Here is a 108,726-nt window from a genome sequence, read left to right as displayed (position 1 = left end):
ACCAGACACGTCGTCGAGTTCGGGGGAAGGTCCACGAGTAAGCCTCGCAGACCATAACCATCCCCATTTCACCGCGAGATCCCGCGGCTAGATCAAGAACCCATCCACACGTTCTTGCCTATAACCCCAGGGGGATGCCTGCATCGTTCCCGGCACGTAGCGTCTGATGCGTGAGCGACGGCTTCAAACCCGGGGGACGAGGTCCTCACCACCCCGTCGCGGTCGTCTGCGAGAGGACGCGTGCTCGTCCGCTCAGTGAGGCGCCGTGGGAACGAACCGCAAGGCGTTAGTCTCCCGCGGGACGAATCCGACAGACGTGTACAGCTGCAGAGCTGACTTCCGAGTCGGCTTCGAGGTGAGATCCAGCGTGCGGAGTCCTCGTTCTGTCGCCAACTCGGTCGCCCGCTGGAGCAGGGCGCGGGCGATCCCGCTGCCACGGGCGGCGGAATCGACGACGACGTCTTCGACATGTCCGCGCACACCGGACAGGAGCGGCACCGAGACCAGCGTCGCCGTGCCGACGATCCGTCCTCCCATCCGGACGACGAGGAGATCCGTCGCCTGGTGGGCGACGATCGCGGCGAGGCGATCACGGTCGAACGACGCCGTCGCCGAGAGCTGGCCCAGTAGGCCGGCGAGATCTTCGGCGGCGGCGTCGTCGACCTCCCGGAGGATCTCGACGGTGATCGGATCGGCGTCGTTCATGGGATCACGATAGCCGAGAGCATCGCCGTCCTCGGAGAAGCCTTCGTCCGACGTCGATGACGACGGACAGCCGTCCGAACCGCTCACTCCTCGGCGCCGTCCTCCGACTCCTCGCCCGCCTCGGTCACGGGCGCGGCGGCGAGCTCGTCCAGCGCCGCCGCGAGCTGCTCAGCCAGATAGCGATGCCCCTCGGTCGAGGGATGCCTGCGCCCGATCTCGACATCGATGACGTCCAGGTAGTTCGCCTCGGTGATCCAGTCTCGCGCGAGGGGGGAGATGTACCACCAGCCCCGTGCGGCGGCCAGCTCGGACAGGTCGCGATCGATCCGTGCCGTCCCCGCGCTGACGGGTAGCGCATGCGGCGCCGGTCCGAGCACCACGATCGTCGCCTCCGGGTATGTCGCGGCCAGGGCGTCCCATGCCGCATCCACCGCATCGCGGTAACCCTCCTCGCCCTGCTCCCTGTCATTGATCGAGCCCTGGATGATCACGAGATCGGGGTCGAGGGAGGGATCCAGGGCCGCGATCCGCTCGCCGAACGCGGGGCCGTCGATACCGGGTTTGAGATAACCGCTCCCCCGCACGCCGTTCACGATCGTCGTGCCGTCCAGGAGGTCGGCCAGCACGTACGCGTAGCCCTGCGTACGCACCGTCGCTGCGGAGCCGTAGGTCCACGAGTCGCCGAAGACCAGGACGGTCGGATGCTCGGGAAGCGCCAGCGGCGCCGGCGCGATCGCGGCGGCCTGATCGGCTCCGACCGGAGCGCCGATCGGAGCCGCGGCCGGCAGGGGCGCCCACGGACGCCAGACCCCCAGGACGCCGGCCGCGAGGGCGAGCAGCAGCGCGGCGGCCACCCACGCCGAGCTCAGCGGGCGACGGGTGGAAGCGGCCTTCATGGCATGAGAGTAGATCACGAACCGTTCATCGCAAATTCACACGCGACCCGGGCCGTAAACTGGGACGCCTATGAACCCTGAAACGCTCGCCTCAGCACTCCTTGCCGTCCTCGCACCGATTGCCGCCGAGCGACGTCCTGGCGAGCCGCTCGCGCTCACCGCATCCGACATCGTGTTCGAGCGCCCCCGCAGCCGCGACCACGGCGACTGGGCGTCCAACATCGCGATGCGCCTGGCGAAGCCGCTCGGCGCGAACCCGCGCGAACTCGCCCAGCAGATCGCCGACGGTCTCGCCGGCGTCGACGGCGTCGCCAGCGTGGAGGTCGCGGGCCCCGGCTTCATCAACATCCGCCTCGACGCCGCGGCGGCAGGCGCCCTCGCCAGGACGATCGTCGAAGCAGGCGAGGCATACGGCACGAACGACTCCCAGCAGGGCGTGAGCGTGAACATCGAGTTCGTCTCGGCGAACCCGACCGGCCCGCTGCACATCGGTCACACGCGCTGGGCCGCGCTCGGCGACTCGATCGTGCGCCTGCTGCTCGCCAGCGGCGCGAACGCCGTCCGCGAGTACTACATCAACGACGCGGGCGCGCAGATGGACCGCTTCGCCCTGTCGATCGTCGCCGCCGCGAAGGGCGAGCCGACCCCCGAGGGCGGCTACCCCGGCGAATACATCACGACGCTCGCCGGTCGCGTGCTCGAGGCGCGTCCCGACCTGCTCGGCCTCCCGGACGACGAACGGCTCGTCGTCGCGCGCGACCTCGCCTACGAATACCAGCTCGCCGAGATCAAGGCATCGCTGGAGAGGTTCAACGTGCCCTTCGACGTGTGGTTCTCCGAGCGCACGCTGCATGCGAAGGGCGAGGACGGGACGAGTCTCATCGACCAGGCGGTCGATCGCCTGCGCGAGCAGGGGCACGTCTTCGACGAGGAGGGCGCGGTCTGGGTGCGCACGACCGACTTCGGCGACGACAAGGACCGCGTCATCCGCCGTTCGAACGGCGAGTACACCTACTTCGCCGCAGACGCGGCGTACTACCTCAACAAGGGAGACCGCGGCTTCGCGGACAAGATCTACCTGCTCGGCGCCGACCACCACGGCTACGTGCATCGCCTCAAGGCCGTGGCCGGCGCGGCCGGAGACGATCCGGAGAAGAACATCCAGGTGCTCATCGGCCAGCTCGTCTCCATCCGGGGTGCGCGCCTCAGCAAGCGCGCAGGCAACATCATCGAGATGGACGACCTGCAGGCCTGGATCGGCACCGATGCGCTGCGGTATGCGCTGGAGCGCTCGCCCGCCGACTCTCCGCTCGACCTCGACCCCGAACTGCTGCAGAAGCGCACCAACGACAACCCGGTGTTCTACGTGCAGTACGCCCACGCGCGCACCCACAACGTCGCCCGCAACGCGGCGGACTCCGGAGTCGATCGCCGCGACTTCGCCCCGGAGACGCTCACCCACGAGACCGAGGCGGCCCTGCTGGGCGCGCTCCAGGAGTTCCCTCGCATCGTCGCCTACGCGGCCGAGGTCCGCGAGCCTCACCGCGTCGCGCGGTACCTCGAGGAGCTCGCCGGCCTCTACCATCGCTGGTACGACAACTGCCGCGTGATCCCGCAGGGCGACGATCCGATCGAGACCGTGCACCGCACGCGCCTGTGGCTCAACGACGCCGCGGGCCAGGTGCTGCGCAACGGGCTCGACCTCCTCGGCGTGTCCGCTCCGGAGCGCATGTAGTCGCGCGTCCCGGGGAGAGGATGGTGCCATGAGCCACGACGACCCCACGCTGCCGTATCCGGACGCCTCGATCGAGCATCCGACCCCCGTCGTACCCGGCGAGCAGGATGCCGTGCGGGCGCCGAGACGTCATCGGTGGCCGTGGGCGCTGCTCGTCGTCGTGATCCTGCTCGCCCTGCTCGCCGTCGCGGCGGAGTTCATCGTGCGCAGCATCCTGCCGGGGGTCGTCCGCGGGATCGTCGTCGAGCAGCTCGATCTGCCCGCCGACCAGCAGCTGGACGTCGAGGCCGACGGCATCCTGATCCCGCAGCTGCTGGCGGGCTCTCTGGATGCTCTGCACCTGTCCACCGACTCCGTGACGATCGGCGGCATCACTGGGGCGGCGGACGTGACGGCGAACGGCATCCCGTTGCGAGGCGGCGACCTGACAGCGGCGAGCGGGACGATCCGGATCGATCAGAGCCAGTTCGAGGAACTGCTCGCCGACACCGACATCCCGGTCGAGACCATCTCCTTCGACGCGCCAGACGTCACCGTCGCCGGCAGCGTGAGCGTCCTCGGGTTCGGTCTTCCCATCGAGTTCACCGCGACGCCCGGGGCTGCGGAGGGCGACCTGACGCTCACCCCGGTGCGGCTGCTCCTCGGCGGGGTGGAGCTGGACGCCGCCCAGGTCGCCGACCGCCTCGGCGCTCTCGGCGAACGGCTCGCCGACACGCAGCGCATCTGCATCGCGGATCAGCTGCCCGCGGGACTCCACCTCGCCGGCCTCGCGATCTCGGGGTCGGAGGCGGTGATCGACCTGGACGTCGACGGCGGGATCATCGACGACCCCGCTCTCCAGGAGAACGGGACGTGCCCGTAGCCGGCTCGTCCTGACGGCGTTCGGCGGCCTCGGCCTCCTGCGCGGCCTTCAGCGCGGCTGCGGCGATCCCGACCTCGCGCTCCGCCCTCCGGACGGCGTGCTGGGCGACGGTGCGCGCGCCGAAGCGCGCGTGCACCCTGTCCTCGGACTCCTCTATGCCCACGACGATGTGCGCGCACGCGAACAGGACGACCTGCGAGGAGAGGTCCAGCCAGATCAGCAGGGCCAGGAGCGAGGCGAAGGAGGCGAGCAGCGGATTCGACGTCGCGCCGCCGAGGAAGAGGCTCGACAGCTCCTGCAGGACGATCAGTCCGACGGCGCCCAGCAGCGCTCCCGACCACAGCGCGCGCGGGGGCGCCTTCCGCCCGGACAGCAGGACGAAGATCCCGGCGATCAGCGCCGCGTCGAGAGCGAACACGACCACGAGCGAGACCAGGCGCACCGCCCAGGAGACGAGCGGCGCGTCCCCGTCGACGCCGAGGAGACCCGTGACGAGCTCCAGACCGATCCGACCGAGGAAGGTCAGCGCGGCGGCGGCCGCGAAGCCGACGGCGACGCCCGCGGCGAGGAGAAGATTGCGCAGCAGCACCCAGACGAACATCAGGTCGTCCAGGGCGGTGCCCGCGATCGTCCGCACCGCCGTTCGCAGCGATCCCACCGCGCCGAGCGCTGCGCCGATGAGACCGACGGTCGAGACGATCCCGGCGATCGACAGGCCCGGGAGCTCGGGGATCTGATCGAGATCCTTGATCACCCCGTCCTCTCCGAGCAGTCCGGGCACCGCGGCGTCGATCGCGTTCACCAGGGCTCGCCACGCATCGGGATTGCCCGCCAGCCACAGCGTCGCGAACGAGAATCCGAGCAGCACGGCGGCGAACACGCTGAACAGGGCGCGGTAGGTGATGCTGTCCGCGAGCATCGGTCCGCGGCTCTCGCCGTACAGCAGCGCCGAGCGCACCGCTCTGCGCTCCAGCGCCCAGGCGACGGCCTTCTTCACGAACTCCATGCCGCCACGTTAGGCGACGGCGGAGGGAACCGGGCAGGGGGTTGCGTGCGTCCGCCCCGATCCCGTAGCGGCGGCGAGGGGGCCGACACCGTGACGGACCGGGTCCACCGGTTGCCATAGAATCGGGGCAGCCTCGCCGTGCGTCTCTTCGCCCGAGGACCCGCTTCCACGATTGGTCCGCCTGTGCTCCACCATGCCGATGCCCCCGCTCCGGAATGGCTCGCCGTGCCCGAGGACGCGAACGATCTGGCGGAGGGGGTGTGGCCGGCATCCGCTCTTCGCGACGAGGACGGCGAGCTCCGGATCGCCGGCCTCGGTGCGACCGAGCTCGCCCGCGTGCACGGCACGCCGCTCCTCGTGCTGGACGAGGACGAGGTCCGCGCCCGCGCCCGTGCGTTCCGGACCTCCTTCGACACGGCCGCCCTGGCCCACGGCACCACGGCCCGCGTGTACTACGCGGGCAAGGCGTTCCTGTCCACCGCGGTCGCCCGGTGGGTCGGCGAAGAGGGGCTGAACCTCGACGTCTGCACCAGGGGAGAGCTGGAGATCGCGCTCGCGGCGGGAACGGATCCGGCCCGGATCGGCTTCCACGGCAACAACAAGTCCATCGCCGAGCTCGAGCGCGCGGTCGCGGTCGGCGTCGGCACGATCATCGTGGACAGCGCCGTCGAGATCGAGCGTCTGGCCGTCATCACGGCCGCGGCCGGCGTCGTCCAGGACGTGCTCATCCGCGTGAACAGCGGTGTGCACGCCGAGACGCACGACTTCCTCGCCACCGCGCACGAGGATCAGAAGTTCGGGTTCGCGTTCCCCGACGCCGAGATCGCGGCGGCCCGCATCCGCGAGATCGCCGGACTCCGGCTGATCGGGCTGCACTGCCACATCGGCTCGCAGATCTTCGGCGTCGCCGGATTCCGGGAGTCCGCCTCCCGCGTGCTGGAGTTGCACGAGCGGCTCCGCGAGGGCGGAGAGCTGCCGCTGCTGAACCTCGGCGGCGGCTTCGGCATCGCCTACACGAGAGTCGACGATCCCACCCCCATCGCCGTGCTGGCCGCCGAGATCGTGGCGGCCGTCGCGCAGGGCTGCGCGGACCGCGGCATCCCGCTTCCGAGACTCGCGTTCGAGCCGGGCAGGGCGATTGTCGGCACGGCAGGGGTCACCCTCTACGAGATCGGCACGACGAAGGACGTCGCGCTGGGAGGCGGGGCCCGCCGCAGGTACGTCAGCGTCGACGGCGGGATGAGCGACAACGCCCGTCCCGCGCTGTACGGCGCGCAGTTCTCCGCCCGCCTCGCCTCCCGCGCCGGCGCCGGAGAGCCCGTCCTGGTGCGGGTCGTCGGCAAGCACTGCGAGTCCGGCGACATCGTCGTCGACCACGAGTACCTCCCGGGAGACCTGACGCCGGGAGACCTGCTCGCCGTCCCCGCGACCGGCGCGTACTGCGCCTCGCTGTCCAGCAACTACAACCATGTCCCGCGCCCCGCGATCGTCGCCGTATCCGGCGGCGCATCCCGGGTGATCGTGCGCGCGGAGACGATCGACGACCTCCTGGCACGGGATGCCGGGATCGACCAGGGGCGCCCCGCGGGGCAGCCCGCGGCAGAAGGAGAACGATGACCCAGCTCCCGAAGAGCGAAGCAGGACAGTATCGACGGCTTCGGGTGGCGCTGCTCGGCGCCGGCGCGGTCGGTTCGCAGGTGGCGTCGCTGCTGCTGCGCCACGGCGACGAGCTGGCGGACCGCGCCGGAGCCCGTCTCGAGCTGTCCGGCATCGCGGTGCGCGACCCCGATGCCCCACGGGACGTCGAGCTTCCCCGCGAGCTGCTCACCACGGATGCCGAGGCGCTGATCACCGGGTCGGACATCGTCATCGAGCTGATGGGTGGCATCGAGCCCGCCCGCACGCAGGTGCTGCAGGCGCTGAACTCCGGCGCGGACGTCGTCACCGCCAACAAGGCGCTCCTGGCCACCCACGGCCCTGAGCTGTTCGAGGCGGCGGACCAGGTCGGCGCATCCGTGTACTACGAGGCCGCCGCCGCTGGCGCGATCCCGATCATCCGCCCGCTGCGCGACTCGCTCGCCGGCGACCGCGTCGTGCGCATCATGGGCATCGTCAACGGGACCACGAACTACATCCTCGACCGGATGGACACCGAGGGCGCCGACTTCGGCGAGGTCCTCGCCGACGCCCAGCGCCTCGGCTACGCGGAGGCCGACCCCACCGCCGACGTCGAGGGCTACGACGCCGCGCAGAAGGCCGCGATCCTCGCCAGCCTCGCCTTCCACACGACGGTCCCGCTGGAGGCCGTCCACCGCGAGGGCATCACCTCCGTCACGGCATCCATGATCCGCCGGGCGCGCGAGGCCGGCTACGTCATCAAGCTGCTCGCCGTCTGCGAGCGGCTCGTCATCGACGGAGCAGAGTCGATATCGGTGCGCGTGTACCCGGCCCTCGTCTCCCGCAGCCACCCGCTCGCCTCGGTCCACGGAGCGAACAACGCCGTGTTCGTCGAGGCCGAGGCCGCGGGCTCCCTGATGTTCTACGGAGCGGGGGCGGGCGGGGTGCAGACCGCGTCGGCGGTGCTCGGCGACGTCGTCTCCGCGGCGCGCCGTCACATCGCAGGCGGCGTCGGCGTGGGCGAGTCCACCCGTGCGAACCTGCCGATCGTCCCCATCGACCACGTGTCGACCCGCTATCAGATCACTCTCGAGGTCGCCGATCAGACCGGCGTCCTCGCCGCCGTCGCCGGCGTCCTGAGCGAGGACGGCGTCTCGGTCGCGACCGTGGTGCAGACGGTGGAGGATGCCGCGGACGGAACCGCCCGACTCATCATCGGCACGCACACGGCCGCCGAGCGCGCCCTGGCCGAGACGGTCTCCCGCCTGTCCGCGGCCGATGCGGTCCGCTCGGTCGTCTCGGTGCTGCGGGTGGAAGGGGAGTGAGCGTGCGCTCCCTCTCCGTCCGCGTTCCGGCGACCAGCGCGAACCTCGGTCCGGGATTCGACACCCTCGGCCTCGCTCTGAGCGTCTACGACGACCTCGTCGTCACCGAGCTCGACGGCGATCGCCTCGAGATCGAGGTCACCGGCACGGGGGCGGACGAGATCGCGAGGGACGAGTCGAACCTCGTCTACCGGTCGATCGCGCACGTCTTCGAGGATGCAGGGCGCGAGGTGCCCGGTCTCCGCATCGCCGCCCGCAACGGCGTGCCCCACGGCCGAGGCCTCGGCTCGTCCGGCGCCGCGGTCGTGGCGGGCATCCTGGCGGCGAAGGGGCTGCTCGACGGCGCCGTCGATCTGGACGACGCCGCACTGCTGCGCCTCGCCACGGAGCTCGAGGGGCATCCGGACAACGTCGCCCCCGCGCTCTTCGGCGGGCTCACGATCGCGTGGACGGGTGAGGACGGCCCGCGGCACAAGAAGCTCCTGGTCCATCGAGGCGTGGCGCCCCTGGTCCTCGTGCCGGAGCACACGGTGTCGACGGCGCTGGCGCGCACCCTGCAGCCGGCGCAGGTGCCGCGCGAGGACGCCGTGTTCAACGTGTCGCGCTCGGCTCTGCTGATCGCCGCGCTCACGCAGAGCCCCGAGCTCCTGCTCGACGCCACCGCTGATCGCCTGCACCAGGACTACCGCGCCCAGGCGATGCCTGAGACGTACACGCTCGTCCAGGCGCTGCGGCACGCGGGCTTCGCCGCCGTCGTCTCCGGTGCGGGGCCGAGCGTCCTCGTGCTCTGCGACGGGCCCGGCGGCCGGGCGGACGCGGCCGCCCTCGCGGCATCCGTGACCGACACCCCGTGGGAGGCTCGCATGCTCGCCGTCGACGTGCGGGGTGCTACAGTAAGGGATCGAGCGGAGGGGTCCGCGAAATCCTCGTGAATCTGGCCCCGATCGCAATCTGCGATCTCCGTACGTCACATCCAGAGCATCCCACGCCCTGGCACGCGAGCGCCAAGCGTTCGCACGTACGACCGTGCTCGGCACCCGTCGCGCACGTCTGACGCTCACATCCCACGACACATCAAGGGAGCACTCGTGGAGAATCTCTCCGAGACCCAGAACGACCAGTCCATCACCGCTGCGGCCGCCGCCGAGGCGCCGGTCGCCGCACCGCGCAAGCGCGCCCCGCGCCGCGCGACCACAGCGACCGCCGCGGCGAAGGCCGCAGATGCCGCCACGGCGGATGCGCCGTCGGAGGCTGCGCCTGCAGCCGACGCGCCTGCGGAGGCCGCCCCCAAGGCGCCGCGCCGCAGCCGTGCCAAGAAGGCCGACGCGCCCGCTGAGGCTCCGGCGGCCGAGGCTCCCGCCGCGGAGCCGGCTGCCGCGCCCGTCGCTGAGCCGGCTGCTGACGCGCCGGCCGACGCCGCGCCCAAGGGGCGCAAGCGCGCACCGCGCAAGACGGCCGCCGACAAGGGCGATGCCGCAGCGGAGCAGAACGACGCCAAGGCCGCAGACGCCGCCGCGCAGAGCGATGGCGGCAACAACACCGCCGCCGCGGACGACAGCGGCAGGAAGGGCGAGGCTGCAGCGGGCAACGACGCGCCCAAGAACGACGCGCCGAAGAACGACGCCGTCTCCAGGAACGACGGCGCCGAGAGCGCCGAGTCCTCGAACGCCGAAGGCGAGGAGGGATCCGGTCGCAGTCGGAATCGCAGCCGCAGCCGCAGCCGTGGCCGGGGTCAGAACGGCAACGCCCAGGAGCCGCAGGCTCAGCAGCCCGCCGACGACGAGCAGTCCGCGAACGGCCGGAACCGTCAGCGCAACAAGCGCCGCGGCGGCGGCAACACGACGGCCGACGAGTTCGAGACCGAGGTCTTCGAGGATGACGTCCTCATCCCGATCGCCGGCATCCTCGACGTGCTCGACAACTACGCGTTCGTCCGCACCACGGGCTACCTCGCCGGCGCCAGCGACGTCTACGTGTCGCTCGGGCAGGTCAAGAAGTACAACCTCCGCAAGGGCGACGCGGTCGTCGGCTCCATCAAGCAGCCCCGCGAGGGCGAGCAGCAGGGCCGTCAGAAGTACAACGCCCTGGTGAAGGTCGACTCGATCAACGGCCTGTCCGTCGAGGACGCGGCCACCCGCGTCGAGTTCGGCAAGCTCACCCCGCTGTACCCGCAGGAGCGCCTGCGCCTGGAGACGGCGCCGGAGAAGCTCACCCAGCGCATCATCGATCTCGTCGCCCCGATCGGCAAGGGCCAGCGCGGCCTCATCGTCGCGCCTCCGAAGGCGGGCAAGACCATCGTCCTGCAGCAGATCGCGAACGCGATCGCGCAGAACAACCCCGAGGTGCACCTCATGGTCGTCCTGGTCGACGAGCGCCCCGAAGAGGTCACGGACATGGAGCGCACGGTCAAGGGCGAGGTCATCGCCTCGACCTTCGACCGTCCGGCCGAGGACCACACCACGGTCGCGGAGCTTGCGATCGAGCGCGCCAAGCGCCTCGTCGAGCTCGGTCGCGACGTCGTCGTGCTCCTCGACTCGATCACGCGTCTGGGGCGCGCCTACAACATCGCGACGCCCGCCTCCGGCCGCGTGCTGACCGGTGGCGTGGACGCCGCGGCCCTGTACCCGCCGAAGCGCTTCTTCGGGGCCGCGCGCAACATCGAGAACGGCGGGTCGCTCACGATCCTCGCCACCGCGCTCGTCGAGACCGGATCCAAGATGGACGAGGTCATCTTCGAGGAGTTCAAGGGCACGGGCAACAGCGAGCTGCGCCTGTCGCGTCAGCTGGCGGACAAGCGGATCTTCCCGGCGGTCGACGTCAACGCGTCGAGCACGCGCCGCGAGGAGATGCTGCTCTCGCCCGACGAGGTCAAGATCACCTGGAAGCTGCGCCGCGCCCTGGCGGGCCTGGACACCCAGCAGGCCCTCGAGGTCGTGCTCGGCAAGCTCAAGGAGACCCACTCGAACGTGGAGTTCCTCGTGCAGATGCAGAAGTCGATCCCGGCGCCGGCGACCGGCTCCAGCCACGGGCACGAGAACAACATCCGCTGAGCCGTGTTCGAGTCCGTTCAGGCGCTCATCGACGAACACCGCCGGGTGCAGGAGGAGCTCTCCGACCCGGCGGTGCACGCCGACGCCGCGCGCGCGAAGCGCGTGAACAGGCGGTACGCCGAGCTGTCGAAGATCGTCTCCGCTCACGAGTCGTGGCTCGCGGCGGCGGAGGACCTGGACGCCGCGCGCGAGCTCGCCCGCGAGGACGAGGCCTTCGCGGCGGAGGTCCCAGAGCTCGAGGCCGGGCTGGCGCAGGCGCAGGAGAAGCTGCGTCGCCTGCTCATCCCGCGCGACCCCGATGACGCCCGCGACGTGATCATGGAGATCAAGGCGGGGGAGGGAGGTGCGGAGAGCGCCCTCTTCGCAGCCGACCTGCTGCGCATGTATGTGCAGTACGCCGCTTCCAAGGGCTGGAAGACCGAGCTCCTCGAGCGCAACGAATCGGACCTCGGCGGCTACAAGGACGTTCAGGTCGCGATCAAGGGCTCATCGAGCGATCCCGCACAGGGCGTGTGGGCGCACCTGAAGTACGAGGGCGGCGTCCACCGGGTGCAGCGGGTCCCTGCGACCGAGTCGCAGGGCCGCATCCACACCTCCACCACCGGCGTGCTGGTGTTCCCCGAGGTGGACGAGCCGGAGGAGATCCAGATCGACCCCAACGATCTGAAGATCGACGTCTTCCGTTCCTCCGGACCCGGCGGGCAGTCCGTGAACACGACGGATTCCGCGGTGCGCATCACGCACGTCCCCACGGGGATCGTGGTGTCCATGCAGAACGAGAAGTCCCAGCTGCAGAACAGGGAGGCGGGCATGCGCGTGCTGCGCGCCCGTCTGCTGGCGAAGCAGCAGGAGGAGCTGGACGCCGCGGCGTCCGATGCCCGCAGATCGCAGATCCGCGGCATGGACCGCTCCGAGCGCATCCGGACGTACAACTTCCCGGAGAACCGCATCGCCGACCACCGCACCGGCTTCAAGGCCTACAACCTCGATCAGGTGATGGACGGCTCGCTCGGTCCGATCGTCGAGAGCGCCATCGCCGCCGATGAAGAGGCGCGGCTGGCCGCGATCGGCACGGAATCCTGACCCGAACCGGCTCCGTAGACGGGACTCGCCGGTCGGCGCTATGCTCGGCGCGTGATCGCCTTCCTGCTCCGCTCCCTCCTGTACGTCGTCTCGGCGGGCCTCGGGCTGGTCGTGGCCGACCTGCTCCTCGAGGGCTTCCTCATCCAGTGGGACAAGTGGTGGGGATTCGTGATCTGCATCCTGGTCTTCGCGATCCTGCAGAGCATCCTGAGCCCGTGGGCCGCCCGGCTCGCCGACCGCTACGCTCCCGTGCTCATGGGCGGCATCGGCATCTTCTCCACGCTGATCGCGCTCGTCGTGGTCGTGCTGCTGCCGATCGGAGGCCTCCGCATCGTCGATGTGACGGGCTGGCTCCTCGGCGCGGTGATCGTCTGGCTCATCACGGCGCTCGGCAGCATCCTGCTCCCGTCGATCTTCCTCAAGAAGAAGACGGCGCCGGAGAAGAGCAGCCGCTGATCGGCGCCGGAGTCCTCAGATCGAGTACTCCGGCGCGGTCAGCAGGGCCCGCGTGTCGTCGTGCGTCGTGCGCACCCGCGGCTTCGCCGGCACGCCGACGAGGATGCTGTCCGCCGGCGCGTCCCGCGTGACGACGGCGTTGGCCCCGACGACGGAACCGGCGCCGATCGTGATCGGGCCGAGGATCTTCGCCCCGGCGCCCACGGCGACGCCGTCCCCGAGCGTGGGGTGGCGCTTGCCGGAATCGCGGGTGCGGCCGCCGAGGGTCACACCGTGGTACAGCATCACATCGTCGCCGATCTCGGCCGTCTCGCCGACGACGACCCCCATGCCGTGGTCGATGAAGAACCGGCGGCCGATCCGCGCTCCGGGGTGGATCTCGATCCCGGTGAGCCAGCGGGTCAGCTGCGAGCCCGCCCTCGCGAGGAAGCGCAGGTTCCGCCGCCACAGCCCGTGCCACACGCGGTGCGCCCAGATGGCGTGCAGGCCGGGGTAGAGCAGCGCGACCTCGACCCCGCTGCGCGCAGCGGGGTCGCGCAGACGTGCGGCGACGAGGTCCTCGCGCATTCGACCGATCAGGCTCATCGACGGCTCAGCTCTCGCGCAGGTCCTCGAAGAGAGCGGTGGAGATGTAGCGCTCGCCCGTGTCCGGGATGATGACGACGATCGTCTTGCCGGCGTTCTCCGGGCGGGCGGCGACCTTCAGCGCCGCCGACACCGCGGCGCCCGATGACATGCCGACGAGGAGACCCTCTTTGGCCGCGAGGTCGCGGGCGACGGCGAGGGAGTCCTCGAACTCCGCCGTCAGGACCTCGTCGAGCACCTCGCGGTCGAGGACGGCCGGGACGAAGTTCGGCCCGATGCCCTGGATCTTGTGCGGGCCGGGATGGCCCTCCGTGAGAACGGGGGAGTCCTTCGGCTCGACGGCGATGACCTGGACGGACGGCTTCGCGGCCTTGAGCGCCTGGCCCGTGCCGGTGACCGTGCCGCCGGTGCCGACGCCGGCGACGAGGATGTCCACGGCGCCGTCCGTGTCGCGGAGGATCTCCTGAGCGGTGGTCTCGCGGTGGATCTGCGGGTTCGCAGCGTTCTCGAACTGACGGATCCAGATCGCGCCGGGCGTCTCCGCGACGATGCGCTTGGTCTCCTCGATCGCTCCGCTCATACCCTTGGTGGGGTCGGTGAGCACGATCTCGGCGCCGAACGCCTTCAGCAGGACACGACGCTCCTTCGACATGGACGCCGGCATCGTGAGGATCACCTTGTAGCCGCGGGCCGCTCCCACCATCGCGAGGGCGATGCCGGTGTTCCCGCTGGTGGACTCGACGATCGTCCCGCCGGGCTTCAGCTCGCCGGACGCCTCCGCGGCGTTGATCATCGCGATGCCGATGCGGTCCTTGACGCTGGACGCCGGGTTGTAGAACTCGAGCTTCGCCAGCACCGTGGCGCCGAGACCCTCGGTCACGCGGTTCAGCCGCACGAGCGGCGTGTTCCCGAAAGCGGTGGTGATATCGGAGTGGATGCCGGGCATGCGCAGGCCTTTCGTGGGCTGACTCGGTGCCGGTCCAGCCTACTGGGACCGTCAGGGTCCCGGGCGAATATGACCCGTGCACGCGTCGCTCTACGCTGGAGGGATGTCCTCCTCCGTCGCAGCAGCGCTGCGCTCCGCCGCCGCCCTGCTCGCCGATGCGGGCGTCCCCGACCCGCTCGTCGACGCAGAGCTCCTCATCGGGCATGTGCGGGGCGAGAGCAGGGGCGAGGTGCAGGCCGCCGCGGTCCGCGGCGACGAGCTGTCCGATGCGGATGCCGAGACCCTGAGCGCTCTTCTCGAGCGCAGGTCCGCGCGCGAGCCGCTGCAGCACCTGACCGGCACCGCGCCCTTCCGCCACCTCGAGCTCGCGGTCGGTCCCGGCGTCTTCGTCCCGCGGCCGGAGACCGAGCAGGTCGTGCAGTTCGCGATCGATGCGCTCCTGAACGCCGCCGACCCCTCCCCGATCGGCATCGACCTCGGCACGGGATCCGGGGCGATAGCGCTGGCGATGGCCACAGAGGCGCCGCACGCGCGCATCTTCGCGGCCGAGCTGTCTCCCGATGCATACGCCTGGGCGGCGCGCAACACCGCGCAGGTCGCCAACCTGACGCTCGTGAACGCCGATCTCGCCGAGGCGTTCGCCGAGCTCGACGGAACGGCCGCCGTGGTCATCTCGAACCCGCCTTACGTCCCCGACGACGCGATCCCGCGAGACCCGGAGGTGCGGCTCTTCGACCCGGCGCTCGCTCTCTACGGCGGCCCGGACGGCCTCGATGTCGTCCGGGCGCTCAGCACGCGGGCGCTGGCCCTGCTGCGGCCGGGAGGACTGCTCGTGATCGAGCACGGCGAGCTGCAGGGAGCGGACATCCGCGCCCTGCTCACCGCGGACGGATGGCGTGCGGCGGCGACGCATCCCGATCTCGTCGGCAGGGACCGGGCGACCACGGCACTTCGTCCCTGAGCGGCGAACGCGCCTCGTCCGCGTAGAATCGATCCGTCATGTCCCCCGTCTTCGACTGCCGCGACCGAGAGCAGCTGCTCGCCGGCATGCGCCGCGCCCGTCAGGCGATCGGCCGCGGCGAGCTCATCGTCCTCCCGACCGACACCGTGTACGGCGTCGCCGCCGACGCCTTCTCCCCGTCGGGCGTGCAGCGTCTTCTGGACGCCAAGGGGCGCGGACGCGATCAGCCGCCGCCCGTTCTGGTGTCGGGTCCTGCCACTCTGAGCGCGCTCGCCGAGGAGGTGCCGGAGGCGGTGAGCCGCCTCGTCGACGCCTTCTGGCCGGGAGGGCTCACGATCGTGCTCCCCGCGCAGCGCTCGCTGACCTGGGACCTCGGCGAGACCCAGGGCACCGTCGCCGTCCGCATGCCGGACGACCGCGTCGCGCTCGAGCTGCTCGAGGAGACCGGTCCGCTGGCGGTCTCCAGCGCGAACCTCACCGGCAAGGACGCCGCCCTCACCGCATCCGACGCACGGGACATGCTCGGCGACAGCGTCGCGGTGTACCTCGAGAACGGCATCAGCCGCGACGGGATCGCCTCCACGATCGTCGACGCGACCTCCCTCGTCTCGCGGAGCGCCCAGTCCCCGGTCGTGCGGATCCTCCGCGACGGCGCGGTCACCCGCGAGCAGCTCGAGGACGTGCTGGGCGATCTGCTCGAGCCCGCGGAGCAGCCGGGCGACGTGGTCCCGGACGAGCCGGCTCCCGGCGGAACAGCGGACCCGAGCGCGTGAAGCAGTATCTGTTCATCGTCATCCTGACGGCGACGATCACCTTCGCGCTGTCGTGGGCGGTGTGGCAGATCAGCCTGCGGTTCAAGCTCTACCCCGGCATCAGGGAGCGCGACGTGCACACCACGCCGACGCCCCGCCTCGGCGGCGTGGCGATGTTCTTCGGCATCGCCGCGGCCATCGGCGTCTCCGCGGCGAACCCGTTCTTCGGCGCGCTCTGGGTCCCACCGCAGCAGATGTGGGCGATCCTGGCCGCGATGCTCCTCATCGCCGTCATCGGCGTGATCGACGACCTCATCGACCTGGACTGGATGATCAAGCTCGGCGCGCAGTTCCTCGCCGCCGGCATCATCACCGTGTGGGGCGGCCTGCAGATCCTCGCACTGCCGTTCGGCGAGATGGTGCTGTTCTCCAGCTGGGTGAGCATCGCGGCGACGATGTTCGCCATCGTGATCGTGATGAACGCGGTCAACTTCATCGATGGCCTCGACGGGCTCGTCGCCGGGGTGTGCCTCATCGCGAACGGCGTGTTCTTCGCGTACTCGTACATGCTCACCAGAGACACCGGGGCGAGTTCGTACTTCAACGTCTCCACCTTCCTCGCCGCGGTGCTCATCGGCGCCTGCCTCGGCTTCCTGCCGCTGAACTGGAGCCCCGCGAAGCTGTTCATGGGCGACTCGGGCGCCCTGGTGATGGGCCTGCTCATGGCGACCGCCACTGTCGCGCTCACCACTCAGACACCGGCATCCGCCTATGATCCGGAGCAGTTCGGCCGCTCCCAGCTGCTGGGAGCGTTCATCCCGGTGCTGCTCCCGCTGGTCGTGGTGGTGCTGCCGCTGCTCGACTTCGGCATGGCCGTGATCCGGCGGATGGGTGCGGGCAGGTCTCCGTTCTCGCCCGACCGGAAGCATCTGCACCATCGGATGCTGGAGCTGGGCCACCGCGACCGCGACGCCGTGCTGATCTTCTACTCCTGGACGGCCGTGATCTCCCTCGCCGTGCTCCTGATGTACATCGGCACGCGAGAGGACTGGTACGGCGAGTACTGGGGCGGCGTGCTGTTCGGCATCCTCGGAAGCGCCGCCTGCCTCGTCCTCACGCTGATGCCCAGCCGCCGCGCCCGCCGGGCGAGCGGCGCGCCCGAACCCGAGACCGTGGAGTCCCGATGAGCCCGAATCCCGTGTCCAGCAACCCGATCTTCGCGAAGACCCTGGTCTGGTCGGGGGTGAGCGCGGTGGCGCTCGCGATCCTCGCCGGGGGGATCGGCTTCGCCGTCGCGCAGGGGGAGGGCCTGGCCAGCGGCCTGCTCGGCGTGGCGATCGCCGTCGCCTTCCTCGCGATCACCGGGCTCAGCATCCTGGTCGCCAACCGCTGGTACGGCGATGCGCTGTACGTGCCGTTCTTCTTCGCCATCGTGCTGGGGGGATGGCTTCTCAAGTTCGTCGTCTTCTTCGTGCTCCTGCTCCTGCTGAAGGATCAGCCGTGGCTGGTGGAGATGGTGTTCTTCCTGTCGCTGGTCGCGGGGGTCGTGACCTCGCTCGTGATCGATGCCGTCGTCCTGCTGCGGATGCGGCTGCCGATCGTCAGCGACGCGCAGCTGCCGACGGCCAACCCCGAGGACGAGACCGGCCCGGACTTGCAGAATCCCTGATTCTGATAGTGTTGACATGTGCCCCGCTCGTTCTCGAGCGCTTGTGCCGTCACGCATCACCGACCATCGTCGCCCCGGTCCTGAACCGGTGCCCCGAAGCTGGAGCCCGCGCTGTCTAATCTTGCTGCGACCCTGATTCCCCGCCTGGCCGCCGACGGCGAGTTCCACGGCCCTTCGATCGCCGAGTTCTTCCCGGACGCGGTGATCCAGATCGGCGACCTGGTCATCCACCGGATCCACCTGATCCAGTTCCTCGCGACCGCCGTGGTCGTGCTGCTGCTCTGGCTCGGCACCCGCAACATGCGCGTCGTCCCCGGGCGCTTCCAGAGCATCGTCGAGATGGGCCTCGACTTCGTCCGCGTGAACATCGCCGAAGACCTCCTCGGCCGCAAGGACGGCCGTCGGTTCATGCCGATCCTGGCGACCATGTTCTTCATGATCCTGTTCATGAACCTGACGGGCATCATCCCGTTCCTGAACATCGCGGGCACGAGCATCATCGCCGTCCCGCTGCTGCTCGCGATCGTCAGCTACGTGACCTTCATCTACGCCGGCATCAGGAAGAGCCCGAAGAACTTCTTCAAGAACTCGCTCTTCCCCGCAGGCGTCCCGCCCTTCCTCTACATCATCGTGACGCCGCTGGAGTTCCTCTCCACCTTCATCATCCGGCCGGTCACCCTCACCCTGCGTCTCCTGATGAACATGATCGTCGGGCACCTCATGCTCGTCCTGTTCTTCTCGGCGACCCAGTTCTTCGCGGTGACGCTGAGCGGCTGGTGGACCGCGCTCGGCGCCGGAACCCTCGCGTTCGGCTTCGCCTTCACCCTGTTCGAGGTCCTGGTGGCATTCCTCCAGGCCTACGTCTTCACCATCCTCACCGCGGTCTACATCCAGCTCGCGGTCGCGGAAGAGCACTGAGCGGGCGGGCGCCAGCCCTCCCACCCAACCGAAAGGAAAAACCCGTGGACGCAACTACGGTTCTCGCTGCACTCGACGGCAACATCGCCACCGTTGGCTACGGCCTCGCAGCCATCGGCCCGGCCATCGGCGTGGGCATCGTCGTCGGCAAGACGATCGAGGGCGTCGCCCGTCAGCCCGAGCTGGCAGGTCGCCTGCAGGTCCTGATGTGGATCGGTATCGCCTTCACCGAGGCGCTCGCCTTCATCGGCATCGCGACCTACTTCATCTTCCAGTAATCCGACCGCTTCGATAAGGAGACAGGATGCTGAACGCTCTTGTCACGTACGCCGCGGAGGAAGCGGATCACAATCCGCTGATCCCCGCGTGGTACGACATCATCTGGTCCGCGGTCTGCTTCGTCGTCATCCTGTTCGTGGTGTGGAAGGTCGCGCTTCCGAAGCTCTACACGCTGCTGGACGCGCGCTCCGCCGCCATCGAGGGCAACATCGCCAAGGCTGACGAGGCCCAGAAGCAGGCCGAGGCCGCGCTGGAGGAGTACACCCGGCAGCTCGCCGAGGCGCGCACCGAGGCCGGAGAGATCCGTGAGGCCGCCCGCGAGGACGGCAAGAAGATCGTCGCCGAGGCCAAGGAGACCGCTTCCGCGGAAGCCGCTCGCCTGACCGCGACTGCGCACACGCAGATCGAGGCGGAGCGCCAGTCCGCTCTCGTGTCGCTGCGCTCCGAGGTCGGCACGCTCGCTCTCGACCTCGCCGGCGGCGTGGTCGGGGAGACCCTCTCCGAGGATGCCCGCGCGACCGCTGTGGTCGACCGCTTCCTGGCAGACCTCGAAGCGTCCGAGGCGGCCAAGTAATGGGCAGCGCGACCACTCAGGCACTGTCGGCGACGACGACGGCTCTCTCCGCGGCCGAGGGCGTGACCCTCGGCACCGCGGAAGAGCTGTTCGCCGCCGCGCGGCTCGTGGGCGGCTCGTCCCAGCTGAGCGGCGCGCTCGCAGACTCCGCAGCCCCTGCGGATGCGCGCGAGAAGGTCGTCCGGAGCGTGTTCGGCTCGCTGTCGGCCGGAGCGCAGGACGTGCTCTCCGTCGTCAGCGCGCAGCGCTGGTCCGACGCATCCGATCTCGTCGACGGCATCGAGGAGCTCGCCATCCGTGCGGTGGCCATCGCGAAGCCGAAGGACGACGTCGCGGGCGAGCTGTTCGGCTTCCTCCGGGTCGTCGCGGACAACCCGGAACTGGAGCTCGCGCTCGGCAGCCGTCTCGGCGACGCCTCCGCGAAGGGCGACCTCGTCGAGCGCCTGCTCGGCGGCGCGGCCGGGGCCCCTGCCACGCTGATCGCCTCGTCGCTGATCCGTCAGCCGCGCGAGCGCCGCGTCCGCCAGCTGCTGAACCGCGCGATCCGCATCGTCGCACAGCAGCGCGGGCTGATCGTCGCCACGGTCCAGACGGCCTCGGCCCTCACCGACGCCCAGCGCACCCGCCTGACCGACGCCCTGTCCCGTCGCTACGACGGCCAGGTCGCGCTCAGCGAGGTCATCGACCCCAGCGTCGTGGGAGGCCTGCGCGTGCAGGTCGCCGACGACGTCATCGACGGCAGCATCTCCGCGCGGCTCGCCGATCTTCGACAGAAGCTCGCGGGCTAATACGACTTCGCGCGGGGAACCGCGCACCCAGATACAAAGGGAAGACAATGGCAGAACTATCGATCAGCCCCGACGTCATCCGTGATGCGCTGAAGGACTTCGCCTCGGCCTACGAGCCGTCCGCAGCCGCTGCGACCGAGGTCGGCACGGTCATCGACGCCGCCGACGGCATCGCGCACGTCGAGGGGCTGCCCGGCGTCATGGCGAACGAGCTCGTCACGTTCGCGGACGGCACCAAGGGCCTCGCGCTGAACCTGGACGAGCACGAGATCGGCGTCGTCGTCCTCGGCGACTTCACTGGCATCGAGGCAGGGCAGGAGGTCACTCGCACGGGCGAGGTCCTCTCGGTCCCGGTCGGCGACGGCTACCTCGGCCGCGTGGTCGACCCGCTCGGCAACCCGATCGACGGCCTCGGCGCGATCGCGACCGAAGGCGTCCGCGAGCTCGAGCTGCAGGCGCCTGGCGTCATGCAGCGCAAGTCGGTCCACGAGCCGATGCAGACCGGCATCAAGGCCATCGACGCGATGATCCCCGTCGGCCGAGGCCAGCGCCAGCTGATCATCGGCGACCGCCAGACCGGCAAGACGGCCATCGCGATCGACACGATCATCAACCAGAAGGCGAACTGGGAGTCCGGCGACGTCGACAAGCAGGTCCGGTGCATCTACGTCGCCATCGGACAGAAGGGCTCGACCATCGCTTCGGTGAAGGGCGCGCTCGAGGAGGCCGGCGCCCTGGAGTACACCACGATCGTGGCGGCTCCGGCATCCGACCCCGCCGGCTTCAAGTACCTGGCGCCCTACACGGGCTCGGCCATCGGCCAGCACTGGATGTACGGCGGCAAGCACGTCCTCATCATCTTCGACGACCTGTCGAAGCAGGCCGAGGCCTACCGCGCCGTCTCCCTCCTGCTGCGCCGCCCGCCGGGCCGCGAGGCATACCCCGGCGACGTCTTCTACCTGCACTCCCGCCTGCTGGAGCGCTGCGCGAAGCTGTCCGACGAGCTCGGCGCCGGTTCGATGACCGGTCTTCCGATCATCGAGACCAAGGCGAACGACGTCTCGGCGTACATCCCGACCAACGTGATCTCGATCACGGACGGCCAGATCTTCCTGCAGTCCGACCTCTTCAACGCCAACCAGCGTCCGGCGGTCGACGTGGGCATCTCGGTCTCCCGAGTCGGCGGTGACGCGCAGGTCAAGTCGATCAAGAAGGTCTCAGGAACGTTGAAGCTGGAGCTGGCGCAGTACCGCTCGCTCGAGGCCTTCGCGATGTTCGCATCCGACCTCGATGCGGCATCCCGCCGTCAGCTCTCCCGAGGCGCGCGTCTGACCGAGCTGCTCAAGCAGCCGCAGTACTCGCCGTACCCCGTCGAGGAGCAGGTCGTCTCGATCTGGGCCGGAACCAACGGCAAGCTCGACACGATCGAGGTCGAGGACGTCCTGCGCTTCGAGCGCGAGCTCCTGGACTACCTGCGTCGCAACACCAAGGTGCTCGACACCCTGCGCGAGACCAACGTCCTCGACGACGACACGGTCGCGGAGCTCGAGAGGCAGACGGACGCCTTCATCCTGGAGTTCCAGGGCGGCAAGGGCCACGCCATCGGCGCCCCTGGTCACGAGGAGCACGCCGCGGCCGAGGCCGAGGACGTCAACCAGGAGAAGATCGTCAAGGGTCGTCGCGCGTAATCGCGTGAGGTACTGAATTCATGGGCGCACAACTCAGGGTCTACAAGCAGAAGATCTCCTCTGCTCAGACGACCAAGAAGATCACGAAGGCGATGGAGCTCATCGCGGCTTCGCGCATCCAGAAGGCGATGGCGCGCGTCAGGGCGTCCAGCCCCTTCGCGCGGGCCGTGACGAGGGCCGTCTCCGCCGTCGCGACGTACTCCAACGTCGATCACCCGCTCACCCGCGAGCCCGAGACGATCCGCCGCTCCGCCGTTGTGATCTTCTCGAGCGACCGGGGCCTGGCCGGTGCCTTCAACTCGCAGATCCTGCGCGAGGCGATGGAGCTGGCCGAGCTGATCCGCTCCAGCGGAAGCGAGCCGGTGTTCTACCTGGTGGGCCGCAAGGCGGTCGGCTACTTCCAGTTCCGCGGCATCGAAGCCGCCGCGGAGTGGACCGGCGACACCGACACCCCGCAGTTCGCGACCGCCGAGGCGATCTCGACGACGCTGCTCGAGGCCTTCTCGCGCGGCGGTGACAACGGGGGAGTGGACGAGCTCCATCTCGTCTACAACCGCTTCGTGAGCATGATGACGCAGTCGCCGGAGACGGTGCGCCTGCTTCCGCTCGAGATCGCGGAATCGGATGCCTCGGACACGTCGGGCGCCGTCTATCCGCTCTACGAGTTCGAGCCGGATGCGGAGACCGTGCTGGACGCGATCCTGCCCGTCTACATCCAGAGCCGTGTCTTCAACGCGCTGCTGCAGTCGTCCGCCGCGAAGCAGGCCGCGACGCAGAAGGCGATGAAGTCGGCCAGCGACAATGCGGACAAGCTCATCACCGACTACACCCGTCTGCGCAACAACGCGCGTCAGGCGGAGATCACGCAGCAGATCGCTGAGATCGTCGGCGGCGCCGACGCCCTCGCGTCGAGCAAATAGACCCTCAGGAAAGAGACGAAGAAATGACCCCCACCGCTACGGCTGAAACGCCGGCGACCGCGGTCGTCGGGCGCGTCGCACGCGTCAACGGTCCGGTTGTCGACATCGAGTTCCCGCACGACTCGATCCCCGACATCTACAACGCGCTGAAGACCACGATCGTCATCGGCGAGGAGTCCACCGAGATCACCCTCGAGGTCGCCCAGCACCTCGGCGACGACCTCGTCCGCGCCATCGCCCTGAAGCCCACGGACGGCATCGTCCGCGGGCAGGAGGTCCGCGACACCGGCGAGGCCATCTCGGTGCCCGTCGGCGACGTGACCAAGGGCAAGGTCTTCAACGTGATCGGCGAGGTGCTCAACCTCGAGCCCGGCGAGACCATCGAGGTCACCGAGCGCTGGCCGATCCACCGCAAGGCGCCGAACTTCGACCAGCTCGAGTCGAAGACCACCATGTTCGAGACCGGCATCAAGTCGATCGACCTGCTGACCCCCTACGTGCTGGGTGGGAAGATCGGTCTGTTCGGCGGTGCCGGCGTCGGCAAGACGGTGCTCATCCAGGAGATGATCCAGCGCGTCGCGCAGGACCACGGCGGTGTGTCGGTGTTCGCCGGCGTCGGCGAGCGCACCCGTGAGGGCAACGACCTGATCCACGAGATGGAGGAGGCGGGCGTCTTCGACAAGACCGCCCTCGTCTTCGGCCAGATGGACGAGCCGCCGGGGACGCGTCTGCGCGTCGCCCTGTCGGCGCTGACGATGGCGGAGTACTTCCGCGACGTGCAGAAGCAGGACGTGCTGCTCTTCATCGACAACATCTTCCGCTTCACGCAGGCCGGTTCCGAGGTCTCCACGCTGCTGGGCCGCATGCCCTCGGCCGTGGGCTACCAGCCGAACCTCGCCGACGAGATGGGCCTCCTCCAGGAGCGCATCACCTCGACGCGCGGTCACTCGATCACCTCGCTGCAGGCGATCTACGTGCCGGCCGACGACTACACCGACCCGGCTCCGGCGACCACCTTCGCCCACCTCGACGCCACTACGGAGCTGAGCCGTGAGATCGCGTCGAAGGGTCTGTACCCGGCCATCGACCCGCTGACCTCCACGTCGCGCATCATGGACCCCCGCTACCTGGGCGAGGACCACTACCGCGTCGCGACCACGGTCAAGCAGATCCTCCAGAAGAACAAGGAGCTGCAGGAGATCATCGCCATCCTCGGTGTCGACGAGCTCTCCGAAGAGGACAAGATCGTCGTGGCCCGCGCCCGTCGCATCCAGCAGTTCCTCTCGCAGAACACCTATATGGCCAAGAAGTTCACGGGCGTCGAGGGTTCGACCGTCCCGCTCAAGGAGACCATCGAGTCCTTCGATGCGATCACCCGCGGCGACTTCGACCACGTCGCGGAGCAGGCCTTCTTCAACGTCGGCGGAATCTCCGACGTCGAAGAGCGCTGGGCGCAGATCCAGAAGGAGAACGCCTGATCATGGCGCTCAACGTCAGCCTCGTCTCCGCCGACGCGGAGGTCTGGTCGGGTGACGCCACCCTCGTCGTCGCCAAGACCGTCGAGGGTGAGATCGGCATCATGTCCGGCCACGAGCCTGTCCTTGCGATCCTCGCCCAGGGCGAGGTCCGCATCACTCGCGAGGACGGCTCGAAGGTGCTCGCCAACGCGCAGGACGGGTTCCTCTCCATGGAGGGCGACACCCTGACGATCGTGGCGGGCAACGCCGCGCTCATCGCCTGATCCATCACGACATCCGTCCGCCTCGGGCGCCCCGTGCTCGTCACGGGACGCCCGAGGCGGACGTCTTTCTCCCCCGAGGTCCCATGAAGCTGCTGCTGCCGCCCTCCGAGACCAAGCGCGCCGGCGGCGACGGGCCGCCGCTCGCCGCGGGATCCCTCGCGCTTCCTCGTCTCGCCGCGCCCCGGCGGGCGGTCATCGCCGCGCTCGTCGCGCTCGCCAGGGACGAGGAGGCTGCACGGCGGGTCCTGAAGCTCACGGAGAGGCAGGACGGCGAGATCCTGCACAACCGCCGGCTGCGCAGGGCTCCGACGATGCCCGCGTCGGACCGCTACACCGGCGTTCTCTTCGACGCGCTGGATGCGGAGAGCCTGAGTGCAGATGCGCGGGCCCATCTGCACGAGCGCGTCTGGATCCACTCCGCGCCGTTCGGTCCCGTCGCGGGGCTCGATCCGATCCCGCCGTACCGGCTCTCCGCGGGGACGGCGCTGCCCGGCGTGCCGCCGCTGCGCAGGCACTGGGCGGATGCCGTCACGGCCGCGATCGCCGAGGAGGATCCCGGCTTCGTTCTGGATCTGCGCAGCGAGGCCTATGTCGCGCTCGGGCCGATCCCGGCATCCGTGCCCTCCGCGTACGTCCGCGTCGTGACCGCGGAGGGACGCGCGCTCAATCACTTCAACAAGAAGACGAAGGGCCTGTTCGCCAGAGCATTCGCGGAGGACAGGGTCGACGCGCGCACCGGCGAGGACCTGCGGGCATGGGGGGCGTCGCGGGGGTTCTCCCTGCACGAGACCTCGGAGACGGGGATCTGGGAGCTGCTCGCGGCGTCCTGAACATTGCACGACATTCCGAGAGACCCGTGCGCCCGGGGCAGTGCTCGCGCTAGGGTTATGGGCGCGGTGCCAAAGCCGCCCCGTTTCCAGATCCGGAGGGGATCATGAGCAGTTATTACTACGACACGAGCGGACTGGCCGCGCTGGCGATCGTCGGCGTCCTGTCCTTCATCTTCGCGATCGCAGGATACGTCATCACCGCGATCTTCCTGTCGAAGCTGTTCGACAAGGCGGGGGTGCAGGGCAAGTGGCGCGCCTGGGTCCCGGTCTACAACATCCTCGTGCTCGCCAAGCTGGGCGACGTCTCGCCGTGGGTGCCGCTCATCTCGATCGGCCTGCTGGTCATCCCCTTCCTGAACTACATCACCTGGATCGCCTGGCTCGCGGTGCTCGTCATGATCCTGTGGCGCGTCGGCCTGAAGCTCCAGAAGGACGCGGTCTGGCTGCTCCTGCTGCTGATCCCCGGTGTGGGCTTCCTCGTCTGGGTCGGCATCAACGCGTTCGACAAGTCGCGCTGGAACACGCAGATCGCTCCGGCGCCGTGGGCGTCGAACAGCTTCTTCGCGGACACCACCGTCTGGGAGGGCATCCCCGCTCAGACCACGACCGTGCCCCCGGCCGGCGGGTACGGTGCGGCCCCCGGTTACGGCCAGGCCCCCCAGGGATATGCGCCGCCGCAGCCCGGCTATGGTCAGCCCGCGCAGCCCGGTTACGGCCAGCCCGGCTCCGCTCCGGCGAACCCCCCGGCAGCTCCTGCCGTTCCGCCGGTGACGCCTCCGCCCGCTGCCCCGCCCGTGACGCCTCCGCCCGCCGCTCCGCCTGCACCTCCGGCGGCACCGCCCGCGGCTCCCGGCGATCCGACGCAGCCGCCGGCCTGATCGGCCGTCGTCGCAAAGGCCTCTGACCTCGGTCGGGGGCCTTTGCCGTGGACGTCGCATCCGGTCCGCGATGCGGGCGGGTGCGGCGGGCATGACGCGATAGCGTTGAGGCATGCCCTCTCCCTCTCCCCGCCGATCCGGCCGTGCGGGTGCTCCGGGTCGCACGGCTTCCACTACGATGTTCGAGAGCCAGGCGGCCGCCCGATCCGCCGCTCGCAGCACGGAGGAAGCACGTGGCTGACACCACATCGCAGACGCTCGACGTCGACGAGCGATTCTCCTTGAGCTGGGCGGGGGCGACCGATCGAGGGCGCAGAAGGGACTCCAACCAGGATGCCTTCCTGGCGGAGTATCCGCTGTTCGTCGTCGCCGACGGCATGGGTGGTCACGCCGGTGGCGAGGTTGCGAGTCAGAGCACCGTGACGCGCCTGCGTGCGATGGTCGGAGCAGGCGAGGTCTCGGCGGAGTCGATCGAGAAGGCGCTGGAGCTCGCGGTCGAGGACATCGTGTCGCATCCCGAGACCACCGATGAAGGCACCGGGACGACGCTGACCGGCGTCTACCTGGATCTCGCAGCGGACCCGCCGCGCTGGGTGTCGCTGAACATCGGGGACTCCCGCGTCTATCTGCTGCGCGGCGACCGCCTGGTCCAGGTCACCACGGATCACTCGGTCGTGCAGGAGCTGATCTCCTCAGGGCGGCTCAGCCCCGAAGAGGCGGAGGGGCATCCCTACAGCAACGTGATCACGCGCGCCGTCGGCGTCAGCGAGCTGTTCCCCCCCGATTACCTGGGCATCGAGATCCAGGACGGCGATCGCTTCGTGATCTGCTCCGACGGCCTCACGAAGGAGCTCACCGACTACGGGATCCAGCATTTCCTCCGTGAGCATTCGGATCCCGCCGGAGCGGTCGACGCGATGGTCGCGGCCGCGCTGGAGAACGGCGGCCGCGACAACGTCACGCTCATCGTCGTCCAGATCGTCGACAGGCGGCCGGAGCATGTCGATCGGCAACCGTCGGATCAGCAGCCGGCGGAGCAGACGGAGAACGGCGACTCGCCCTCCACAGCCACGTGATGCTTCCGCGGCCTGTGGAAAGCCGATCTCGGCTCGGCTGATCGTGTCGAATGGCTCGTATGACCGCCGAGCCCATCGTCCTCCCGCCCGCGCCAGCAGAGCCGCGGCGTCCTCCCGTCCCGTTCGTCGCGGCGATCGTCCCGGTGGCCGCCGGCGTGATCCTCTGGCAGGTCACCGGATCCGCGATGGCGCTGTGCTTCGCGCTGCTCGGCCCGCTGATGATCGCAGGATCGGTGCTCGACGGCATACGTCTGCGGCGACGCGAGCGCAGGTGGCTGTCGGTCGAGACCGATGACGCCTGGCGACGTGCGGAGGAGGAGATCGCCGAGCGTCGCACACAGGAACGGGAGTCGCTCTGGCAGCGGCATCCCGATGCGCTGCGCCGTCTCGTCGCCGAGCCGCTGCGGGACGATGAGGATCCTGGACCGTCGACCCTGATCGTCGTCGGTCGAGGGGACCGGCCGAGCGCATTGCGGCTGAGCGGCGGCGAGGGCGAACGGGCGCGCCTGGCCAGGCAGCGGGCGGGCGTGCTGACGGATGCGCCGGTGACGGCGCGGTTGGGACGGGGGCTCTGCATTCGCGGAGCAGAGGTTCTCGGCGAGGCGGTGCTCCGGGCTCTCGTCGCGCAGCTGTGCCTGCGGTTCTCCGCGGCGCGGCTGGCTCTCGTCGACGTGCCGGAGGGGTGGGACTTCGCGCATGCGATCACGAGCTCCCGTGCGGCGTTCCGACTGGGGATCGGGCGAGACCCGGCGTCGCCGCCGGCCGCGGACGCCGTGCTGTGGCTGCTGCCGTCCGGCAGCGCGGTACCGGATGGCGCGACGGCCGTGATCGACGTTCTCGATCCCTTCGCCGCCACGTTGCGCACCGCCGAGGGGACGCAGCCGATCGCGGTGGAGTGCCTGTCGGCCGCACAGCTGGAGGCGATCGCCCTGCAGAGCGCGCGGCACGTCGCGCAGGAGGCGCGGCTGCCGGCGGAGGTGCGTTTCGCCGATCTGTCCGGGCCGCCGGCGACGGGGCTCTCCGCCGTCATCGGGCGAGGTGCGCTCGATGACCTCGTCGTCGACCTCGTCGGCGACGGCCCGCATGCGATGGTCACCGGGATGACCGGCGCAGGCAAGAGCGAGCTGCTGGTGACCTGGGTATGCGCGATCGCGGCGCAGCGCGGGCCGGAGGAGGTGGCTTTCGTCCTCGCCGACTTCAAGGGCGGCACCGCCTTCGATCCGCTGCGGACGCTGCCGCATGTCACCGCCGTGCTGACCGATCTCGACGAGGGCGAGGCATCGAGGGGCGTCCGCAGCCTCACCGCGGAGCTGAGGCGCCGGGAACGCGTGCTCGCGGAGGCCGGCGCCCGCGACATCGACGATCCGGGCGTGCGGATGCCTCGCCTCGTGATCGTCGTCGACGAGTTCGCCGCGCTGCTGCAGGAGCATCCTGATCTCGCCGCGGTGTTCACGGACATCGCCGCGCGCGGAAGGGCGCTCGGCATGCACCTCATCCTCGGCACGCAGCGAGCTGCGGGGATCATCAGAGACGCATTGGCGGCGAACTGCCCGCTGCGGATCAGTCTCAGGGTCGCCGATGCCGCCGACAGCAGACTGGTGATCGGCTCGGATGACGCTGCGGCGCTGGAGGGCGGAGCAGAAGCGCGGGGGATCGCGTTCGTGCGCAGGCCGAAGGACGTCTCGGCCTCGGCGATCCGTGTCGCGCTCACCGGAGAGGACGGTCTGCGTGCCGTCGCCGCGCGGTGGCCCGGGGCCGTGCGACCGCCGAGCCCGTGGCTGCCGGCGCTGCCGGCGATGCTGCGGCTGGATCGCATGCCGCGCCCGGCGGGTGCCGGCCTGCTGCTCGGCGCCGCCGATGAGCCGGAGCGTCAGAGCCAGCCCGTCATCGTGCTGGAGCCCGGCCAGGATCGTGGGATGGGCGTGATCGGCGGACCGGGATCGGGCAAGTCCGCCGTGCTGCGGTCGCTGCGGCGACAGCATCCGGATGCCTTCGTCGTCCCGGCCGACGCGGAGAGCGCGTGGGACGCTCTGCTCGAGCTCGGATCACGAAGACCGGAACTCGTGCTCTGCGACGACGTCGACCGGATGCTGGCCACGCTCCCCGGCGAGTACGCGCTCGCCTTCGCCGATCGCCTCGAGCTGTTCCTGCGGTCGGCGCAGGACTCGACGACCGTGCTCGCGTTCGGTCGCGCCTCCGGAGCGGTCACCCGCCTGATGGACGCGCTTCCCCGGCGACTGCTGCTGCGGACGGCCACCCGCGGAGAGCATCTCGCCGCCGGCGGCGACTCGGCGAGTTTCGATCCGGCCAGGCCGCCGGGGCGGGGACACCTGTCGGGCAGAGAAGTGCAGGTGGCGTGGACGGAGCCGGCGGACGAGGCGAGCGTACCGGCGAGGCGATCGCCGTGGCGTCCGCGGCGGCCGCTGGTGGGGGTGGTCGGCGGCGGAGCGCTGCTGCAGGGTGCTCTGCGCGCCGAGCTGTCGACGTGGGACGTCCACGGCGTATCCGGTGCCCGGATCGATCCCGATGCCGCGGGGACGGCGCTCATCGGGGATGCCGAGGACTGGCAGCGGGAGTGGGCGCTGATGCAACGCGTGCGCAAGGAGGGCGAGGTCCTCGTGCTCGCGGAGAACCCGGCTGCGCTGAGGGTTCTTCTCGGATCTCGTGAGCTGCCGCCCTATGCGCGGACGCACGCCGGGAGGGCCTGGAGCGTGGTCGACGGGGGAGCGCCGACGCGAGTCGTCCTCCCCGGACTCGAGCAGGGGATCGGACTCCGCAGGGTCGACAGGCGTGTCCCCGACAGGCGCGCCGATGGTCCATCCGCCGGGGAGGGGGAACGGAGGCGCGCATGAGCATCGAGTCCGCACGTCCGGCGGTCTTCCTCGACGCGGAGCGGCCCCGCCGTCCTCGGACAGCTCAGAGCTCGACCGGAGCCGATGGGCGGGAGACGTGCTCGGCGTCAGATCCCCGCACCCGGACGGATGCGGCCGACCTCGCGCCCGCCGCCGAGCACGTCGAGGGGGAGCGCGGCCGCGAGATCCTGCACCTGCTGTTCCGTCAGCGCGCCGGCACGGGACAGCAGCGCCGCCGCGACGATGGTGGAGGCGCGCGCCGACCCGTCGAGCATCTTCAGGGCGATGGTGGTGCCGTTCGGCGCGGTCATCACCATGACGCCCTCCGCGCCGCCCTTGGCGAAGACGCCGAGCGTCTGGATGGCGATCGTGTCCGGTCGGCCAGGACCCTCGATCGTCCAGGGGTGCTCCCGGACCGTGCGGACGAGCGTTCCCGCGACCCGGTGCAGGGCGAACGGCGAGCGATCGGACGCCGAGCCGATGCGGTGGATCGCGCGGGCGAGGCCGAGGAGCGTGATCGCGTGGACCGGCGCACCGCACCCGTCCACGGACGTGTGCGCGATCTTCTCCCCGGTGAGGCGTTCGATCACCTCGCGGATGTGCACCTGCAGCGGATGCTCCGGTTCGAGATAGCCGGCCGTCGGCCAGCCGGTCGCGATGCAGGCGCGCAGCATGGCCGCGTGCTTGCCGGAGCAGTTCATTCGGATGCGTGCCGGCGCTCCGTGCTCGCGTACGAGCTCGTCCCGCGCACCAGCATCGCCCGGCCACGCGGCGGGGCAGGCCAGGTCGTCCTCGGTGAGACCGCCTTCGACGAGCATGTCGCGCACCACTGCGGCGTGCCGGTCCGTTCCGACATGGCTCGCCGTCGACAGCGCGAGCTGCTCGCCCTCCAGCGCGGCGCCGGCTGTGACGCAGGCGACCGCCTGCAGCGGCTTCAGGCTCGATCGGGGGAGGATGAGGGCGTCCGCGTTCCCGTGCCGTGCGATCACCTCGCCGTCGGGGGAGAGCACCACGGCCGCACCCGCATGCCGGGACTCGACGAAACCGCTCCGCTCCACGACGGCGAGTTCGACGGCATCCGCGAGGGTGAGTGTCTCCAGCATCCGTTCAGCCTATCCCGCAGCGGAAGACTCGCTCCCGCCCGCGGTGGCAGACTGGGGCCATGAGCCTGGGCGATCACCACTACGCGCTGACCACCACCTGGACGGGCAACCGCGGGACGGGAACGAGCGGCTACCGCGACTATGCGCGCGATGTCGTCGTGCAGGTCGAGGGCAAACCGGAGCTGCTCGCCTCGTCCGACCGGCCGTTCCGCGGCGACCCTGCTCGATGGAACCCCGAGGACCTGCTGCTCGCAGCCCTCTCCGAGTGCCACCTGCTGTCCTATCTGCACGCATGCGTGACGGCCGGCGTCGTCGTCGTGTCCTACCGCGACGCCGCGACCGGCCTCATGCGCGAGGACGGCAGGGGAGGAGGCGCCTTCGTCGAGGTCTTGCTGAGACCGGAGGTCACCGTCGCCGCAGCGTCGATGATCGACGCTGCGGAGCGGGCGCATGCGCAGGCGAACACGTGGTGCTTCATCGCGAACTCCGTGAACTTCCCCGTGCGTCACGAGGCCACTGTGACGGTCGCCTGAAACGGATGCCGACGAGAGCCGGCTCAGCGCCGTTCGTGCGGCAGCGCCTGCTTGATCTTCTCGATCGTTCCCTGCGCGGGCGCCTCGTTGTAGGCATCGGCGAGCTCCTGGCCTGACAGGGCATGGATCGCGGACATGATCTCGTCCGTCGCGAGACGGCGCGCCCTGCCGCTGGCGGCAGGACCGTGCGGCGAGACGTCGATGGGCGTGCCGAACCTCACGGTGACGCGCTCGCGCAGCGAGGGCACCTTCGCACCCTTCGGCATGACCCGGTCCGTGCCGATCAGGCCGACGGGGACGACGGGGGCGCCGGTCTGCAGCGCGAGGAAGGCGACTCCCGTGCGGCCCTTGTAGAGACGGCCGTCCGTGGACCGGGTGCCCTCCGGGTAGAGGGCGACGGCGAGACCGTCGTCCAGGAGCCTTCGCTGCTGGTCGAGCGCGTCGAGCGCGGCCTGTCCCGCACCGCGGCGGACCGGGATCGCCCCGATCGACTCGAAGAACGTGCGGCTCAGGGCGCCGGTGATGCCGGCGCCCTCGAAGTAGCTGGACTTCGCGAGGAAGTGGACCGGACGCGGTGCCGCCACGGGGATCGCGATCGAATCGATGAACGACAGATGGTTGCTCGCGAAGATGACCGGTCCTGAACGGGGGACGTTGTCCTTGCCCTCGACGCGAGGGCGGTAGATCATCCGGGCCAGCGGGCTGATCACGGCGCGGCCGAGGGTGTAGGTGAAGCCGGCACGACGGGGCTGATCAGCCTCTGCGAGCGGGGTTTCAGGAGCGTCGGACGGCTCAGCGGTCATCAGGTCAGGTTAGCGCGCCGAGCATTCCGTTACCGGAATGAAATGCGAACGCGCCGTGGGGCGCCGTGTCTCCCAGCAGGGGCAAAGGCGGATGCGCCAGGATGGGGAGGTTCCGGCCCACTATCGCGAGGTATCACTGTGCGCACTCGTCCGATCGTCCTGCTCTCCACCGTCGCCGCTGCGACCCTGCTGCTGGCGGGCTGCAGCGGAAGCGGGTCTCCCGAGAGCACGAGCACCCCGGAGGCGACCACGGCATCCGACTGCCTGTTCGACGCCCCCTCCGGTGCGGGCTCCGACGCCGTCGCGGTGGAGGGAGAGGGCGCCACGGCGAGTGTCACGGTCCCCGCCGACACGGAGGTCACCGAGGTGGAGCGCACGGTGATCAAGGAGGGCGACGGAGAGGACCTGCACGGGGGAGATCTCGTGTCGCTGCGCTATCAGCTCATCGATGCGGCCACCTCCGAGGTCCTCGAGACGTCCGAGCGCGGACCGGAAGGCATCCTCCCCGCGCTGCTGAGCACGGGGGCGACGCAGCAGCAGAACGTCGATCTCACCCAGGAGTTCGCCTTCACGGCGGCGGTGGAGTGCCTGCCGCTCGGTTCCCATGTCGTCCTCGTCGTCCCGTCCTCCAGTGAGGATCAGAATCCCAGCATCCTCTACGTCGAGACGATCGATCTCCTGCCCACCGTGGCGACGGGAGAGGCGGTCGCCCCCGTCGAGGGGATGCCGACGGTCGAGCTCGACGACGACGGCGCGCCGACCATCACGATCCCGGATGCGGACGCCCCGGCCGAGACCGAGGTCGCCGTCCTGGAACAGGGCGATGGCGCGACGGTCGGCGCGGGCGACCTCGTCACCGTGCAGTACCGCGGCGTGAAGTGGAGCGACGGCGAGGAGTTCGACTCCAGCTGGGGCCGTGGCGCGCCCGCGCAGTTCCAGACGACCGGCGTCGTCACCGGCTTCCAGAAGGCGCTCGAGGGGCAGAAGGTCGGATCCCAAGTCCTCGTGACGATGACCCCGGCCGACGGCTACGGGGCCGAGCCGTCCGACTCCAACGAGCTCGCGGGGGAGTCGCTCGTCTTCGTCGTGGACATCCTGGGAACCACCCCCGTGCTGTGACCGCGGGACGCGGCCGGCACACGGCCTAGGCTGTGAGCATGCGTCGCGTCATCATCCTCGGTTCCACCGGTTCGATCGGCACTCAGGCTCTCGACGTCATCCGAGCCAATCCGCGCAGATTCGAGCTGGTCGGCATCGCGGCAGGAACGAACGCGGAGCTGCTGACGGAGCAGGCCGACGCCTTCCGGGTCGAGCACACCGCACTCGGTGCGGCGGCGGCCGAGCAGCTGGTGCGCGATGTCGACGCGGACGTGGTCCTGAACGCCATCACGGGGTCGATCGGGCTCGGATCGACGCTTGCCGCGCTCGAGAGCGGACGAACGCTCGCGCTCGCGAACAAGGAGTCGCTGATCGTCGGTGGCGAGCTGGTGAAGGCGGCAGCGGCGCCGGGTCAGATCGTCCCGGTGGACTCCGAGCACTCCGCCCTCGCACAGGCGTTGCGCTCCGGAGGCAGGGACGAGGTCCGCAGGCTCGTGGTGACGGCGTCGGGAGGACCGTTCCGCGGACGCACCCGCGATGAGCTCGCGGGCGTCACGCCCGCCCAGGCGCTCGCGCATCCCACCTGGGACATGGGCCGCGTCGTCACGACCAACTCTGCGACGCTCGTCAACAAGGGGCTCGAGGTCATCGAGGCCCATCTGCTCTTCGACGTCGACTACGACGATATCGAGGTGGTCGTTCATCCGCAGTCGATCGTGCACTCGATGGTCGAGTTCATCGACGGATCCACGATCGCGCAGGCGTCGCCGCCGGACATGCGGCTGCCGATCTCGCTCGGCCTGGACTGGCCGGATCGTGTCGGCGGAGTCGGTCGCCCGCTGGACTGGACGCAGGCGACCAGCTGGACGTTCGAGCCGCTCGACGACACGGCCTTCCCGGCGGTCGCTCTGGCCAAGAGCGTCGGTCGCGCCGGATCCACCTATCCGGCGGTGTACAACGCGGCCAACGAGCAGGCCGTGGATGCCTTCCACGAGGGCCGCCTGCCGTTCCTCGGGATCGTGGATGCGATCGCGGCCGTCGTCGATGCGCACGAGCCGCCGGAGAAGCTGAGCATCGAGTCGCTCGGCGAGGCGGAACGCTGGGCGCGCGAGCGCGCCGACGGCATCATCGCGGAGGCGTAGCTCCGTTCAGCGTGCGGGCTGGGCGCGGGGTTCCTTCTCCTTCCTCTTCTTGTTCGTTGAGCGAGCCCGTTCTCTCTTCCGTTCGTTGAGCGAGCCCTTCCCCTTTCCGTTCGTTGAGCGAGCCGGAGGCGAGTCGAAACGGGTCTTGCGGACGGTGCGTTTCGACTCGGTCGCTCCGCGTCCTCGCTCAACGTGCGGGAGGCGGGTCGCCCGGGACGGTTCCCTTTCGTTCGTTGAGCGAGCCCTTCCCCTTTCCGTTCGTTGAGCGAGCCGGAGGCGAGTCGAAACGGGTCTTGCGGTCGGGGCGTTTCGACTCGGTCGCTGCGCGTCCTCGCTCAACGTGCGGGGTGTGGGTGTTGAGCGAGCCGGAGGCGAGTCGGAACGCGTCCCTCGCTCAGCGAGCGTGCGGGTGGGGTGCCGGGGCGACCGGCCACCCGGCATCCGCCAGCGCGCTGCGGGCCAGCTCACGCGCGGAGAAGGGGGTGCGGACGCCGTCGATCTCGCGGTAGTCCTGGTGCCCTGGCCCCGCCCACAGGATCGCGTCGCCGTCGCCGAGCATGCCCACGGCGGCACGGATCGCATCCTCCGGCGCCGGGTGCTCGTAGATCTCCGCGTCGGAACCCGCGCTGCGAGCACCCGCCAGGAGCGCTGCGCGGATCGGCGCAGGCTCCTCGTAGCGCGGATGATGGTCGGTGACGATGACGATGTCCGCGCCCTCTGCGGCGATGCGCCCCATCGCCGGTCGCTTGAGCGTGTCGCGATTCCCGGAGGCGCCGAACATCATCAGCACCTTTCCCGGCGTGATCTTCCGCACCGCGGCCAGGGTCTTCTCGAACGAGTCCGGCGTGTGCGAGAAGTCGATGTACACGGCGGGCCCGCGCTCCCCGGACACGAGTTCGGTGCGGCCCGGCAGATTCGCGTCGAGGCGTCCATCGCGCTCCAGGGCGACGGCGATGTCCTCGAAGGCGTATCCGCCCTCCACCAGCATCGCGATCGCGAGACCGGCATTGGCTGCCATGTGCGGACCGATCACACCGATCGAGGTCGTGGCCTCCGCCCCCTCGGGGGAGCGGACGGCGAATCGGGTTCCCCGCTGATCCTCGGAGAGGATGCGCACCGTCCAATCGGCGCCCGCCGCGGCATCCGGATCGGCCGCCAGCTGCGGTGCGCCGACAGTGACGACGGGTATCTCCGAGCGGCGCACGACGTTCCAGCCGGAAGCGGTGTCCACGCACACGACGCCGCGCCGTGCGCGGTCGGGACGGAACAGCGCCAGCTTCGCCTCGAAGTAGGTCTCGAGGTCCCCGTAGTCGTCGAGGTGGTCATGGGTGAGGTTCGTGAAGCCCGCGACGTCGAAGACGAGGCCGTCCACGCGGTGGCGTGACAGTGCCTGGGCGCTCACCTCGACCGCGACGGCCTCGACGTGCCGCTCGCGCATGAGGGCGAGCAGCGCGTGCAGCTCCGACGACTCCGGCGTGGTCAGCCGCGACACGATCGTCCGGCCCGCGATGTGCCGCTCCGCCGTCGAGCTGAGACCGGTGATGACGCCCAGCTGGCGGAGGAGGCCCTCGAGGATGTGCGAGACGCTCGTCTTGCCGTTCGTGCCCGTGGTGCCGAACAGCACCGGGAGATCGGCATCCGTGCCGTACAGCCAGGCGCTGATCCCGCCGAGAACGGCGCGCGGGTCCTCGGTCACGAGCAGGGGAAGGCCCGTGGCGCGCGCGATCTCGGACCCGGCGACGTCCGTGAGGATGGCCACGGCGCCCTTCTCCGCGGCGTCCTGCGCGAACTCCGCGCCGTGCCGCCGCGCTCCGCGGATGCCGGTGAAGATCTCCCCGGCTCGCAGATCGGCGGTGGCGAGGGTGATCCCGCGGACGACCACCCCGTCCGGCTCGCCCTGCACGTCCAGTCCGAAGCGCTCGGCGAGTTCTGCGAGGAGACGTCGGGGCGGCTCGTCCGGTCTGAGGACGGGAGGAAGAGGTGCGGTGCTCATGGCGAGACCAGTTTCTCACGTGCCCGCCTCGACATACGTCGAGGCGGGCGGTGCCGAACTCCTGCAGGTCGGAAGAGCGGATGCGCCTATGGCTGTTACGGGGACGGCATCCGCAGATTCTTCAGGAGTTCGGCACGCTGCCGACAGCAGCCGGCTGCGCGGAGGGAGGCGAGCACGCCTCCCTCCGCGCAGCTCAGGCGCGGCGGCGGTATGCCAGGATCGCGACCGCCAGCGCCGCGATGCCGGCGACCAGGCCGCCCGCGCCGAGCGCGACGGGCAGGACCGGCTCGCTCGTCGAAGCGTCGGCCGAGGCATCGTTCGCAGCGCCGTCGGATGCCTCCTGCTCATCGTGCCCGGCATCCGTCGATGTCGAGGCAGCGGCCAGGCTCACGACCGGGGCCGGCGAATCCAGCTCGTGCGGGTCCTGACCGTCCTCGGCGATCTCGGTCCACTCGTTCACACCCGTCTCGCACTGCTGCTCGACGGGGAAGGCGAACGAGTCCGGCGCGTCCTCGATCGGGCTGACCTGCATGCTGACGGCGCCGCGCAGTCCGCTCTCGACAGGAGAGACGGCCGTGTAGGTGACGGCGGTCACCAGGCCGTCCTCCGCGCTCCGCTCGACGGCGATGTCCCAATCCCCGTCGGCGGTGGGGGAGACCGAGGCGAGACCCTCCGGCATGGTGATGCGCAGGGCTGTGGTCGGGGACTCCTCGCAGCCGTGAGTGAAGGAGAAGGTCAGGACGGTCGCGGCGTCCGGTTCGAGGGCATCGGGACTGACGCCGACGTGCGCCGAGGCGAGCGCGGGAACGGCGAGGGCGAGTCCGGTGCCGAGGACTGCGGCGATGGCCGTTCGGCGAAGGTTCTGGGTGGTGCGGGACATGATTGTTCTCCTGAATCCTGATGTGCAGGCGCCGCGGATGTGCGGTCGTCCGATGATCTGCGTTCGCGCGGACGCGCGACGGCAGGGCGCACGAGCACCGGCTGCCCGATGGGGTGCGTCCGGATTCAGACGGAGGGAGGTCCTCGCCGGGAGACTGCGGGGCCGAGCGGAGCGAGTGTGACGGTCAGGACGGGCGATGCCGGGATGCCGGGCACGTCGTGACGCGCGGGGACCGCCGGCAGCAGCCGCAGCAGGCGGGCCTGCACCCACGCGCCGACGCCGCGCAGCATCCGCTCGCCGTGCCAGAGCAGGACGGCGGTGAGGGCGGCGGCGCAGAGATGCGAGAGGAGCATCGGCGCATCGGGCAGGGCGGTCGCGACGACGGGGCCGAGCACGAGCTCGTGACTGTGCGGAGGGGCGGCGGTCGTCGTCATCGTGGCGCCGAGCACGTGGAAGAGCACGTGGAAGACGAGCTGCGCGAGCACCACGGTCACCGCCGTGCGGGCGGGCGAAGGGCGGCGGCCGATCAGTGCGGCCGCGAGGGGGACCAGCAGGACGGACACCGCGACGACGAGCAGCGGATGCGGAGGCATCCCCCCGCCGACCGTGTGCGAGACGGCGGCCAGGATCGTCGCGGAGGAGGACGCGGCGGCAGCGCGGAGGAGTCTGAGCTGCCTGGTGGTCACGGCACAAGTCTATTCAGCGGATTCCTCGCTCCGAGCCAGTACGGTGATCTGGTGGAAATCCTGCTCTACGTGGCCGGCATCCTGTTCATGCTCGTCGGCCTCGGCGTCTCGATCGGGCTGCATGAGATCGGTCACCTCCTCCCGGCGAAGCTGTTCGGCGTGCGCGTCGGGCAGTACATGATCGGCTTCGGGCCGCGCCTCTGGTCGAAGCGCATCGGCGAGACCGAGTACGGCTTCAAGGCGCTCCCCGTCGGCGGCTTCATCTCGATGTCCGGGATGTATCCCGCATCGTCGTCGGGGAGGCCGGCGCGAGGGGTGTTCCGCGCTCTCGTCCAGGACGCCCGCTCCGCGAACGACGAGACGATCGCGGAGGGCGATGAAGATCGCGTCTTCTACCGGCTGCCGGTCTACAAGCGCGTCATCGTGATGCTCGGCGGGCCCGTGATGAACCTCGTCCTCGGCATCCTGATCTTCACCGTGCTCGCGTCGGGGATCGGCCTGCAGCAGGGGACCACGACGATCGCCTCCGTCAATCAGTGCGTGCTGCCCGCCGGAACGACGCAGACCGAGTGCGAGGCGGGCGACCCGCCGACCCCTGCCGCGGAGGCGGGGGTCCTCCCCGGAGACGTGCTGGTCTCCATCGACGGCACCGCGGTGTCGACCTTCGCCGAGGCGACCGAGATCGTGCAGGCCTCCGCCGGCGAGACGCTGGCCCTGGTCGTGCGGCGCGACGGCGAGGACGTCACCCTCGCGATCACGCCGATCTCCGCGGAGAGGACGCTGACGGACGCCTCCGGCCGGCCGCTCGTCGACGAGGAGGGCGAGGAGCGGGTCGCCGAGGTCGGCTATGTCGGCATGGCGTCCCAGATGGGCTTCGTGCCGCAGCCGATCGGGACCGGCTTCGAGCAGACGATGTACACGGCCGGTCGCGTGACGAGCATGATCGCGACCCTGCCGGTGCGTCTGTGGGACGTCGCCGTTTCGACCTTCACGGGCGGTGAGCGCGACCCGGACGGACCGCTCAGCGTCGTCGGCGTCGGCCGGATCGCCGGCGAGGTCGCGGCGACGGATGCGCCGGTGCTGAACCGTTTCGTGGTGCTGTTGAATCTGCTGGGCTCGCTCAACGTCGCGCTGTTCGTCTTCAACCTGATCCCGTTGCTCCCGCTGGACGGCGGTCACATCGTCGTCGCGCTGTGGGACGGTCTTCGTCGCGCCTGGGCGAAGATCTTCCGCCGTCCGCCCCCCGCGCCGGTCGATGCGACCCGTCTCGTGCCGCTCACAGTCGTCGTGGCGACGCTGCTCATCGCGATGGGCGCGCTGCTCCTCATCGCGGACCTGTTCAACCCGGTCGACGTCTTCGGCGGCTGAGCGGCCGGAGGGCTCAGCGGTGGGGCGTTTCGACTCGCCTTCGGCTCGCTCAACGAGCGGGGAAGTGGGGCCGCCAGCGGGGCGGGTGTTCTTCCGTTCGTTGGGCGAGGACGCTCAGCGGTGGGGCGTTTCGACTCGCCTTCGGCTCGCTCAACGAGCGGGGAAGTGGGGCGGGTGTTCTTCCGTTCGTTGGGCGAGGACGCTTAGCGGTGGGGGTTTCGACGCGCCTTCGGCTCGTTCACCGGGCGGGATAGGCGGGCTTTGCCGGCGGGGCGGGTATTCTTCCGTTCGTCGAGCGAGGACGCGCAGCGCCCGAGTCGATACGCAGCTTCCGGGGGTGCTTCGACGAACCGGCGGGTGACGTTGTCAGGCCAGGGCGTGGGCGACGAGGCGCTCCAGCGTCCGGATGCCGTCGCGGGAGAGGATCGACTCGAGGTGTCCCTGCACGCTCGCCACACGCGGACCGCGCAGCGCGTACACGTCGCCGGTGGAGGCATCCGCCGAGATCTCGATGTCGCCGATCAGGGTCGTCCCGGCGGGCACCCGGGCGGTGAAGGTGTTGTAGAAGCCGATCGAGGCGTCCTCCCCGAACACCGGGACGGTCTTCTGCAGCCCCTGATGCGGGCTGTCCAGCGCCGTGAGCGCGATGCCGATCCGGTCGGCGAGGATCTGATGGCTCAGGCACACCGCGACGAGCGGGCGCCCCTGTTCGAGGCGACGGGCGACGAGTCCGCGCATGCGCGCGATGCGCGGGCTCGTCTCGTCGCGCGGATCGCCCGGACCAGGGCCCGCGATGACCACGTCGGCGGCGTCGGCGTCTGCATCCTGCGCCTCGTTCCAGGGAAGGATGCGGACATCGAGGCCCAGGTGGCGCAGTTGATGCGCGAGCATCGTCGTGAACCGGTCCTCGGCGTCGACGACGAGGGCCGAGCGCCCGGAGAAGGGGCCGAGCGAGCCGTCGGACTGCGGGTCCAGCCAGAACTCGGCCAGTCGTGCATTGCGTGAGGCCAGGAGGTCGGCGACGTCAGGGTCGGCGGCGAGGTCCGCCGCGGGCGCCGGGGCGTCGGCATCCGTCACCGGCGTCGTCTCCCGGTCGATCGCACCGATCGCCCCGAGGACGCCCGCCGCCTTGCCGTGCGTCTCGCTGACCTCGCCGTGCGGGTCGGAGTGCCGCACGAGGGTCGCGCCGACAGGGACGCGCAGAGCACCGTCGCCGACGTAGACGGTGCGGATGAGGATCGGGGCGTCGAGGTCATGACCGCCGTGATCGTTCGGCGTGAAGAGGGCGGCGACGCCGGAGTAGTAGCCGCGCGGCCTCCGCTCATGACGGCGGATCACGGAGCAGGCGTTCTGCATCGGCGATCCGGTCACCGTCGGCGCGAACATCGTCTCGCGCAGGATGTCGCGCGGATCGAGCCGGCTGGATCCGCGGAGCATGTACTCGGTGTGGGTCAGCCGGGACATCTGCTTGAGGTGCGGACCCGTGATGCGGCCGCCGTCCGAGCAGACGGCGCTCATCATCTTGAGCTCCTCGTCGACCACCATGAAGAGCTCCTCGGTCTCCTTCGTGGAGGAGAGGAAGTCCACCAGCGTCTCCTTGGTGGCGCCGCCGGACGGATGCCGGAACGTGCCCGAGATCGGGTTCATGGTGACGATGCCGTCCTGCGCGACGACGTGCGCCTCCGGACTCGCGCCGACGGCGATGTGCCCGGGGGTGACGACGGCGAACGTCCAGTACGCGCCGCGCTCGTGCTCCAGGAGCGCCCGGAACCAGGTCAGCGCCGCCGTGCGGTCGTCGCCGTCGAAACGGGCCGTGTAGTCGCGGCGGATGACGAAGTTGGCTCCTTCGCCCCGGCCGATCTCGTCGGCGATCACCCTCTCGACGGTCGCCGCGTAGTCGTCGTCGGAGATGTCGAAGCCGGCATCGTGCAGAGGCACGGTCTCGCTCGGGAGCGCGGCGATGAGATCCGCGGCGGCGATGCGCTCATGAGCGTCGACGAGAAGGCAGCGCAGCGGCGTGCCGTCGTCCTGAGCCTCGAACCCGCGCTCGCGCACCTGGCGGTACGGGACGAGTGCGAAGACCTCTTGGGGGCGTCCGCCCGCGGCCAGAGGGATGTCGGCGAGCAGATCGACGTCCACGATCCCACCGGTGAGCAGTTCGACGCTCTCGGCGCCGTCCCGCGCGATGAGCACGAAGGACGCGCTCGGGTCGGCGGTGAGCTCGGCGAGCTTTGTGATCATCGAAATCTCCTGAGGATCGGGCATCCGGCTCGGCTCAAGGAAAAGACCGCCCCGGAGGCGGTCTGGATTCGTGCGAACGCGAAGACACCGCCTAGGAGGCGGGCCACCAGCTGATGCACATGCGCCGAAACTATCACACTGCGCACATCCAGCCTCACCGCGTGTCGGCGGCGTAATCTTGAAGCGTGCCTGCAGTCAATCTTGGGATGCCGCGTGTCCCCGAAGTCCTGAGCCCCCGCCGCAAGTCCCGGCAGATCCGGGTCGGCAAGGTCCTCGTCGGCGGCGACGCTCCCGTCAGCGTCCAGTCCATGACGACGACGAAGACGACCGACATCAACGGGACCCTTCAGCAGATCGCCGAGCTCACGGCATCCGGCTGCGAGATCGTCCGCGTCGCGGTGCCATCCCAGGACGATGCGGACGTGCTGCACATCATCGCGAAGAAGAGCCAGATCCCGGTCATCGCCGACATCCACTTCCAGCCGAAGTACGTGTTCCAGGCCATCGACGCAGGGTGCGCCGCCGTGCGCGTCAACCCGGGGAACATCCGCAAGTTCGACGATCAGGTCGGCGCGATCGCGAAGGCCGCACAGGATGCCGGCGTGTCCCTGCGCATCGGCGTGAACGCCGGGTCGCTCGATCGGCGCCTGCTCGAGAAGTACGGCAAGGCCACCCCGGAGGCGCTCGTGGAGAGCGCCGTGTGGGAGGCGTCGCTGTTCGAGGAGCACGACTTCCACGACTTCAAGATCTCGGTCAAGCACAACGACCCCATCGTGATGGTGAAGGCGTATCGTCAGCTCGCCGAGCGGGGTGACTGGCCGCTGCATCTGGGAGTGACGGAGGCAGGCCCCGCGTTCCAGGGCACGATCAAGTCGGCCACCGCCTTCGGCATCCTGCTGTCGGAGGGGATCGGGGACACGATCCGCGTCTCGCTGTCCGCTCCGCCCGCTGAGGAGGTCAAGGTCGGCCACCAGATCCTGCAGTCGCTGAACCTGCGCGAGCGCACGCTGGAGATCGTGTCGTGCCCGTCCTGCGGCCGCGCCCAGGTCGACGTCTACACCCTCGCCGAGAACGTCACCGAGGGGCTCAAGGACATGACGGTGCCGCTGCGCGTCGCCGTCATGGGCTGCGTCGTCAACGGCCCCGGTGAGGCGCGCGAGGCCGACCTCGGCGTCGCCAGCGGCAACGGCAAGGGACAGATCTTCGTGAAGGGCGAGGTCATCAAGACCGTCCCCGAGGAGGACATCGTCGCCACGCTGATCGAGGAGGCGAACCGCATCGCCGACGAGATGGGGCCGGACGCTCCGCTCGGCACCGCGCAGGTCGTCACGGCGTGATCCGACGATGACGATCATCGCCGTCGACGGGCTGGGGGAGCGGCACCTGCGGGCAGAGCGGGCAACCCTGACGGCCCGCGTGGCGATCGCCCACCGCGACCGCGCCTCCTCGATGGCCCAGGGCACGGCGCTGCATGCGCGGATCGCTCAGCGCGCCGCGCAGCTGCGTCAGGAGGGCGCGGCGACGTGGCACTCGGTCGACCCGCTGGTCACGAGCATCCGGACGTGGACGGACAAGGACGGCAAGAAGCATCAGGATCACGTCACGAGCGGGACCATCCGGATCAAGCTCGGCCGGCTCGAGCTGGTCGCCGACCTCGTCGCGGAGCTGGGCGGTCTCGGGGCCACCATGTCGACTGATTGGGCGTTGACGGAGGCGACCAAGCTCCGGGTCACGAAGGAGCTGCGTGCTGCGGCCGTGCGGGACGCGCGGGCGAAGGCCGACGATTTCGCCGCGGCGCTCGGCGCGACGGTGACGGCAGTCGTGCGGATCGCCGAATCCGGCGGTCATGCTCCCGCGGGACTTCGCGGAGCTGCCGGTGGGCAGCAGGAGGAGCTCACGATCCCCGAGATCACCGTGCGCGTCGGCGTCGTCGGCGAGTACGAGACGGACTGAGAAGGAGACACCATGCCCGACATCCCCCTGCCCGCGCCGGTCCAGGCGCTCGTCGATGCGATCAACCGTGCCGACACCGAGGCATTCGTCGCCGCGTTCGCTCCTGAGGGGTTCGTCAGCGATTGGGGCACCGTCAAGGTCGGTCCGGAAGGCGTCCGCGATTGGGCGGCCACCGACGCGATCGGCGCCGGAGCCCGGATGACGGTGCTGTCCGCCGAGACCTCGGGTGACACGACCCGTATCCGGTTCGGCTGGACCAGCAGCGTGTTCAACGGCGAGTCCGACGGCATCTTCATCGTCGCGGGCGACAAGCTGGCGAGCTTCACGATCCCCCCGAATCACTGATGGGGGCGACGAAGGTCACGTTCGCGTCGGGCGAGATCTCCGGACACGGGACCATCACGCGCATCGGAAGGACACCGGACGGCACGGTGGTCGTCGTCGACGAGACACCCTTCCACCCGGTGGATCACACCTGGCCGGATCAGCCCGGGGACAGCGGAGTCATCCGCGTCGGCGGAACCGAGGTTCCGGTCGTCGAGGCTGTGATGGCCGCGGTCTCCGACGAGGGCGTCCTGGCGGTGGGATCGGAGATCCCGGTCAAGAGAGGCGCGGAGGGCTGGACGTGGCTGGTCGGCCATCTGATCGGGGACGTCGTGCCCGCGAGCCTGGTCGAAGGGGCCGAGGCCGAGCTCGCCGTCGATGAGGAGCGTCGTGCCGGGCTCAGCCGCGGGCACACCGCCTGCCATCTGGCGTCCCTGGCGCTCGACCTCGCCGTCGCCGAGCTGTGGCGCAAGGATCCAGGATCGGATGCTCTGGGCAATCCGGACTTCGAGGGGCGTGCGAATCAGTCGAGTCGTATCTCCGCCGACAGGAGCGTCGACGACTATCGGCTCGGCAAGAGCCTTCGGCGAGCGGGCTTCGACTCGGAGACGTTCGCGACGACGCTCGGCGAGCGGGAAGCCGCGATCAACGCCCGACTCGCGGAGTGGGTCGCCTTCGGCGCTCCCAGCCGCATCGTCACGGAGGGTCCGACGATCGTGGACCGCAGGATGTGGCAGTGCGAGCTGCCCGAGGGGAATGCGGAGATCCTCTGCGGCGGTACTCATGCGTCCTCGCTCTCGGAGTTCTCGGCGATCACGGTGACGCTGGATCTCGCCGATCCGCAGCTACTGGTCATGACGACGGTCGCGACGCCGTCGCCTCCTGGGGTATGACGGGGAAACCCGGTCGCGGAGGCATCGCCCCTGTCGAGCAGCAGGCGCCGGCTCACTTCGGTACCTCTATGAGCCCACCGAAGTACCGAACTGAGCCGGCATGGACGAGCCTTGACGTCGCAGGGGCGCCGGAGTGCCCCGTCTCGGCTCAGTACTCCGGCGCGACATCGTCGGGAGATGCGCCTGCGACGTCCTGAACGGCATCCCCCGGGGTATTGCGGTGCCCGCGGCTCGAGAACGGGGGCATGATGCAGGCGGTAGTGTCGACCGGCATGGAGCATGCCGAGCTGGTACGTCTCTACGGTCCCTGGCGGCCGAGATCCCCTCGGGACGTCGCCGCCTTCTTCCGCGGCTACCCCGGTCCATGGTGGATCGCCGGCGGCTGGGCGATCGAGGCGTTCACGGGGATCCACCGCCCTCACGGTGACATCGATCCGAGCATCCCGCGTGCGGACGTCGCCCTGCTGCAGGCCCAGACCATGGGTCTGTTCGACGTCTGGGCGGCGGACAAGGGCACGTTGACACCTCTGATCGGTTCCCGCGCACAGCAGCCGTCCACCTGCAGCAATCTCTGGCTCCGCCGGGACGGAGCCGCTCCATGGGAGTACGACGTCATCCTGATGGACATCGTCGATGACGTCTGGACCTATAAGCGGGATTCTCGCATCGCTCTTCCCGTGGACGAGATCCTCTGGGATCACGAAGGGCTGCGGTGGCTCCGGCCCGAGGTCCAGCTCCTCCACAAGGCGCCGGGGCTCCGCCCGCAGGACCGGCAGGACTTCGACTCCGCGGCGCCGTTGCTCGACACCGTTGCGCGAGAGTGGCTGCGCGAGGCCATGGAGCTCGCGCACCCCGGGCATCCCTGGATCGCTGCCCTCGCGCTCTGACGCGGCCTCAGAACGCCGCCAACGCCTCCGCCAGCATCCGGTGCCCCTGCGCCTCGAACTCCTCGTCGCCCACCTGGAAGGCCCAGCAGGCCGTGCCGATCGCCTCCTTGAGCGCCTCCAGGCGCCACTGGGCGGGATCCCGCGGATCCGGGCCATACCCTTCGAAGAAGGCCGCCTCGAGCTCGGGTCGGCTGCGCCACTGCTGCGCCGCCAGCCTGGTCAGGTCCGTCGCTGCGGGCCGGAAGGCGAAGCGTCCGAAGTCGATCACGCGCACGATGCCCTCGTCGATGAGCCAGTTGCGGGGCTGCCAATCGCCGTGGGTCGGCACGGCGCGCGCCGTGCGCGACGGCGTCGTCTCCAGGATGCGCCGCGCCTCCCGCGCCATCGCGGGGTCCACGCGATTCGGCGTCTCGAACCAGGACAGCGCTCGCGCGGTCGTGCGCGCCTCGTAGTCGTCGTCCTCCCGTGCGGACTCAGCATGCAGCCGCCGCAGCAGCTCCCCGGCCTGACGGTGCGTGTCCTCGCGCAGCTCGGCATCCGTCCCCTCTACGAGGATTCCGGGAAGATGATCGAGGATCATCACGCGCAGCGCGGGCTCGGCATCGATGAGCCGGGCGGCATGCCCCGTCGCGATCAGCCCCGCCGTGTACATCGGATGCGCCGAGATCTCCCTGCCGACGTGGTGGTTGCTCGCATCGCCCGCCTTCACGACCGCATCGCCCTGCGAGGTGCGCACGTGCAGCACGATCGATTCCACGAGGCCCCAGGACATGTCCTCGACCAGTGAGGCATCCGGAAGGCGGGCGGCGGCCCATTCCCGCTGCGCAGGACTCAGCCGCGCATCCCACCCGCTCACACCGCGAACTCCAGCTCGCCCTTCGCGATCTCCGCCCGAACCAGCAGCAGGGAGACGACATCGCCGGGTCTCGCCCCTGCGGGCAGGGGTGCGGAGGCCGTCACCGCGGGATCCGCGATCTGCACCGTCGCGCGGCCGTTGTCGCGCACAGCGATGACCGAGGCGTCCAGCCTCGTGCCCACCCTCGGCGACAGCAGCGCCGCCTCCACGGCGTCGATCGTCGCCGCGTTCAGCTGCGAGGCCCGCTGTCCGGACGACTGCATGAGCCCTGGCAGCTCGCCGAGAGAGTCCCGCGCCCAGCCGGGCGCCTCCTCACCGTTCGACACCGCGAGGCAGATCGCGAGCGCCCATCGGTCGACGAGGCGGCGCAGGGGAGCGGTGGCGTGCGCATACGGCCCGGCGATCGCGGCCTGCTCGGTCTCCTCGGGCACCGTGCCGTCGAAGACGACATAGCCTGCGCCACGGAAGAGCGTCGCCGCCGCCTCCAGCACGGGCAGCGTCAGAGGATCGGTGCGGTCCAGCCCTCTCAGATAGTCGCCGTAACGGCCGGATGCCCACGGCCTTCCGAGCGCCTCGGTCTGTCGGCGGAACGCGGCGAACGCCTTCTCGTCCGGCTGCGGCATCGTGCGCAGCACGCCCACCTTCGCCTCGAGCATGAGCGATGCCGCCGCCATGCCGGTCATGAGGGACAACTGGGCGTTCCACTCCTCCACCGGCAGAGGGCTCCGGCGCTCGATCGCATAATCTCCTCCGGGGGAGCGGACGACCTCCTCGTCCGGCAGATTCAGGCTCGCCCCGCCTCGGATCCGCTCCTGCTCCAGGCGCAGCTCGCCGATCTCGCGCAGCAGGGCGGCGGGCGATTCCTCTCCGGCATCCAACGCACGCTGCACGGCGGCGTACTCCAGCTGCGCGCGGGAGCGGATCAGCGCCCGCTCCAGCCGGAAGCCTTCCACCGCCCCGTCCCCGGAGAGAGCGAAGGTCCACACGAGCGCCGGACGCTCCACACCCGGCAGCAGCGATGCGCGATCCTCGCTGAGCCCCCTCGGGTGCAGCGGGATCGAGCCGTCCGCGGCGTACAGGGTCTGCCCGCGTTCGCGAGCGGCGGCGTCCAGAGCACCGCCCGGGGCGACGAACGACGGGACGTCGGCGATCGCGTACCGCACCTGGAATCCGTCCCCGAGACGGGAGAGCTCGAAGGCCTGGTCGAGATCCTTCGAGCCGGGCGGGTCCAGGGTCGCGAACGGCACATCGCGCAGATCGAGCTCCGGTGCATCCGGCTGCACCGAGGACGCCTCGGCCAGCGCCTCGGGGGAGAACTCCGTCGGGGCGTCCAGCGACGCGCGCAGGGCGGCCAGCGCCTCGGCGAGCTCGCTCTGCGCGGCGGACGGGGCGACATGGGACCGGCGCTGAGGCATGATCCGAGACTAGTTGCACTCGTCGAGCGGGAGCGCTCGCCGCGGCGGTCGGCGGCCGACCGGATCGCGACGCCGCCGACCGCCGGCTCTCAGTGCGTGAGGAACAGCTCCTGATATCGGGCCACGGCGGCGGCGGTCGCCTCCCGCTCGGCCGGCGTCGGTGCCGCGGGGTCGGCCGCGACCGGGAGCGCGCCGAGCTTCATGAGGCTCGCCATGAGGAGCAGGCGTGCCTTGATCGCGGTGAGGTTCGAGCCGGCGATGGCGAACGGCGAAGGATCGGCGAAGCCCTCCGGGGTTCCGCGTCCGACCCGCACGACGGGGATGCCGCTGAACACCGCGCGCTGCAGCAGAGCCTCCGAGGCGCGCGAGGGGAACCGCCCGTAGGGCACGAGCCCCTCCGTCACGATCCCGGACAGGCGTCCGAGAGCGAGCTTGTGGTCGATGGCGGCCTGGAGGACAGGGAGGTCGTCAGGGCCGAGACCGTGCTCTTCGTCGAAGTACCCGCCCTCCTTGACGATCGACACGGAGGGGATCGCGTCGACCGTCAGCCGGCCTTCCTCGTCCTTGATCCGCACGGGGATCCTGGTCAGCGCTCCGCCGACCAGGGACACGGCGTCGACGGTCTCCGGCAGACGCGTCAGATTCACCTCCGAGCGGAAGGTGTGCTTGTACGCCGGCAGATACATGAGCGAGATGGCCCCGGTGTGGCTGGTCTGCCCCAGGATACCGCCGTGGCCGCCGGTGGCGCGGTAGTTGCCCGGCCTGGCGTCCGACTTGTAGACCTCCCGCGCCGCGAAGTACTGCTGCTCCTCGACCACGACCGCGCCCAGTCTGTTGCGGCCTTCGTCGTCCTTCCACCGGCCGGACTCGATGAGCGCGACGGAGTCCACGATGTTCTTCGGGCCGTCGTTGCTGATCATGCCCTGCGGTCGCTGTGCGGCGTTGCCGCAGATCGGCAGCGTCGTGTCGATGAGCAGGCTCAGCCAGTACGCGGTCTCCTCGACCTGCGGACTGCCCTGCGTCCAGATGAGGCCGTCGTACCGGCCGCTCGACGCGATGGCCTGCGTGTCGTTGGTGATCTTCGCCAGGGCGGGCCTGGCAGGGGCGCTGGCGAGGGTCACCGGCTTGTAGCCGTTGAAGTCGACGCCGCGCGTCTCCGGTGCGATGTCGCCGTCGCCGACATCGGTGCGCAGCTCGGCGGCGAGCCCCTGACGATACCCCGCGGGCGGCGCGACACGGTAGAAGTCGACGACGGCGCGCGAGGAGAGCGCGCTCGCCGTGCCGTCGTGCTCCACGCCCAGCCGGTCGATCTCCTCGAAGCTGCGAGATCCGTCCGGGAAGAAGCCCTGACGCGCCTGCGCCTCCGTGCCGTTCGGCGCGGCCATCTCGTCCTCCCAGGGGCCGCCGTCGGACTGCACGGCCATGTAGGGGAGCGGGTAGAGGCCGTCGTCCGGGCGGAGCTCCACCTCGTAGACGGGCGTGTCGGACTCGTCGACGGCCTCTGCGCGGAAGACGCCGTCGGCGCCGATGTAGCCGTCCGGCGGGCCGTACAGGTGCGCGGCCTCATGCTCGAGCGGATGCGCCGAGAACTGCTCCACGTAGACGGTCGCAGGAGCGGCGAGCCGCTGCGCGCGGAGGGCGTCGAACCGGAGCGGCGTGCCGCCGGCGTCCGTGCGCTCCGCGAGTCCGTGCTTGCGCCGCGCCTTGTTGGAGGTGACGAGCGGAGGGGTGTTCTGGATCGTCGCGGTCGGACCGCTCAGATGGGCGATGCGGACCTTGGGTCGAGGGGCGTCGGTCATGGCGTGGATGCTTTCTCGTGAGGGCGGGGGGACGCGGGGCGCTCGTCTTCGTCCGTGGGGCGCCGCCCTCGCCGGGGGAAGGCGAGCAGGAGCCCGCTGGTGAGGCCGACGGCTGCTGCGACACCGCCGACGGCGAGGAACGCCGTGCCGAGGGATGCGATGGCGGCGACGGCCCCGAAGGTCGCAGGGCTGGCGAGCAGCGCGGCCTGGTTGCCCATCGAGCGCAGTCCGGACGCGATGCCGAGACGCTCGACGGGGACCTCGTCGGAGAGCATCGACAGGGTCAGGGGCTGGGCGAAGCCGACCGCGAACCCGCTGCATGCGCTGACGACCAGCAGGAAGGCCATGTTCCCCGGAGCGATCACGACCAGGGTGACGCTGGCCGCCGCCGTGACGAGCACGAGACCGACCATGAGCGCTTGTCCCAGCCGGCGCAGCAGCACGGCGAAGAACGGCCGCGCCGCGAAGCCGGCGAGCGCTCCCGTGCTGAGCACGATGCCGATCTGCCACTGCTCGAGCCCGGCTCCCGAGAGCAGCACCGGCTGCCACGCGGTGCGGATGTCGTGGATCACGAGGGCGGTGAAGCTGGCGAGCACGGCGACGAGCACGGTGCGATTGCGCAGCATCCGGACGGCCTCGCGATAGGCGCCGAGCAGAGGCGCGGCGGTCCCCGTCCTCGTGACGGACGCCGGGGGCGCGACGGTCAGCGCCACGATCGTGAGCGCGGTGGCGAGGCCGACGTACGCGGCGAAGGCGAGCGTATGGCCGCCGAGGCTCTGCAGGCCGCCTCCCAGCGCGGGGCCGACGCTCTGGCCGAAGGCGACGAACAGGGAGAACGTGGCGATCCGCTTGGTCCTCGACTCCCGCGACTCGCCGTCGTCGCGCGGCATCGTGGCGAAGGTCTGGAGGCTCACCCAGCAGGCGAGCGTTCCGAAGCCCAGCACCACCTGGCTGGCGATCACCGCCGCGAGCGTCGGGATGAAGAGGAGGGCGCTGCCGGCGATCATGAGGGCGCCGCCGACCCGCAGGAGCCGGCGGCTTCCCCAGCGGTCCGTGATCGCGCCGATCAGGACGGCGAGGATGGTGGGGAAGATCGAGTAGGAGGCCAGCGCGATGCTCACCTCGGTCTCGGTCCCGCCGAGGTCGATCACGTGCGTCCCGATGAGGGGGCGGAGCATGGAGTGCGCGGTCCAGTACAGGATCCCGAGGACGGCGAAGGTCGCCGTCCCCGGGACTCGTCTGGTCCGCACGGCGCGGGCCGTCACGCCGCGATCGCCTGAGCCTGCGCGTCCCAGATCGCTGCGAGCCGGTCGCCGGTGACGACGGCGCCGAAGGTGCTCTGCACGTTCCGGACGGTCCCCGCGTGCAGCTCGGGAGCGTAGGCGGCGCAGCAGTCCTCCACGAGGGAGACGTGGTAGTCGAGGAACAGCCCGTCGCGCAGCGTCGACTCCACGCAGACGTTGGTGGCCACCCCGGTGAACAGGAGGGACTCGATCCCCGCTGTGCGCAGCACGACGTCGAGATCGGTGCCGGCGAACGCGGAGTACCTGTGCTTGACGACGACGTTCTCGCCCGGCAGGGGATCGACGACGTAGAAGTCGGCGCCCCAGGTTCCGGTCGCGCAGTTCGGCTGGTACGGGCGGACGTCGACATCTCCTGCGCGGGTGTTCCACACCGGGGAGTCGACGGTGAGGTCGTGCGTGGTCTGGATGAACACGACCTTCATGCCCTCCTCCCGCGCACGGGCGATGAGGGTCTGCAGGCGGGGCGCCATCTCGACCGCGGCCGAGACGTCGTTCCCCTTCTGCGCCGAGACCCCCTCCGGGTGGCAGAAGTCGTTCTGGACGTCGACCACGATCAGCGCGGCCTTCTCGGGCAGGAAGCGGGCATCGGAATAGGACGGCATGATTCTCTCCTTCGTGATGAGATGCGCTGCGCGGTCAGCAGCTGACGAACTGATCCGTCGCGACGGTGTCGAAGGACTGCGGCGTGGCGGAGTCGTCGAGGATCTGGCCGTTGCGAGCGACCTCGAGGTTCGTGTCGATCGCGTCCTCGGCGAGGCAGGTGCCCTCCCAGAGCGAGTCCGCATAGGCGCGATCGAGGGTCTGGGCGAGTGCCTCCGGCTCCATGGTCGGGAACTCGGCGGCGGCGAGCTCCGCCGCGTACTCGGGATCGGTCTCGATCAGCTCCTGACCCTTGGCGAGCGCATCGACGAAGCGCTGCACGAGCTCGGGATCGCCGTCGGCCGTCTCGCGTGGGATCACGATGGACGAGTAGGCGTACGGCCCGAGCAGCTCGAGCGGGTTCAGGAACGGCTCTCCCCAGAGCCCCTGCTGGATGCCGAGTCCGAGCTGCGGCTCCGCGACGACCGCGATGTCCGCGGCGTCCTGCTGGATCGTGGAAGGGATCGCGGATGAGTCCTCGACCTCGACCAGGTCGACGTCCTCGTCCGGGTCCAGCCCCTCCTGGATGAGGATGTGCCGGAGGATCGCATTGGGGGTGCCGCCGTAGCGTCCTCCGACGATCGTCTTGCCGCGGAAGTACTCGGCGAGGTCCTCATCGGGAGCAGGCTCCTCGCCCAGGGGAGCGACGAAGTAGACGTTGCCGCGGTTGACGACGTTCGCGACCGCGATGAGGTCGGCGCCCTTGACGTTGGCCACGGCGCCGGACTCGGCCCCGCCGATGAATCCGAACACCTCGCCGGCGAGCGTCGCGTTGACGTGGCCGCCGCCGGTGAGCGTGGTGACCTCGACGTTCAGGTCCGCGTTCTCGAAGAAGCCGGAGTCCTGCGCCGCGTACAGCGGCAGGTAGCCGACGCCGTGCACGGGCTCGGCGATCGTGAGGGTCGTGACGCCGTCGGCGTCCTCGGTGGCGCCCGACTCCGAAGGGGCGCAGCCGGCGAGGGCGAGCGCTGTGGCGCCGGCGGCGAGGAGGGCGAGGGCTCTGGCGGTGCGGGGGTGGTTCACGTGCGGTCCTTTCGGGGATGATGCAGGACTTTCGGGGATGGTGCGGGAGGTGCGACGGCGATCAGGAGACGTGCGACAGGCCCTTCAGCAGACGCTTCTCGAGCCAGGCGACGACGAGGTAGAGCACGGCGGAGAGCAGCGCGAGGGTGAAGACGCCGACCCAGATCAGGGCGATGTCGTAGGTGGACCCCGCGTACTGGATCATCCGGCCGAGTCCCTCGCGGGAGCCGATGTACTCTCCGACGACCGCGCCGGACAGCGCGAGCCCGATCGCGACGCGCAGGCTCGAGGCGACCCAGGGCAGCACGGAGGGGACGACGACTTTGACGAACACCTGCCAGCGGGACGCGCCGAGAGAGTACATGAGGGTCGTGAGGTCCTTGTCGACCGCGCGGACGGCGGCATAGGTGTTGAGGACCTGGATGACGATGACGAGGGCCGTGGCCATCGCGATCTTCGAGGAGATGCCGATGCCGAGCACGAGCACGACGATCGGCGCGAGGGCGAGCTTCGGCATCGCCTCGAAGGCGATCACCAGAGGCTCGGCGACGAGGGCGTACCGTCGGGACCACCAGAAGGACAGCCCGATGGCCACGCCGCCGACGACGCCGATGACGAAGCCCGCGAGGGTCGAGGTGAACGTGAAGCGGGCGTTGGCGAAGATCTCGCCGTTCTCGAAGGTGATGAGGGCGGTGTCCCAGATGCGGCTCGGGCTGCTCCAGAAGAACGCGTCGATGATGCCGGTGCGGGTGCCGAGCTCCCAGATCGCGAAGATCGCGACGACGACGCCGATGCGCAGGAGGTTCACGCTCCAGCTCGAAGGCTCCTTCGTCGTGCGGCGACGGCGGGGGATCGGCGACATGCGGATGCGCAGTTCGCCGAGGCGGGCGAGCGCGCCCACGGGCGTCTCGATCTTCGTGCTCGTCGGCGGGGTGTCGATGGCGACCATCAGTGATCCTCCTCTGCGACGCCGTCGCGGTGCGCGGCGTTGAGATACTCACGGGCTTCGGCCTTGAATCGGATGAACTCGTCGCTGGTGACGATCGAGGGCTTGCGGGGACGATCGAGGGTGACGTCGATCTCGGCGACGATGCGGCCGGGACGTGCCGACATGACGAAGGCGCGGTCCGACAGGTAGATGGCCTCGTCGATGTCGTGCGTGACGAACAGCACGGTCTTGCGGAAGTCGTCCCAGAGGTCGAGGAGCCACTCCTGCATCCGCTCCCGCGTCTGGGCGTCGAGGGCGCCGAAGGGCTCGTCCAGCAGGATGATGTCGCGGTTGAACAGGATCGTGCGCAGGAGCGCCGCACGCTGCTTCATGCCGCCGGAGAGCTGGCTGGGGTAGCGGTCGATGAAGTCGCCCAGGCCGTAGGTCTTCAGCAGGGGGCGCGCGATCGCCTGCGCCTCGCGCTTGCGGACCCCGCTGATCTCGAGCCCGAGCACCACGTTCTCCAGGATCGTCCGCCAGGGGAGCAGCAGATCCTTCTGGAGCATGTATCCGACGAGTCCCTGCTGCCCGGACCTGTCGACGCCGTCGATGATGATGCGCCCTTCGCTGGGCTCGTCGAGGCCGCCGATGAGGTTGAAGAGCGTGCTCTTGCCGCAGCCGCTCGGCCCGATCAGGGTGATGAACTCGCCGGCTCGCACCTCGAGGTTCGCGCCGACGAGCGCATCGACGGTGCCGCCGCCGGGCTTCGGGAATCGGCGGGAGACGTTCTCGACCACCAGTTGCGCACCGGTGGACAGCGGATCCGAGCCGGCGACGTCCCGGGTCAGTGACATGGTCATTGTGCCTCCGTGGGTGGAATCCATAATCTATAGATCTTTTTAGGCGAGTCATGTTTCCTGCCGCCTCTTGCTGCGTTACCGTCGCATTACAGATGTCTCGGTCGGCGTGCGCGGACCGCGCAGGCAGAGGAGGACGCATGTCGACGCAGGGAGCGCGGCCGGTGCAGACCACGCACGAATGGGTGCGCGACGGCATCCGGCGTGCGATCGTCGACGGGACGTACCCGCCGGGGGCGCCGTTGAAGCAGACCGAGCTCGCGGCCGCCTTCGGCACCAGCGTGACCCCGGTCCGGGAGGCCATGCGCGATCTCGTGGCCGAAGGCCTCGTCCAGTTCGACCCTCAGCGGATCGCGCGCGTGCGCAGCATCGACGTCGACGAGGCGGTGGAGATCTACGAGATGCGGCTGCTGCTCGAGCCGCTCGCCGTCAGCAGGGCGACCGCGCATGCGACGACGGCGGACATCGAGCGCTTCCGGGAGCTCGCCGCCGTCGCGGACGCCGCAGTCGACGATGCCGCCTGGCTCGCCGCCAACAGGGCGCTGCACCTCGAGATCATCGAGACCTCGCGCTCGCCGCAGCTGGCGGGCGTCCTCGGGAACCTGCGCCGGATCTCCGGGTTCTATCTGGGCGCCGTGATCCGCACGACGCCCATCGTTCGCGCGAAGAGCTCGGAGCAGCACAGCGCGCTCATCGACGCGATCGAGGCGGCGGACGGCCCGCGCGCGGCCGCGATCATGCGCGATCACATCTCGGTCTCTCATCCGCAGGCCCCCGAAGGGGATGTCACCACGGCATATCGGGAGCGCCTCCAGGGCGCGATGGCGTCGGGCGATCCCGGTCTCGGAGAGGTCTCCTGACCCGCATCGCGATCTTTCCGCCCATCCGGCCGCCAACGGCGTTAGCGTGTGAGCATGACCGTTGCAGAGAAGGCCGAGAGCCTCGTATCCCTCCACCGCGCACCGGAGATCCTCCGGGTCGTGAACGTGTGGGACGTCGTGTCCGCGCGGACCGTCGCCGCCCTCCCCGAGACGAAGGCGCTCGCCACGGCGGGACACTCCATCGCCGCGACCTACGGCTATCCGGACGGCGAGATCCCCCGCGAGCTCATGCTCGACATGGTGTCCCGCATCACGGCCGCCGTCGATCTGCCGGTATCCGCAGACCTCGACGACGGCTATGCGGACGCAGGGGAGACCACCCGCCTCGCGATCGCCGCCGGCGCGGTCGGCGCGAACATCGAGGACCGTCTGAAGCCGCTCGACGAGTCGGTCGCGAACGTCGAGGCGATCGTCAGGGCCGGTGAGGCCGAAGGCGTGGCCTTCGCGCTGAACGCGCGCACCGACGCCTTCGTCCGCGCAGGGGACCGGCCGGTCGAGGCCAGCATCGCCGATGCCGTCGAGCGCGGACGCGCCTATCTCGACGCCGGTGCCACGACCGTGTTCGTCCCCGGAATCCTGGACGCCGACGTCACCCGGCGGCTCGTCGAGGGCATCGGCGAGAACCGGATCAGCGTCATCGGCCTGCCCGGCGCTCTGACCGCCGCCGAGTACGAGGCCCTCGGCGTCGCGCGCATCTCCTACGGCCCGATGACCCAGCGCGTCGCGCTCACCGCCCTGCAGGATCTCGCGTCGACCCTCTACGCGGACGGCGTGATCCCCGCGACCACCCGCGCGCTGAACTGAGCCGGATCGGGCGGGCGGGGAGCCGCTCGCCCGATCGGCGCGCGAGGGACGCCCTAGACTTGGCCCGTGGTCACTCGTCTCTCGAACTTCTTCCTCCGCACGCTCCGCGAAGACCCGGCCGGCGCCGAGGTCGCGAGCCACAGGCTGCTCATCCGCGCCGGCTACATCCGCCCGCAGGCGGCGGGGATCTTCGCCTGGCTGCCGCTCGGCCTGCGCGTGAAGGCGAGGATCGAGACGGTGATCCGCGAGGAGATGGCCGCCGCGGGCGCGCAGGAGGTGCACTTCCCTGCACTTATGCCCCGCGAGGCCTATGAGGCCACAGGGCGCTGGGAGGAGTACGGCGACCTCCTCTTCCGCCTGCAGGATCGCAAGGGCGGCGACTACCTGCTCGCGCCCACGCACGAGGAGGCCTTCACGCTCCTCGTGAAGGACCTGTACTCCTCGTACAAGGATCTTCCGCTGACGATCTACCAGATCCAGGACAAGTACCGCGATGAGGCCCGCCCCCGTGCCGGTCTCCTGCGCGGTCGCGAGTTCACGATGAAGGACGCCTACTCCTTCGACTCCTCGGATGCGGGCCTCGATGCCAGCTATCAGGCGCAGCGCGACGCCTACGAGCGCATCTTCCAGCGCCTCGGGCTGGAGTACGCGATCGTGCAGGCGGATGCCGGGGCGATGGGAGGCTCGCGCAGCGAGGAGTTCCTGCATCCGACGCCGGTCGGCGAGGACACCTTCGTGCGCTCCGCCGGAGGGTACGCGGCGAACGTCGAGGCGTTCTCGACAGCGGTCCCCGCGCCCGTCGCCTTCGACGCCGACGCTCGGCCCGTGATCTTCGACTCCCCGGGCACGCCGACGATCGAGACGCTCGTCGTGCACTCCAACGCGGTGCTGGAGGGGGAGTACACCGCCGCGGACACGCTCAAGAACGTCGTCCTCGCGCTCACGCACCTCGACGGCACGCGGGAGCTCGTCGTCGTCGGGATCCCCGGCGACCGCGAGGTCGACGAGAAGCGCGCCGAGGTCGCCTTCGCCCCCGCCGAGGTCGGGACGGCGACGCCTGCGGACTTCGAGGAGAACCCGCTGCTCGTGAAGGGGTACATCGGCCCCTGGTCGCCCACGGGCGCCGTGCTCGGCGAGGAGTCCGCCACCGGCATCCGCTACCTCGTCGACCCCCGCGTGAGCGAGGGATCGAGCTGGATCACCGGGGCGAACATCGATCAGAAGCACGCGCACTCCGTCGTCGCAGGACGCGATTTCCTCGCCGACGGCGTGGTCGAGATCGCGAACGTGCGCGAGGGAGATCCGGCCCCCGACGGCTCCGGTCCCGTCGAGCTCGCCCGGGGCATGGAGATCGGCCATGTGTTCCAGCTCGGCCGGAAGTACGCCGAGGCGCTCGGACTGAAGGTGCTGGACGAGAACGGCAAGCTCGTCACGGTCACGATGGGCTCGTACGGCATCGGCGTGACCCGGATCCTCGCGATCATCGCGGAGCTCAACAACGACGACAAGGGGCTCATCTGGCCGGCATCCGTCGCGCCGTTCGACGTGCACGTGGTCGCGGCGGGCCGTGACCAGCTCGCCTTCGACGTCGCCGAGCGGGCGGCCGCCGAACTCGAGGCGGCCGGCCTCGACGTCCTCTACGACGACAGGCCCAAGGTCTCGCCGGGCGTGAAGTTCGGAGACGCGGAGCTCGTGGGCATCCCGCGGGTCCTCGTGGTGGGGCGCGGCGCGGCCGACGGCCAGGTCGAGCTGTGGGATCGGCGCACGGGTGATCGCGACGCCGTCGCCCTCGCCGACGCGATCGCGCGGCTGACGGCCTGATCGCATGGACGACGTGCAGTCGGATCCGATCGCCGAGGCGGTCGATCGGCTGATCGAGGACGCCGGAATCACGGGGAACCGCTCGCTCATCCGGCGCATCCTCGGAGCGGGCGTCCTCCTGGGACAGGACCGCACCGAACGGCTGAACCTGAAGATCGCATCGTCCGCCCTCGCCGAGATGCGCGACGCCTTCCGGCTGTTCCAGCCCTATGCGGGCGTTCCGAAGGCGACCGTCTTCGGTTCCGCGCGCACCAGGCCGGATGATCCGCTGTACGTCCAGGCGAAGGCGGCGGCCGCCGAGCTGGCCGCCCGCGGGTGGATGGTCGTCACCGGCGCCGGGCCGGGGATCATGCAGGCCGCGGCCGAGGGAGCGGGGGACCGGATGGCGCTCGGCGTCTCGATCCGCCTGCCGTTCGAGGAGAAGCCGAACGCCGTCGTCGCGAAGAGCGAGCAGTCGGTCGAGATGAAGTACTTCTTCACGCGCAAGCTCATGCTCGTGAAGGAGTCGAGCGGCTTCATCTGCCTGCCGGGCGGCTTCGGGACCATGGACGAGATGTTCGAGCTGCTCACCCTGCAGCAGACCGGCAAGGCCGAGCCCACCCCGATCGTGCTGCTGGACGCGCCGGGCGGGACCTTCTGGCACGGCCTGAAGAGATTCGTCGACGAGCAGCTGATCCCGGTCGGCGTCATCTCCGCCGACGACTTCGACCGCGTGCTCGTGACGGACTCCGCCGAGCAGGCGGTCGCGGAGATCACCGGCTTCTGGCGCAACTACGCCTCGCTGCGCTGGGTCGACGACGTGCTCGTGCTGCGGCTGAGGAACGCGCCGACGGATGCCGAGATCGACGCGCTGAACGCCGACTTCGCCCCCTTCGTCGCCTCCGGCCGCATCGAACGGACCGACCCGCTCCCCGTCGAGGTCTCGGATCGCGACGAGCTCGACCTGCCGCGGCTGGCGCTGCGGCTGCGTCAGCGCGAGGTCGGAGGCCTCTACCGGCTCATCGACGCCGTGAACGCGCTCGACTCGGCCCGCTGAGCGTCCGAATGCCGCTCAGCGCTGCTCTGCGCGCACGATCCCCGCGGCGAACGCCGTCAGGTCGACGGGCGTCCCGAGCACCCGTTCGGCGGCCCTGCGCCCCGAGGCGAACGCCCCGGTGACCGTCGCCGGATCCTCTCCCCAGGTGGCCTCTCCCGCGAAGTGCAGCACCCCGTCGACGGGCTCAGCCAGCCCGTCGACGTCCTCGTGCGCGGCGCCGACGGCGAGATAGGAGTACGAGCCCTCGGTGAACCTCTCGTGCCCCCAGCGCGTGATCCAGTGCGCCGTCGGATCCGGCACCGCATCCCCGTAGAGTCGCCGCAGCGCCGCCACGACGTCGGTCACGGTCGCGGCGTCCGTCCACTCCTGGACGCGCCGTCCGAAAGGCCCGGCGGCGAACGTCAGCAGGGTCGGGCGCCCGCTCACGGCGGAGACGTCGTACCAGGAGTGCCAGTGCTCTCCGGCCTCGCCGAGCGCGCGGATCGCGTAGCTGCTCTCGTCCCAGAACCGCTCGGGGAACTGCAGGAAGATCTTGTTGAAGACCCCCATGCCCAGGCGGGCGATCGGGCCGGCGACGGCGTCCGGCAACGCGGGGGAGAAGACGATCGCGCCGGACTTGAGCACCCCGAGCGGCACGGTGACGACGACCGCGGTCGCCCTGAATGCGCCGCGATCGGTCGTCACGACCACGCCGTCGTCGCCGTAGGCGACGTGCGTCACCACGTGCTGCAGCCGCACGTCCAGCCCGGCGCCGACGCGCCGGGGGATCTCGTCGTAGCCGCGGGGGAAGATCACCTCGTCGCCCTCGATGGCGTCCTCGTCCAGTCCATGCGCGTCCAGGTCGCCGATCCAGGCCCCGCACTGCTCCTCGACCCGATGGCGGAAGAACTCGCGGATATCGTCGATCCGCCCGGCATCCAGGCCGGAGCGGTCGAGCGCCCGCTCTGCGACGTCGAGATAGGCGTCGCCGGGCGAGGACGCCGCGATCTCCTCGACCAGGATCGCGTCCGCACGCGCGACGTCAGCCACCCACTGCGCGGCGGCCGCCTCGTCCAGAGGCCGGCCTTCGCCGTCGAAGTTCTCGATCGGGCGCCCGCCGGCCTGGAAGGTCCCGACGGTGTACTCGATCGTGGGGATGCCCAGAGCCTGCGCGAGATCCCAGAGCGGCTCGTCCTGGATGCCGTGGATCCAGGAGGCGCCGAGATCGACGGGGAAGGCGCTCGTCCGATCCGTGTTCATGCGCCCGCCGACACGGTCGCGCGCCTCCAGAACGACGACGCGCTGTCCGGCGTCCGCGAGCATCCGCCCGGCCGTCACGCCGGACACGCCCGCGCCGATCACGATGGTGTCGAAGGTGGTCATCGATCCTCCTCGGGCTCAGAGCCGGCCGCGTACGACGGTCGTCGTGGCACGCGGCATCAGGCACAGGGTATCGTTGTACGGATGCCGGGCGTGTGAATCAGCGCGGCGGGAGAGCTGAATAGGGAGGCCGTTATGGATATCGAACTGGGGCTGCTGCGCGGGATCGAGAAGGAGAAGGCGATTCCCTTCGACGAACTCGTCGCGATCATCGAGCAGGCCGTTCTCACGGCCTACGGCAAGCACGTCTCCGCCGACGGCGCCGTCCCCGACGGCGTGCGCGTCGAGCTCGACCGCAGGACCGGCCACGTCGCCGTCCTTCAGCCGGTCACCGACGAGGAGGGCGCGGTCATCGGCGAGGAGGACGCCACTCCCGACGATTTCGGCCGCATCGCGGCCTTCGCCGCCAAGCAGGTGATCAGCCAGCGGCTGCGCGACATCGCCGACGACGCCGTGCTCGGCGAGTTCCGCGGCAAGGAGGGCGACATCGTCGCCGGTGTGGTCCAGCAGGGGCCGAACCCCCGGATGATCCACGTCGACCTCGGCTCGGTCGAGGCGATCCTGCCTCCCGAGGAGCAGGTCCCCGGCGAGGACTACGCGCATGGATCGCGTCTGCGCGTCTACGTCACCAGTGTGGCGAAGGGACTGAAGGGCCCCCAGATCACGGTGTCCCGCACGCACCCGGGCCTGGTCCGCAAGCTGTTCGCCCTCGAGGTCCCGGAGATCGCCGCCGGCCTGGTGGAGATCGTGTCCCTCGCCCGCGAGGCCGGCCATCGTACGAAGATCGCCGTCACGGCGAACGACCCGTCGATCAATGCCAAGGGAGCGTGCATCGGCGAGCTCGGCCGCCGCGTGCGCGCCGTGACGGAGGAGCTGGCGGGCGAGAAGATCGACATCGTCGATCACAACGCCGACCTCGCGACCTTCGTCGCGAACGCGCTGTCGCCCGCCAAGGTGACCAGCGCCTTCGTGCTGGACCCAGGCACCAAGGCCGTCCGCGCCCTGGTGCCGGACTATCAGCTCTCGCTCGCGATCGGCAAGGAGGGCCAGAACGCCCGACTCGCCGCGAAGCTCACCGGCGCCAAGATCGACATCCAGCCCGACAGCATCCTTGACGAGTGACCCGGGCCGCCGACGTCATCCGGTGCGCGGGACTGAGGTGTAAGATGGAACCCGTACGAACGTGTGTCGGCTGCCGTGCACGTGCCTCCCGGTCCGCTCTGCTCAGAGTGGTGGCCCAGGACGGCGTCCTCATCCCCGATGAGAGCGCTGTGCTCCCGGGGAGGGGCGCGTGGGTGCATCCGACGCAGGAGTGCCTGGACAAAGCCATCGCGCGCCGGGCCTTCGCACGAGCACTTCGTGTCACAGCAATGCTGGACACGCGGACCATCGAACAGTACCGCCGAGGAAACAAAGGCTGAACGGCTATGGAAACAAAGTGAACGGCTCGAAATGAGACCCGTCCGCGACTAGTGGTCCGCCCTGTCTGGGTGGACCGACCCAGACAGGAGAATTGTGGCTGCCAAACCACGTGTGCATGAGATCGCCGCTGAACTCGGCGTCGACAGCAAGCTCGCACTCGCGAAGCTCAAGGAGCTCGGCGAGTTCGTGAAGAGTCCCTCATCGACCATCGAACCGCCGGTGGCGCGGAAGCTCCGTGCCGCCATCGAGGCCGACGGGGCCGCCAAGCCCGCGCCCAAGACCGACGGCGCACCGGCCAAGCCCGCGGTGTCCAGGCCCGCCGCCTCGTCGGCGCCGACCCCCGGGCCCAAGCCCGGCCCGAAGCCCGCACCCGTCGCCGAGCCGTCCGCGGCGGAGGCGCCGGCTGCGCCCGCTCCCGCAGCGTCGAAGCCCGCGGAGAAGACATCCGCCAAGCCCGCGGAGAGCGCGGCGCCGACGCCGGGCGCCCCCCGTCCGGGCAACAACCCCTTCGCATCCGCTCAGGGCATGGGCCAGCGCCCTGCAGGCCCCCGTCCGGGCAACAACCCCTTCGCATCCGCTCAGGGCATGGGCCAGCGCCCGACGCCCGGCAACATCCCCCGCCCGCAGGCGCCACGTCCCGGCGCTCCTCGTCCTGGTGCACCGCGTCCCGGTTCGCCACGCCCCGGAGCCCCGCGCGGCGGTCAGGGCGGTCGTCCCGGTGCTCCGTTCCAGCAGCGCCCAGGCGGTCCAGGTCGTCCCGGCGGCGCAGGTGCGGGCGGCGGCTTCCAGCGTCCGGGCGGAGGCGCCCCCGGTGGCGGCTTCGCAGGTCGCCCGGCCGGCGGCGGCGGCCGTGGCCGCGGCCCAGGCGGTGGAACCGCAGGAGCCTTCGGAAAGGGAGGCGGCAAGAGCAAGCAGCGCAAGTCGCGGCGGGCGAAGCGGCAGGAGTTCGAGATGCGGTCGGCGCCGGTCGTCGGCGGCGTCAACGTCCAGAAGGGCAACGGCGAGACGATCCGTCTCCGTCGTGGCGCCTCCATCGCCGACTTCGCGGACAAGCTCGAAGCTCTCAACGGCTACACCGTCCAGCCCGGCACCCTGGTGACGATCCTCTTCAACCTCGGCGAGATGGCCACGGCCACCGAGTCGCTGGACGAGGCCACGTTCGAGGTGCTCGGCGCCGAGCTCGGCTACAAGATCCAGATGGTCTCGCCCGAGGACGAGGACAAGGAGCTCCTCGAGGGCTTCGGCCTCAATCTCGAGCAGGAGCTCGCGGAGGAGAGCGAGGACGACCTCGAGATCCGTCCGCCGGTCGTCACCGTCATGGGCCACGTCGACCACGGCAAGACCCGCCTGCTCGACGCGATCCGCAAGACCAACGTCATCGAGGGCGAGGCCGGCGGCATCACCCAGCACATCGGCGCCTACCAGGTCTGGACCGAGCACGAGGGCATCGAGCGGGCCGTCACCTTCATCGACACCCCGGGCCACGAGGCGTTCACCGCCATGCGCGCCCGTGGCGCCCAGGTCACCGACCTCGCGATCCTCGTGGTCGCCGCCGACGACGGCATCATGCCGCAGACGGTCGAGGCCCTGAACCACGCCCAGGCGGCGAACGTGCCGATCGTGGTCGCGGTGAACAAGGTGGACAAGCCGGAGGCCAACCCGGCCAAGGTGCGCCAGCAGCTCACCGAGTACGGTCTGGTCGCCGAGGAGTACGGCGGGGACGTCATGTTCGTCGACGTGTCCGCTCGTGCAGGCACAGGCATCCAGGAGCTCCTCGACGCCGTCCTGCTGACGGCCGACGCGGGCCTGGACCTCACCGCGAACCCGAACAAGGCCGCTCGCGGCGTCGCCATCGAGGCGAAGCTCGACAAGGGCCGCGGCTCGGTCGCGACGGTGCTCATCCAGTCCGGAACGCTCCGGGTCGGCGACGCGATCGTCGCAGGCACCGCCTACGGCCGGGTGCGCGCCATGGCGGACGAGAACGGCGAGGCCGTCCTCGAGGCCTACCCGTCGCGTCCTGTGCAGGTGCAGGGTCTGAACTCCGTGCCCCGCGCCGGTGACGTGTTCATCGTCACCGAAGAGGACCGCATGGCCCGTCAGATCGCGGAGAAGCGCGAGGCTGTCGAGCGCAACGCGCAGCTGGCCAAGGCCCGCAAGCGCATCTCGCTCGAGGACTTCACCCGTGCTCTCGAGGAGGGCAAGGTCGAGACCCTCAACCTCATCATCAAGGGCGACGTGTCCGGTGCCGTCGAGGCGCTGGAGGAGTCGCTGCTCAAGATCGAGGTGGACGACTCGGTCCAGCTGCGCATCATCCACCGCGGCGTCGGTGCGATCACCGAGTCCGATGTCAACCTCGCCACGATCGACAACGCGATCGTGATCGGCTTCAACGTCCGCCCGGACGCGAAGGCCCGCGAGGCGGCGTCCCGTGAGGGCGTGGACATCCGGTTCTACTCGGTCATCTACAACGCGATCGACGAGATCGAGAACTCCCTCAAGGGCATGCTCAAGCCGGAGTTCGAAGAGGTCCAGTCGGGTGTCGCCGAGATCCGCGAGGTGTTCCGCTCCTCGAAGTTCGGCAACATCGCCGGTGTCATCGTGCGGTCGGGGACGATCACGCGCAACGCCAAGGCACGCGTCATCCGCGACGGCGTCGTCATCGCCGATGGCCTCGCCATCGAGTCGCTGCGCCGCTTCAAGGACGACGTCACCGAGGTCCGCACGGACTTCGAGGCCGGTATCGGACTGGGCAAGTACAACGACATCCAGATCGGCGACGAGATCGAGACCACCGAGATGATCGAGAAGCCGCGCGGCTGATCTCGACACATCGATGAGGGGCGCCTGCGGGCGCCCCTCAGTCGTCACAGAGGAGAAGGAAATGGCCGGAGAACGACAGGCACGCCTCGCGGATCGCATCCGCGTGATCCTCGCCGAGCGTCTCGAGAAGGGGCTGCGGGATCCGCGTCTGGGATTCGTGACCATCACAGACGTGCGCGTCTCGGGCGACCTCCAGCACGCCAGCGTGTTCTACACGGTCCTCGGCTCCGAGGAGGAGCGGGTGGCCAGCGGCGCCGCGCTGGCCTCGGCGACCGGGATGCTGCGCAGCGAGGTGGGGCGACAGCTGAGCACGCGGCTCGTGCCGACGCTGGAGTTCATCCCGGATGCGCTGCCCGAGAACGCCGATCACATCACGGCGCTGCTGCGCGAGGCGCAGGAGCGGGATGCCGAGGTCGCCAGGCTCGCCTCGACGGCCACGCACGCCGGTGAAGCCGATCCCTACCGCGCCGACGAGGAGCGCGAAGAGGCCTGAGCGGCACACGTACCCTCGTGCGCTGGGCAAACGTTTGCTAGCCTGATCGCGCCGTCGCGATGACGTGACGGCGCTTCGGGGGGAGCAGGACGTGGCCGGATCGAGGGCAGCGCTCGGGCGTCGCCGTGCCGCCGCGGATGACACCGGGGTCGAGGATCTTCTCGACGACCTCGCATCGCTCGGCGTCGAGACTGCGCCGCATGTCGCGGCGGAGCTGCATCGGGAGCTCGGCGGCGATGGGCCGACGATCCGCGAGGTCGCCTCGACGCTGACCCCCGCGCAGCGGGCCGGCTCGAGGGCCCTGCCGGAGCCCCTGCCCTGCGTCCCGCCGATCTCCGCGGTGTACTCGCAGCTGTCGCTGACCGTCGAGGATCACGAGACGCTGCTGCTGGCGAGCCTGAGCACGGACTCCAGCGTCGGCACTCTGCTGGCCGCAGCCGGGCGCTCACCGGCCGACCTGCTGACGTCTTCGCTGTCCGCTCACCTCCTCGTCGCCGCGGGGCGGTTCGCCTGGAGGGATCCGCGGTTCAGGGTGTGGATGCTCGGCACATCGCCCGCAGAGCGGCAGAACGCCGCCCATGAGCGCCTCAGCGTCGTGCATGCGCTGCAGGGAGACGAGGTCAGAGCCGCATGGCACCGGGCCCGTGCCGCCCTCGTGAAGCGGCCAGAGACCGTAGCCGTCCTGCTGCCCGTGGCGCGACGGCTCTCCGAGGACGGGGAACTGGACAGCGCGTTCCGCGTCGCGACGGAGGTGTTCGATCATGCCGGAGGCGAGGAGGCCGATGCCGCGCGACTGATCGCGGGCACCGCGGCTCTCGGCAGCGGACGCGTCGAGGACGCCGTGGACTGGCTCGGCAGCCTGTTCTCGTCCGCATCCGCGGCGTCGACGGAGGAGGCGATGGCGGGCCTGATCCTCGCCGAGACGCTGGCCGCGGGGGTTCTGCCGATGCAGGATCCGGCCGAGCGTCGTCCCCGAGGCGGGGACGAGCGGGCCTGGACGTCCTGGGGGAGGGCCGCGGCGATGGCGGCCGTGCTGTGCGCGGAGCGGCAGGCGATCCCTGCGATGCGCACCTGGCTGCAGGAGGCGCGCGAGGCGGATGTCAGGGCACAGGCTGACGGCGCCATCCGAGACCCGGCCGTGGCCCTGTGCTGGCTGCTGAGCCGCGAGGGGCGGGTCTCGGAGGAGGCTCCGGCCACGATGTCGCAGAGCATCGCCTCGGCCGTCGGCGCTGCCCTGGACGGAGACGTCGAAGGGGGACTGGAGATGCTCGCCGTGTCCGATGCGATGCCGCCGCAGATCTCCGACCCGTTCCTCGCCGGCACGGAGCAGAGCCCGCTGTCGGCGGCGTACCGCGCCGTGACCGAGGTGCTGCTGCGCATCTGGCAGGGCGATATCGCGACCGCGCGGGAACGGCTTCTGCACGCCGCGGCACGATGGCCGGTCGCCCTGCCGTACGCCGGACTCGGCGCTCACCTCGCGCGCCGGCTCGATCTCGCCGTCCACGGCAGGCCCGCCGGGCTGTCCCTGTCGCTCACCGCCTCTCTCCCGCCGGGCATCCGCCTCGACTCACAGGTGGATCTGGCCATCGAGGCCTATCTCGCCGGAGCGGTGGAGGATGCGGCCGACCACGCCAGGATCTGGCACGATCGTGGCGCCCCGGCGCCGGTCCTCACCGACGGTGGAATCGACGAGGTCGGTCCGCACATGGCGAACGACGATGCCGTCGAACCCGGCGAGGCGGCGCGCGCCCGCCTCCTGTGCCATCGGATCCGCGGCACGGTCCCGGCGGCATGGCAGCACGAGTACGCCGACATCGCAGAGCAGTCCCGTCAGATCCGCTCGCCGTTCCGCCGCGGGCGGGTCGAGGCGCTGCTCGGCACCACCTGCGTGATCCGGGGCGATCGGGCGGCGGGACGGCGTCATCTGCGGATGGCGAGGCGGCTGTTCGCGGACGCCGGCGCCGACGCCTGGCGCATCTCGGTCGAGGCGCGCCTGGCGAGGCTGGGCGACCGCCTCGGAGACGCGTGCTCCGCAGCCCCGGCGTCGGCGAGTGCGCTGGATCCGCTCGCCGCCTGCCGTGCGGCGTGGTCGGACGTGCTGACGCAGCGCGAGCTGCAGGTGGCGATGCTCATCGTGGGCGGGGCGGCGAATCGCGAGATCGCGGAACGCCTGGATCTGTCGATCCGCACCGTCGAGGTCCACGCCGGACACGTGTTCGGGAAGCTCGATGTCCGCGGGCGCGTGGAGCTGACGGTCCTCGCACACCGGACGAATCAGCACATCTGAGGCCTGCGGTCAGGCGGGCAGGGCCAGCATCCCGTCCGACGCCTCGGCGAGCCCGTCGGCGATGAGGGAATCGATGGCCCGGTCCCGCTGCGCGGCATCCGGCCAGTCCGGGATCACGGCATCCGCGTCGATCGGCCGGCCGGCCGTGCGCAGCGCGCGCAGCACGGCGCCGCGCGCCTGCCGATCGGAGCCCTCGTATCTCGCCTGCTTGCGGCGGGTGTCCTCGCCCTCCGGGCGTCCGGCAGCCAGCCATCGGCATTCGCCCGCCAGCGGGCAGCTCTCGCAGCGCGGGGCGCGCGCCGTGCAGATCACGGCGCCGAGCTCCATCATCGCGGCGTTGAAGAGCGCCGAGCCGGCATCCGACGCGGGCAGGAGCGCCGACATCGCCTCCAGATCGCGTCGCGACGGCGGACCAGGCTGCGCCGCGCCGTCGATCGATCTGGCGAGCACGCGTCGGGTGTTGGTGTCGACGACGGGATGATGCTCGCCATACGCGAAGACCGCCACGGCGCGTGCGGTGTAGTCGCCGATGCCGGGAAGGGCCAAGAGCGCTGCGACGTCAGAGGGGACGATTCCGTCATGCCGGTCGGTCACCGCCTTCGCGGCGGCGTGCAGCCACAGCGCGCGGCGCGGGTAGCCGAGGTTCGCCCATTGGGTCACGACCTCCGCGGGCGAGGCCGCGGCCATGTCGGCCGGCGTCGGCCAGCGCTCCAGCCATGCCTCGAGGTGCGGGATCACGCGGGCGACCGGCGTCTGCTGCAGCATGAATTCGCTCACCAGCGTCCCCCACGCCGCGTAACGGCGATGGAACTCCGGACGGCGCCAGGGAAGATCCCGTGCGGCGGTGCGATACCACTCCGACACCGCGGCGAGCGGCGCGGGGGATGTCGATGTCGGAGCCACCAGGTCAGCCTAGACGGCGGTGACGGCCTCGGCGCGAGAGGAGACCGCAGGCGAGGACCGCGGCTGGACCGGCCCGCCGTCATCGGTAGGCTGGGGGGATGGTCTCCCCAGGCATCCTGCTCGTCGACAAGCCGGGCGGCCTGACCAGTCATGACGTCGTCGCCCGTACGCGCCGTGCGCTCGGGACCCGCAAGATCGGACACGCGGGCACGCTCGATCCGATGGCGACCGGTCTGCTCGTGATCGGAGTCGAGGCCGCGACGCGCCTGCTCACCTACATCGTGGGAGCCGACAAGACCTACCTGGCCACGATCCGGCTCGGCCAGAGCACGACGACGGACGACGCCGAGGGGGAGATCACGGGGTCCGCGGATGCCTCCGCCGTTCCCGCGGATCGCATCGACGCCGGCATCGCCGCCCTCACCGGGGTGATCTCCCAGGTTCCCAGCGCCGTCTCGGCCATCAAGATCGACGGCAGGCGCGCCTACGACCGGGTGCGTGCAGGAGAGCAGGTGCAGCTCGCCGCACGCGAGGTGACGGTGTCCCGCTTCGACGTCGAGGGCCGCAGGGCCGGCGACGGCGTGCTCGATCTGGACGTCGTCGTCGACTGCTCGTCGGGGACGTACATCCGTGCGCTCGCGCGCGACCTCGGGGCGGCGCTCGGCGTCGGCGGGCATCTCACGGCGCTGCGTCGCACGAGGGTCGGCTCCTTCGACGTCGCGGATGCCGTGGGCGTCGACGCGATCGAGGGGACCCGCATCCTCGCGCCCGCCGAGGCGGCGGGCATGATCCTGCAGCGGCTCGACGTCACGGCCGACGAGGCGCGGGATCTGCGACACGGCAAGCGCCTCCCCGGCGCGGCGCCCAGGCTCGACGGCGTGCGCGCGGCCGCCGTCGACGCGGACGGGCTTCTCGTCGGCATCGTCGAACGGCGCGGCGCGGACCTGAAGAGCGCGATGAACATGCCGGAGCGCAACTCATGATCCCGTGGCTCACCATCGTGCAGATCGTCGTGGCGGTCGCCGCCGGGCTGTTCTGCCTCGGCGCCGGGCTCCTCGGCAGGCGTCCCAGCGACTTCAGCGTGGGGGCCCTGGCCCTCGTCGAGCTGCTCCTCGTGGTCCAGGTCGTCGTCGCGATCGTCGCGCCGTTGGCCGGCAATCCGCCGACGGGAGACCTGCTGGAGTACTGGGTCTATCTGGTGTCCGCGGTGCTGCTGCCGGTCGGCGGCGTGATCTGGGCGCTCATGGAGCGCAGCAGATGGAGCACGGTGATCCTCGGCGTGGTCGCCCTGGCGATCGCGATCATGGTGTGGCGCATGCACGTGATCTGGACCATCCAGATCGCCTGATCGCGATGAGGGTCCCCGCGTGACCGCGCGCGGCATCCGCAGGTCTCCGGCGCACCTAAACTGGTAGGCGCTATGAGCAACTCCGTCACCCGCGCCAAGATGACCGGCATCGGCCGTGTCCTCGTGATCGTCTACGCCGTCATGGCCCTGGCGGCGACGGGACGCAGTCTCGTGCAGATCGTGCAGCGTTTCGATGAGGCGCCGCTGAGCTACGGCCTCTCCGCCGTCGCCGCCGTCGTCTACATCCTCGCGACCCTCGCTCTCGTGCTCTCGGCCCGACGCGGCTGGTACACCGTCGCCTGGGTCGCGATCGTGTTCGAGCTGACCGGAGTGCTCGTCGTCGGCACTCTGAGCCTCGTGCTCCCCGAGCTGTTCCAGCACGAGACGGTGTGGTCGCTGTACGGCCGCGGCTACGTCTTCGTCCCGCTCGTGCTGCCCGTGGCCGGCCTGTGGTGGCTGCGCACGCACCGCCCGGGGAAGGCCGCGGCATGATCGTCTTCCGCGATCCCGCGGATATCCCGGCGGACTTCGGCCCGTCGGTCGTCGCGATCGGCAAGTTCGACGGGGTCCACGCCGGTCATCGTGCGGTCATCGCGCGGCTGATCGAGGATGCCGAGACCACCGGTGCGCGCTCTGTCGCCGTCACCTTCGATCGCAATCCGCTCGCCGTCATCCGTCCCGAGCGATGCCCGGACAACGTCGTCAGCACGGAGCGCAAGCTCGAGCTGCTCGGCGAGCTCGACCTGGATGCGGTCCTCGTGCTCACCTTCGACGCGGAGATGGCCGGGCGTGAGGCGACCGCCTTCGTCGAGGAGATCCTCGTCGACGCGCTGAAGGTCGAGACCGTCCTCGTCGGCGAGGACTTCCGGTTCGGTCGGGGAGGAGCAGGGGACCCCGCGCTCCTGCGCGAGCTCGGTCCGAGGTTCGGCTTCACGGTCGACGTCGTCGAGGAGGTCTTCCTCCCCGGCTCCGACCGGCGCGTGTCGTCCAGCTGGATCCGCGAGCTGCTCGCCGCGGGCGACGTCAGCACCGCCGCCGAGGTCCTCGGTCGTCCCGTCGACCTCCGAGGAGAGGTCGTGCACGGCCTCAAACGCGGTCGCGAGCTCGGATTCCCGACGGCGAACCTGTCCGAGACGGTCGACGCGCTCGTGCCGGCGGACGGCATCTACGCCGGATGGCTGACCGATCACGACACGGGGGAGAGCTACCCGGCCGCGGTGTCCGTCGGCACGAATCCGACCTTCGACGACGTCCCGGTCCGTCAGGTGGAGGCGCATCTGCTCGATGTGGACGGGCTGGACCTGTACGGTCACGACGTCACCGTGCGCTTCACTGCGCGCCTGCGCGGCATGGTCGCCTTCGAGGGGATCGAGAAGCTCAAGGATCAGATCGCGGCGGACGTCAGGGACGTCAGGGCGCTGCTCGCCGCCGATCCGGAGGGCATGACGCGCTGACCGGCATCCGGCGGAAGGGGTCCCCTGCGCACCCGCATCCCCTGCGCGCCGTGCACGTTCCTCCGCCGGCACGACGCCCTCCGCCGGCGCATCCGCGATCCGCGCCGCGCCGATGCGCACGCAGCGACGTCCGCATCCGTGCCGATGGCGTAAAATAGGCTTAGGTTCCGCGAGCGTCCAGTTCCGATGGGCGCGGCCGGAGCCGGGCAGCACGTCCGCAGGGTCCTGGCTGGCGCCACACGCGGATATCGAGAACGGCTCGGACGCCATCTGCGGCGCTCCGGGATTCACGCTCAGGAGGAGCATGCCGACTACGGCAACCGCCGCCACGCGGCGAAGGAAGACGTCCCGTCGAGACGACGAGGCACCCCTGATCCCGATCCTCGCGCGCAAGGTCCGCGAGGTCGAGGCGAAGGCCCAGCGCGGGAAGCTGGGGCCCACGAACCGGGTCAAGTTCCAGGTGATCGCGTTCCTCGTGCGCGAGGAGCGTGCGAGGGTGAAGGCCGACGCCCAGATCGCCGATGCGGCGCGCGCCGAGCTGCTCAAGCGTCTCGACGGCGTCGCGACGATCCTCGCCAAGACGGCGGCTCGCGACACCTCTCTCATCCAGCTGCTCGAGGCGGACTCCGCGACGACCCCGGTCGCCAAGCGCATGCGCCGCGACTGGCTGTTGGAGTCGGGTGCGGAGCTCGCCCCCGAGGAGCTCATCATCGCCGACGTGGTTCCCGTCATCCAGGTGCCGACCGTGGTGCCGGCCGCGGCCGCTGAACGTCAGGTGACCCCGCCCTCCGTGGAGTCGCGGCAGCTCGCGAGCCCTTTCCTCGCTCCTGATCTGACGCCGCGACCCGCGACGACGCCGCGCCGCAGACTGGACGGCTGGGAGCTGATGGGCCCGCTCTACAAGGCGTTCGAGACCGGGGCGGGCGGCGCGTCGGCGAGCATGGAGCTGCCGCCCACGCCCGAGTTCGACCACGTCTCGCCCAAGGGCCTCGAGGTCATGGCGCATCAGTCGCGGTTCCTCGAGGCGGTGCGTGCCGGTCACCGCAGCTTCCTGCTCGCGGACGAGCCCGGTCTCGGCAAGACGGCGCAGTCCGCCCTCGCGGCATCCGTCGCCGGCGCCTACCCGCTGCTGGCCGTCGTGCCGAACGTCGTGAAGATGAACTGGGCGCGCGAGGTCGAGCGATGGACGCCGCAGCGCCGCGCGACGGTGATCCAGGGCGACGGCGGCGACATCGACGCCTTCGCAGACGTGTTCATCGTCAACTACGAGATCCTCGACAGGCATCTCTCGTGGCTCGGCTCGATCGGCCTGCGGGGCATGGTCGTGGACGAGGCGCACTTCATCAAGAACCTCACCTCGCAGCGTTCGCAGAACGTCCTGGCGCTCGCCTCGCGCGTCCGTGCTCAGACGCCGGGCGGAGACCCGCTCATGCTGGCGCTCACCGGTACGCCGCTGATCAACGACGTCGAGGACTTCGACGCGATCTGGCGGTTCCTGGGCTGGACCACCGGCGACAAGCCGGGACCGGAGCTCATGGAGAAGCTCGACGCCACCGGGCTCACTCCCGCGGACAAGGCCTTCTATGCGGAGGCGCGGGACGCCGTCATCTCGATGGGCATCGTGCGCCGCAAGAAGAAGGACGTCGCGGCCGATCTCCCGGACAAGCTCGTCGCGGACCTGCCGGTGCAGCTGGACGACGAGTTCGGGCGCGGCATCCGCCAGGCCGAGCGCGAGCTCGGCGCACGGCTCGCCGCGAAGTACCGCCGGATTCTCGAGGCCAGGGGAGACCGCGGCCTCGCCCCAGGCGAGATCGACGACGACATCGTCCGCCTCGTCGCCCACAATGAGCTCGAGGAGTCCAAGGCCGCGGGGACCGGGGGAGACAACGTCTTCACGATGGTGCGCAGGATCGGCCAGGCCAAGGCTCAGCTGGCCGCGGACTACGCCGCGCAGCTGCAGCGCTCGGTCGGCAAGGTCGTGTTCTTCGCGAAGCACATCGACGTGATGGACCAGGCGGAGGCGCACTTCGCCGCCTCCGGCATCCGCTACGTCTCGATCCGCGGCGACCAGACGACGCCCGCTCGCCAGCAGGCCATCGACGACTTCAACGGCGATGACGGCGTCGGGATCGCGGTCTGCTCGCTCACCGCGGCGGGCGTCGGCCTGAACCTCCAGGCGGCGTCGAACGTCGTGCTCGCCGAGTTGAGCTGGACGGCGGCCGAGCAGACCCAGGCGATCGACCGGGTGCACCGCATCGGACAGGACGAGCCGGTCACCGCATGGCGCATCATCGCGGCGCACACGATCGACACCAAGATCGCCGAGCTCATCGATCAGAAGCAGGGTCTTGCAGCTCGTGCGCTGGACGGCGAGGCGGTCGACGAGACCGCGAGCGAGTCGGTGCAGCTGGCGGCTCTCATGCATCTGCTGCGCGAGGCGCTGGGCAGGGAGTGAGGACTGGAAAGAATCTCTGTTCTTGAACGGTTTTCGGATGCATTTTGGGCTGATCGGGCGAAGATCGCTGAGATTGACCGGATCCATGGGTAAGAACGCGGGTTTTCATTGCGGTCGAATGGCGCCGGAGCGTCTTCGACGCTAGGGTCGGAGACGGGCAGCATCGCCTCGTCCCCTCCTCCTACCCGAATGTGTGAAGGCAGCAGCATGAAGATCGGCATCCTCACGTCTGGCGGCGACTGCCCCGGCCTCAACGCGGTGATCCGCGGCATCGTGCTCAAGGGCACCACGGCGTACGACCTCGAGTTCGTCGGTATCCGGGACGGCTGGCGCGGCGTGGTCGAGGGCGACTTCATGCCCCTCACGCGCCACGAGGTGAAGGGTCTCTCGAAGGTCGGCGGGACCATCCTCGGCACCAGCCGCACGAATCCGTACGAGGGGGAGCGCGGGGGCGCCGAGAACATCGCCAAGACGCTCTACGGGCACAAGATCGACGGCATCGTCGCGATCGGCGGCGAGGGGACCCTCGCTGCGGCGGATCGGCTCGCGAAGGACGGCATCAAAGTCCTCGGCGTCCCGAAGACGATCGACAACGATCTCCAGGCGACGGACTACTCCTTCGGATTCGACACCGCGGTCAACATCGCCACGGACGCGATGGATCGCCTGCGCACCACCGGCGACTCGCATCAGCGCTGCATGGTCGCCGAGGTCATGGGGCGTCATGTCGGCTGGATCGCGCTGCACGCGGGCATGGCCGCCGGCGCTCACGTGATCTGCATCCCGGAGGTGCCGATGTCGATCGACGACATCGCCGCCCTCGTCTCGAGCGCGCACGACCGCGGTCGTGCCCCGCTCGTCGTCGTCTCCGAGGGCTTCAAGCTCAAGGGCATGGACGAGGCGTACAGCGACAAGGGACTGGACGCGTTCAACCGCCCGCGCCTCGGCGGCATCGGCGATCAGCTCGCTCCGGAGATCGAGCGGATCACGGGCATCGAGACGCGCGCCACGATCCTCGGTCACATCCAGCGCGGGGGTTCGCCCTCGGCGTTCGACCGGGTGCTGGCGACGCGCCTCGGACTGCATGCCGCCGATGCGATCGTGGACGGCGCATGGGGCCAGATGGTGGCGATGAAGGGCACCGACATCGTCCGGGTGCCCTTCGCGGACGCCCTGGGCGAGCTGAACACCGTCCCGCGCTATCGCTACGACGAGGCCGCGGCGCTCTTCGGCTGACCCCGGCATCTGCCTGCTCCCGGTCACACTTCTGGCGGGGTGGACCGCGTCGATCTCGCCGGTAATGTGCCGCCCTATGCGATGTCGTCACGCTCCGGGCGGCTTTTGAAGGCAAGATCTCGCCCTTCGTGTGCCGGTCTGCGTGGTTTGGTCACGCTCCCGGTGACTTCGGTCAATCGCGGCCGGGCCGCCAGCCCGCGTCGAACAGCGCGCGGCCGACCATGTCGACGGCGACCTGCGGATCGGGGCGCAGATGGTGGCTCAGGACGCGGACGAGCTCCCAATCCGTGTGACGGATCTCATCCCAACGATCGGCGTCACGGGCGAACTGATCGTCGTCGAAGGCGTGCACGCGTCCGTCGTCCTCGCCTCCGACGCGATAGCGCGGCCAGGCGAGGTCCAGGCGCGCGATGAAGCGTCCGCCGAGGTCGCGCAGCCCCCAGTTCACCTCGGGCCGTGGCAGACCGGCGCGCGTGAGGACAAGGCGGAGTCGTGTCTCCTCCGGGCTCTCCGCTCCGGGACGGACCTCGGCGATGGCGCGCAGCAGGGGCGCGCTCCCGTACGCGGATGCCGCGATCTCGGCGCGCAGGTCATCGAGAGCGATCAGCCGGCGGCGAGGCAGCACCAGATGATCGGCGGCGACGATCAGATCGTCGATCGACCATTCCCGGGCGACCTGACGCCACATCCGTGCGGGATGCTCGATCGGGAGCCCGTTCGCCACCCAGCGCGCCGGCGGGCGCGAGACCAGTCGGTGCCCGACGATTCCGGTGCGCCGAGGCATCCCCGCTGGACGGCGAGCCGAGACGTGCAGCTGCAGCTGACCGGTCCGCGTGTACGGGATCGGCGATTCCAGCAGGAGGAGCCCCGTGCTGCCGCTGTAGAACTGGTCGTCGGTGAGGGCGGGGCCGAACTCCTGTGCGCGCCGGAGGAGATCGGCCTTCAGCTGCCGCATCCGCTCGGACGGCGTCCGGTACTCGGCATCGGGCACGGTTCGGACCGCTCGCGGCGCGCGGACGCCCCGGGTGGGGATGACGAGATCGGCGGCACGCAGCCGCGAGCGCGCGACGCCTTCTCCGTGCGCCTCGGCGATGTGGAAGGCGCGTCCGCGCAGCGACGCCGGTAGGGGCTGGGCTCGATTCATGCCCTCCATCCCACCGCACTCCGCCTCACCAAACCGGAAATTGTGGAGGCCGCCTCCCGGCGTCTCCCTGTGCAGGCCGAGTGGTCCGGTCACACCTCCGGCGACCTCGTGCATCCTCTGGTCGCCGCGGGCGTCCCCGCATCCTGAGACCGGTCACACCTCAGGCGGCTTCATCACGGTTCAACCCGCCCGAAGTGTGACCGAATCACCGGAGAGGGGAGAGGGGAGAGGGGAGAGGGGGGAGTGGGACAGGGGGGGCTAGGACAGATCCAGAACATCCAGCATCCAGGCGAGCTCGAAGGCGCGCTCACGCCAGGAGTTGTACCGGCCGCTGACGCCGCCGTGGCCGGCGACCATCTCGCACTTCAGGAGCACGTCGGACGCCCCGGCCTCGCGCAGGCGCGCGACCCATTTCGCCGGCTCGACATAGTGCACGCGCGTGTCGTTGAGCGAGGTCATCGCCAGGATGCCGGGATACGCGACCCCGTCGCGCACGTTCTCGTACGGCGAGTACGTCTTCATGTAGGCGTACACCTCCGGGTCGTGCAGGGGATCGCCCCACTCGTCCCACTCGATGACCGTGAGGGGGAGCGAGGGGTCGAGGATCGTCGTCAGCGGGTCGACGAAGGGCACGGAGGCGAGGACGCCGGCGAACAGCTCCGGCGCGAGATTGGCCACGGCGCCCATGAGGAGCCCGCCGGCGCTGCCGCCCTCTGCGACGAGCTTCGATGGCGCCGTCACCCCCGTGTCGACCAGGTGCCGCGCCACCGCGACGAAGTCCGTGAAGGTGTTGCGCTTGCGCAGCAGCTTGCCGTCCTCGTACCAATGCCGGCCCATCTCGCCGCCGCCGCGCACATGCGCGACGGCGAAGATCACGCCGCGGTCGAGCTCGCTGAGCCGCGCGACGGAGAAGCCGGGGTCGATGGAGTGCTCGTACGAGCCGTATCCGTACAGGTGGAGCGGCCGCACGGCCTCTCCCGGATCGCCGAAGGAGCGCTTCCACACCAGCGAGATCGGCACCTTCGTGCCGTCGGTCGCCGTGGCCCATGCGCGCTCCTGGCCGTACTCGGAGGGATCGTAGCCGCCGAGCACGGGCTGCCGCTTGCGCATGACCAGCTCACGGGTGGCCAGATCGAGATCGTACACCGTGCCCGGCGTCACGAAGGAGCCGTAGCCCAGGCGGAGGAAGGGCGAATGCCACTCCGGATTGCCGCTGACTCCGGCGGAGTACAGCGGCTCCTCGAAGGCGAGCTCGTCGACGGCGTCCGTGGCGTAGTCGAGCAGGCCGACGCGCTCGAGTCCCTCGCTGCGGTATTCGACGGTGGCGAAGTCGCGGAACGCGTCCATGCCGAGCAGGCGTCGGCCAGGGGAGTGGGGCACCACGACGTGCCGTTCGCCCTGCGGGTCCGACACCGCGACCGAGACGAGCTCGAAGTCGAGCGCGTCCTGGTTGTGCAGGATGTACAGTCGATCCTCCCCGTCGACGACGGCATGCTCGATCGAGTACTCGACGCCCTCGCTACGCGGCCACACCAGGCGCGGCTCGGCGGCGATGGAGCCTGCGAGGTCGACGATGCGCTCCTCGCTCGTGATGCTCGACCCGATGCCGATCACCAGGTACCTGCGGCTGCGGGTGATGCCCGCGCCGAGCCAGAACCGCTCATCCGGCTCGTGGAAGAGCTGCACGTCGTCCGCCACGGGGGCGCCCAGCCGGTGCAGCCAGAGCGTGTCGGGGCGCCAGGCGTCGTCCATCGTCGTGTACAGGATGCCGGTGCCGTCCGGGGTGAAGAAGGCGCCGCCCGTGTTCGGGATCTCGTCCGGCAGCAGCGCGCCGGTGACGAGGTCGCGCACATGCACGGTGTAGCGCTCGTCGCCGGCGAAGTCGGTCGACCAGAGCAGCTTCGTCGCGTCATCCGTCGTCGCGAAGGAGCCGAGCGAGAAGAACTCGTGGCCTTCGGCCTCCGCGTTCCCGTCCAGGAGGATCTCCTCGCCCGGCACCGGGACGCCCGGCTCGAGCACAGGGGGAGTCCAGTCGTCCGGCAGCGCTGCGGCGCGGCAGTGGATGCCGTACTGCGAGCCCTCCTCGGTACGGCTGTAGTACCACCAGTCGCCCCGGCGCGTCGGCACGGAGAGATCGGTCTCCTGCACGCGATCCTTGATCTCCTCGAAGATCCGCTCGCGCAGCGGAGCGAGCGGCGCGGTGACGGCGTCCGTGTGGGCGTTCTCGGCTTCGAGATGCGCGATCACGTCGGGGGATTCCTTGTCCCGCAGCCACTCGTAGGGGTCGTCGAACGTGTCGCCGTGATGGGTGCGGAGGTGGGAGCGCCGTGCGGCGCGGGGAGCATCGGTCACCCCTCTACGCTAGCCGGGCCCGAGTTGACCAGGGCGGAGGAGGGTGGGAGGATTTTCCGGGGCCGGTTAACGGAAGTAAAACCCGCGGTGAACTCTTCGTTCACCACGTCGATCACGTCGACATCCTCCTCTTCCTCAACGACCGAAAGCGAACGGTGGAAACCGCAGCCCTCATCGTCGTGCTGGTGATCCTGCTGGCACTCTTCTTCGACTTCACGAACGGCTTTCACGACACCGCGAACGCGATGGCCACGCCGATCGCCACGGGCGCGCTGAAGCCGAGGACCGCCGTCCTGCTCGCGGCCTGCCTCAACCTCGTCGGCGCCTTCCTCTCCACCGAGGTGTCCAAGACGATCTCCGGCGGCATCATCCGCGAGGACGCGATCCTGGACGCCGGCGCCGACCTCTTCCTCGCCCTGATCTTCGCCGGCCTCATCGGCGCCATCACGTGGAACATGCTCACCTGGCTGCTGGGCCTTCCCTCCAGCTCCTCCCATGCGCTGTTCGGCGGCCTGATCGGCGCGACGCTCGTCGGAGCCGGCCTCGGCGGCATCGACTTCGGGATGGTGCTCTCGAAGATCGTCCTGCCTGCGCTGATCGCCCCCGTCACGGCGGGGATCATCGCGTACGTCGCGACGAAGATCGCGTACTCGATCACCCGCCGCTACGACAACAAGCCGGACGGCCGCGACGGCTTCCGCTGGGGGCAGATCTTCACCTCCTCGCTCGTCGCCCTCGCGCACGGCACGAACGACGCCCAGAAGACGATGGGCGTGATCACGCTCGCCCTCATCACGATCGGGTGGCAGTCCGGCGAGCACCACGAGCCCGAGTTCTGGGTCATCCTCGCCTGTGCCTTCACGATCGCGCTGGGCACCTACCTCGGCGGCTGGCGGATCATCCGCACGCTCGGCCGGGGACTCACCGATGTCAAGCCGGCGCAGGGCTTCGCGGCCGAGAGCTCCACCGCCGCGACCATCCTGGCCTCCAGCGCCCTCGGCTTCGCGCTCTCGACGACGCAGGTGGCATCCGGTTCCGTGATCGGCTCCGGCCTGGGGCGCCGCGGCTCGACCGTGCGCTGGCGGACCGCGGGGCGCATCGCGATCGGCTGGCTGCTCACACTGCCGGCGGCGGGCGCCGTCGGCGCCTTCGCCGCGCTCCTGGTCGTCTGGCTGGGACATTGGGGCGTCGCGATCGACGCCGTGCTCGCGCTCGCGATCATCCTCGTCCTGTTCCTGCGCTCGCGCCGCAACGCGGTCACCCACGCGAACGCCATGAGCGACGTCGCGGAGTCCGGCCTCGCCGTCGAGCTGCCGGACACGCCGCCGCCGACGCGGCGTCAGCAGCGCATCGAACGGGCGCGCGCGGAGGCGAAGGCCAGGCAGAAGGCGAAGGCCGATGCCAAGGCGATGGCGAAGAGCCGCAGGAACGGCGCGTCGTCGACGAAGGGGGCCGGAGAATGAGCGTCTCCATCGACTGGCTGGCCTTCCTCCAGGTGTTCGCGGCCGCTCTCATCGGCGCGGCGGCGATCGTGACCTTCTACGCCCTCGGCCTGCGGCTCCTGGTCCGCAGCGGACACGCCCCGGTGGTGAGCCCCGCGGAGTTCACCGACGCGATCACGGTCATCACCGAGAAGGAGCTCAAGCGCGCCGAGAAGCAGGCGGCGAAGGCGGCCAAGAAGAGCCCTCTGACCGACGGCCAGAAGCGACTCGCGCTGTTCGGCGCCTACGGATGCTTCGCGCTGTGCGCGCTCGCGGTCGTGGCCGGCATCCTCCTCATCGTCGTCGGGCACTGAGTACCGACGAGTCCGGCAGCACGCGCGGGGGCATCCGGCGCGATGACGGTGGGCCGCCGTAGGCTGAGGCCATGCCAGGCCCCTACGTCTTCGGCCGCCATCGGCCGGCTTCGCACACGGTGATCCATCTCAGCGATCCGCATCTGCTGGCGGGCGGAGCCCACCTGGCCGGGCGCTTCGACGTCGAGGGCACTCTCACCCGCACCCTGGCCGCGATCCGCGCCGTCCACCCGGCGCCGAGCGCCATCGTCGTCACCGGCGATCTGACCGACCTGGGGGAGGCGGACGCCTATCGGCGGCTGCGCGCGGCGGTCGAGCCGGTGGCCGCCGAGCTCGAAGCTCCGATCGTCTGGGTGGCGGGCAACCACGACGAGCGTCCGACGCTGCGCGCCGAGCTGCTGGACGGCGCGGCCACGGAGCAGCCGGTCACCGGCGTCTGGGACCTGGACGGCCTGCGCGTGATCGCGCTGGACACCACGGTGCCCGGCTGGCATCACGGCGACATCGACGAGGCCCAGCTCGCCTGGCTGGCGGACATCCTGCAGGAGCCCGCGCCGCACGGGACGCTGCTCGCCATGCACCATCCGCCGATCCCGAGCCATCTGCCCCTCTTCGACATCCTCGAGCTGCGGCATCAGGACGAGCTGGCCGAGGTCGTCCGCGGCACGGACATCCGCGGCATCCTCGCCGGGCATCTGCACTACTCCTCGCACGGCACCTTCGCCGGCGTGCCGGTGAGCGTCGCCTCCGCGACCTGCTACACGATGAACGTCGCGCGCCCGGCCGCGGAGGTGAACGGGATGGACGCGGCCCAGGCCTTCCAGCTCGTGCATGTCTACGAGGACGCCATCGCCCACACGGTCGTGCCCGTCGTGGACGCCGAGACCGGCGACTTCTTCTCCGAGGAGTGGCTGGAGCGGATGGCCGCGCTGACGCCGGATCAGCGCCTCGAGGCGTTCTCCCGCAAGCCCGGCTGGCGGAGTGCGGCGCACTAGGATGGAAGCATCCCCCACCCACTCAGCCACGACCCACAAGGATGTGACGAATGAACGCTGATGCGCCCGCCCAGACCCGCACCGAGACCGACTCGCTGGGAAGCATGGAGATCCCCGTGGACGCCTATTGGGGCATCCACACCGCGCGCGCCGACGAGAACTTCCCGATCACGAAACGGCCGATCTCGGTCTATCCGGATCTGGTCAGGGCTCTCGCCATGGTCAAGCAGGCCAGCGCGAGGGCGAACCGCGAGATCGGGGTCCTCGATCACGAGAGGGCCGACCTGATCGACGGCGCGGCGCAGCGCGTCATCGACGGCGAGTTCCACGACCAGTTCACGGTGGGCGTGATCCAGGGCGGGGCCGGGACCTCGACCAACATGAACGCGAACGAGGTCATCACCAACATCGCGCTCGAGATGGCGGGGCGACCGAAGGGCGACTACGCCTTCCTGTCGCCGATCGACCACACCAACCGCAGCCAGTCGACGAACGATGTGTACCCGACGGCGATCAAGGTCGGCCTCTCCCTCAACCTGCAGTCGCTCCTGGACGAGCTGGACCTCCTTCGCCGCTCTTTCCTGGCCAAGGCCGCCGAGTTCCACGATGTCCTCAAGGTCGGGCGGACCCAGCTCCAGGATGCCGTGCCGATGACGCTCGGGCAGGAGTTCCACGGCTTCGCGACGACGCTGGGGGAGGACCACAGCCGTCTCGCCGAGAATGCCTCCCTGATGTACGAGATCAACATGGGAGCCACGGCGATCGGCACGGGGATCACCACCCATCCCGACTACGCGCCGGCGGTCCTGAGGCATCTGCGGGAGATCTCCGGCCTGGATCTGGACACCGCGACGGATCTCGTCGAGTCCACGAGCGACACCGGGGCCTTCATGTCCTTCTCGTCCTCGTTGAAGCGCAATGCGATCAAGCTCTCCAAGATCTGCAACGATCTGCGTCTGCTCTCCTCCGGTCCGCAGGCGGGGCTCGGGGAGATCAACCTGCCGGCCCGTCAGGCCGGTTCCAGCATCATGCCGGGCAAGGTGAATCCGGTGATCCCCGAGGTGGTCAACCAGGTCGCCTTCGCGGTGGTCGGCGCCGACGCGACGGTCACGATGGCCGTCGAAGGGGGCCAGCTCCAGCTGAACGCCTTCGAGCCGGTGATCGCGCACTCGATCTTCCAGTCCATCACCTGGATGCGGCAGGCGATGTGGACGCTGCGCGTGAACTGCGTCGACGGCATCACGGCGAACCGCGACCGCCTGGGGGCGATGGTGGGAGCGTCCGTCGGCGTGATCACCGCGCTCACCCCGTTCATCGGCTATGCGGCGGCGGCCGCCCTCGCCAAGACGGCGCTGCTGACCAACCGCAGCGTCGCCGATCTGGTCGTCGAGGCCGAACTCATGACCCGTGAAGAGGTCACCAAGCAGCTGTCTCCGGCGCGCCTGTCGGGCCTGGAGGCCGTGACGCAGGCGATCCCGATCGTGAAGGGGTGAGACGAGGGGTCGCGCCGGGAGCCGGTCAGTCGTAGATCCGGCAGCGGGTGGTGAGCTCTCCGATGCCGTCGATCCCCACGGTGACGGTGGAGCGGTCCCGCAGGAAGATCTGCGGATCGCGGGAGTAGCCGGCGCCGCCTGGACTTCCCGTGGAGATGAGCGTTCCCGGCAGCAGCGTGTTCGACTGGGACAGATGGGCGATGAGCTTCGCCACCGAGCGCACCATCTGACCGGTCGAGGCATCCTGCACGGTGTGACCGTCGACGATCGCCCAGATGTGCAGATCCTGCGGGTCCGCGATCTCGTCGGCGGTGACGACGAACGGCCCTGTCGGGGTGAAGCCGTCGAAGGACTTGCAGCGCGACCACTGCGCCTCGGCGAACTGGATGTCGCGGGCGGTGATGTCGTTGACGACGGTGTAGCCCCAGACGTGCGAGAGGGCGTCGTCGATGCGGACGTCCTTCGCCGGGGTGCCGATGAGCACGCCGAGCTCCGCCTCGTAGTCCACCGACTCGCTCAGGACGCGGGGCCATCCGGTCGTCTGCTCATGCCCTGTCAGGGAGTTGGGCCACAGCGTGAAGACGGTCGGCGCCGTGTCGGTCTTGAGCCCGAGCTCGCTGGAGTGCGCCGCATAGTTCAGGCCGATCGCCAGGACGACCGGGGGAGCGATGACCGCGGACGCGAAGCCGAAGCCGTCGAGCGGATGCCGCGGGGCCGCGCCGTCGTCGACGGCCGAGCGGATGCTCTCGAGCAGGGCGTCTCCTCCTTCGATCAGCTGCTGGAGGGTCGGCGGAGCGGGATCGACGAGGTCGGATACGAGGAGGGCGTCCGAGCCGTCGATCACCGCGAGCACGGCGCCGGGCGAGTCGGATCGCCGCAGGTGGGCGAAGCGCATGCCTCCACGCTACCCGGATGTCCGGCGTTCGCAGGACAGCCCTGCCCCTAAGATTTCCCCATGAGCACCGGAGGACCGCACCAGCCGCAGCAGCCCTATACGCCGCCGCCCGCGCAGCAGCAGGCGCCGCAGTACGGCCAGCCGCCGCAGCCGCAGTACGGTCAGCCGGCCTCGCAGCCGCAGTACGGTCAGCCGGCCCCGCAGCCGCAAGCCTTCGCGACCCAGCGTCCGCTCTACGCTTCCGCGCTGGCCCAGCCCGTCGTCTACACGCCTCCGGCCGCTCCTGCGCCCCCGGCTCCGGCGGCGGCGATCCCCGCTCTGCCGATGCCGGTGCGCAAGGGTCGAACGGTCTCGGTGTGGCTGTTCGGAGTGCTCGGCTTCGTGCTCCTGGCCCTGATCGCCTATTTCGTCTGGGCGCTGGGCGCCGTCGCGTCGACGGTCGGACTCGTCCTCGCCCTCATTCCGCTCACGATCGTCTTCCTCGGCGTCCGGCTGATCGACAGGTGGGAGCCGGAGCCGAAGGCCGTGGTGTTCTTCGCCGTCGCCTGGGGCGCCATCGCGGCGGTCGGCCTCACCCTGCTCGTGGGCGTCGGCATCGAGTCCGCGGCCGGACCGATCCCGCTGGAGCTCAGCGCGGTGATCCAGGCGCCGATCGTCGAGGAGTTCTTCAAGGGCGTGGGCGTCTTCCTGATCTTCCTGATCGCCCGCCGCACCTTCGACGGCCCGATCGACGGCATCGTCTACGGCGCTCTGGTGGGGGCCGGGTTCGCGTTCACCGAGAACATCCAGTACTTCGCGCTCAGCCTGCTCGACGGCGGCGGCGAACAGCTGACTGTGACCTTCGTGCTGCGAGGCTTGATGTCACCGTTCGCGCATGCGATGTTCACCTCGCTGACCGGCTTCGCGATCGGCCTCGCGGCGCGGCGCGGGGCATCCGCGGGCGGCGTCCTCGGCGCCGGTCTGCTCGGCCTTCTCGGCGCCATCGTGCTGCACGGCTTCTGGAACGGGTCGGCGACGTTCGCGAACTTCTTCCTGCTGTACATCACGCTGCAGGTTCCGCTGTTCGTCGGATTCATCTTCGGGATCATCGCGCTCCGGCGGGAGGAGGCGCGCATCACCCGCGAGCGGCTCTCCGAGTACGCCGCTGCGGGCTGGTTCACCCCGGAGGAGGTGACGATGCTGGCGACTCCGGCGGGCCGCAAGGTCGGTCTCAGCTGGGCGGGAACGCTCCGGGGCGACCGTCGGCCGATCATGCGCGGGTTCATCAAGGACGCCACGGCGCTCGCCGCCGTCCGGCAGCGTGCGATCACCGGGCGCGACGCCCTCGCTGCCGCCGACGAGCACGCGCTGCTGATGCGCACCCGCTCGGCACGGGCGGCGCTGCTCGCCTATTGAGGCCCGATCACGCTCTTGACACGGGGCGGGACCGGGTGCACCCTGGTTTCAGATCAACTCAGCGCCCGGGAGACATGCAGGCATCGCCGCAGCACCGGGCGCTGAGTCTTGCTGAGCGAGCGCAGCGAGTCGAAGCCTCCGCCTCCCCCGACGGAGCGAGCGCAGCGCCTCGAAACCTCGTCCCTACTCACGCACGAGCGAGCGCGCCGCCTCGAGACCCGTGACCGGCCGCGCCGTCGTGAGCCCCTTACCGCCCGATCCCGCCGTGTTCGCTCTCGGCTGCTCCCCTCGCGTTGACCGCTGCGGAACCCTCGGGTTGTATGGAGTCATGACTGATCGCACGAAGCCTGAGTTCGACGCCCCCACCGGTCCCGCTCCCGCGGAGCTCGTGGTCAGAGACATCATCGAGGGAGAAGGCGCAGAGGCGAAGCCCGGTGACACCGTCACCGTGCACTACGCCGGCGTCGAGTTCGACTCCGGCGAGGAGTTCGACTCCTCCTGGGGTCGAGGCGAGACCATCCAGTTCCCGCTGCGCGGCCTCATCCAGGGGTGGCAGGACGGCATCCCCGGCATGAAGGTCGGCGGTCGTCGCGAGCTGGTCATCCCGCCGCATCTCGCCTACGGTCCTGCGGGCAGCGGACACTTCCTCTCCGGGAAGACCCTCATCTTCATCATCGACCTCGTCGCCGTCGGCTGAGATCGGCGCTCGGCGAAGGCCCCGTTCACCTCGGAACGGGGCCTTCTGCTTTTTCCGGAGGATCCGGAATACATTCAAGTGAATGCGAGTTTCACCTCCTGAACGCCGTGACACGGCCCCATTCCTCGAGGAGAGCAAGCATGAGCACCATCGACATCCCCGGCTACCGCGCAGGCACCTGGATCCTGGATCCCGCGCACAGCGAGGTCACCTTCAGCGTCCGCCACATGATGATCTCCAAGGTCCGAGGGACCTTCGGTGTGAAGAGCGCCACTCTGGTTGCGCCGGAGAACCCGCTCGAGGCGCAGGTGAGCGCGAGCGTCGACGTCACCTCCATCGACACGAAGGACGAGGGACGCGACGGACACCTCCGCTCCGCGGACTTCTTCGACACCGAGACCTTCCCGACCATGGAGTTCGTCTCCACCGGCACGCGCGTCGAGGACGGCGACTTCCTCGTCGACGGAGATCTGACCATCCGCGGCATCACCAAGCCGGTCACCTTCGCGTTCGAGTTCGGCGGCTTCGGCAGCGACCCCTACGGCAACTACAAGGCCGGCGCCTCCGCCTCCACGACGATCAACCGCGAGGACTTCGGTCTCACCTGGAATGCGGCGCTGGAGACCGGCGGCGTGCTGGTCGGCAAGGACGTCACGATCACGCTCGATCTGCAGGGTGCTCTCCAGCAGGACTGAGCCCGTCGCGAAGGGGCGCGGAGGCTGCGGCCTTCGCGCCCCTTCGGCGTTCCCGGCGGCGCCGACGCAGCCGGTCCTGCGCGAGCAGGATGCCGAGGAAGACCACGACGGCGCCGACGGGCTCGTTCCAGCTCACCTGCTCTCCGAGCACGAGCATGCCGAGCGCGACGCCGACGACGGGGGTGATGTACGTGACGGTCGACGCGCTCGTCGGACCCCACGCGCGCACCGTGTTCTGGTTCCAGATGTAGGCGACGCCGGTGCCGAGGCAGCCGAGCAGGAGCATGCTGACGATGATCCACCTGTCGAGCTCGACGGCGGTGGCGGCGACGGCGGGCGTGAGCGCCAGCATGATGACGCCCGCGATCCCGATGTTCAGGAACGAGAACATCAACGCGCTCATGCCGCTGTGCGCGACGAAGCGGCGCATGTAGGCGAGGCTGAAGCCGTAGCAGGCGGTGGCGCCGAGCAGGGCGATCTGGGCCACGAGGCTCTGCGAGAGATCCAGGCCCCGCCAGGGGCCGGCGATGACGACCACTCCGAGGACGCCGACCGCGATGCCGGCGATCTGCAGCGGCTTGAGCTTCTCGACGCGGAAGACGAGGCCGGCCATGATCGCGGTCATGATCGGCGTCGTCGCGTTGTAGATGCTTCCCAGCCCTGAGCTGACGTGCTGCTCGGCCCAGGCGAAGAGCAGATAGGGCACGACGCAGAACGTGAGGGCGAGCACCGTCATGTGCCCCCAGGTCGTCGCCTTTCGTGGCAGGCGGTCGCGGCGGGCGAGGACGAAGACCGCGAGCGTCAGCGCACCGAGCACGACGCGACCCCACACGATCTGCGCGGGCGAGAGGCCCGTGAGGGACACCTTCATGAAGAGGAAGCTGGCTCCCCAGACGATGCCGAGCAGCGCGAACTGCACGGCGACGGCGGTCGTGGACGGAGTGCGGGCGGCGGCTGTCGTCGGGGGGGAGGGTCTTGGGCACGTCGCGACTCTAGTCCCGGCATCCGATCGGCCGGCGCTCGGGCGGATACGACGTCCGAAATCCGCCGAAGCGCGGCCGGATCCCGTCTACGGCTCCGGGCTCTCCGCATCGTAGCGGCGGAAGCGCGGCGACAGCCGTACGAGGACCGCGGCGAGCACGATGACGAGGATGCCGCCGAGCAGCGGCGGGAACCACAGCGCCGTCACGGTGGCGAGGGCTCCGGCGTAGAGGGCGCCGACGCGGGGTCCTCCGGCGACCACGACGATGAAGATGCCCTGAAGCCGCCCGCGGATGCTGTCGGGGACCGAGGCCTGCATCATGGTGTTCCGGTAGATCGAGCTCACGTTGTCCGTCGCTCCCGATGCGGCCAGCGCGACGCAGGCGGCGATGACCAGTGCGAGGTTCGGATGCTCCTCGGATGCCGGCGGCATCCAGATGCCGACGAGCAGCACCAGGCCGAAGGCGAGGATCGACGCCCCGTAGAGCTGCACGGCGAGCTGGATGCCGCGGCCGTGCCACCGGTAGCGGACCACGCGCCCGGAGAAGAGGCTGGACAGGAAGGTGCCGGCTGCGACGGCGGCCGTCAGAGCGCCGGTGGTGACGGGGCCGCCGCCCAGGAGCACCGTCCCGAGCGCGGGGAAGAGGGCCAGCGGCTGTCCGAACGTCATGGCGACGATGTCCATGAGGTACTGCATCCGGATGTTGCCCGCTCGCCTCAGGAACCTCCAGCCGTCGACGAGCGACTCCAGGCCGGGCCGGACGACCGCGCCCTCCGGGCGCAGAGGCGGCAGAGTCCACAGGCCCAGGAACATCGCCATCATGAGGACGACGTCGATCGTGTAGGTCCAGCCGTAGCCGGTGGCGGCGACGAGGACGCCGGCGAGAGCCGGGCCCACCATGACCATGAGCCCGAAGGTGACGCCGTTCAGCGCCGATGCGGGGGCGAGCAGGTCGCGGGGGATGAGACGGGGCACGATCGCCGTGCGGGTCGCCATCCCCACGGAGTTCGCGGCGGAGTTGATGATGCTGAGCGCATACAGCCACCAGATCGTCTCCAGCTGCGTCCACGTGAGCAGCGCCAGCAGCGCGGTGGACGCGAAGGTGATGACGGCGGCGATCAGGGCAACCTTCCGCCGGTCGAAGGCGTCTGCGAGCATCCCGCCGTAGAGCCCCGCCAGGATCATCGGGACGAGGCCGGCGACGGCGATCATCGAGACGGCGAAGGTGCTGCCGGTGAGCTCGAACACGTGGAGCATCACCGTGACGAGCGTGAGCTGGCCGCCGAGCCCCGCCAGCGTCGATCCGATCCACATGCGGGCGAAGGCGCCGCTGGCTCGGAGGGGACGGAGATCGATGAGGGCGGAATGCGGCACGGATCGAGACTATCGGCGGTGGTCGGCGTCGCGGCGCTCCGGCTGGTAGACTCTTCCAGTTGCCGTTCGATCGGCCGCGGATAAAGAGAGCCCACGCATCAGGCGTCGGGCGCCGCGCAACAAGCAGAGAGGGGATCGAATCTATGGCACTGGAAGCAGACGTCAAGAAGGCGATCATCGAAGAGTACGCGACGCACCCCGGTGACACCGGATCCCCCGAGGTGCAGGTCGCAATGCTGACGCAGCGCATCAAGGACCTCACCGAGCACCTGAAGGAGCACAAGCACGACCACCACTCGCGTCGTGGTCTGTTCCTCCTCGTCGGTCAGCGTCGTCGCCTGCTGGGTTACCTGCAGGACATCGACATCAACCGCTACCGTTCGCTCATCGAGCGTCTTGGTCTGCGTCGCTGAGACCAGCGTTCAATCGCGCAAAACGTTCTTGGAAGGCCCCCTCACGGTGTGAGGGGGCCTTCGTCGTTCCCGGACGCGGGAAAACCCAGACCATACGTTGCCCCGTCGGCGTGCCGAGGCGGGGCGCGCCGATGAGCGACGAGATGATCTGGGTTTTCCCGCGGATCCTGCCCGCGGCTCAGGCGGGCGTGCCCACCAGATCGGCGTGGTGGATCGCGGCGACGTCCGGGTGGGCACGAAGCCGCGACTTCAGCGCGTTCTCCCCGTAGAGGCTGTGGATGGGGTTGGTCGGGTCCTGTGTCACGCCGCGCGCCTGGGCGGCCAGCTCCGCGGGCAGCTCGATGAGCGGGAGCTTCTTGTCCAGCGCGGGGTTGAAGAAGAACGGCACCGAGATGCGCTCGTCCGGAGCCTTCGGCGAGATGACGCGGTGGTTGGTCGCCTTGAGATAGCCTCCCGTCGCGTACTCGAGGAGCTCGCCGATGTTGACGACGAACGCGCCGTCGACCGGGGGAGCGGCGACCCATTCGCCATCCCGCTCGACCTGCAGGCCGCCCTTGCCCGGCTCCACCCACAGCAGCGTCAGAACGCCGGAGTCCTTGTGCGCGCCGACGCCCTGCTGCGGCTCCGGCTCGTCGGTCCCCGGGTAGCGCACGATCTTGATGAGCGTGGAGGGCTCTCCGAAGTTGGACTCGAAGTAGTCCTCGTCCGCGCCGAGCGCGAGCGCCCAGGCGCGCAGCAGCTTGCGGGCCACCTCGCTGAGCCTGGCGTGCCACTCCAGCACGACCTCCTGCAGCTCGGGCTGCGCGGCCGGCCACAGGTTCGGTCCGATGAGGCGGTTGAACGCCGGGCCGCCCTCGACGGCTTCGCGCTCAGGGCCGATGTCGATCTGCTCGCGCCAGTCGACCTTGCCCTGGGTGCGCTCGCCGCCGATTCGGGTGTAGCCGCGGAAGTGCGGGCTCTTGACGTTCTCGATCGCGAGCTTGTCCTCCTCGGGAAGGGCGAAGAAGTCCCGCGCCGCCTGATGGAGGCGAGCGGACAGCTCGGCGGAGACGCCGGTGCCGGTCAGGTAGAAGAAGCCCACGTCGTGCGTCGCCGCGCGCAGGTCGTCGCGGAACTGCGCGGCGGCTTCGTCGCCGGCGTCCAGACGGGAGAGATCGAGGATCGGGAGGTTCAGCTCAGCCATGCTCCGAGGCTAGGCCGGATCCGGCGCGGCGGCGCGCTCTGTTGCGTCGCATTACCGGAGAGGGCGGGAGTGCTAGAGTCTTGGAGGTAAGGAATGCCTTACCTTCTCCCGGATGTCAAAGGTCTCCCTCCTCCGTGCTCGCAACCTTCCTCATCGGCCTGCGTGAAGGCCTCGAAGCCGCGCTCGTCGTGGGCATCCTCGTCGCGTATCTCGGTCGTCTCGGTCGACGTGACGTCCTTCCGCGGCTGTGGATCGGCGTCGGGCTCGCGATCGCCCTCGCGCTCGGGATCGGGGCGGTGCTCACCTTCGGCGCCTACGAGCTGACCTTCGTGGCCCAGGAGGTCATCGGGGGAGGGCTGTCGCTCCTCGCCGTGGCGATGGTCACCTGGATGATCTTCTGGATGCAGAAGGCCGGGCGCACCATGAAGCGCAGCCTCGAGGGCGGCGTCGACAGGGCGCTCGCACAGGGCGGGCTCTGGGCCATCGTCGCCATCGGCTTCGTCTCCGTCGCCAGGGAGGGCATCGAGACGACGCTGCTGCTGTGGTCGATGGTGCAGTCCTTCGGCAACGCCCCCGACGCCCTTCTCGGGGCTCTGCTGGGGCTCGCCTGCGCGGTCGTCGTCGGCGCGCTGATCTCCCGCGGCGCCGTGCGCCTGGACCTGGGGCGCTTCTTCGCCTGGACCGGCGGGTTCCTCGTCGTCGTGGCCGCCGGCGTCCTCGCCTACGCGATCATGGACCTGCAGGAGGCGGGCGTCCTCCCCGGTCCCTTCTCGGCCCTGGCGCCCGTCGACGCCTCCGGCGCCGTCGCGACAGGGCTCGCCGGGTTCCCGTTCGGGTGGGCTTTCGACGCCAGCGCCGTGATCCCGCCCGGCGGTGCGCTGGCCGCGATCCTGCAGGCGACCGTCGGGTTCATGCCTGCGATGACCTGGCTGCAGGTCATCGCCTGGATGCTGTACATCGTCATCGTGGGAGTGCTGTTCGTCCGCGGCCTTCGGTCGCGTCGAACGCGTCCCTCGCCCTCGTCGGAGGCCGCAGTGGTCGCCGACCCGTCCGTGAAGCAAGGAGCATCATGAACATCTCCACCCGACTGCTGGGAGCCGCGGCGGCGACCGGTGCGGCAGCCCTTCTGCTGTCCGGCTGCGTGGCCAAGACCGACACCGCGGATGCCGACGCGCTCACCGTCGCATCCACCGACGACGCCTGCACGGTGTCGGCGGGGACGGCGACCAGCGGCACGCTGACGTTCGAGGTCACCAACGACTCCAGCCAGGTGACCGAGTTCTATCTCCTCGCCGAGGACGGTCTGCGGATCGTCGGCGAGGTGGAGAACATCGCGCCCGCGGCTTCTCGCACGCTCACCGTGGTCGCCCAGCCCGGCGACTACTTCACGCTCTGCAAGCCGGGCATGATCGGCGAGGGCGTCGGCAAGACGGCCTTCTCGGTCACGGGAGAGGCCGTCGCGATCGAGGGCGAGGACGCCGAGCAGAAGCAGCAGGCCGTCGACCTGTACGCGGCCTTCGTGAAGGACCAGGTCGAGAACCTCGTCCCCGCCGTGGACGAGTTCGTCACGGCCTACGAGTCCGGCGACGACGAGACCGCGCGGACGCTCTTCCCGCAGGTGCGCGCCTTCTACGAGCGCATCGAGCCGGTCGCCGAGTCGCTGGGCGACCTCGACCCCCGCATCGACTACCGCGAGGTGGACGCCGTCGCCGAAGGACTGGACTGGACCGGCTTCCACCGCATCGAGAAGGACCTCTGGGTCCCCGCCGATGACGCGCTGAACGCCGACGGCGAGACGCCGGCGCGACAGGACTGGGCGCCGTCCACGCCGGAGCAGCGTGCGGACTTCGGCGATCTGCTCACCGCCGACATCGCGGAGCTGAACGAGTACGTCCACTCCGACGACTTCACCCAGGCGCTGGACGATCAGGGCATCGGCGGCATCTCCAACGGCGCCATCGGCCTGCTCGACGAGGTGGCCACGGGCAAGATCACCGGCGAGGAGGACTGGTGGTCCGGAACCGACCTCTGGGACTTCGCCGCCAACGTCGAGGGATCGAAGATGGCATTCGACCTCGTGAGCGACTTCGCCGTCGCGCAGGGCGATGACGGCGCGGCCCTCGTGGACGAGATCGACGCCGGATACGCGGCGCTGGAGGAGTCCCTCGCCGAGCACGGATCGCTGACGGACGGCTTCGTCTCGTACGGCGAGCTGACCGACGACGACAAGCGCGAGCTGACCGATCTGATCAACGCACTGGCCGAGCCCCTCTCGCAGCTCACGGGCACGGTACTGTCCTGAGGTGACCGATCGCACGAACAGCAGCCCGGAGGCGGGGGAGTCCCAGGAGGACTCCCCCGCCTCCGGGCTGAGCCGCCGAGGACTCCTCGGGCTGGCGCTGGGCGCCGGGGCGGCCGGTCTCGCCGTCGGCGGAGCGGCAGGATTCGCCGGAGGCGCGGCGTCGTCCGGCCCGAGCGCCGGAACGGACGACGCGTATCCGTTCTTCGGCGTGTACCAGTCGGGGATCACGACCCCGGTGCAGGAGCATCTGCACTTCGCCGCCTTCGACATGATGCCGCGCACGGGCAGGGACGAGCTGATCGAGCTGCTGCAGGACTGGTCGTACGCGGCGTCCCGCATGACGCAGGGGCTCGAGGTCAGCGCCACGGGCGCGGTGGGCGGCGATCCGCAGACCCCTCCGGACGACACCGGGGAGGCGCAGGGGCTTCCCGCGAGCGGGCTGACCATCACGTTCGGGTTCGGGCCCGGGCTGTTCGAGAACGAGGACGGCGACCGCTACGGGATCGCGGACCGGCGTCCGGCCGCGCTCGAGCGGCTGCCCGCCTTCCTCGGCGACGATCTCGACCCCGGCGCATCGCACGGCGATCTGTGCATCCAGGTGTGCGCGGACGATCCCCAGGTGACCGTGCACGCGATCCGCAACCTCTCCAGGATCGCCTTCGGGCGGGCCCGCCTGCGCTGGTCGCAGCTGGGCTTCGGCAAGACCTCGCGCACGACGAGCGATCAGGCCACGCCGCGGAACCTGTTCGGCTACAAGGACGGCACGGCCAACATCCTCGCGGACGACGCGGACGCCCTCGACGATCACGTCTGGGTCGCGGCCTCCGACGAGCCCTCCTGGCTCGTGGGCGGCTCCTACCTCGTGGCCCGTAAGATCGCGATGATCATCGAGACCTGGGATCGCGTGCGCCTCGCCGAGCAGAACAGGATCATCGGGAGGGACAAGGCCGAGGGCGCGCCGCTGTCCGGCGGCGACGAGTTCGCCGCGCCCGACTTCGGGACGGCGGCCATCGACGCCGACAGCCACGTCAGGCTGGCGCATCCGGAGCAGAACGACGGCATCCGGATCCTGCGCCGCGGCTTCAACTACGTCGACGGCAACAACAGTCTCGGACGTCTGGACGCCGGTCTCTTCTTCCTGTCCTATCAGCGCGATCCGGCGCAGTTCATCACCCTGCAGCGGCAGCTGTCCACCGACCTGATGAACGAGTACATCCGTCACATCGGCAGCGGCGTCTGGGCGATCCCGCGCGGTGCGAAGACCGGCTCCTACGTCGGCGCGGAGCTGTTCGGCTGAATCAGCCGCGCGGCCGGCGGGACCCGGTCGGGTCGTTCCGGCGACCCTGCTTGGGAACGAGGGCGCGGTCGGAGAACAGCCAGTTCGGGCGCGGTTCGACGAGCGGGCGGAACAGCCATCGCACGGGCCCGGTGGCCAGGACCACGGCGATCGCCACGGACAGCAGGATGACGCTGGGCAGCCACAGCCAGGTCGGCTCGGCATCGCGCAGGATGCCGGACTCCCGGAAGGGATAGAGCACGAAGGAGTGCAGCAGGTACACGTACATCGTGTACTGGCCGAACCGCGTCCACCAGGTGGCCCTTCGGGGGATGAGGACGAAGAACGCGGCCGTGAGCAGCAGTCCCACGGCGATCAGCGCGAGCCGCACGCCGCCGGACCACCAGGCCTCCGCGCCCAGATCCGAGTACGAGTCCACGTAGAAGAACCAGGTGTCCAGGTCGACGCTCTTCCACACGTCGACCCAATGCCAGGCCACGAAGACGTCGGCGGCCAGGATGACGGCGGCGAGGAGTCGCAGCCACCACGGGCGGAGATCGATGAGACGGAGGCGGTCGACGACGTCGTGCTCGCGAAGCCACCAGCCCAGCAGGAAGAACGGCAGGAATCCGAGGGTGCGCGAGAGGGAGAAGGTGCTGTTGACGTTGGGGAGGTAGCCGGCGCCGATGGAGATCAGCAGTCCCCACAGCAGCGGCCAGCGCAACAGGGCGAGGTAGGGGAGCACCAGACGGAAGATGCCGAGCGCCAGGAGGAACCACAGCGTCCAGGACGGCTTCGTGAGGTTCGGGTCGGCCTGTCCCTCGACCAGCCACTTCGTCAGCGTCCAGAGGACTTCGAAGATGAGGTAGGGGACGATGATGTCGGTGACGATGCGCGCCATCTGGCGCTTCGTCGGCGGAGCGGACTTCGAGAAGTATCCCGCGATGATCGCGAACGCCGGCATGTGGAAGGCGTAGAACGACAGGTACAGCGCCATGGCGATGTCGGAGTCGTAGGTCAGGCGCTGGATCGCGTGACCGAGCACGACGAGAACGATGCAGGCATAGCGCGCGTTGTCCCAGAAGGGCACGCGTCGACGCGGCCGCGGAACGCCCCCGGTGAGGGGGCCGGTGGGCGTCTCGGCTGCACTGCTCATGAACCGAGGCTACCTGCCGGGAATAAAGTTGTGAGCGGCGCGTTGTCCCAGATACATTCAAATGAATAGAAACGGATGCCACCGCGTCCGTTCGGAGAACACGGAGCACATCATGAGCGAGCAGACCGGCACCGCGGGGATGCAGTTCGGCATCTTCAGCGTCAGCGACATCACCCGGAACCCGGTCACGGGCGAGACGCCGAGCGAGGCGCAGAAGATCAAGGACGCGATCACGATCGCGAAGCACGTCGAAGAGGTCGGCCTCGACGTGTACGCGATCGGCGAGCACCACAACCCGCCCTTCTGGTCGTCCTCGCCGTCCACCACCCTCGCCGCGATCGCCGGGCAGACCGAGCGGATCATCCTCTCCACCTCGACCACGCTCATCACGACGAACGACCCGGTGAAGATCGCCGAGGACTTCGCCATGCTGCAGCACGTCTCCGACGGTCGTACAGACATCATGATCGGCCGCGGCAACACCGGACCTGTCTACCCCTGGTTCGGCAAGGACATCCGCCAGGGCCTCCCGCTCGCGATCGAGTCGTACAACCTGCTGCACCGCCTGTGGCGCGAGGACGTCGTCGACTGGGAGGGGAAGTTCCGCACGCCGCTGCAGGGATTCACCTCCACGCCCCGCCCGCTCGACGGCGTCGCGCCCTTCGTCTGGCACGGGTCCATCCGCACCCCGGAGATCGCCGAGCAGGCCGCCTACTACGGCGACGGCTTCTTCGCGAACAACATCTTCTGGCCCAAGGAGCACTACCAGCGCCTCATCGAGCTGTACCGTCAGCGCTACGCGCACTACGGGCACGGCACGCCGGAGCAGGCCGTCGTCGGCCTCGGCGGGCAGGTCTTCATGCGCGCGAGCTCTCAGGACGCCGTGAACGAGTTCCGGCCCTACTTCGACAGCGCACCCGTCTACGGGCACGGGCCGAGCATGGAGGACTTCACCGAGATGACCCCGCTCACGGTGGGATCCCCCCAGCAGGTGATCGACCGCTACGCGGCGATGCGCGAGACGTTCGGCGACTACCAGCGGCAGCTGTTCCTCGTCGATCACGCAGGGCTCCCCCTGAAGACGGTTCTCGAGCAGCTGGACATCCTCGGAGGCGAGGTCGTGCCCGCGCTGCGCAAGGAGCTCGCGAAGGGTCGTCCGGCGAGCGTTCCCGACGCGCCGACGCACGCCTCGCTCGTCAAGGCCGCCTACGGCGACGGACCGACCCGCGAAGCGCGGCCCGGTGCGAACCGCGGCGACAACCTCACCGCCGGGTCGCCCTATCAGGACACGCCGGCCCCGGCCGGCGTCGCGTTCGGCGTCGGCCGGAAGGAGGCGTGAGATGACCACGCGTCGCATCGCCGTCGTGTCGGCCGGGCTCTCGAACCCCTCGTCGACCCGGATGCTCGCCGATCGCCTCGTGGCGCAGACCGTGCGGGAGCTGGCGGAGCGCGACATCGAGGTGAGCGTCGACGTGATCGAGCTGCGGGACCTCGCGCACGACATCACGAACAACCTCCTCACCGGCTTCGCGCCGCCCGTGCTGGAGGCCGTGATCAACACCGTCGTCTCCGCGGACGCCCTGATCGCCGTCACGCCGATCTTCTCCACGAGCTACTCGGGACTGTTCAAGTCGTTCATCGACGTGCTCGATCCCGACTCGCTCACCGGGAAGCCGGTCCTGATCGGCGCGAACGCCGGGACCGCCCGGCATTCGCTCGCCATCGACTACGCGATCCGTCCGCTGTTCGCCTACCTGCACGCGGAGCCCGTCTCGACCGGCGTGTTCGCCGCGTCGGCGGACTGGGGCGGTGCCGGCGACGACGTCGCCCCGCTCGCGAAGCGCATCGAGAAGGGCGCCCGCGAGCTGGCGGAGGCGATCGCACGACGGGATGCCGCATCGGCCGGCGACCCCTACGACCCCGCCACCTATCTCGGCGAGGGACGCTCGTTCGGCCATCTCCTCGGCGGTCTGGCGGGGGAGTGACCGGCCGCCGGCGGACATCTTCAGCCGCTCGGCCGTCTCCGCGGCTGAGAGCGGTGAGAGCGTCGGTCGAGCCGGCGGCGAAGCAGGAACGGGCGCGCGTGCGCTCGGAGCTCGGGGACCAGCATGCGCAGTCCGGCAGCGGCAACGCGCGCGGCCGGCACGGCGATCCTCGCCGAGCAGGCCCGCGCCGGGGAGGACGCCGCGCGTCATGATCGCCAACATAGCGAGGGCCGCTCCGGCAGGAGCGGCCCTCGTGGCGGTCAACCGCTCTTGCGTCGGAACTTGCGATGGGTCTGGGCCGCGTGCGTGCCCTGGACGGCGGAATCTCCGTCTAGGTGCGCCTCGCCCTTCCTGCCCTGCGCGTTCTTCTTCTCGAGCGCTTCCTTGAACTTGCGCTTCATCTCCTCGGCGGAGGAGACGGCGTCGTCTGGCGTGCTCATGGCGTCAGCCTAGTCCGATGAGGCCGCCGGCCGGGAGGGCTCTCGCGACGCGGCTCTTCTGCGCAGCACCAGATCGATGAGCGCGCCGATGCAGACGGCCACGACCACCGAGACGACGAGCGCCACCACAGGCCCGCCGGGGACGATCGCGGCGACGAGGGCGCCGACCGCCGCCTGGTACGCGGCCCACCCCGTTGCGGCGAGCAGCACGAGGCCGAGGTAGCGCGGGAGAGAGATGCGCGTGGCGCCTGCGACGAGGTTGATCGCGAGACGTGCGAAGGGGATGAACCGGGCGGTGAACAGCACGACGGCGGTGCCGGAGTCCAGGCGACGACGCGCCCAGAGCTGGGCGGCCTGGACGCGCTCCGCACGCATCCATCCCCAGCGCTCCAGTCCGACCGAGCGGCCGATCCCGTAGCAGAGCAGATCGCCGGCGGCCGCAGCGGCCGCCGCGCACAGGATGACGGCCCACAGCGGGGGACTGCCCGTCGAGATGGCGAAGGCCCCGAGCGCCGTCACGGCGATCTCGCCGGGCACGACCACGAAGAAGGCATCGCCGAGCACGAGCAGCGACATCGCGCTGAGCGCCCACGGGCCGGCGAGAGCCTCGGCGACGGCATCCGGGATCATTCCTCCACGATGCCCTGCGGAGGTGAACGGAAACCGAATCGGGGATGGCAGGTGAAGGGCAGTCGTGCAACAGGTGAACTCTCGGGTGCAGAGGCCGTGTACGGCCGTCGCACCCGACGACGGCGCGGCATCCTGGCACCGTGAGAGTCGCGATCGTGACCGAGTCCTTCCTGCCGCACATGAACGGCGTGACGGGATCTGTCCTGCAGATCCTGCGCCACCTCGAGCGCTCAGGGCACGAGGCCCACGTGATCGCTCCCGATGCCGAGGGCATTCCCGCAGAGGTCCACGGTGCACGCGTCGAGCCGGTCCCGAGCCTCGCGCTGCCCGGATACCGCAACGTGCGGGTCGGCGCCGCGACAGCGCATCGCGTGGCGGCCTCCCTCCGGCGCTTCCGCCCGGACGTCGTGCACCTCGCGTCGCCCTTCGCGCTGGGCTGGCGCGGCGTGCTGGCCGCCGAATGCCTGAGCGTTCCCGCCGTCGCCGCGTATCAGACCGACGTCGCCGCGTACACGGAGCGCTACCGGGTTCCCGCGACCACGGCGTTCGCGCAGAATCACCTCGTCAGGTTGCATCGCAGGGCTGCGCTGACCCTCGCACCGTCGACCGAGGCGGAGCGTCAGCTCGCCGGGCTCGGGATCGACAGGGTGCGACGATGGGGCAGGGGCGTCGACGCCGAGCGGTTCCATCCGGACAAGCGCGTCGACAGGGGGCGCGGCGAGCCGGGCGAGGTCGTGGTCGGGTACGTCGGCCGCCTCGCGGCGGAGAAGCAGGTCGAGGACCTCCGCGTGCTGCAGGGCATCCCCGGTGTTCGTCTCGTGATCGTCGGCGACGGTCCGGCCCGGCCGAGACTGGAGCGCATCCTCCCTGCGGCGACGTTCCTCGGCCATCGCGACGGCGATGAGCTGGCGGTCGCGATGGCGTCCCTCGACATCTTCGTCCATCCGGGGGAGAGCGAGACCTTCGGGCAGACGCTGCAGGAGGCGCACGCCAGCGGCGTCCCCATCGTCGCGACGGGTCGAGGGGGCCCGATCGATCTGGTGCGGATGGGCATCGACGGCTGGCTGTACCGGCCGGGCGACCTCGACGATCTGCGGACGCGCGTGGCGGACCTCGCCGGCGACGCGCGCAAGCGCAGGGCCTTCGGCGAGGCGGGACGCACGGCGGTGGAGGGGCGCAGCTGGCAGGCGGTGTGCGATCAGCTCCTCGGCCACTACGACCAGGCGCGCGATCTGCACCGCATCGACCGGGCGCGGCGTTCGCCGCGGACCAGGCGCCCCGAGCCGTCCACGGCGCTCGCCGGGCGCCGGTGGCAGCGCTACGTCGCCCTCGGCGACTCCCTCACCGAAGGTCTGTGCGACCCGGCGCCGGACGGTGCGCTGCGCGGATGGGCCGACCGTCTCGCGCTGCTGCTGGCGGCAGACGGAGGCCTGCGCTTCGCGAATCTCGCCGTGCGGTCGCGGCGCGTGCACCACGTCGCGGGGGAGCAGCTCGAAAGGGCCAGACAGCTGCGCCCCGACCTCGTGTCGATTCTCGTCGGCGCGAACGACATGGTGCGCTCGCATGTCGACATCCCCGCGCTCGCCGCCGCGCTGGAGGAGGCCGTTCGCACGCTCAGGGAGGACGGCGCCGACGTCCTCCTCGTGACGCCGTTCCTCCCCGACAGGCGGGCGGCGAGGATCTACGCCGCACGTTTCGCCGCCTTCGCCGTTCTGCTGGCCGGGATCGCCGATCGCACCGGAGCGATCCTCCTGGACACCGATCTGCATCCGTCCCTCGCGGAGCGAGCGAACTGGGGCGAGGACATGGTCCACCTGGGCAGCCGCGGGCACCGCTTCCTCGCCTACCGCGCCGGCGAGGTGCTGGGCGTGCCGCATGCGGAGACCCTCGGCGCGCTGGACGCCGTGCTCCACGAGAACGAGACCCGCATCAGCCGCGCCGCATGGTGGCGCGAGCATGCGCTGCCCTGGATGTGGCGTCGGCTGCACGGTCGTGTCGCGGGAGACGGGCGGGTCGCCAAGCACGACGACTACGTGTACATCGGTCGTTCGTCGTCGATGCGGAGCGTCGAGGTCGGATGAGCGGCGCGACGCCGCGCGGATCGCGGAATCCCCCGATCACGCTGGTAGTCTTGAGCAGAGTGGAATCGGCGAGGAGCTGGTCCCCTGTGGTGGGTTCCCCGGTATGAGAGCCGGGTGGTCTTCCACTGGTGGCCAGCGCAGGTGAGATTCGCGGGAGTGCCCGCGCGCCCGGATTCGCAGGGTCCGCTGCATGAAGGAGCTCGCCCGTCACACGGATGGACGAGTCTAAACAAAGAAGGAGAGACCTCTTGGAAGGTCCTGAAATCACTGCCACCGAGGCCGTTCTCGACAACGGCCGCTTCGGCACCCGCACCATCCGCTTCGAGACCGGTCGCCTCGCCCAGCAGGCGCAGGGCGCGGTCGCGGCCTACCTCGACGGCGAGACCATGCTGCTGTCCGCCACCTCCGCGAGCAAGAACCCGCGCGAGGGCTTCGACTTCTTCCCCCTGACGGTGGACGTCGAGGAGCGCTCCTACGCCGCGGGCAAGATCCCCGGCTCGTTCTTCCGTCGCGAGGGTCGTCCCTCGACCGAGGCGATCCTCGTCTGCCGTCTCATCGACCGTCCGCTGCGCCCGTCGTTCGTCGACGGTCTGCGCAACGAGGTCCAGATCGTCATCACCGTCCTCTCGATCGCTCCCGGCGAGTTCTACGACGCGCTCGCGATCAACGCGGCGTCCGCCTCCACCCAGATCTCCGGTCTGCCGTTCTCCGGCCCGATCGCCGGCGTCCGCCTGGCGTTCATCCCCGGTAACGGCCAGAACGCCGACCAGTGGGTCGCGTTCCCGAACGCCGAGCAGGTCGAGCAGGCCGTGTTCGACCTCGTCGTCGCCGGGCGCGTCATCACCAAGGGCGACGGTACAGAGGACGTCGCGATCATGATGGTCGAGGCGGAGGCGACGGAGGGCAGCTGGAATCTGATCAAGGCCGGCGCCACCAAGCCCAGCGAGGAGATCGTGGCCCAGGGCCTCGAGGCGGCCAAGCCGTTCATCTCGCAGCTGGTCAAGGCTCAGGCCGAGCTCGCCGCGACGGCGTCCAAGGAGCCGGGCGTCTACCCCGTCTTCCTGCCGTACAGCCAGGAGACGTACGACTTCGTCTCGGAGCGGGCATTCGCCGAGCTCAGCGACGTCTACCAGATCGCCGACAAGGTCGAGCGTCAGAACGCCGACGACGCGATCAAGGACCGCGTCAAGGCCGAGCTGATCGAGGCGACCGAGGCGGGCACCCTTCCCGCCTCCGCGCCCCTCGAGTTCAGCGCCGCCTACAAGTCGGTCACGAAGAAGATCGTCCGCGGTCGCATCCTCACCGAGGGCCAGCGCATCGACGGCCGCGGCCTCGCGGACATCCGTCCGCTGGACGCGGAGGTGCAGGTCATCCCGCGCGTGCACGGCTCGGCGATCTTCCAGCGCGGCGAGACCCAGATCCTGGGCGTCACCACGCTGAACATGCTCAAGATGGAGCAGCAGATCGACTCGCTCTCGCCCACCACGAGCAAGCGCTACATGCATCACTACAACTTCCCGCCCTACTCGACCGGTGAGACCGGACGCGTCGGATCGCCGAAGCGTCGCGAGATCGGGCACGGCTTCCTGGCCGAGCGCGCACTCGTGCCGGTGCTGCCCAGCCGCGAGGAGTTCCCCTACGCGATCCGCCAGGTCTCCGAGGCTCTCGGATCCAACGGCTCGACGTCGATGGGCTCCGTCTGCGCCTCCACGCTGTCGCTGCTGAACGCGGGCGTGCCGCTGCGCGCTCCCGTCGCGGGCATCGCGATGGGCCTCGTGTCCGACGAGGTGGACGGTGAGACCCGCTATGCGGCGCTCACCGACATCCTCGGAGCCGAGGATGCGCTCGGCGACATGGACTTCAAGGTCGCGGGCACCAGCGAGTTCGTGACGGCGATCCAGCTCGACACGAAGCTCGACGGCATCCCGTCCTCGGTCCTCGCCGGCGCGCTGACGCAGGCGAAGGACGCCCGTCTGACGATCCTGAACGTCCTGAACGCCGCGATCGACGCGCCCGACGAGATGGCGCCGACCGCGCCGCGCGTCATCAGCGTGCAGATCCCGGTCGACAAGATCGGCGAGCTCATCGGCCCGAAGGGCAAGACGATCAACGCGATCCAGGACGAGACCGGCGCGCAGATCTCCATCGAGGAGGACGGCACGGTGTACATCGGCGCGACCGACGGTCCTTCGGCCGAGGCCGCCCGCGCTCAGGTGAACGCGATCGCCAACCCCACCAACCCGGAGGTCGGCGAGCAGTTCCTCGGCACCGTCGTGAAGATCGCCACGTTCGGCGCCTTCATCTCGCTGCTGCCCGGCAAGGACGGTCTGCTGCACGTCACCGAGGTGCGCAAGCTCGCCGGCGGCAAGCGCGTCGAGAACGTCGACGACGTCCTCTCGGTCGGCCAGAAGATCCTCGTGAAGATCACGAAGATCGACGACCGCGGCAAGCTGTCGCTGGAGCCCGTCCTGGACGACGCCCCCGCCGCGGATGCCGCTGAGGCCGCCCCGGAGCCGGAGACCGCCGAGGCCTGATCTCCTGACGAACGAAGGCCCGGATTCCTCGCTCCGACAGGAGGAATCCGGGCCTTCGCCGTATCGGCGTGATCAAACCGTTATGGCGAATTCTCCTGCTGTTCGCCGTATCGGCGTGGCTGTTCGAAAACGTCATCTACCCTCGAAGAAAGCACCGGGGGGTGCATACAGGGCATGGCGGTGCAGGTTGACTCGCGGGGGTGAGAACATGGGTATATTCGGCGTCGGCGCAGCCGGATCGCCGGAACGCGCTCAGGACGCGCTGGCGGAGCATCCTTCGGCCCCGATCCCCGTGGTCGGACCCGGCGTCGGGGAGATGCTGCGCGTTCCCCTCGGGGAGACCGGATACGAGACCTTCCCGCTGATGCTGGGCGCGGCCGAGTTCGGCTGGAACGTCGATCTCGAGACCAGCCACGACATCCTCGACCGTTATGCGGAGTTCGGCGGAAACGCCGTGCACACCGCCGACGGCTTCTCCGGCGGGCGCAGCGAGTACATCATCGGCCAGTGGCTCCGCTCGCGCGGTCAGCGCGACCGGATGGTCCTGAGCGTCCGGATCGGCGCGCACGCAGACAACCCCGGTCTCGGCTCGGTCAACCTGGTTCGCGCGGTGGAGGGCTCGCTCACGCGGCTGGGCGTGGAACGGATCGACGTTCTCTACCTGGATGCGACGTTCGACGCCACCACCAACGTGGAAGACACCCTCGCGACCGTGGAATGGCTGCGAGATGCAGGGAAGATCGGCATCGTCGGAGCCTTCGGCTTCACCCCGGAGCGTCTGGTGGAGGCGCGCATCCTCGCCTCGGCCGGATATCCGCGCATCGAGGTGCTCGACGCGCCGTACAACCTCGTGCGGCGGCACCCGTTCGAGGGCGATCTGAGACTCGTCGCCGATGCGCAGGGGCTCGCCGTGACGCCTTCGCACGCCCTGGAGCACGGATTCCTCTCCGGGCGGCATCGCAGCAAGGCATCCGCCGCACGCGGTGTCCGCGGCGTGCAGCTGCGCGAGCAGCTGAACCGCCGGGGCATCCGGATCCTGCGCGCGCTGGACCAGGTCGCCGAGGAGATCCAGGCGCCGGTCGCGGCGATCTCGATCGCCTGGCTGCTCGCGCAGCGCACCATCATCGCGCCGATCGTGAACGCGTTCGCCACCCAGCACGTCGACGAGCTGATGCAGGGAGCGGGTGTCGCTCTCACGCGGACCCAGATCGCCGACCTCACGAAGGCGTCGGACTGGCGCTGAGGTCGGCGTCACGGAAGTGACCGTGACCGATTCGTGACATAGGCTGGTCTTGCCCGTCAACGGACGCTGGCGACGAAGCGAGTGATTATCAGTGACGCATTACATCTATCTGGTCAGACACGGTGAGCATCAGGACGCCGAGCACGGCGTCGACGACGGACCCCTCTCGCCCCGGGGACAGCGGCAGGCGGAGCTGATCGCAGACCGGCTCTCCGGCCTCCCGCTCGACGCCGTCTGGCATTCGCCGCTGCTGCGCGCGACCGAGACCGCGCGCGCCATCGCCGCGCGGCTCCCTTCGGTCGATCCCGAGCCCTCGGCTCTGCTGTTCGACTGCGTCCCGACCGGCATGACCGAGGACACGCCGAGCGCTTTCGAGCCCTTCTTCGGGTCGGTGACGGATGCGGAGATCGACGCGGGCGCGGCGCAGATGTCGGATGCCGTGAACGAGTTCCTCGTCCGCAAGCAGGGCGATGTGCACGAGGTGCTCATCACGCACAACTTCGTGATCTCCTGGTTCGTCCGCGAGGTTCTCGGGGCGCCGGAGTGGCGTTGGATGACGTTGAACCAGGCGCACTGCGGGCTCACGGTCATCGCGCAGAAGCAGGGTCGTCCGTGGACGCTCCTCACGCACAACGATCTGGGGCATCTCCCTGTCGAGCTGCGCACCGGCCTTCCGGACGCGGTGCCCGTCTGATCAGCGGAGCCTCTTGCCGTACCAGCGCGTCGCGTTGGGGTTGTCGTTGTAGGGCTCGATGCTCGTGAAGCCGCTGCGGGCGTAGAGCGCGCCGGCAGCCTCGAGCGTGTGGTGGGTGTCGAGGACGAGCTCGGCGGCGTCCCACAGCCGCGCGCGCCGTTCCAGCTCCTCGAGGATCGCCCGCCCCCACCCCTGGCCACGTGTCTCCGGTTTCAGAAACAGATGCTTGACCTCGTAGCGGATGCCGGCGTCGGAGTCGAGAAGGCGACGGATGCCCCCGCACCCCACGGCCGCCCCGGAGGGGCCGGCCAGCAGGAACACGCCGGCGGGCGGCTCGAAGGCCTCCGACGTCGGGAACGTGGGGCTGTACACGCCGCCGGGGAACTCCGCAGCGCGCAGCGCGAAGTAGTCGACCAGGATCGCGTGCGCCTCGGGATCTGCGGGGGAGACGGGCCGGAACTCGAGCATGACTGCAACGCTACTCGCGTCTGGAACCGGTCCCGTGCGCCTGCCCGCCTGCGTCGGCCTCGGCGAAATAGGATGGGGTCATGAGCACGCAGGTGGCCCTCGTCGGCGGAACCGGGAAACTCGGATCGATCATCCACGCGGTGATCGACGACCTGGACGGCTTCGAGGTCGCGCGGGTTCTCGGGTCGTCGAGCGATCTCTCCGAACTCGATGGGGTGGACCTCGTCGTGGACGCCTCGACGCCGCAGGTGAGCATCGACGTCGTCCGCGCGGCGGTCGAGCGCGGCATCAACGTGCTCGTGGGCACCTCGGGCTGGTCGAACGAGCGGATCGCGCTGGTGCGTCCGCTGGTCGAGGCCACGGGAGCAGGCGTCGTCTTCATCCCGAACTTCTCGCTCGGCTCCGTGCTCGGCTCGGCCTTCGCGGCCGCGGCCGCGCCCTTCTTCGACTTCGCCGAGATCGTCGAAGCCCATCGCGACACCAAGATCGACTCGCCCAGCGGCACCGCGGTCCGCACGGCGGAGCTCATCGCGGCGTCCCGCGCCGAGCGCGGACCGGTCAGCGCCCCGCATGCGGACCAGCGCGCGCGGGGGCAGCAGGTCGCCGGCGTCCCGATCCACTCGCTGCGCCGTCCGGGCGTCGTCGCAAGGCAGGACGTCATCCTGTCGGGTCCGGGGGAGTCGCTGACCATCACGCACGACACCGTCGAGTCCGCTCCGGCCTACGCGCCGGGCATCCGCCTCGCAGTGCCCTATGCGCTCGGAGCGACCGGCGTCGTCGTGGGGCTGGAGAACATCGTCGACATCGGCGTCCGAGCCCGGTCGTGACCGCGCGCATCGGCGTGGCCGTCATGACGGTCTGCCTGATCCTGTATTTCGTCGTCGCCGGACAGCAGGCGTTCCTGCTGATCGGCACGGCCGAGCCGATCGCGGTGATCATGGGGGTCGCCCTGCTCGTGCTGCCCCTGATCGGCGTCTGGGCCGTGGTCAGGGAGATCCAGTTCGGCATGAGCGCCGACCGGCTCGGCCGGACGTTGGACGCCGAGGGCGGGATGCCTCGGGCAGAGAGCGAGCTCACCCCGAGCGGGAGGATCGCGAAGGTGGATGCCGAGGGCATCGTGGCCCGTTACGAGGCGGAGGCGGCCGCGACTCCGGAGCAGTGGCGCGCCCAGTACCGGCTGGGCGTGGTGCTCGACGCGGCTGGTCGACGCAAGGACGCCCGTGCGCGCATCCGCGAGGCGATCCGACTGGCGAAGAACGCGGCCTGAGCTCGGGCGGGTTTTTCGCCGGCCGTCTGCGGCGGCTCAGGCCAGCGTCGCCTCGAGGGTGATCTCGATGCCCGCGAGCGCCTGGGAGACCGGGCATCCGGTCTTGGCGCCCTCGGCGATCTCCTGGAACTGCTCCGGGGTCAGTCCCGGCACGGTCGCGTTCACGTTCAGATGGCTGCCGGTGATCCCGGTCCCGGGCTTGAACGTGACGGACGCGGTCGTGTTCACACGATCCGGCGGGGTGCCGTTCTCGCTCAGCGCGTGCGAGAGCGCCATGCTGAAGCAGGAGGCGTGCGCCGCCGCGATGAGCTCCTCGGGCGTGGTGGTCGTGTCGGAGCCTTCGCTGCGCGCCTTCCAGTCGATCGGGAAGGTGCCCAGGTGCGAGGAGGAGAACGAGACGGTTCCGGATCCCTCGGCGAGGGATCCGGTCCAGGTGGTGGCTGCTTCACTGGTGACGGGCATGGGTCCTCCGAGGGTCGTGGCCGGCTTGTTCGGCCAGCCTAGCGACCTGCGAGCGCGTGCGGAACGGTCAGACCGCCGGAGAGGTTCGTCCGAGGATGCCGGCGCGCTGCAGCAGCAGGTAGAGCTGGCAGCCGAGGCAGAAGGCGAACACCGCGTTCAGGAAAGCGGCGATGAAGGCCGCTGCGGCGGCGATCGGCAGTGCCCACGGAACGCCGACGAGATGCAGCACGAGGCCGATGCCGACGACGAAGAGGCCGACGCCCTGCGCGAAACGAGGCGGTCGCGGGTCCTCGAGCTCGGTGGGCGCCGACAGGCGGGGACGGACGAGGCGTCGGAAGATCACACCCCACGGCGCGGTCCTCGGAGAGACGACGCCCCACAGGAACAGGAGCGCGATCAGGAGGAGCAGGAGGAATCCGGGATCGAGGGCGCGCTGCGCGAGCCCGGCGACGGGGAGGGCCCAGGCGCCGGCGATGAACGCGAAGTCGCCGCCGGAGAGCGGCTGATGGGCGGACCACCCGAACCAGGCGTCGCCGACCCGCGCCGTGGAGATGCCGATGAGGCTCAGCACGACGGCGACGAGAAGCAGCACTGCGGTGATGCCGGCTGTGAAGCGCGGACCGCGCGGATCGATACCGGCGGGCGAGGTCATGATTGCTCCTGAAGGGTCGGGACGGCATGCAGCGCCTCGATGACGGCGGCGCGTTCCGGGACGCCTCCCCAGCGGGACAGCACGAGTCCCGTGGCATCGACGAGGAAGGTGGTGGGGGTCTGGAGCACGTGATAGTGCGCGGCGAGGTCGTTGCGGTGAGTGAGGTCGACCTCGACGTGCGCGACGCCGTCGGCCTCCTCGGCGATGCCGCCCAGCATCCTGCGCACCTGCGGGCAGCGGGCGCAGAACTCCGTGCTGAACTGGACGAGCGTCGCGCCCTCGGCGAGCGGCGCGGACAGATCGGCGGCGCGCACGCGGATGTCTCCGCCGGAGCGTTCGCGGCCGTTCCCGGCGCGCAGCGCGAGACCGATCACGGTCGCGAGCAGGAGCACGGCGATCGCGACGGCGATGGCGACGGACACGGGCATGTTCCGAGCGTAAGTCCGCCGACGGCGCCCTGGGCCGATATGACGGCACATGACGGGGCCGCATCCGCGCCATGTCGGTGCCGGGCGGGTATCGTTGCGGACATGAGCGAAGCCGTCCCGACGCCGTATGAAGACCTGCTCCGCGACGTGCTGGAGTCCGGCACGCACAAGGCCGATCGCACCGGCACCGGCACGACGAGCGTGTTCGGCCGGCAGCTGCGCTTCGACCTGTCGAAGGGCTTCCCGCTGATCACCACGAAGCGCGTGCACTTCAAGTCGATCGCCTACGAGCTGCTGTGGTTCCTCCGCGGCGATTCCAATGTGAAGTGGCTGCAGGACAACGGCGTCACCATCTGGGACGAGTGGGCGGACGCCGATGGCGATCTCGGCCCCGTGTACGGCGTGCAGTGGCGCTCCTGGCCGACGCCGGACGGCGGCCACATCGATCAGCTGGCAGAG

General features: G+C 70.0%; 102 protein-coding genes (1 of these 102 only partly in view). 68 read left to right on the top strand and 34 right to left on the bottom strand.

The features are described 5' to 3' along the window. Positions 1–252: 252 nt before the first annotated feature. Complete coding sequence (locus ACYVGQ_RS11915) at positions 253–705, bottom strand: GNAT family N-acetyltransferase (RefSeq protein WP_460784823.1); 453 nt, start codon at positions 703–705, stop codon at positions 253–255. An 83-nt stretch (positions 706–788) separates the two neighbouring features. Continuing rightward, positions 789–1,601 (bottom strand): SGNH/GDSL hydrolase family protein, encoded by an 813-nt coding sequence (locus tag ACYVGQ_RS11910; protein ID WP_460784822.1) that lies wholly within the window; start codon positions 1,599–1,601, stop codon positions 789–791. Positions 1,602–1,671: 70 nt separating this feature from the next. Between ACYVGQ_RS11910 and argS the strand changes: the two genes are divergently transcribed. Both argS and ACYVGQ_RS11900 read left to right on the top strand, forming a co-directional pair. Beyond that, positions 1,672–3,336, top strand: a complete 1,665-nt coding sequence (argS, locus tag ACYVGQ_RS11905; RefSeq protein ID WP_460784821.1) for an arginine--tRNA ligase — start codon at positions 1,672–1,674, stop codon at positions 3,334–3,336. A gap of 28 nt (positions 3,337–3,364) precedes the next feature. Continuing rightward, positions 3,365–4,198: an LmeA family phospholipid-binding protein gene (locus ACYVGQ_RS11900; RefSeq protein ID WP_460784820.1), complete on the top strand. Its 834-nt coding sequence runs from the start codon at positions 3,365–3,367 to the stop codon at positions 4,196–4,198. Here the strand turns inward: ACYVGQ_RS11900 and ACYVGQ_RS11895 are convergent. Beyond that, a complete protein-coding gene (locus ACYVGQ_RS11895) occupies positions 4,155–5,204 on the bottom strand; it encodes a YihY/virulence factor BrkB family protein (RefSeq protein ID WP_460784819.1) in 1,050 nt (349 codons plus the stop codon). The genes ACYVGQ_RS11900 and ACYVGQ_RS11895 overlap by 44 nt on opposite strands. 183 nt (positions 5,205–5,387) lie before the next feature. On the opposite strand from ACYVGQ_RS11895, the gene lysA reads away from it, so the two are divergent. The 6 genes from lysA to ACYVGQ_RS11865 all read left to right on the top strand — a co-directional run bounded on the left by lysA (position 5,388) and on the right by ACYVGQ_RS11865 (position 12,735). Continuing rightward, positions 5,388–6,821, top strand: a complete 1,434-nt coding sequence (lysA, locus tag ACYVGQ_RS11890) for a diaminopimelate decarboxylase (protein ID WP_460784818.1) — start codon at positions 5,388–5,390, stop codon at positions 6,819–6,821. Continuing rightward, the gene (locus tag ACYVGQ_RS11885) at positions 6,818–8,146 is read left to right on the top strand and encodes a homoserine dehydrogenase (RefSeq protein WP_460784817.1); all 1,329 of its coding nucleotides are present in this window, start codon (positions 6,818–6,820) and stop codon (positions 8,144–8,146) included. Before lysA ends, ACYVGQ_RS11885 begins: the two co-directional genes overlap by 4 nt. A gap of 2 nt (positions 8,147–8,148) precedes the next feature. Then, positions 8,149–9,078 (top strand): homoserine kinase, encoded by a 930-nt coding sequence (gene thrB, locus ACYVGQ_RS11880; protein ID WP_460784816.1) that lies wholly within the window; start codon positions 8,149–8,151, stop codon positions 9,076–9,078. A gap of 156 nt (positions 9,079–9,234) precedes the next feature. Continuing rightward, the gene (gene rho, locus ACYVGQ_RS11875; RefSeq protein ID WP_460784815.1) at positions 9,235–11,196 is read left to right on the top strand and encodes a transcription termination factor Rho; all 1,962 of its coding nucleotides are present in this window, start codon (positions 9,235–9,237) and stop codon (positions 11,194–11,196) included. A gap of 3 nt (positions 11,197–11,199) precedes the next feature. Then, positions 11,200–12,279, top strand: a complete 1,080-nt coding sequence (gene prfA / locus ACYVGQ_RS11870; protein ID WP_460784814.1) for a peptide chain release factor 1 — start codon at positions 11,200–11,202, stop codon at positions 12,277–12,279. Between the two features lie 51 nt (positions 12,280–12,330). After that, positions 12,331–12,735 carry a hypothetical protein gene (locus ACYVGQ_RS11865; protein WP_460784813.1) on the top strand — a complete coding sequence of 135 codons (405 nt, stop codon included), beginning with the start codon at positions 12,331–12,333 and terminating at the stop codon, positions 12,733–12,735. A 15-nt stretch (positions 12,736–12,750) separates the two neighbouring features. Here ACYVGQ_RS11865 and epsC read toward each other — a convergent pair whose 3' ends face one another. Together epsC and cysK are read right to left on the bottom strand one after the other, a co-directional pair. Then, complete coding sequence (epsC, locus tag ACYVGQ_RS11860; RefSeq protein WP_460784812.1) at positions 12,751–13,320, bottom strand: serine O-acetyltransferase EpsC; 570 nt, start codon at positions 13,318–13,320, stop codon at positions 12,751–12,753. A 7-nt stretch (positions 13,321–13,327) separates the two neighbouring features. After that, on the bottom strand, positions 13,328–14,266 hold the full coding sequence (cysK, locus tag ACYVGQ_RS11855; RefSeq protein ID WP_460784811.1) for a cysteine synthase A: 939 nt from the start codon (positions 14,264–14,266) through the stop codon (positions 13,328–13,330). Between the two features lie 103 nt (positions 14,267–14,369). Between cysK and prmC the strand changes: the two genes are divergently transcribed. From prmC to ACYVGQ_RS11775, 16 genes are all read left to right on the top strand, one after another. After that, a complete protein-coding gene (gene prmC, locus ACYVGQ_RS11850; protein WP_460784810.1) occupies positions 14,370–15,227 on the top strand; it encodes a peptide chain release factor N(5)-glutamine methyltransferase in 858 nt (285 codons plus the stop codon). A 38-nt stretch (positions 15,228–15,265) separates the two neighbouring features. After that, entirely contained in the window at positions 15,266–16,000 is a 735-nt protein-coding gene (locus ACYVGQ_RS11845; protein ID WP_460784809.1) for an L-threonylcarbamoyladenylate synthase, read from the top strand. Beyond that, positions 15,997–17,166, top strand: a complete 1,170-nt coding sequence (locus tag ACYVGQ_RS11840) for an MraY family glycosyltransferase (RefSeq protein WP_460784808.1) — start codon at positions 15,997–15,999, stop codon at positions 17,164–17,166. Before ACYVGQ_RS11845 ends, ACYVGQ_RS11840 begins: the two co-directional genes overlap by 4 nt. Next, the gene (locus ACYVGQ_RS11835) at positions 17,163–17,648 is read left to right on the top strand and encodes a hypothetical protein (RefSeq protein ID WP_460784807.1); all 486 of its coding nucleotides are present in this window, start codon (positions 17,163–17,165) and stop codon (positions 17,646–17,648) included. The genes ACYVGQ_RS11840 and ACYVGQ_RS11835 overlap by 4 nt, the downstream gene beginning before the upstream one ends. Positions 17,649–17,849: 201 nt before the next feature. Continuing rightward, on the top strand, positions 17,850–18,566 hold the full coding sequence (gene atpB / locus ACYVGQ_RS11830) for a F0F1 ATP synthase subunit A (protein WP_460784806.1): 717 nt from the start codon (positions 17,850–17,852) through the stop codon (positions 18,564–18,566). Positions 18,567–18,610: 44 nt separating this feature from the next. Beyond that, positions 18,611–18,844 carry an ATP synthase F0 subunit C gene (gene atpE / locus ACYVGQ_RS11825; protein WP_460784805.1) on the top strand — a complete coding sequence of 78 codons (234 nt, stop codon included), beginning with the start codon at positions 18,611–18,613 and terminating at the stop codon, positions 18,842–18,844. Between the two features lie 26 nt (positions 18,845–18,870). Further along, complete coding sequence (locus ACYVGQ_RS11820; protein WP_460784804.1) at positions 18,871–19,419, top strand: F0F1 ATP synthase subunit B; 549 nt, start codon at positions 18,871–18,873, stop codon at positions 19,417–19,419. Further along, a complete protein-coding gene (locus ACYVGQ_RS11815; RefSeq protein WP_460784803.1) occupies positions 19,419–20,207 on the top strand; it encodes a F0F1 ATP synthase subunit delta in 789 nt (262 codons plus the stop codon). Before ACYVGQ_RS11820 ends, ACYVGQ_RS11815 begins: the two co-directional genes overlap by 1 nt. Positions 20,208–20,254: 47 nt before the next feature. After that, positions 20,255–21,895: a F0F1 ATP synthase subunit alpha gene (gene atpA / locus ACYVGQ_RS11810; RefSeq protein WP_460784802.1), complete on the top strand. Its 1,641-nt coding sequence runs from the start codon at positions 20,255–20,257 to the stop codon at positions 21,893–21,895. Positions 21,896–21,915: 20 nt separating this feature from the next. Further along, positions 21,916–22,815: a F0F1 ATP synthase subunit gamma gene (locus ACYVGQ_RS11805; RefSeq protein WP_460784801.1), complete on the top strand. Its 900-nt coding sequence runs from the start codon at positions 21,916–21,918 to the stop codon at positions 22,813–22,815. Positions 22,816–22,838: 23 nt separating this feature from the next. Further along, on the top strand, positions 22,839–24,293 hold the full coding sequence (gene atpD / locus ACYVGQ_RS11800) for a F0F1 ATP synthase subunit beta (protein WP_460784800.1): 1,455 nt from the start codon (positions 22,839–22,841) through the stop codon (positions 24,291–24,293). Between the two features lie 2 nt (positions 24,294–24,295). After that, on the top strand, positions 24,296–24,556 hold the full coding sequence (locus ACYVGQ_RS11795) for a F0F1 ATP synthase subunit epsilon (protein WP_452330284.1): 261 nt from the start codon (positions 24,296–24,298) through the stop codon (positions 24,554–24,556). Between the two features lie 83 nt (positions 24,557–24,639). Next, entirely contained in the window at positions 24,640–25,386 is a 747-nt protein-coding gene (locus tag ACYVGQ_RS11790) for a YaaA family protein (protein ID WP_460784799.1), read from the top strand. A 104-nt stretch (positions 25,387–25,490) separates the two neighbouring features. Further along, a complete protein-coding gene (locus tag ACYVGQ_RS11785) occupies positions 25,491–26,264 on the top strand; it encodes a large exoprotein (protein ID WP_460784798.1) in 774 nt (257 codons plus the stop codon). Between the two features lie 233 nt (positions 26,265–26,497). Next, complete coding sequence (locus ACYVGQ_RS11780; protein ID WP_460784797.1) at positions 26,498–27,340, top strand: PP2C family protein-serine/threonine phosphatase; 843 nt, start codon at positions 26,498–26,500, stop codon at positions 27,338–27,340. 59 nt (positions 27,341–27,399) lie between these two features. Continuing rightward, a complete protein-coding gene (locus ACYVGQ_RS11775; RefSeq protein WP_460784796.1) occupies positions 27,400–30,192 on the top strand; it encodes an FtsK/SpoIIIE domain-containing protein in 2,793 nt (930 codons plus the stop codon). 107 nt (positions 30,193–30,299) lie between these two features. Here ACYVGQ_RS11775 and ACYVGQ_RS11770 read toward each other — a convergent pair whose 3' ends face one another. Next, a complete protein-coding gene (locus ACYVGQ_RS11770; RefSeq protein ID WP_460784795.1) occupies positions 30,300–31,295 on the bottom strand; it encodes an asparaginase in 996 nt (331 codons plus the stop codon). A gap of 59 nt (positions 31,296–31,354) precedes the next feature. Between ACYVGQ_RS11770 and ACYVGQ_RS11765 the strand changes: the two genes are divergently transcribed. Continuing rightward, positions 31,355–31,828 carry an OsmC family protein gene (locus ACYVGQ_RS11765; RefSeq protein WP_460784794.1) on the top strand — a complete coding sequence of 158 codons (474 nt, stop codon included), beginning with the start codon at positions 31,355–31,357 and terminating at the stop codon, positions 31,826–31,828. A 23-nt stretch (positions 31,829–31,851) separates the two neighbouring features. Here ACYVGQ_RS11765 and ACYVGQ_RS11760 read toward each other — a convergent pair whose 3' ends face one another. Further along, complete coding sequence (locus ACYVGQ_RS11760) at positions 31,852–32,631, bottom strand: lysophospholipid acyltransferase family protein (RefSeq protein ID WP_460784793.1); 780 nt, start codon at positions 32,629–32,631, stop codon at positions 31,852–31,854. A gap of 138 nt (positions 32,632–32,769) precedes the next feature. Here ACYVGQ_RS11760 and ACYVGQ_RS11755 point away from each other — a divergent pair, with 138 nt between their 5' ends. Both ACYVGQ_RS11755 and dxr read left to right on the top strand, forming a co-directional pair. Continuing rightward, entirely contained in the window at positions 32,770–33,750 is a 981-nt protein-coding gene (locus ACYVGQ_RS11755; protein WP_460784792.1) for an FKBP-type peptidyl-prolyl cis-trans isomerase, read from the top strand. Between the two features lie 38 nt (positions 33,751–33,788). Further along, positions 33,789–34,871, top strand: coding sequence for a 1-deoxy-D-xylulose-5-phosphate reductoisomerase (gene dxr, locus ACYVGQ_RS11750; protein WP_460784791.1), 1,083 nt, complete (start codon positions 33,789–33,791; stop codon positions 34,869–34,871). A gap of 394 nt (positions 34,872–35,265) precedes the next feature. Here dxr and ACYVGQ_RS11745 read toward each other — a convergent pair whose 3' ends face one another. From ACYVGQ_RS11745 to ACYVGQ_RS11735, 3 genes are all read right to left on the bottom strand, one after another. Next, entirely contained in the window at positions 35,266–36,864 is a 1,599-nt protein-coding gene (locus tag ACYVGQ_RS11745; RefSeq protein WP_460784790.1) for a Mur ligase family protein, read from the bottom strand. Positions 36,865–37,057: 193 nt separating this feature from the next. Continuing rightward, positions 37,058–37,744 (bottom strand): YcnI family copper-binding membrane protein, encoded by a 687-nt coding sequence (locus ACYVGQ_RS11740; protein WP_460784789.1) that lies wholly within the window; start codon positions 37,742–37,744, stop codon positions 37,058–37,060. Positions 37,745–37,869: 125 nt separating this feature from the next. Then, positions 37,870–38,430, bottom strand: a complete 561-nt coding sequence (locus ACYVGQ_RS11735; RefSeq protein ID WP_460784788.1) for a hypothetical protein — start codon at positions 38,428–38,430, stop codon at positions 37,870–37,872. Between the two features lie 51 nt (positions 38,431–38,481). Between ACYVGQ_RS11735 and ACYVGQ_RS11730 the strand changes: the two genes are divergently transcribed. Next, positions 38,482–39,798, top strand: coding sequence for a M50 family metallopeptidase (locus ACYVGQ_RS11730; protein ID WP_460784787.1), 1,317 nt, complete (start codon positions 38,482–38,484; stop codon positions 39,796–39,798). Between the two features lie 366 nt (positions 39,799–40,164). On the opposite strand, the gene ACYVGQ_RS11725 is transcribed toward ACYVGQ_RS11730, so the two are convergent. Beyond that, complete coding sequence (locus ACYVGQ_RS11725; RefSeq protein WP_460784786.1) at positions 40,165–42,039, bottom strand: anthranilate synthase family protein; 1,875 nt, start codon at positions 42,037–42,039, stop codon at positions 40,165–40,167. 206 nt (positions 42,040–42,245) lie between these two features. Between ACYVGQ_RS11725 and ispG the strand changes: the two genes are divergently transcribed. The 5 genes from ispG (at position 42,246) to ACYVGQ_RS11700 (ending at position 46,096) form a co-directional block, all read left to right on the top strand. Further along, a complete protein-coding gene (gene ispG / locus ACYVGQ_RS11720; RefSeq protein ID WP_460784854.1) occupies positions 42,246–43,376 on the top strand; it encodes a flavodoxin-dependent (E)-4-hydroxy-3-methylbut-2-enyl-diphosphate synthase in 1,131 nt (376 codons plus the stop codon). Between the two features lie 7 nt (positions 43,377–43,383). Continuing rightward, positions 43,384–43,992 carry an SIMPL domain-containing protein gene (locus ACYVGQ_RS11715; protein WP_460784785.1) on the top strand — a complete coding sequence of 203 codons (609 nt, stop codon included), beginning with the start codon at positions 43,384–43,386 and terminating at the stop codon, positions 43,990–43,992. Positions 43,993–44,004: 12 nt separating this feature from the next. Beyond that, positions 44,005–44,337, top strand: a complete 333-nt coding sequence (locus ACYVGQ_RS11710) for a nuclear transport factor 2 family protein (protein WP_460784784.1) — start codon at positions 44,005–44,007, stop codon at positions 44,335–44,337. Then, on the top strand, positions 44,337–45,209 hold the full coding sequence (locus ACYVGQ_RS11705) for an alanyl-tRNA editing protein (protein ID WP_460784783.1): 873 nt from the start codon (positions 44,337–44,339) through the stop codon (positions 45,207–45,209). Before ACYVGQ_RS11710 ends, ACYVGQ_RS11705 begins: the two co-directional genes overlap by 1 nt. Before the next feature lie 245 nt (positions 45,210–45,454). Further along, complete coding sequence (locus ACYVGQ_RS11700; RefSeq protein WP_460784782.1) at positions 45,455–46,096, top strand: hypothetical protein; 642 nt, start codon at positions 45,455–45,457, stop codon at positions 46,094–46,096. Between the two features lie 7 nt (positions 46,097–46,103). Here ACYVGQ_RS11700 and ACYVGQ_RS11695 read toward each other — a convergent pair whose 3' ends face one another. From ACYVGQ_RS11695 to ACYVGQ_RS11660, 8 genes are all read right to left on the bottom strand, one after another. Then, on the bottom strand, positions 46,104–46,952 hold the full coding sequence (locus tag ACYVGQ_RS11695; protein WP_460784781.1) for a phosphotransferase: 849 nt from the start codon (positions 46,950–46,952) through the stop codon (positions 46,104–46,106). Beyond that, a complete protein-coding gene (locus ACYVGQ_RS11690; protein ID WP_460784780.1) occupies positions 46,949–48,367 on the bottom strand; it encodes an RNB domain-containing ribonuclease in 1,419 nt (472 codons plus the stop codon). The genes ACYVGQ_RS11695 and ACYVGQ_RS11690 overlap by 4 nt, the downstream gene beginning before the upstream one ends. Before the next feature lie 89 nt (positions 48,368–48,456). After that, positions 48,457–50,166: an asparaginase domain-containing protein gene (locus ACYVGQ_RS11685; protein ID WP_460784779.1), complete on the bottom strand. Its 1,710-nt coding sequence runs from the start codon at positions 50,164–50,166 to the stop codon at positions 48,457–48,459. Then, positions 50,163–51,431: an MFS transporter gene (locus ACYVGQ_RS11680; RefSeq protein WP_460784778.1), complete on the bottom strand. Its 1,269-nt coding sequence runs from the start codon at positions 51,429–51,431 to the stop codon at positions 50,163–50,165. Before ACYVGQ_RS11680 ends, ACYVGQ_RS11685 begins: the two co-directional genes overlap by 4 nt. Continuing rightward, entirely contained in the window at positions 51,428–52,072 is a 645-nt protein-coding gene (locus tag ACYVGQ_RS11675; RefSeq protein ID WP_460784777.1) for a cysteine hydrolase family protein, read from the bottom strand. The genes ACYVGQ_RS11680 and ACYVGQ_RS11675 overlap by 4 nt, the downstream gene beginning before the upstream one ends. A gap of 34 nt (positions 52,073–52,106) precedes the next feature. Next, a complete protein-coding gene (locus ACYVGQ_RS11670) occupies positions 52,107–53,132 on the bottom strand; it encodes an ABC transporter substrate-binding protein (RefSeq protein WP_460784776.1) in 1,026 nt (341 codons plus the stop codon). Positions 53,133–53,193: 61 nt separating this feature from the next. Continuing rightward, on the bottom strand, positions 53,194–54,081 hold the full coding sequence (locus ACYVGQ_RS11665; protein WP_460784775.1) for an ABC transporter permease: 888 nt from the start codon (positions 54,079–54,081) through the stop codon (positions 53,194–53,196). Continuing rightward, positions 54,081–54,920, bottom strand: a complete 840-nt coding sequence (locus ACYVGQ_RS11660; RefSeq protein ID WP_460784774.1) for an ABC transporter ATP-binding protein — start codon at positions 54,918–54,920, stop codon at positions 54,081–54,083. The genes ACYVGQ_RS11665 and ACYVGQ_RS11660 overlap by 1 nt, the downstream gene beginning before the upstream one ends. A gap of 137 nt (positions 54,921–55,057) precedes the next feature. Between ACYVGQ_RS11660 and ACYVGQ_RS11655 the strand changes: the two genes are divergently transcribed. The 4 genes from ACYVGQ_RS11655 to ACYVGQ_RS11640 all read left to right on the top strand — a co-directional run bounded on the left by ACYVGQ_RS11655 (position 55,058) and on the right by ACYVGQ_RS11640 (position 59,459). Further along, the gene (locus ACYVGQ_RS11655) at positions 55,058–55,777 is read left to right on the top strand and encodes a GntR family transcriptional regulator (RefSeq protein WP_460784773.1); all 720 of its coding nucleotides are present in this window, start codon (positions 55,058–55,060) and stop codon (positions 55,775–55,777) included. Between the two features lie 54 nt (positions 55,778–55,831). Continuing rightward, positions 55,832–56,602 (top strand): isocitrate lyase/PEP mutase family protein, encoded by a 771-nt coding sequence (locus ACYVGQ_RS11650; RefSeq protein ID WP_460784772.1) that lies wholly within the window; start codon positions 55,832–55,834, stop codon positions 56,600–56,602. Positions 56,603–56,668: 66 nt separating this feature from the next. Beyond that, on the top strand, positions 56,669–58,423 hold the full coding sequence (locus tag ACYVGQ_RS11645; protein WP_460784771.1) for a proline--tRNA ligase: 1,755 nt from the start codon (positions 56,669–56,671) through the stop codon (positions 58,421–58,423). A gap of 4 nt (positions 58,424–58,427) precedes the next feature. Beyond that, positions 58,428–59,459 carry an LOG family protein gene (locus ACYVGQ_RS11640; RefSeq protein ID WP_460784770.1) on the top strand — a complete coding sequence of 344 codons (1,032 nt, stop codon included), beginning with the start codon at positions 58,428–58,430 and terminating at the stop codon, positions 59,457–59,459. Positions 59,460–59,474: 15 nt separating this feature from the next. Here ACYVGQ_RS11640 and ACYVGQ_RS11635 read toward each other — a convergent pair whose 3' ends face one another. Then, complete coding sequence (locus ACYVGQ_RS11635; RefSeq protein ID WP_460784769.1) at positions 59,475–60,821, bottom strand: flavin monoamine oxidase family protein; 1,347 nt, start codon at positions 60,819–60,821, stop codon at positions 59,475–59,477. Positions 60,822–60,953: 132 nt separating this feature from the next. On the opposite strand from ACYVGQ_RS11635, the gene nusA reads away from it, so the two are divergent. From nusA to ACYVGQ_RS11610, 5 genes are all read left to right on the top strand, one after another. After that, positions 60,954–61,940, top strand: coding sequence for a transcription termination factor NusA (nusA, locus tag ACYVGQ_RS11630; RefSeq protein ID WP_460784768.1), 987 nt, complete (start codon positions 60,954–60,956; stop codon positions 61,938–61,940). Positions 61,941–61,984: 44 nt separating this feature from the next. Next, a complete protein-coding gene (locus ACYVGQ_RS11625; RefSeq protein WP_460784853.1) occupies positions 61,985–62,239 on the top strand; it encodes a YlxR family protein in 255 nt (84 codons plus the stop codon). Positions 62,240–62,333: 94 nt separating this feature from the next. Beyond that, the gene (infB, locus tag ACYVGQ_RS11620) at positions 62,334–65,060 is read left to right on the top strand and encodes a translation initiation factor IF-2 (RefSeq protein ID WP_460784767.1); all 2,727 of its coding nucleotides are present in this window, start codon (positions 62,334–62,336) and stop codon (positions 65,058–65,060) included. Positions 65,061–65,121: 61 nt separating this feature from the next. Next, on the top strand, positions 65,122–65,553 hold the full coding sequence (rbfA, locus tag ACYVGQ_RS11615; protein ID WP_460784766.1) for a 30S ribosome-binding factor RbfA: 432 nt from the start codon (positions 65,122–65,124) through the stop codon (positions 65,551–65,553). A gap of 91 nt (positions 65,554–65,644) precedes the next feature. Further along, positions 65,645–67,840, top strand: a complete 2,196-nt coding sequence (locus ACYVGQ_RS11610) for a helix-turn-helix transcriptional regulator (RefSeq protein ID WP_460784765.1) — start codon at positions 65,645–65,647, stop codon at positions 67,838–67,840. A 9-nt stretch (positions 67,841–67,849) separates the two neighbouring features. Here the strand turns inward: ACYVGQ_RS11610 and ACYVGQ_RS11605 are convergent, their stop codons facing one another. Then, positions 67,850–68,743 (bottom strand): HhH-GPD family protein, encoded by an 894-nt coding sequence (locus tag ACYVGQ_RS11605; RefSeq protein WP_460784764.1) that lies wholly within the window; start codon positions 68,741–68,743, stop codon positions 67,850–67,852. Between the two features lie 98 nt (positions 68,744–68,841). On the opposite strand from ACYVGQ_RS11605, the gene truB reads away from it, so the two are divergent. The 6 genes from truB to ACYVGQ_RS11575 all read left to right on the top strand — a co-directional run bounded on the left by truB (position 68,842) and on the right by ACYVGQ_RS11575 (position 75,236). Next, positions 68,842–69,726, top strand: coding sequence for a tRNA pseudouridine(55) synthase TruB (truB, locus tag ACYVGQ_RS11600; protein ID WP_460784763.1), 885 nt, complete (start codon positions 68,842–68,844; stop codon positions 69,724–69,726). Next, entirely contained in the window at positions 69,723–70,091 is a 369-nt protein-coding gene (locus ACYVGQ_RS11595) for a hypothetical protein (protein ID WP_460784762.1), read from the top strand. The genes truB and ACYVGQ_RS11595 overlap by 4 nt, the downstream gene beginning before the upstream one ends. A 72-nt stretch (positions 70,092–70,163) precedes the next feature. Beyond that, a complete protein-coding gene (locus tag ACYVGQ_RS11590; protein WP_460784761.1) occupies positions 70,164–70,583 on the top strand; it encodes a hypothetical protein in 420 nt (139 codons plus the stop codon). Next, a complete protein-coding gene (locus tag ACYVGQ_RS11585; RefSeq protein ID WP_460784760.1) occupies positions 70,580–71,545 on the top strand; it encodes a bifunctional riboflavin kinase/FAD synthetase in 966 nt (321 codons plus the stop codon). Before ACYVGQ_RS11590 ends, ACYVGQ_RS11585 begins: the two co-directional genes overlap by 4 nt. Positions 71,546–71,849: 304 nt before the next feature. Further along, complete coding sequence (locus ACYVGQ_RS11580; protein WP_460784759.1) at positions 71,850–74,000, top strand: DEAD/DEAH box helicase; 2,151 nt, start codon at positions 71,850–71,852, stop codon at positions 73,998–74,000. A 207-nt stretch (positions 74,001–74,207) separates the two neighbouring features. Then, positions 74,208–75,236, top strand: a complete 1,029-nt coding sequence (locus ACYVGQ_RS11575; RefSeq protein ID WP_460784758.1) for a 6-phosphofructokinase — start codon at positions 74,208–74,210, stop codon at positions 75,234–75,236. Between the two features lie 172 nt (positions 75,237–75,408). Here the strand turns inward: ACYVGQ_RS11575 and ACYVGQ_RS11570 are convergent, their stop codons facing one another. Together ACYVGQ_RS11570 and ACYVGQ_RS11565 are read right to left on the bottom strand one after the other, a co-directional pair. Then, the gene (locus tag ACYVGQ_RS11570; RefSeq protein WP_460784757.1) at positions 75,409–76,380 is read right to left on the bottom strand and encodes a hypothetical protein; all 972 of its coding nucleotides are present in this window, start codon (positions 76,378–76,380) and stop codon (positions 75,409–75,411) included. Positions 76,381–76,638: 258 nt separating this feature from the next. Further along, entirely contained in the window at positions 76,639–78,732 is a 2,094-nt protein-coding gene (locus tag ACYVGQ_RS11565; RefSeq protein WP_460784756.1) for a S9 family peptidase, read from the bottom strand. A gap of 155 nt (positions 78,733–78,887) precedes the next feature. Between ACYVGQ_RS11565 and ACYVGQ_RS11560 the strand changes: the two genes are divergently transcribed. The 4 genes from ACYVGQ_RS11560 (at position 78,888) to ACYVGQ_RS11545 (ending at position 83,015) form a co-directional block, all read left to right on the top strand. Continuing rightward, positions 78,888–80,195 carry an inorganic phosphate transporter gene (locus ACYVGQ_RS11560; RefSeq protein WP_460784755.1) on the top strand — a complete coding sequence of 436 codons (1,308 nt, stop codon included), beginning with the start codon at positions 78,888–78,890 and terminating at the stop codon, positions 80,193–80,195. After that, entirely contained in the window at positions 80,192–80,527 is a 336-nt protein-coding gene (locus ACYVGQ_RS11555; RefSeq protein ID WP_460784754.1) for a peptidase, read from the top strand. Before ACYVGQ_RS11560 ends, ACYVGQ_RS11555 begins: the two co-directional genes overlap by 4 nt. A gap of 71 nt (positions 80,528–80,598) precedes the next feature. Then, on the top strand, positions 80,599–81,522 hold the full coding sequence (locus ACYVGQ_RS11550; RefSeq protein ID WP_460784753.1) for a metallophosphoesterase: 924 nt from the start codon (positions 80,599–80,601) through the stop codon (positions 81,520–81,522). A gap of 50 nt (positions 81,523–81,572) precedes the next feature. Then, positions 81,573–83,015, top strand: a complete 1,443-nt coding sequence (locus ACYVGQ_RS11545; RefSeq protein ID WP_460784752.1) for an aspartate ammonia-lyase — start codon at positions 81,573–81,575, stop codon at positions 83,013–83,015. 25 nt (positions 83,016–83,040) lie between these two features. Here the strand turns inward: ACYVGQ_RS11545 and ACYVGQ_RS11540 are convergent, their stop codons facing one another. Then, entirely contained in the window at positions 83,041–83,910 is an 870-nt protein-coding gene (locus ACYVGQ_RS11540) for a fumarylacetoacetate hydrolase family protein (protein ID WP_460784751.1), read from the bottom strand. Positions 83,911–83,970: 60 nt separating this feature from the next. On the opposite strand from ACYVGQ_RS11540, the gene ACYVGQ_RS11535 reads away from it, so the two are divergent. The 3 genes from ACYVGQ_RS11535 (at position 83,971) to ACYVGQ_RS11525 (ending at position 86,697) form a co-directional block, all read left to right on the top strand. After that, positions 83,971–85,305 carry a PrsW family intramembrane metalloprotease gene (locus tag ACYVGQ_RS11535; protein WP_460784750.1) on the top strand — a complete coding sequence of 445 codons (1,335 nt, stop codon included), beginning with the start codon at positions 83,971–83,973 and terminating at the stop codon, positions 85,303–85,305. Between the two features lie 328 nt (positions 85,306–85,633). Then, on the top strand, positions 85,634–86,002 hold the full coding sequence (locus ACYVGQ_RS11530; RefSeq protein ID WP_460784749.1) for an FKBP-type peptidyl-prolyl cis-trans isomerase: 369 nt from the start codon (positions 85,634–85,636) through the stop codon (positions 86,000–86,002). 140 nt (positions 86,003–86,142) lie between these two features. Then, a complete protein-coding gene (locus ACYVGQ_RS11525) occupies positions 86,143–86,697 on the top strand; it encodes a YceI family protein (protein ID WP_460784748.1) in 555 nt (184 codons plus the stop codon). Here the strand turns inward: ACYVGQ_RS11525 and ACYVGQ_RS11520 are convergent. Together ACYVGQ_RS11520 and ACYVGQ_RS11515 are read right to left on the bottom strand one after the other, a co-directional pair. Further along, entirely contained in the window at positions 86,660–87,616 is a 957-nt protein-coding gene (locus ACYVGQ_RS11520; protein WP_460784747.1) for a DMT family transporter, read from the bottom strand. The two genes, ACYVGQ_RS11525 and ACYVGQ_RS11520, sit on opposite strands and share 38 nt — an antisense overlap. Positions 87,617–87,766: 150 nt before the next feature. Continuing rightward, entirely contained in the window at positions 87,767–89,053 is a 1,287-nt protein-coding gene (locus ACYVGQ_RS11515; RefSeq protein ID WP_460784746.1) for an MFS transporter, read from the bottom strand. A gap of 143 nt (positions 89,054–89,196) precedes the next feature. Between ACYVGQ_RS11515 and rpsO the strand changes: the two genes are divergently transcribed. After that, positions 89,197–89,466, top strand: coding sequence for a 30S ribosomal protein S15 (rpsO, locus tag ACYVGQ_RS11510; protein ID WP_005048780.1), 270 nt, complete (start codon positions 89,197–89,199; stop codon positions 89,464–89,466). Positions 89,467–89,644: 178 nt separating this feature from the next. Here rpsO and ACYVGQ_RS11505 read toward each other — a convergent pair whose 3' ends face one another. Next, positions 89,645–90,649: an isopenicillin N synthase family dioxygenase gene (locus ACYVGQ_RS11505; protein ID WP_460784745.1), complete on the bottom strand. Its 1,005-nt coding sequence runs from the start codon at positions 90,647–90,649 to the stop codon at positions 89,645–89,647. Between the two features lie 134 nt (positions 90,650–90,783). On the opposite strand from ACYVGQ_RS11505, the gene efeU reads away from it, so the two are divergent. The 3 genes from efeU to efeB are packed head-to-tail and all read left to right on the top strand — an operon-like array spanning position 90,784 to position 94,248. After that, positions 90,784–91,722, top strand: coding sequence for an iron uptake transporter permease EfeU (efeU, locus tag ACYVGQ_RS11500; RefSeq protein WP_460784744.1), 939 nt, complete (start codon positions 90,784–90,786; stop codon positions 91,720–91,722). Next, a complete protein-coding gene (gene efeO, locus ACYVGQ_RS11495) occupies positions 91,719–92,951 on the top strand; it encodes an iron uptake system protein EfeO (RefSeq protein WP_460784743.1) in 1,233 nt (410 codons plus the stop codon). The genes efeU and efeO overlap by 4 nt, the downstream gene beginning before the upstream one ends. Position 92,952: 1 nt before the next feature. Next, positions 92,953–94,248 (top strand): iron uptake transporter deferrochelatase/peroxidase subunit, encoded by a 1,296-nt coding sequence (gene efeB / locus ACYVGQ_RS11490; protein ID WP_460784742.1) that lies wholly within the window; start codon positions 92,953–92,955, stop codon positions 94,246–94,248. Position 94,249: 1 nt separating this feature from the next. Here efeB and ACYVGQ_RS11485 read toward each other — a convergent pair whose 3' ends face one another. Next, entirely contained in the window at positions 94,250–95,383 is a 1,134-nt protein-coding gene (locus ACYVGQ_RS11485; RefSeq protein ID WP_460784741.1) for an acyltransferase family protein, read from the bottom strand. Between the two features lie 112 nt (positions 95,384–95,495). On the opposite strand from ACYVGQ_RS11485, the gene ACYVGQ_RS11480 reads away from it, so the two are divergent. Next, a complete protein-coding gene (locus ACYVGQ_RS11480; protein ID WP_460784740.1) occupies positions 95,496–96,722 on the top strand; it encodes an LLM class flavin-dependent oxidoreductase in 1,227 nt (408 codons plus the stop codon). Position 96,723: 1 nt separating this feature from the next. Continuing rightward, entirely contained in the window at positions 96,724–97,368 is a 645-nt protein-coding gene (locus ACYVGQ_RS11475) for an FMN reductase (RefSeq protein ID WP_460784739.1), read from the top strand. 260 nt (positions 97,369–97,628) lie between these two features. Here ACYVGQ_RS11475 and ACYVGQ_RS11470 read toward each other — a convergent pair whose 3' ends face one another. Together ACYVGQ_RS11470 and ACYVGQ_RS11465 are read right to left on the bottom strand one after the other, a co-directional pair. Next, positions 97,629–97,808, bottom strand: a complete 180-nt coding sequence (locus ACYVGQ_RS11470) for a DUF5302 domain-containing protein (protein ID WP_460784738.1) — start codon at positions 97,806–97,808, stop codon at positions 97,629–97,631. Positions 97,809–97,817: 9 nt separating this feature from the next. Next, positions 97,818–98,438 (bottom strand): DedA family protein, encoded by a 621-nt coding sequence (locus ACYVGQ_RS11465; RefSeq protein WP_460784737.1) that lies wholly within the window; start codon positions 98,436–98,438, stop codon positions 97,818–97,820. Positions 98,439–98,593: 155 nt separating this feature from the next. Here ACYVGQ_RS11465 and ACYVGQ_RS11460 point away from each other — a divergent pair, with 155 nt between their 5' ends. The 4 genes from ACYVGQ_RS11460 to ACYVGQ_RS11445 all read left to right on the top strand — a co-directional run bounded on the left by ACYVGQ_RS11460 (position 98,594) and on the right by ACYVGQ_RS11445 (position 104,990). Beyond that, positions 98,594–100,519, top strand: coding sequence for a GDSL-type esterase/lipase family protein (locus ACYVGQ_RS11460; RefSeq protein ID WP_460784736.1), 1,926 nt, complete (start codon positions 98,594–98,596; stop codon positions 100,517–100,519). 248 nt (positions 100,520–100,767) lie between these two features. Then, positions 100,768–103,053: a polyribonucleotide nucleotidyltransferase gene (locus ACYVGQ_RS11455; RefSeq protein ID WP_460784735.1), complete on the top strand. Its 2,286-nt coding sequence runs from the start codon at positions 100,768–100,770 to the stop codon at positions 103,051–103,053. 208 nt (positions 103,054–103,261) lie between these two features. Next, positions 103,262–104,296 carry an aldo/keto reductase gene (locus ACYVGQ_RS11450; RefSeq protein ID WP_460784734.1) on the top strand — a complete coding sequence of 345 codons (1,035 nt, stop codon included), beginning with the start codon at positions 103,262–103,264 and terminating at the stop codon, positions 104,294–104,296. Positions 104,297–104,387: 91 nt separating this feature from the next. Further along, a complete protein-coding gene (locus tag ACYVGQ_RS11445) occupies positions 104,388–104,990 on the top strand; it encodes a histidine phosphatase family protein (RefSeq protein WP_460784733.1) in 603 nt (200 codons plus the stop codon). Here the strand turns inward: ACYVGQ_RS11445 and ACYVGQ_RS11440 are convergent, their stop codons facing one another. Beyond that, positions 104,991–105,458, bottom strand: a complete 468-nt coding sequence (locus ACYVGQ_RS11440; protein ID WP_460784732.1) for a GNAT family N-acetyltransferase — start codon at positions 105,456–105,458, stop codon at positions 104,991–104,993. A gap of 80 nt (positions 105,459–105,538) precedes the next feature. Here ACYVGQ_RS11440 and dapB point away from each other — a divergent pair, with 80 nt between their 5' ends. Together dapB and ACYVGQ_RS11430 are read left to right on the top strand one after the other, a co-directional pair. Next, positions 105,539–106,285 (top strand): 4-hydroxy-tetrahydrodipicolinate reductase, encoded by a 747-nt coding sequence (dapB, locus tag ACYVGQ_RS11435; RefSeq protein WP_460784731.1) that lies wholly within the window; start codon positions 105,539–105,541, stop codon positions 106,283–106,285. Beyond that, positions 106,282–106,725 (top strand): hypothetical protein, encoded by a 444-nt coding sequence (locus ACYVGQ_RS11430; protein ID WP_460784730.1) that lies wholly within the window; start codon positions 106,282–106,284, stop codon positions 106,723–106,725. Before dapB ends, ACYVGQ_RS11430 begins: the two co-directional genes overlap by 4 nt. 36 nt (positions 106,726–106,761) lie before the next feature. Here ACYVGQ_RS11430 and ACYVGQ_RS11425 read toward each other — a convergent pair whose 3' ends face one another. From ACYVGQ_RS11425 to ACYVGQ_RS11415, 3 genes are all read right to left on the bottom strand, one after another. Next, a complete protein-coding gene (locus ACYVGQ_RS11425) occupies positions 106,762–107,187 on the bottom strand; it encodes an OsmC family peroxiredoxin (RefSeq protein ID WP_460784729.1) in 426 nt (141 codons plus the stop codon). A gap of 67 nt (positions 107,188–107,254) precedes the next feature. Further along, a complete protein-coding gene (locus ACYVGQ_RS11420) occupies positions 107,255–107,839 on the bottom strand; it encodes a DUF4395 domain-containing protein (protein ID WP_460784728.1) in 585 nt (194 codons plus the stop codon). Next, positions 107,836–108,267, bottom strand: a complete 432-nt coding sequence (locus ACYVGQ_RS11415) for a thioredoxin family protein (protein ID WP_460784727.1) — start codon at positions 108,265–108,267, stop codon at positions 107,836–107,838. The genes ACYVGQ_RS11420 and ACYVGQ_RS11415 overlap by 4 nt, the downstream gene beginning before the upstream one ends. A gap of 102 nt (positions 108,268–108,369) precedes the next feature. Here ACYVGQ_RS11415 and ACYVGQ_RS11410 point away from each other — a divergent pair, with 102 nt between their 5' ends. Then, positions 108,370–108,726, top strand: the beginning of a protein-coding gene (locus ACYVGQ_RS11410) for a thymidylate synthase (RefSeq protein ID WP_460784726.1). Its footprint extends 453 nt past the window's final position; only the first 357 of its 810 coding nucleotides appear in the window; it begins with the start codon at positions 108,370–108,372; its stop codon lies off the right edge, out of view.

The sequence above is a fragment of the Microbacterium tumbae genome, from assembly GCF_054780175.1.
This window is presented reverse-complemented; position numbering and strand designations above follow the sequence as displayed.

Excerpts from the sequence above, each read along its gene's own strand:
- ACYVGQ_RS11535 (WP_460784750.1), top strand. The coding sequence starts at position 83,971 with ATGAGCACCGGAGGACCGCACCAGCCGCAGCAGCCCTATACGCCGCCG.
- ACYVGQ_RS11775 (WP_460784796.1), top strand. The coding sequence starts at position 27,400 with ATGACCGCCGAGCCCATCGTCCTCCCGCCCGCGCCAGCAGAGCCGCGG.
- ACYVGQ_RS11805 (WP_460784801.1), top strand. The coding sequence starts at position 21,916 with ATGGGCGCACAACTCAGGGTCTACAAGCAGAAGATCTCCTCTGCTCAG.
- ACYVGQ_RS11790 (WP_460784799.1), top strand. The coding sequence starts at position 24,640 with ATGAAGCTGCTGCTGCCGCCCTCCGAGACCAAGCGCGCCGGCGGCGAC.
- atpD (WP_460784800.1), top strand. The coding sequence starts at position 22,839 with ATGACCCCCACCGCTACGGCTGAAACGCCGGCGACCGCGGTCGTCGGG.
- ACYVGQ_RS11660 (WP_460784774.1), bottom strand. The coding sequence starts at position 54,920 with ATGACCATGTCACTGACCCGGGACGTCGCCGGCTCGGATCCGCTGTCC.
- ACYVGQ_RS11420 (WP_460784728.1), bottom strand. The coding sequence starts at position 107,839 with ATGACCTCGCCCGCCGGTATCGATCCGCGCGGTCCGCGCTTCACAGCC.
- ACYVGQ_RS11705 (WP_460784783.1), top strand. The coding sequence starts at position 44,337 with ATGGGGGCGACGAAGGTCACGTTCGCGTCGGGCGAGATCTCCGGACAC.
- ACYVGQ_RS11665 (WP_460784775.1), bottom strand. The coding sequence starts at position 54,081 with ATGGTCGCCATCGACACCCCGCCGACGAGCACGAAGATCGAGACGCCC.
- dapB (WP_460784731.1), top strand. The coding sequence starts at position 105,539 with ATGAGCACGCAGGTGGCCCTCGTCGGCGGAACCGGGAAACTCGGATCG.
- ACYVGQ_RS11470 (WP_460784738.1), bottom strand. The coding sequence starts at position 97,808 with ATGAGCACGCCAGACGACGCCGTCTCCTCCGCCGAGGAGATGAAGCGC.
- argS (WP_460784821.1), top strand. The coding sequence starts at position 1,672 with ATGAACCCTGAAACGCTCGCCTCAGCACTCCTTGCCGTCCTCGCACCG.
- atpA (WP_460784802.1), top strand. The coding sequence starts at position 20,255 with ATGGCAGAACTATCGATCAGCCCCGACGTCATCCGTGATGCGCTGAAG.
- ACYVGQ_RS11425 (WP_460784729.1), bottom strand. The coding sequence starts at position 107,187 with ATGCCCGTCACCAGTGAAGCAGCCACCACCTGGACCGGATCCCTCGCC.
- ACYVGQ_RS11770 (WP_460784795.1), bottom strand. The coding sequence starts at position 31,295 with ATGCTGGAGACACTCACCCTCGCGGATGCCGTCGAACTCGCCGTCGTG.
- ACYVGQ_RS11580 (WP_460784759.1), top strand. The coding sequence starts at position 71,850 with ATGCCGACTACGGCAACCGCCGCCACGCGGCGAAGGAAGACGTCCCGT.
- ACYVGQ_RS11690 (WP_460784780.1), bottom strand. The coding sequence starts at position 48,367 with ATGCCTCAGCGCCGGTCCCATGTCGCCCCGTCCGCCGCGCAGAGCGAG.
- ACYVGQ_RS11650 (WP_460784772.1), top strand. The coding sequence starts at position 55,832 with ATGACCGTTGCAGAGAAGGCCGAGAGCCTCGTATCCCTCCACCGCGCA.
- ACYVGQ_RS11820 (WP_460784804.1), top strand. The coding sequence starts at position 18,871 with ATGCTGAACGCTCTTGTCACGTACGCCGCGGAGGAAGCGGATCACAAT.
- ACYVGQ_RS11475 (WP_460784739.1), top strand. The coding sequence starts at position 96,724 with ATGACCACGCGTCGCATCGCCGTCGTGTCGGCCGGGCTCTCGAACCCC.
- ACYVGQ_RS11590 (WP_460784761.1), top strand. The coding sequence starts at position 70,164 with ATGAGCAACTCCGTCACCCGCGCCAAGATGACCGGCATCGGCCGTGTC.
- ACYVGQ_RS11815 (WP_460784803.1), top strand. The coding sequence starts at position 19,419 with ATGGGCAGCGCGACCACTCAGGCACTGTCGGCGACGACGACGGCTCTC.
- ACYVGQ_RS11655 (WP_460784773.1), top strand. The coding sequence starts at position 55,058 with ATGTCGACGCAGGGAGCGCGGCCGGTGCAGACCACGCACGAATGGGTG.
- ispG (WP_460784854.1), top strand. The coding sequence starts at position 42,246 with ATGCCGCGTGTCCCCGAAGTCCTGAGCCCCCGCCGCAAGTCCCGGCAG.
- ACYVGQ_RS11530 (WP_460784749.1), top strand. The coding sequence starts at position 85,634 with ATGACTGATCGCACGAAGCCTGAGTTCGACGCCCCCACCGGTCCCGCT.
- ACYVGQ_RS11570 (WP_460784757.1), bottom strand. The coding sequence starts at position 76,380 with ATGAATCGAGCCCAGCCCCTACCGGCGTCGCTGCGCGGACGCGCCTTC.
- ACYVGQ_RS11835 (WP_460784807.1), top strand. The coding sequence starts at position 17,163 with ATGAGCCCGAATCCCGTGTCCAGCAACCCGATCTTCGCGAAGACCCTG.
- ACYVGQ_RS11760 (WP_460784793.1), bottom strand. The coding sequence starts at position 32,631 with ATGACCGCTGAGCCGTCCGACGCTCCTGAAACCCCGCTCGCAGAGGCT.
- rbfA (WP_460784766.1), top strand. The coding sequence starts at position 65,122 with ATGGCCGGAGAACGACAGGCACGCCTCGCGGATCGCATCCGCGTGATC.
- ACYVGQ_RS11635 (WP_460784769.1), bottom strand. The coding sequence starts at position 60,821 with ATGACCACCTTCGACACCATCGTGATCGGCGCGGGCGTGTCCGGCGTG.
- nusA (WP_460784768.1), top strand. The coding sequence starts at position 60,954 with ATGGATATCGAACTGGGGCTGCTGCGCGGGATCGAGAAGGAGAAGGCG.
- ACYVGQ_RS11640 (WP_460784770.1), top strand. The coding sequence starts at position 58,428 with ATGGACGACGTGCAGTCGGATCCGATCGCCGAGGCGGTCGATCGGCTG.
- ACYVGQ_RS11555 (WP_460784754.1), top strand. The coding sequence starts at position 80,192 with ATGAGCGTCTCCATCGACTGGCTGGCCTTCCTCCAGGTGTTCGCGGCC.
- ACYVGQ_RS11785 (WP_460784798.1), top strand. The coding sequence starts at position 25,491 with ATGAGCAGTTATTACTACGACACGAGCGGACTGGCCGCGCTGGCGATC.
- ACYVGQ_RS11710 (WP_460784784.1), top strand. The coding sequence starts at position 44,005 with ATGCCCGACATCCCCCTGCCCGCGCCGGTCCAGGCGCTCGTCGATGCG.
- dxr (WP_460784791.1), top strand. The coding sequence starts at position 33,789 with ATGCGTCGCGTCATCATCCTCGGTTCCACCGGTTCGATCGGCACTCAG.
- ACYVGQ_RS11765 (WP_460784794.1), top strand. The coding sequence starts at position 31,355 with ATGAGCCTGGGCGATCACCACTACGCGCTGACCACCACCTGGACGGGC.
- ACYVGQ_RS11675 (WP_460784777.1), bottom strand. The coding sequence starts at position 52,072 with ATGCCGTCCTATTCCGATGCCCGCTTCCTGCCCGAGAAGGCCGCGCTG.
- ACYVGQ_RS11700 (WP_460784782.1), top strand. The coding sequence starts at position 45,455 with ATGATGCAGGCGGTAGTGTCGACCGGCATGGAGCATGCCGAGCTGGTA.
- ACYVGQ_RS11550 (WP_460784753.1), top strand. The coding sequence starts at position 80,599 with ATGCCAGGCCCCTACGTCTTCGGCCGCCATCGGCCGGCTTCGCACACG.
- ACYVGQ_RS11740 (WP_460784789.1), bottom strand. The coding sequence starts at position 37,744 with ATGTCCCGCACCACCCAGAACCTTCGCCGAACGGCCATCGCCGCAGTC.
- ACYVGQ_RS11540 (WP_460784751.1), bottom strand. The coding sequence starts at position 83,910 with ATGCGCTTCGCCCACCTGCGGCGATCCGACTCGCCCGGCGCCGTGCTC.
- ACYVGQ_RS11895 (WP_460784819.1), bottom strand. The coding sequence starts at position 5,204 with ATGGAGTTCGTGAAGAAGGCCGTCGCCTGGGCGCTGGAGCGCAGAGCG.
- ACYVGQ_RS11845 (WP_460784809.1), top strand. The coding sequence starts at position 15,266 with ATGTCCCCCGTCTTCGACTGCCGCGACCGAGAGCAGCTGCTCGCCGGC.
- ACYVGQ_RS11625 (WP_460784853.1), top strand. The coding sequence starts at position 61,985 with ATGGAACCCGTACGAACGTGTGTCGGCTGCCGTGCACGTGCCTCCCGG.
- ACYVGQ_RS11450 (WP_460784734.1), top strand. The coding sequence starts at position 103,262 with ATGGGTATATTCGGCGTCGGCGCAGCCGGATCGCCGGAACGCGCTCAG.
- ACYVGQ_RS11480 (WP_460784740.1), top strand. The coding sequence starts at position 95,496 with ATGAGCGAGCAGACCGGCACCGCGGGGATGCAGTTCGGCATCTTCAGC.
- ACYVGQ_RS11910 (WP_460784822.1), bottom strand. The coding sequence starts at position 1,601 with ATGAAGGCCGCTTCCACCCGTCGCCCGCTGAGCTCGGCGTGGGTGGCC.
- ACYVGQ_RS11415 (WP_460784727.1), bottom strand. The coding sequence starts at position 108,267 with ATGCCCGTGTCCGTCGCCATCGCCGTCGCGATCGCCGTGCTCCTGCTC.
- ACYVGQ_RS11505 (WP_460784745.1), bottom strand. The coding sequence starts at position 90,649 with ATGGCTGAGCTGAACCTCCCGATCCTCGATCTCTCCCGTCTGGACGCC.
- ACYVGQ_RS11725 (WP_460784786.1), bottom strand. The coding sequence starts at position 42,039 with ATGATCACAAAGCTCGCCGAGCTCACCGCCGACCCGAGCGCGTCCTTC.
- ACYVGQ_RS11795 (WP_452330284.1), top strand. The coding sequence starts at position 24,296 with ATGGCGCTCAACGTCAGCCTCGTCTCCGCCGACGCGGAGGTCTGGTCG.
- efeO (WP_460784743.1), top strand. The coding sequence starts at position 91,719 with ATGAACATCTCCACCCGACTGCTGGGAGCCGCGGCGGCGACCGGTGCG.
- ACYVGQ_RS11525 (WP_460784748.1), top strand. The coding sequence starts at position 86,143 with ATGAGCACCATCGACATCCCCGGCTACCGCGCAGGCACCTGGATCCTG.
- ACYVGQ_RS11885 (WP_460784817.1), top strand. The coding sequence starts at position 6,818 with ATGACCCAGCTCCCGAAGAGCGAAGCAGGACAGTATCGACGGCTTCGG.
- ACYVGQ_RS11545 (WP_460784752.1), top strand. The coding sequence starts at position 81,573 with ATGAACGCTGATGCGCCCGCCCAGACCCGCACCGAGACCGACTCGCTG.
- ACYVGQ_RS11485 (WP_460784741.1), bottom strand. The coding sequence starts at position 95,383 with ATGAGCAGTGCAGCCGAGACGCCCACCGGCCCCCTCACCGGGGGCGTT.
- ACYVGQ_RS11465 (WP_460784737.1), bottom strand. The coding sequence starts at position 98,438 with ATGATCCCGGATGCCGTCGCCGAGGCTCTCGCCGGCCCGTGGGCGCTC.
- ACYVGQ_RS11440 (WP_460784732.1), bottom strand. The coding sequence starts at position 105,458 with ATGCTCGAGTTCCGGCCCGTCTCCCCCGCAGATCCCGAGGCGCACGCG.
- cysK (WP_460784811.1), bottom strand. The coding sequence starts at position 14,266 with ATGCCCGGCATCCACTCCGATATCACCACCGCTTTCGGGAACACGCCG.
- ACYVGQ_RS11685 (WP_460784779.1), bottom strand. The coding sequence starts at position 50,166 with ATGACCGACGCCCCTCGACCCAAGGTCCGCATCGCCCATCTGAGCGGT.
- rpsO (WP_005048780.1), top strand. The coding sequence starts at position 89,197 with ATGGCACTGGAAGCAGACGTCAAGAAGGCGATCATCGAAGAGTACGCG.
- prmC (WP_460784810.1), top strand. The coding sequence starts at position 14,370 with ATGTCCTCCTCCGTCGCAGCAGCGCTGCGCTCCGCCGCCGCCCTGCTC.
- ACYVGQ_RS11575 (WP_460784758.1), top strand. The coding sequence starts at position 74,208 with ATGAAGATCGGCATCCTCACGTCTGGCGGCGACTGCCCCGGCCTCAAC.
- ACYVGQ_RS11585 (WP_460784760.1), top strand. The coding sequence starts at position 70,580 with ATGATCGTCTTCCGCGATCCCGCGGATATCCCGGCGGACTTCGGCCCG.
- ACYVGQ_RS11915 (WP_460784823.1), bottom strand. The coding sequence starts at position 705 with ATGAACGACGCCGATCCGATCACCGTCGAGATCCTCCGGGAGGTCGAC.
- ACYVGQ_RS11900 (WP_460784820.1), top strand. The coding sequence starts at position 3,365 with ATGAGCCACGACGACCCCACGCTGCCGTATCCGGACGCCTCGATCGAG.
- ACYVGQ_RS11715 (WP_460784785.1), top strand. The coding sequence starts at position 43,384 with ATGACGATCATCGCCGTCGACGGGCTGGGGGAGCGGCACCTGCGGGCA.
- truB (WP_460784763.1), top strand. The coding sequence starts at position 68,842 with ATGGTCTCCCCAGGCATCCTGCTCGTCGACAAGCCGGGCGGCCTGACC.
- ACYVGQ_RS11745 (WP_460784790.1), bottom strand. The coding sequence starts at position 36,864 with ATGAGCACCGCACCTCTTCCTCCCGTCCTCAGACCGGACGAGCCGCCC.
- ACYVGQ_RS11595 (WP_460784762.1), top strand. The coding sequence starts at position 69,723 with ATGATCCCGTGGCTCACCATCGTGCAGATCGTCGTGGCGGTCGCCGCC.
- epsC (WP_460784812.1), bottom strand. The coding sequence starts at position 13,320 with ATGAGCCTGATCGGTCGAATGCGCGAGGACCTCGTCGCCGCACGTCTG.